The organism is Amycolatopsis vastitatis, assembly GCF_002234595.1.
GTDB classification, from domain to species: domain Bacteria; phylum Actinomycetota; class Actinomycetes; order Mycobacteriales; family Pseudonocardiaceae; genus Amycolatopsis; species Amycolatopsis vastitatis.
This window is the reverse complement of the sequence record NZ_NMUL01000023.1, coordinates 230,104-345,446: the sequence shown is the minus strand read 5'-3', so window position 1 is coordinate 345,446 and position 115,343 is coordinate 230,104. Positions and strand designations below refer to the sequence as shown.

General features: G+C 69.7%; 103 protein-coding genes, 1 tRNA gene and 1 pseudogene (2 of these 105 only partly in view). 63 read left to right on the top strand and 42 right to left on the bottom strand.

Features of this window, described 5'->3' with window-relative positions:
- Positions 1-378: the 5' portion of a 4'-phosphopantetheinyl transferase family protein gene (locus CF165_RS24370; protein ID WP_205660955.1), read on the bottom strand. 309 nt of this gene lie to the left of the window's left edge; only the first 378 of its 687 coding nucleotides appear in the window; it begins with the start codon at positions 376-378; the stop codon falls past the left edge of the window.
- A gap of 50 nt (positions 379-428) precedes the next feature.
- The gene (locus tag CF165_RS24365) at positions 429-1,232 is read right to left on the bottom strand and encodes a CPBP family intramembrane glutamic endopeptidase (protein ID WP_093949853.1); all 804 of its coding nucleotides are present in this window, start codon (positions 1,230-1,232) and stop codon (positions 429-431) included.
- A gap of 179 nt (positions 1,233-1,411) precedes the next feature.
- On the opposite strand from CF165_RS24365, the gene CF165_RS24360 reads away from it, so the two are divergent.
- Entirely contained in the window at positions 1,412-2,371 is a 960-nt protein-coding gene (locus CF165_RS24360) for an ATP-binding cassette domain-containing protein (protein ID WP_093949852.1), read from the top strand.
- Between the two features lie 5 nt (positions 2,372-2,376).
- Complete coding sequence (locus tag CF165_RS24355; RefSeq protein ID WP_205660954.1) at positions 2,377-3,111, top strand: hypothetical protein; 735 nt, start codon at positions 2,377-2,379, stop codon at positions 3,109-3,111.
- 52 nt (positions 3,112-3,163) lie between these two features.
- Here the strand turns inward: CF165_RS24355 and CF165_RS24350 are convergent, their stop codons facing one another.
- From CF165_RS24350 to CF165_RS24340, 3 genes are read right to left on the bottom strand one after another with little or no spacing between them, the layout of a single operon-like run.
- The gene (locus CF165_RS24350; RefSeq protein ID WP_093949850.1) at positions 3,164-3,808 is read right to left on the bottom strand and encodes a response regulator transcription factor; all 645 of its coding nucleotides are present in this window, start codon (positions 3,806-3,808) and stop codon (positions 3,164-3,166) included.
- Positions 3,799-4,407, bottom strand: a complete 609-nt coding sequence (locus CF165_RS24345) for a sensor histidine kinase (protein WP_093949849.1) — start codon at positions 4,405-4,407, stop codon at positions 3,799-3,801. Before CF165_RS24345 ends, CF165_RS24350 begins: the two co-directional genes overlap by 10 nt.
- Positions 4,404-4,766 carry a response regulator gene (locus tag CF165_RS24340; RefSeq protein ID WP_093949848.1) on the bottom strand — a complete coding sequence of 121 codons (363 nt, stop codon included), beginning with the start codon at positions 4,764-4,766 and terminating at the stop codon, positions 4,404-4,406. The genes CF165_RS24345 and CF165_RS24340 overlap by 4 nt, the downstream gene beginning before the upstream one ends.
- Before the next feature lie 142 nt (positions 4,767-4,908).
- Between CF165_RS24340 and CF165_RS24335 the strand changes: the two genes are divergently transcribed.
- From CF165_RS24335 to CF165_RS24325, 3 genes are all read left to right on the top strand, one after another.
- On the top strand, positions 4,909-6,675 hold the full coding sequence (locus tag CF165_RS24335) for a sensor histidine kinase (protein WP_093949847.1): 1,767 nt from the start codon (positions 4,909-4,911) through the stop codon (positions 6,673-6,675).
- Positions 6,676-6,780: 105 nt separating this feature from the next.
- Positions 6,781-8,910: a bifunctional lysylphosphatidylglycerol flippase/synthetase MprF gene (locus CF165_RS24330; RefSeq protein WP_093949846.1), complete on the top strand. Its 2,130-nt coding sequence runs from the start codon at positions 6,781-6,783 to the stop codon at positions 8,908-8,910.
- A 94-nt stretch (positions 8,911-9,004) separates the two neighbouring features.
- The gene (locus tag CF165_RS24325; protein ID WP_093949845.1) at positions 9,005-10,174 is read left to right on the top strand and encodes an acyl-CoA dehydrogenase family protein; all 1,170 of its coding nucleotides are present in this window, start codon (positions 9,005-9,007) and stop codon (positions 10,172-10,174) included.
- A gap of 63 nt (positions 10,175-10,237) precedes the next feature.
- Here CF165_RS24325 and CF165_RS24320 read toward each other — a convergent pair whose 3' ends face one another.
- Genes CF165_RS24320 through CF165_RS24305 form a run of 4 tightly spaced genes read right to left on the bottom strand, consistent with a single transcriptional unit; the run spans position 10,238 to position 13,506 of the window.
- On the bottom strand, positions 10,238-10,558 hold the full coding sequence (locus CF165_RS24320) for a hypothetical protein (protein WP_013230128.1): 321 nt from the start codon (positions 10,556-10,558) through the stop codon (positions 10,238-10,240).
- Positions 10,559-10,616: 58 nt separating this feature from the next.
- Complete coding sequence (locus CF165_RS24315; protein ID WP_093949844.1) at positions 10,617-11,252, bottom strand: TetR/AcrR family transcriptional regulator; 636 nt, start codon at positions 11,250-11,252, stop codon at positions 10,617-10,619.
- Positions 11,249-12,772, bottom strand: coding sequence for an ATP-dependent acyl-CoA ligase (locus CF165_RS24310; protein WP_093949843.1), 1,524 nt, complete (start codon positions 12,770-12,772; stop codon positions 11,249-11,251). Before CF165_RS24310 ends, CF165_RS24315 begins: the two co-directional genes overlap by 4 nt.
- Positions 12,769-13,506 (bottom strand): enoyl-CoA hydratase/isomerase family protein, encoded by a 738-nt coding sequence (locus CF165_RS24305; RefSeq protein ID WP_093949842.1) that lies wholly within the window; start codon positions 13,504-13,506, stop codon positions 12,769-12,771. Before CF165_RS24305 ends, CF165_RS24310 begins: the two co-directional genes overlap by 4 nt.
- A gap of 48 nt (positions 13,507-13,554) precedes the next feature.
- Here CF165_RS24305 and CF165_RS24300 point away from each other — a divergent pair, with 48 nt between their 5' ends.
- Positions 13,555-15,147: an amidohydrolase gene (locus CF165_RS24300; RefSeq protein WP_093949841.1), complete on the top strand. Its 1,593-nt coding sequence runs from the start codon at positions 13,555-13,557 to the stop codon at positions 15,145-15,147.
- 4 nt (positions 15,148-15,151) lie between these two features.
- Here CF165_RS24300 and CF165_RS51785 read toward each other — a convergent pair whose 3' ends face one another.
- Positions 15,152-15,508 carry a hypothetical protein gene (locus CF165_RS51785; protein WP_167441553.1) on the bottom strand — a complete coding sequence of 119 codons (357 nt, stop codon included), beginning with the start codon at positions 15,506-15,508 and terminating at the stop codon, positions 15,152-15,154.
- A 55-nt stretch (positions 15,509-15,563) separates the two neighbouring features.
- On the opposite strand from CF165_RS51785, the gene CF165_RS24290 reads away from it, so the two are divergent.
- From CF165_RS24290 to CF165_RS24265, 6 genes are all read left to right on the top strand, one after another.
- Positions 15,564-16,004, top strand: coding sequence for a GNAT family N-acetyltransferase (locus CF165_RS24290; RefSeq protein ID WP_093949840.1), 441 nt, complete (start codon positions 15,564-15,566; stop codon positions 16,002-16,004).
- Positions 16,005-16,044: 40 nt separating this feature from the next.
- Positions 16,045-16,728 (top strand): metal-dependent transcriptional regulator, encoded by a 684-nt coding sequence (locus CF165_RS24285; RefSeq protein ID WP_093949839.1) that lies wholly within the window; start codon positions 16,045-16,047, stop codon positions 16,726-16,728.
- Between the two features lie 139 nt (positions 16,729-16,867).
- A complete protein-coding gene (locus CF165_RS24280) occupies positions 16,868-17,686 on the top strand; it encodes an LLM class flavin-dependent oxidoreductase (RefSeq protein WP_093949944.1) in 819 nt (272 codons plus the stop codon).
- Positions 17,687-17,758: 72 nt separating this feature from the next.
- The gene (locus CF165_RS24275; RefSeq protein WP_167441552.1) at positions 17,759-18,103 is read left to right on the top strand and encodes a transcriptional regulator; all 345 of its coding nucleotides are present in this window, start codon (positions 17,759-17,761) and stop codon (positions 18,101-18,103) included.
- Positions 18,104-18,147: 44 nt separating this feature from the next.
- Positions 18,148-19,206 carry an alcohol dehydrogenase catalytic domain-containing protein gene (locus CF165_RS24270; protein ID WP_205660953.1) on the top strand — a complete coding sequence of 353 codons (1,059 nt, stop codon included), beginning with the start codon at positions 18,148-18,150 and terminating at the stop codon, positions 19,204-19,206.
- A gap of 247 nt (positions 19,207-19,453) precedes the next feature.
- Positions 19,454-20,080, top strand: a complete 627-nt coding sequence (locus tag CF165_RS24265; protein ID WP_205660952.1) for an alpha-ketoglutarate-dependent dioxygenase AlkB family protein — start codon at positions 19,454-19,456, stop codon at positions 20,078-20,080.
- A gap of 3 nt (positions 20,081-20,083) precedes the next feature.
- Here CF165_RS24265 and CF165_RS24260 read toward each other — a convergent pair whose 3' ends face one another.
- Positions 20,084-20,665, bottom strand: a complete 582-nt coding sequence (locus CF165_RS24260; protein ID WP_093949835.1) for an ArsR/SmtB family transcription factor — start codon at positions 20,663-20,665, stop codon at positions 20,084-20,086.
- 81 nt (positions 20,666-20,746) lie between these two features.
- Here CF165_RS24260 and CF165_RS24255 point away from each other — a divergent pair, with 81 nt between their 5' ends.
- Together CF165_RS24255 and CF165_RS24250 are read left to right on the top strand one after the other, a co-directional pair.
- Complete coding sequence (locus CF165_RS24255) at positions 20,747-21,100, top strand: hypothetical protein (protein WP_093949834.1); 354 nt, start codon at positions 20,747-20,749, stop codon at positions 21,098-21,100.
- Positions 21,093-21,332: a hypothetical protein gene (locus tag CF165_RS24250; RefSeq protein WP_093949833.1), complete on the top strand. Its 240-nt coding sequence runs from the start codon at positions 21,093-21,095 to the stop codon at positions 21,330-21,332. The genes CF165_RS24255 and CF165_RS24250 overlap by 8 nt, the downstream gene beginning before the upstream one ends.
- A 17-nt stretch (positions 21,333-21,349) precedes the next feature.
- Here the strand turns inward: CF165_RS24250 and CF165_RS24245 are convergent, their stop codons facing one another.
- From CF165_RS24245 to CF165_RS24225, 5 genes are read right to left on the bottom strand one after another with little or no spacing between them, the layout of a single operon-like run.
- The gene (locus CF165_RS24245) at positions 21,350-22,186 is read right to left on the bottom strand and encodes a 5-oxoprolinase subunit C family protein (RefSeq protein WP_093949832.1); all 837 of its coding nucleotides are present in this window, start codon (positions 22,184-22,186) and stop codon (positions 21,350-21,352) included.
- Complete coding sequence (locus CF165_RS24240; protein ID WP_093949831.1) at positions 22,183-22,794, bottom strand: 5-oxoprolinase subunit B family protein; 612 nt, start codon at positions 22,792-22,794, stop codon at positions 22,183-22,185. Before CF165_RS24240 ends, CF165_RS24245 begins: the two co-directional genes overlap by 4 nt.
- Positions 22,791-23,543: a LamB/YcsF family protein gene (locus tag CF165_RS24235; RefSeq protein WP_093949830.1), complete on the bottom strand. Its 753-nt coding sequence runs from the start codon at positions 23,541-23,543 to the stop codon at positions 22,791-22,793. The genes CF165_RS24240 and CF165_RS24235 overlap by 4 nt, the downstream gene beginning before the upstream one ends.
- A gap of 1 nt (position 23,544) precedes the next feature.
- Entirely contained in the window at positions 23,545-24,339 is a 795-nt protein-coding gene (locus CF165_RS24230) for a putative hydro-lyase (RefSeq protein ID WP_093949829.1), read from the bottom strand.
- A gap of 9 nt (positions 24,340-24,348) precedes the next feature.
- A complete protein-coding gene (locus CF165_RS24225; protein WP_093949828.1) occupies positions 24,349-25,593 on the bottom strand; it encodes an MFS transporter in 1,245 nt (414 codons plus the stop codon).
- A 117-nt stretch (positions 25,594-25,710) separates the two neighbouring features.
- Between CF165_RS24225 and CF165_RS24220 the strand changes: the two genes are divergently transcribed.
- Positions 25,711-26,433, top strand: coding sequence for a GntR family transcriptional regulator (locus CF165_RS24220; protein ID WP_093949827.1), 723 nt, complete (start codon positions 25,711-25,713; stop codon positions 26,431-26,433).
- A 368-nt stretch (positions 26,434-26,801) separates the two neighbouring features.
- Here the strand turns inward: CF165_RS24220 and CF165_RS24215 are convergent, their stop codons facing one another.
- From CF165_RS24215 to CF165_RS24200, 4 genes are all read right to left on the bottom strand, one after another.
- Positions 26,802-28,154: a chitinase gene (locus tag CF165_RS24215; RefSeq protein ID WP_093949826.1), complete on the bottom strand. Its 1,353-nt coding sequence runs from the start codon at positions 28,152-28,154 to the stop codon at positions 26,802-26,804.
- Positions 28,151-29,998, bottom strand: coding sequence for a ricin-type beta-trefoil lectin domain protein (locus CF165_RS24210; protein WP_240521760.1), 1,848 nt, complete (start codon positions 29,996-29,998; stop codon positions 28,151-28,153). Before CF165_RS24210 ends, CF165_RS24215 begins: the two co-directional genes overlap by 4 nt.
- Positions 29,995-31,038: a glycoside hydrolase family 75 protein gene (locus CF165_RS24205; protein WP_240521759.1), complete on the bottom strand. Its 1,044-nt coding sequence runs from the start codon at positions 31,036-31,038 to the stop codon at positions 29,995-29,997. The genes CF165_RS24210 and CF165_RS24205 overlap by 4 nt, the downstream gene beginning before the upstream one ends.
- A 98-nt stretch (positions 31,039-31,136) precedes the next feature.
- Positions 31,137-32,348, bottom strand: a complete 1,212-nt coding sequence (locus CF165_RS24200; protein ID WP_093949941.1) for a glycoside hydrolase family 16 protein — start codon at positions 32,346-32,348, stop codon at positions 31,137-31,139.
- Between the two features lie 600 nt (positions 32,349-32,948).
- Here CF165_RS24200 and CF165_RS24195 point away from each other — a divergent pair.
- Positions 32,949-33,146, top strand: coding sequence for a hypothetical protein (locus CF165_RS24195; RefSeq protein WP_093949825.1), 198 nt, complete (start codon positions 32,949-32,951; stop codon positions 33,144-33,146).
- Here the strand turns inward: CF165_RS24195 and CF165_RS24190 are convergent, their stop codons facing one another.
- On the bottom strand, positions 33,147-34,382 hold the full coding sequence (locus CF165_RS24190; protein ID WP_093949824.1) for an ROK family transcriptional regulator: 1,236 nt from the start codon (positions 34,380-34,382) through the stop codon (positions 33,147-33,149).
- A gap of 122 nt (positions 34,383-34,504) precedes the next feature.
- Here CF165_RS24190 and CF165_RS24185 point away from each other — a divergent pair, with 122 nt between their 5' ends.
- The 8 genes from CF165_RS24185 (at position 34,505) to CF165_RS24150 (ending at position 43,907) form a co-directional block, all read left to right on the top strand.
- Positions 34,505-35,761, top strand: a complete 1,257-nt coding sequence (locus CF165_RS24185) for an ROK family transcriptional regulator (RefSeq protein WP_093949823.1) — start codon at positions 34,505-34,507, stop codon at positions 35,759-35,761.
- A gap of 205 nt (positions 35,762-35,966) precedes the next feature.
- Positions 35,967-37,637, top strand: a complete 1,671-nt coding sequence (locus CF165_RS24180; RefSeq protein ID WP_167441551.1) for an ABC transporter substrate-binding protein — start codon at positions 35,967-35,969, stop codon at positions 37,635-37,637.
- A gap of 3 nt (positions 37,638-37,640) precedes the next feature.
- Positions 37,641-38,717 carry an ABC transporter ATP-binding protein gene (locus CF165_RS24175; protein WP_093949822.1) on the top strand — a complete coding sequence of 359 codons (1,077 nt, stop codon included), beginning with the start codon at positions 37,641-37,643 and terminating at the stop codon, positions 38,715-38,717.
- Complete coding sequence (locus CF165_RS24170) at positions 38,714-39,694, top strand: ABC transporter permease (RefSeq protein WP_093949821.1); 981 nt, start codon at positions 38,714-38,716, stop codon at positions 39,692-39,694. Before CF165_RS24175 ends, CF165_RS24170 begins: the two co-directional genes overlap by 4 nt.
- Before the next feature lies 1 nt (position 39,695).
- Positions 39,696-40,679 carry an ABC transporter permease gene (locus CF165_RS24165; RefSeq protein WP_093949820.1) on the top strand — a complete coding sequence of 328 codons (984 nt, stop codon included), beginning with the start codon at positions 39,696-39,698 and terminating at the stop codon, positions 40,677-40,679.
- Positions 40,676-41,668: an ABC transporter ATP-binding protein gene (locus CF165_RS24160; protein WP_167441550.1), complete on the top strand. Its 993-nt coding sequence runs from the start codon at positions 40,676-40,678 to the stop codon at positions 41,666-41,668. Before CF165_RS24165 ends, CF165_RS24160 begins: the two co-directional genes overlap by 4 nt.
- A 41-nt stretch (positions 41,669-41,709) precedes the next feature.
- Entirely contained in the window at positions 41,710-43,113 is a 1,404-nt protein-coding gene (locus tag CF165_RS24155) for a GH1 family beta-glucosidase (RefSeq protein WP_093949818.1), read from the top strand.
- 173 nt (positions 43,114-43,286) lie between these two features.
- Entirely contained in the window at positions 43,287-43,907 is a 621-nt protein-coding gene (locus tag CF165_RS24150) for a DUF2306 domain-containing protein (protein ID WP_093949817.1), read from the top strand.
- Here CF165_RS24150 and CF165_RS24145 read toward each other — a convergent pair.
- Together CF165_RS24145 and CF165_RS24140 are read right to left on the bottom strand one after the other, a co-directional pair.
- Positions 43,858-45,018 carry an acyl-CoA dehydrogenase family protein gene (locus tag CF165_RS24145; protein WP_093949816.1) on the bottom strand — a complete coding sequence of 387 codons (1,161 nt, stop codon included), beginning with the start codon at positions 45,016-45,018 and terminating at the stop codon, positions 43,858-43,860. The genes CF165_RS24150 and CF165_RS24145 overlap by 50 nt on opposite strands.
- Positions 45,015-47,357 carry a bifunctional salicylyl-CoA 5-hydroxylase/oxidoreductase gene (locus tag CF165_RS24140; RefSeq protein WP_093949815.1) on the bottom strand — a complete coding sequence of 781 codons (2,343 nt, stop codon included), beginning with the start codon at positions 47,355-47,357 and terminating at the stop codon, positions 45,015-45,017. The genes CF165_RS24145 and CF165_RS24140 overlap by 4 nt, the downstream gene beginning before the upstream one ends.
- 67 nt (positions 47,358-47,424) lie before the next feature.
- Here CF165_RS24140 and CF165_RS24135 point away from each other — a divergent pair, with 67 nt between their 5' ends.
- Entirely contained in the window at positions 47,425-47,820 is a 396-nt protein-coding gene (locus CF165_RS24135; RefSeq protein WP_093949814.1) for a RidA family protein, read from the top strand.
- On the opposite strand, the gene CF165_RS24130 is transcribed toward CF165_RS24135, so the two are convergent.
- Positions 47,807-48,661, bottom strand: coding sequence for a PaaX family transcriptional regulator (locus CF165_RS24130; protein ID WP_093949813.1), 855 nt, complete (start codon positions 48,659-48,661; stop codon positions 47,807-47,809). The genes CF165_RS24135 and CF165_RS24130 overlap by 14 nt on opposite strands.
- 52 nt (positions 48,662-48,713) lie before the next feature.
- Between CF165_RS24130 and CF165_RS24125 the strand changes: the two genes are divergently transcribed.
- From CF165_RS24125 to CF165_RS24115, 3 genes are all read left to right on the top strand, one after another.
- Entirely contained in the window at positions 48,714-49,391 is a 678-nt protein-coding gene (locus CF165_RS24125) for a GNAT family N-acetyltransferase (RefSeq protein ID WP_093949812.1), read from the top strand.
- Between the two features lie 121 nt (positions 49,392-49,512).
- Positions 49,513-50,172: a cytochrome P450 family protein gene (locus CF165_RS24120; protein ID WP_093949939.1), complete on the top strand. Its 660-nt coding sequence runs from the start codon at positions 49,513-49,515 to the stop codon at positions 50,170-50,172.
- A gap of 59 nt (positions 50,173-50,231) precedes the next feature.
- The gene (locus CF165_RS24115) at positions 50,232-50,591 is read left to right on the top strand and encodes a PLDc N-terminal domain-containing protein (protein WP_093949811.1); all 360 of its coding nucleotides are present in this window, start codon (positions 50,232-50,234) and stop codon (positions 50,589-50,591) included.
- Positions 50,592-50,731: 140 nt separating this feature from the next.
- On the opposite strand, the gene CF165_RS24110 is transcribed toward CF165_RS24115, so the two are convergent.
- Positions 50,732-51,196: a MarR family winged helix-turn-helix transcriptional regulator gene (locus tag CF165_RS24110; RefSeq protein WP_093949810.1), complete on the bottom strand. Its 465-nt coding sequence runs from the start codon at positions 51,194-51,196 to the stop codon at positions 50,732-50,734.
- Between the two features lie 98 nt (positions 51,197-51,294).
- Here CF165_RS24110 and CF165_RS24105 point away from each other — a divergent pair, with 98 nt between their 5' ends.
- Positions 51,295-51,717 (top strand): nitroreductase family deazaflavin-dependent oxidoreductase, encoded by a 423-nt coding sequence (locus CF165_RS24105; protein WP_093949809.1) that lies wholly within the window; start codon positions 51,295-51,297, stop codon positions 51,715-51,717.
- Here the strand turns inward: CF165_RS24105 and CF165_RS24100 are convergent.
- A complete protein-coding gene (locus tag CF165_RS24100) occupies positions 51,714-52,883 on the bottom strand; it encodes an acyltransferase family protein (protein WP_205660960.1) in 1,170 nt (389 codons plus the stop codon). The genes CF165_RS24105 and CF165_RS24100 overlap by 4 nt on opposite strands.
- Positions 52,884-52,963: 80 nt before the next feature.
- The gene (locus tag CF165_RS24095; RefSeq protein WP_093949807.1) at positions 52,964-54,268 is read right to left on the bottom strand and encodes an FAD-binding oxidoreductase; all 1,305 of its coding nucleotides are present in this window, start codon (positions 54,266-54,268) and stop codon (positions 52,964-52,966) included.
- A 90-nt stretch (positions 54,269-54,358) separates the two neighbouring features.
- Between CF165_RS24095 and CF165_RS24090 the strand changes: the two genes are divergently transcribed.
- From CF165_RS24090 to CF165_RS24080, 3 genes are read left to right on the top strand one after another with little or no spacing between them, the layout of a single operon-like run.
- Positions 54,359-55,243, top strand: a complete 885-nt coding sequence (locus tag CF165_RS24090; protein ID WP_093949806.1) for a LysR family transcriptional regulator — start codon at positions 54,359-54,361, stop codon at positions 55,241-55,243.
- 45 nt (positions 55,244-55,288) lie between these two features.
- Positions 55,289-56,086: an oxygenase MpaB family protein gene (locus tag CF165_RS24085; protein WP_093949805.1), complete on the top strand. Its 798-nt coding sequence runs from the start codon at positions 55,289-55,291 to the stop codon at positions 56,084-56,086.
- A 38-nt stretch (positions 56,087-56,124) separates the two neighbouring features.
- A complete protein-coding gene (locus tag CF165_RS24080) occupies positions 56,125-57,132 on the top strand; it encodes a DNA polymerase domain-containing protein (RefSeq protein WP_240521757.1) in 1,008 nt (335 codons plus the stop codon).
- Here the strand turns inward: CF165_RS24080 and CF165_RS24075 are convergent.
- Complete coding sequence (locus CF165_RS24075) at positions 57,129-57,887, bottom strand: CDP-alcohol phosphatidyltransferase family protein (protein WP_093949803.1); 759 nt, start codon at positions 57,885-57,887, stop codon at positions 57,129-57,131. The two genes, CF165_RS24080 and CF165_RS24075, sit on opposite strands and share 4 nt — an antisense overlap.
- Before the next feature lie 66 nt (positions 57,888-57,953).
- Between CF165_RS24075 and CF165_RS24070 the strand changes: the two genes are divergently transcribed.
- The 6 genes from CF165_RS24070 to ribA are packed head-to-tail and all read left to right on the top strand — an operon-like array spanning position 57,954 to position 62,906.
- Positions 57,954-58,916, top strand: coding sequence for a zinc-dependent alcohol dehydrogenase (locus CF165_RS24070; RefSeq protein ID WP_093949802.1), 963 nt, complete (start codon positions 57,954-57,956; stop codon positions 58,914-58,916).
- A 31-nt stretch (positions 58,917-58,947) separates the two neighbouring features.
- Positions 58,948-59,346: a 6-pyruvoyl trahydropterin synthase family protein gene (locus CF165_RS24065; protein WP_093949801.1), complete on the top strand. Its 399-nt coding sequence runs from the start codon at positions 58,948-58,950 to the stop codon at positions 59,344-59,346.
- Positions 59,343-60,410: a glycosyltransferase family 4 protein gene (locus CF165_RS24060; protein WP_093949800.1), complete on the top strand. Its 1,068-nt coding sequence runs from the start codon at positions 59,343-59,345 to the stop codon at positions 60,408-60,410. Before CF165_RS24065 ends, CF165_RS24060 begins: the two co-directional genes overlap by 4 nt.
- Positions 60,407-61,240, top strand: coding sequence for a class I SAM-dependent methyltransferase (locus CF165_RS24055; RefSeq protein WP_093949799.1), 834 nt, complete (start codon positions 60,407-60,409; stop codon positions 61,238-61,240). Before CF165_RS24060 ends, CF165_RS24055 begins: the two co-directional genes overlap by 4 nt.
- Positions 61,237-62,256, top strand: coding sequence for a lysylphosphatidylglycerol synthase transmembrane domain-containing protein (locus tag CF165_RS24050; protein WP_093949798.1), 1,020 nt, complete (start codon positions 61,237-61,239; stop codon positions 62,254-62,256). Before CF165_RS24055 ends, CF165_RS24050 begins: the two co-directional genes overlap by 4 nt.
- The gene (ribA, locus tag CF165_RS24045) at positions 62,253-62,906 is read left to right on the top strand and encodes a GTP cyclohydrolase II (protein WP_167441549.1); all 654 of its coding nucleotides are present in this window, start codon (positions 62,253-62,255) and stop codon (positions 62,904-62,906) included. The genes CF165_RS24050 and ribA overlap by 4 nt, the downstream gene beginning before the upstream one ends.
- Here ribA and CF165_RS24040 read toward each other — a convergent pair.
- Entirely contained in the window at positions 62,895-63,593 is a 699-nt protein-coding gene (locus CF165_RS24040; protein ID WP_093949797.1) for a creatininase family protein, read from the bottom strand. The two genes, ribA and CF165_RS24040, sit on opposite strands and share 12 nt — an antisense overlap.
- A 28-nt stretch (positions 63,594-63,621) precedes the next feature.
- Here CF165_RS24040 and CF165_RS24035 point away from each other — a divergent pair, with 28 nt between their 5' ends.
- The 4 genes from CF165_RS24035 (at position 63,622) to CF165_RS51270 (ending at position 67,380) form a co-directional block, all read left to right on the top strand.
- Positions 63,622-64,422: an inositol monophosphatase family protein gene (locus CF165_RS24035; protein ID WP_093949796.1), complete on the top strand. Its 801-nt coding sequence runs from the start codon at positions 63,622-63,624 to the stop codon at positions 64,420-64,422.
- Positions 64,423-64,560: 138 nt separating this feature from the next.
- Complete coding sequence (locus tag CF165_RS24030) at positions 64,561-66,039, top strand: serine/threonine-protein kinase (RefSeq protein WP_093949795.1); 1,479 nt, start codon at positions 64,561-64,563, stop codon at positions 66,037-66,039.
- Between the two features lie 121 nt (positions 66,040-66,160).
- On the top strand, positions 66,161-67,219 hold the full coding sequence (locus CF165_RS24025) for a glycosyltransferase family 4 protein (protein WP_093949794.1): 1,059 nt from the start codon (positions 66,161-66,163) through the stop codon (positions 67,217-67,219).
- Positions 67,216-67,380: a hypothetical protein gene (locus CF165_RS51270; protein WP_158226824.1), complete on the top strand. Its 165-nt coding sequence runs from the start codon at positions 67,216-67,218 to the stop codon at positions 67,378-67,380. The genes CF165_RS24025 and CF165_RS51270 overlap by 4 nt, the downstream gene beginning before the upstream one ends.
- A 5-nt stretch (positions 67,381-67,385) precedes the next feature.
- Here CF165_RS51270 and CF165_RS24020 read toward each other — a convergent pair whose 3' ends face one another.
- The 5 genes from CF165_RS24020 to CF165_RS24000 form a co-directional block, all read right to left on the bottom strand.
- Positions 67,386-70,565: a GH92 family glycosyl hydrolase gene (locus tag CF165_RS24020; RefSeq protein WP_240521756.1), complete on the bottom strand. Its 3,180-nt coding sequence runs from the start codon at positions 70,563-70,565 to the stop codon at positions 67,386-67,388.
- A 160-nt stretch (positions 70,566-70,725) separates the two neighbouring features.
- Positions 70,726-74,799, bottom strand: a complete 4,074-nt coding sequence (locus CF165_RS24015; RefSeq protein ID WP_093949792.1) for a TIGR02680 family protein — start codon at positions 74,797-74,799, stop codon at positions 70,726-70,728.
- On the bottom strand, positions 74,796-76,040 hold the full coding sequence (locus tag CF165_RS24010; RefSeq protein ID WP_093949791.1) for a TIGR02678 family protein: 1,245 nt from the start codon (positions 76,038-76,040) through the stop codon (positions 74,796-74,798). The genes CF165_RS24015 and CF165_RS24010 overlap by 4 nt, the downstream gene beginning before the upstream one ends.
- Positions 76,037-77,575, bottom strand: a complete 1,539-nt coding sequence (locus tag CF165_RS24005) for a TIGR02677 family protein (protein WP_093949790.1) — start codon at positions 77,573-77,575, stop codon at positions 76,037-76,039. Before CF165_RS24005 ends, CF165_RS24010 begins: the two co-directional genes overlap by 4 nt.
- Before the next feature lie 80 nt (positions 77,576-77,655).
- Complete coding sequence (locus tag CF165_RS24000; protein ID WP_240521755.1) at positions 77,656-78,855, bottom strand: TIGR02679 family protein; 1,200 nt, start codon at positions 78,853-78,855, stop codon at positions 77,656-77,658.
- A gap of 179 nt (positions 78,856-79,034) precedes the next feature.
- Here CF165_RS24000 and CF165_RS53825 point away from each other — a divergent pair, with 179 nt between their 5' ends.
- Positions 79,035-79,646 (top strand): endonuclease VII domain-containing protein, encoded by a 612-nt coding sequence (locus CF165_RS53825; RefSeq protein WP_093949789.1) that lies wholly within the window; start codon positions 79,035-79,037, stop codon positions 79,644-79,646.
- 196 nt (positions 79,647-79,842) lie between these two features.
- Here CF165_RS53825 and CF165_RS23985 read toward each other — a convergent pair.
- Both CF165_RS23985 and CF165_RS54100 read right to left on the bottom strand, forming a co-directional pair.
- A tRNA-Arg gene (locus tag CF165_RS23985) sits at positions 79,843-79,915 on the bottom strand.
- A gap of 298 nt (positions 79,916-80,213) precedes the next feature.
- Positions 80,214-80,832: pseudogene (locus CF165_RS54100) on the bottom strand (IS5 family transposase); the annotation flags it as partial.
- Between the two features lie 1,620 nt (positions 80,833-82,452).
- Here CF165_RS54100 and CF165_RS50365 point away from each other — a divergent pair.
- From CF165_RS50365 to CF165_RS23935, 10 genes are all read left to right on the top strand, one after another.
- On the top strand, positions 82,453-82,698 hold the full coding sequence (locus tag CF165_RS50365) for a hypothetical protein (RefSeq protein WP_143268653.1): 246 nt from the start codon (positions 82,453-82,455) through the stop codon (positions 82,696-82,698).
- Positions 82,699-82,907: 209 nt separating this feature from the next.
- Positions 82,908-89,066, top strand: coding sequence for a protein kinase domain-containing protein (locus CF165_RS23975; RefSeq protein ID WP_205660951.1), 6,159 nt, complete (start codon positions 82,908-82,910; stop codon positions 89,064-89,066).
- A gap of 22 nt (positions 89,067-89,088) precedes the next feature.
- Positions 89,089-91,980 carry a DEAD/DEAH box helicase gene (locus CF165_RS23970; RefSeq protein WP_240521753.1) on the top strand — a complete coding sequence of 964 codons (2,892 nt, stop codon included), beginning with the start codon at positions 89,089-89,091 and terminating at the stop codon, positions 91,978-91,980.
- A complete protein-coding gene (locus tag CF165_RS23965) occupies positions 91,980-96,110 on the top strand; it encodes an Eco57I restriction-modification methylase domain-containing protein (RefSeq protein WP_093949786.1) in 4,131 nt (1,376 codons plus the stop codon). The genes CF165_RS23970 and CF165_RS23965 overlap by 1 nt, the downstream gene beginning before the upstream one ends.
- Positions 96,110-97,921: a DUF4357 domain-containing protein gene (locus CF165_RS23960; RefSeq protein ID WP_093949785.1), complete on the top strand. Its 1,812-nt coding sequence runs from the start codon at positions 96,110-96,112 to the stop codon at positions 97,919-97,921. The genes CF165_RS23965 and CF165_RS23960 overlap by 1 nt, the downstream gene beginning before the upstream one ends.
- Positions 97,918-99,132 (top strand): McrC family protein, encoded by a 1,215-nt coding sequence (locus tag CF165_RS23955; RefSeq protein WP_093949784.1) that lies wholly within the window; start codon positions 97,918-97,920, stop codon positions 99,130-99,132. The genes CF165_RS23960 and CF165_RS23955 overlap by 4 nt, the downstream gene beginning before the upstream one ends.
- Positions 99,133-99,149: 17 nt before the next feature.
- A complete protein-coding gene (locus CF165_RS23950) occupies positions 99,150-99,470 on the top strand; it encodes a hypothetical protein (RefSeq protein WP_093949783.1) in 321 nt (106 codons plus the stop codon).
- 83 nt (positions 99,471-99,553) lie between these two features.
- Positions 99,554-100,618, top strand: coding sequence for a putative T7SS-secreted protein (locus CF165_RS50360; RefSeq protein WP_143268651.1), 1,065 nt, complete (start codon positions 99,554-99,556; stop codon positions 100,616-100,618).
- Complete coding sequence (locus CF165_RS23940; protein WP_093949781.1) at positions 100,615-100,884, top strand: hypothetical protein; 270 nt, start codon at positions 100,615-100,617, stop codon at positions 100,882-100,884. The genes CF165_RS50360 and CF165_RS23940 overlap by 4 nt, the downstream gene beginning before the upstream one ends.
- A gap of 33 nt (positions 100,885-100,917) precedes the next feature.
- A complete protein-coding gene (locus tag CF165_RS23935; RefSeq protein ID WP_093949780.1) occupies positions 100,918-103,038 on the top strand; it encodes a DEAD/DEAH box helicase in 2,121 nt (706 codons plus the stop codon).
- 10 nt (positions 103,039-103,048) lie between these two features.
- Here CF165_RS23935 and CF165_RS23930 read toward each other — a convergent pair whose 3' ends face one another.
- Complete coding sequence (locus CF165_RS23930; RefSeq protein WP_143268650.1) at positions 103,049-103,348, bottom strand: hypothetical protein; 300 nt, start codon at positions 103,346-103,348, stop codon at positions 103,049-103,051.
- Positions 103,349-103,484: 136 nt separating this feature from the next.
- Between CF165_RS23930 and CF165_RS23925 the strand changes: the two genes are divergently transcribed.
- The 10 genes from CF165_RS23925 (at position 103,485) to CF165_RS23880 (ending at position 112,091) form a co-directional block, all read left to right on the top strand.
- Positions 103,485-103,931, top strand: a complete 447-nt coding sequence (locus CF165_RS23925; RefSeq protein WP_158226823.1) for a UvrD-helicase domain-containing protein — start codon at positions 103,485-103,487, stop codon at positions 103,929-103,931.
- Positions 103,861-104,283 carry a 3'-5' exonuclease gene (locus CF165_RS23920; RefSeq protein ID WP_093949777.1) on the top strand — a complete coding sequence of 141 codons (423 nt, stop codon included), beginning with the start codon at positions 103,861-103,863 and terminating at the stop codon, positions 104,281-104,283. Before CF165_RS23925 ends, CF165_RS23920 begins: the two co-directional genes overlap by 71 nt.
- Positions 104,271-104,726 (top strand): 3'-5' exonuclease, encoded by a 456-nt coding sequence (locus CF165_RS23915; protein WP_093949776.1) that lies wholly within the window; start codon positions 104,271-104,273, stop codon positions 104,724-104,726. Before CF165_RS23920 ends, CF165_RS23915 begins: the two co-directional genes overlap by 13 nt.
- 342 nt (positions 104,727-105,068) lie before the next feature.
- Positions 105,069-105,722, top strand: coding sequence for a response regulator (locus CF165_RS23910; RefSeq protein WP_003087851.1), 654 nt, complete (start codon positions 105,069-105,071; stop codon positions 105,720-105,722).
- Positions 105,723-106,331 (top strand): trimeric intracellular cation channel family protein, encoded by a 609-nt coding sequence (locus tag CF165_RS23905; RefSeq protein ID WP_093949775.1) that lies wholly within the window; start codon positions 105,723-105,725, stop codon positions 106,329-106,331.
- A gap of 66 nt (positions 106,332-106,397) precedes the next feature.
- Positions 106,398-107,090, top strand: a complete 693-nt coding sequence (locus CF165_RS23900) for a response regulator transcription factor (protein ID WP_093949774.1) — start codon at positions 106,398-106,400, stop codon at positions 107,088-107,090.
- Positions 107,087-108,496, top strand: coding sequence for a sensor histidine kinase (locus CF165_RS23895; protein WP_093949773.1), 1,410 nt, complete (start codon positions 107,087-107,089; stop codon positions 108,494-108,496). The genes CF165_RS23900 and CF165_RS23895 overlap by 4 nt, the downstream gene beginning before the upstream one ends.
- A 229-nt stretch (positions 108,497-108,725) precedes the next feature.
- On the top strand, positions 108,726-109,526 hold the full coding sequence (locus CF165_RS23890; RefSeq protein WP_093949772.1) for a DeoR/GlpR family DNA-binding transcription regulator: 801 nt from the start codon (positions 108,726-108,728) through the stop codon (positions 109,524-109,526).
- A complete protein-coding gene (gene galT, locus CF165_RS23885; RefSeq protein WP_093949771.1) occupies positions 109,523-110,605 on the top strand; it encodes a galactose-1-phosphate uridylyltransferase in 1,083 nt (360 codons plus the stop codon). Before CF165_RS23890 ends, galT begins: the two co-directional genes overlap by 4 nt.
- Before the next feature lie 73 nt (positions 110,606-110,678).
- A complete protein-coding gene (locus CF165_RS23880; protein WP_093949770.1) occupies positions 110,679-112,091 on the top strand; it encodes a S1C family serine protease in 1,413 nt (470 codons plus the stop codon).
- Between the two features lie 136 nt (positions 112,092-112,227).
- Here the strand turns inward: CF165_RS23880 and CF165_RS23875 are convergent, their stop codons facing one another.
- The 5 genes in view from CF165_RS23875 to CF165_RS23855 are tightly spaced (each overlapping or abutting the next) and all read right to left on the bottom strand, a layout consistent with a single transcriptional unit that may run on beyond the window.
- Positions 112,228-112,773: a hypothetical protein gene (locus CF165_RS23875; RefSeq protein WP_093949769.1), complete on the bottom strand. Its 546-nt coding sequence runs from the start codon at positions 112,771-112,773 to the stop codon at positions 112,228-112,230.
- Positions 112,770-113,885: a molybdopterin-dependent oxidoreductase gene (locus CF165_RS23870; RefSeq protein WP_093949768.1), complete on the bottom strand. Its 1,116-nt coding sequence runs from the start codon at positions 113,883-113,885 to the stop codon at positions 112,770-112,772. Before CF165_RS23870 ends, CF165_RS23875 begins: the two co-directional genes overlap by 4 nt.
- Positions 113,882-114,514 carry a methyltransferase domain-containing protein gene (locus tag CF165_RS23865; protein ID WP_093949767.1) on the bottom strand — a complete coding sequence of 211 codons (633 nt, stop codon included), beginning with the start codon at positions 114,512-114,514 and terminating at the stop codon, positions 113,882-113,884. Before CF165_RS23865 ends, CF165_RS23870 begins: the two co-directional genes overlap by 4 nt.
- Entirely contained in the window at positions 114,514-115,197 is a 684-nt protein-coding gene (locus CF165_RS23860; RefSeq protein ID WP_093949766.1) for a TIGR04282 family arsenosugar biosynthesis glycosyltransferase, read from the bottom strand. Before CF165_RS23860 ends, CF165_RS23865 begins: the two co-directional genes overlap by 1 nt.
- Positions 115,194-115,343 carry the end of a glycosyltransferase family 2 protein gene (locus tag CF165_RS23855; protein ID WP_093949765.1) on the bottom strand. The gene runs 495 nt beyond the window's last position, so only the last 150 of its 645 coding nucleotides appear in the window; the start codon falls outside the window, past its right edge — the gene reads right to left on this strand; it ends in the stop codon at positions 115,194-115,196. The genes CF165_RS23860 and CF165_RS23855 overlap by 4 nt, the downstream gene beginning before the upstream one ends.

The window sequence follows — 115,343 nt, the reverse complement described above, 5'->3', positions numbered from 1 at the left end:
CGCGTACTCGATCAAGCCGTCGTCCGCGCGGCGGGTGGCCGTTTCGACGTCGAGGCCCACCGGCATCGACGGCGTCGCCGCGAGGCCGATCAGGTCGCCCGAGTGCGAGATCGACAACGCCAGGTCCGCGCCCGGGATCCGCGGCCGCCCGTGCGGCTTGCCGCAGTCTTCGCAGGTCGCGTCGAACTTCACCGACTCGACCGGGACGCCCAGCCGCTCCGCCGCGACCGTCTTCGCCAGGACGCGGCCGGTGAGGAACCGCCGCTTGTCCGCCTCCTGCCGGTACGCGGCGAACCGGCCCTGCTCGACCTCGTCCAGCAGGCGCATGAAGCGATCTTCGGCGGGCAACGGCGCTGACCAGCGGACCACGATCTCCATCACGCCTCCGATCTTTCCGGGCCCGGCAGCCGTTGTCACGGTTTCCGGCCTCAGACGTGGGCGTGCCCGATGACGGCCGGTGCGGGAGCGGTGCGCCAAGCCGCGCGGTCGGCGGTCACCACGCCGAAGGCGATCAGGCACCACAACGCGCCGGTGAGCCAGTCCATCCGGTCGGCGTCGGCACCGCTGAAGCCCAGCGCGGCGTAGCTGATCGAGCCCTGGGCCACGTGGAAGACCAGCGCCATCAGGGCACTTCCGCCGGTGCGGTTGACCAGCCACACGTAGACCAGGGTGATCGCGAAGGTCACGACGAGGCCGAACGGGGCGAGCAGGCCCGAGGTGACCAACGGCAGGTGCCACAGCGCCACCACCACGCCGAGGGTGGTGCCGGCGCGGAGCGGCGACCACTTCTCCTGCAGGCGCGGCAGCGCGTAGGCCCGCCAGCCCGGCTCTTCGCCGAGCGGCCCGTCGAGCGGGTTGACGAACCGGATCGCGGCGACCAGCCCGAGGTCGGTCCAGGCCAGGTTGCCGAGGCCGGGTGCGGGAGCACCCCAGAGCGTCACGTTGGCCAGCGACGCGACCGCCAGCACGGCCAGGGGCATCGCGACGGCGACGGCCCACCAGGTCCAGCCGACCCGCCAGTGCGTCAGCCGCGCGAAGAGGTCGCGGTAGCCGGCCCGGCCGTCGGCGACGGCGATGACGACGATCGCCGCGACCACCGGTCCACAGGCGAAGAAGGGTGTCGGAGAGATGCCGGCGATGTAGAACGGCCAGGCCCACCAGGAAACGGCGAAGGCGAGACCGAAGAACACGGTGAGGCGGTGGCGGCGGGTCCACGCGGTGATCGCTGACATCGGTTCCTCCCGGAGGCTGGGTTCCGGTCAACAGTGGGCCCGGGAGCAGACGCGCCGGTAGCGGGCGGTCCCCGGCGCCGGGTGAGGGTTTCCCCGGTGACCGCCAGGGTTTTCCCGCTGCCGACGCGGTGGGTGCGGCGGCCACAGTGGCCTCTCGACAGCACCACGAGGAGGAACTCATGATCGAAACCCGCGGGCTCACCAAGCGCTACGGCCCGACGCTCGCCGTCGACGACCTGTCCTTCACCGTCCGGCCCGGCCGGGTCACCGGCTTCCTCGGCCCGAACGGCGCCGGCAAGTCGACGACCATGCGCATGGTCCTCGGGCTGGACCGGCCGACGTCGGGGCACGCCCTGATCGGTGGCAGACCTTACGAGGACCTGCGGCACCCGCTGCGGGAGGTCGGTGCGCTCCTGGACGCGAAGTGGGTGCACCCCAACCGGTCCGCCCGCGCCCACCTGCGCTGGCTCGCCCGGTCGAACCGGTTGCCCGCCGCCCGGGTCGACGAGGTGCTCGACCAGGTCGGGCTGACCGCGGTCGCCGACCGCCGCGCCGGCACCTTCTCGCTGGGCATGTCCCAGCGGCTCGGCATCGCCGGTGCGCTGCTGGGCGACCCGGGTGTGCTGCTGTTCGACGAGCCGGTCAACGGGCTCGACCCGGAAGGCATCGTCTGGATCCGCCGGTTCATGCGGGACCTCGCCGCCGAAGGCCGCAGCGTGCTGGTGTCCAGCCACCTGCTCCCCGAGATGGCCCTCACCGCGACCGACCTGGTCGTCATCGGGCGGGGCAGGCTGATCGCCGAGAGCTCGACCGCCGAGTTCGTCGACGGCGCCGTCACCTCGACCGTGCGGGTGCGCAGCCCCCAGCTGCTCGAACTCGCGGAAGTCCTGCTGCGGGAAGGAATCGACGTGCAGGCCGAGCCCGAAGACGACGAGGCACTGGTCGTCTCCGGCACCGGCATCGCCCGGATCGGCGAGCTGGCCGCGGGCGCCGGGGTGGTGCTGCACGAGCTGGCTCTGCAGCGCGCGTCGCTCGAAGAGGCGTTCATGCACATCACCGGGCACGACGTCGAGTACAGCGCCGGCGGATCCGCCGGCGACCGGAACGACTCCGCGGTGCTCGCCGCGGCGGGAAGGTGACTCCCATGTCCCTCATCGCAGCCGAACGGATCAAGCTGACGTCGATCAGGTCGCCGTGGTGGTGCGCCGCGTTCGGTGTCGCCGCCACCATCGGCGTGGGTTCGATTTCCATGGCGGGCAACGAGGACACCGGCTTTTCCGGTGTCCCGTCGACCCAGCTCGGCTACGGCCTGGGCATGGCCGTGGTCATGGTGATGGCGACGCTCGCGGTCACCACGGAGTACTCCGTCGGCATGATCAGGACGACGTTCCTGGCCGCGCCGGCCCGCGGCGCGGTGCTGCTGGCCAAGACGCTGGTCGTCGCGCTCGCCGCCGGGCTGGTCGGGCTGCTCTCCGCGTTCGGCAGCTGGGCGCTGGGGCTGGTCCTGATGCCGGGCCGCGACCTCGCGCTGCACGGGCTGGCCGAATGGCGTCAGGTCGGCGGGGTCGGCCTGGTCTACCTGGTGGCGGCGGTGTTCGCCGTCGCGGTGGGGATCCTGGTCCGGCACACCGCGGGGGCGGTGGCGCTGGTGCTGACCTGGGCGCTGATGGCCGAGTCGCTGCTCGCGATGATCCCCGGGTTCGAGTCGGCGGCCCGCTGGCTGCCGTTCCAGGCCGCCAAGCAGTTCCTGCTCAGCGGCCCGCCCGCGGACGGCGCGGCGCTGATCGAACAGCCGTGGGCGGCGATGGGCTACTTCGCGGCGGTCAGTGGCGGTCTGCTGGCGATCGCGATCGCGGTGGCCAAGCGCAGGGACGCCTGAGACGGACCAGGTGGCCGGATCCGGGAACGGGTCCGGCCACCTCGGCGTGCGCTCAGCCGCGCAAGTAGGTCAGCACCGCGAGGACCCGGCGGTTGTCGTCCGCGCCCTGGTGCAGCCCGAGCTTGGTGAACACCGAGCGCACGTAGGCCTCCACGGTTTTCTGGCTCAGGTAGAGCCGTTGGCAGATGGCCTGGTTGGAGCGCCCTTCGGCCATCACCTTCAGCACGTCCCGCTCGCGGTCGGTCAGCTCGTCGAGCGGGCTCCGGGTGCGTTGGCGCCCGACCAGCTGCGCGACCACGGACGGGTCGATGACCAGCCCGCCGGCCGCGACCCGGCGGATGGCCTCGGTCAGCTCGTCGAGGTCGGCGACGCGTTCCTTGAGCAGGTAACCGGCGCCGCGCGCGCCGGATTCGATCAGCTGCAGCGCGTAGTGCGGTTCGACGTGGGCCGACAGCACCAGCACGCCGACCGACGGGTGCCGCTCCTGCAGGTCCCTGGCCGCGTCCAGGCCCTCGGTGGTGTGCGTCGGCGGCATCCGGATGTCGACGACGACGGCGTCCGGCGGGTCCTGACGCACCCGGTGCAGCAGCGACGCGGCGTCGCCGACCTGCGCCACGACGTCGAACCCGGCTTCGGTCAGCACGCGCGCCACGCCTTCGCGGAAGAGGACCGCGTCGTCCGCGATCATCACCCGCATGGCACGTCGGCCCGCACTCGAGTACCGGTGCCGTGGGGACTTTCCACCCACAGCCGGCCGCCGTGCGCGGCCACACGGTCGGCCAGCCCGCTCAGGCCCGGCCCGCCCGGGTCGGCGCCCCCGACGCCGTCGTCGCTCACTTCGACGCTCACCTGACCTCCTTGCTCACGGACCACGACTTCGGCCCGGGTGGCGTGCGAGTGCCCGGCCACGTTCTTCAACGCTTCGAACACCACGAAATAGCAGGTCCGTTCCACCGTCGGCGGGAGCCGCCCGCCGGGCACGGCCGAGACCACGGCAGGCACCGGGCACCGGTCGGTGAGCGAGGCGAGCGCCGGCCCCAAGCCGGCTTCGGCCAGCAGCACCGGGTAGATGTCGCGGGCCAGTTCCCGCAACTCTGCCATGGCCAGGCCCAGTTCTTCCCTCGCTTCGGCGACGAGTGCGGCCGCGTCGCCGGTGAGCGTCCGGGCGGCCAGGCTCAAGGCCAGCACGGCGGAAGCGAGACGCTGCTGGGCGCCGTCGTGCAGCTGCCGTTCGAGCCGGCGCCGGAATTCGTCCGCGGCATCGACGATCCGGGCGCTTTCCGGCCCGGGCCTCACGTCTTCGGCTCCAGGAGCCGCCGGACGAGGTCGCCGCTCAGCGCGGACTTCGCGATGAACCCGACGGCGCTGCTGGCGTCGACGAGCGACCCGTAGTCGTCCCGCGAGCGGCTGGACACCAGGACCACGGCGGGCGCTTCGTCCTGCGCGCCCAGCGCCGCGGCGACGGCGAAGCCGTCCATGTCGGGCAGGCCCACGTCCAGCAGGACCACGTCGGGACGCAGCCGTGGCGCGGCCGCGATCGCCGCCGCGCCGTCGGCCGCCTCGCCGACCACGACCAGCCCGTCGGCCACCAGGACACGGTGCGCGAACGACCGGAACGCGGCGTGGTCGTCCACGATCAGGACCCGGGGAACCATCCCGCCATGGTCGCAGCGCCCTCGTACCGGCAGCTACAGGGACAACCCTGCGGAGCGGCGGCGGTTCAGCGGTACCGGCCGGGGCGGTCCTGCATTACCGTGCGGGCTGCCAGGGGACCCGTCGACCGCAGCAGGACACGTCATGGCTTCGGAAACGGCGTTCGCCGGCGGGCAGGCCCGCACCACCCACCGGTTCGCCCGCTCCGGGCACGGACCGGGCTTCTGGCTGCTGCTCTGGGGTGTGGCGCTCGCGGCCGAGTTCGGCGCGCTGGTCCCGATGCTGTTCCCGAGCGGCGAACCGGTCGCGGCGATCGACGTCGCGTTCCGGCTGATCGGCGGCTCCTTCGCCGCCTGCGGGCTGATCGCCTGGCGCCGACGGCCCGACAACCACAGCGGGCTGCTGATGACCATCACCGGCTTCGCCTTCTTCGTCAGCCCTTTGGTGAGCCAGCTCGCGTGGCCGCCCGCGCAGGTCGTCGGCCTGTGGCTGCCGGACCTGTGGGTGCTGTTCTTCGTCCTGCTCGTGCTGACCTTCCTCACCGGTGGGCGGGTGCGCACCACTGCGGACCGGGTGCTCGCCGGTGCGGTGCTGCTGGAACTGGTCGTCCTGGCCCCGCTGTTCCTGCTGTTCTCCGGGGTGCCGGGCAACCCGGTCGCGATCTGGCCCCACGAGCTGACCGCGGAGATCGTCGACATCGCCCAGCGCGGCACGCTGCTGGCCGCCGTAGCCGGCACCGCCGTCGTCGTCGCGGCGCGCTGGCGCTCGGCGTCCACGCCCGGCCGGCGGGCGCTGGCGCCGGGTGTCGCCGGGGCCGTCTGCCTGCTGCTGTTCGGGTGGCTGCTCGTGGCGCAGTTCCTGACCGGCGAGAAGTCGATGCTGCTGCTCTGGATCGGGGTGTGCTCGCTGCTCACGGTGCCCGTCGCGTTCCTGATCGGGCTGCTGCGGTCACGGCTGGCCAGAGGCGGGCTGGCCGACCTGTTCCGCGGGATGCGCACCCTGCGGCCCGACGACCTGCGCGGCGCGTTGGCGAAGGCACTCGGCGACCCGGACCTGGAGGTCGGCTACGCCACCGCGTCGGGCACCTACGCCGATCTGGACGGCAACCCGGTCACCCTGCCCGGCGCCGGGACGTCCCGGTCGGTGGCCGGTGTCGAGCGCGACGGCAGCCGGGTCGCCGTTCTCGTCTACGACCGGTCCCTCGACGACGACCCCGAGCTGGTCGAAGCGGTCACGGCCGCGGCGACCATCGCGCTGGAGAGCCAGCACCTGCACACCGAGGCCCGGCGGCGCCTCGCCGAGGTCGAGCACTCCCGCGAGCGGATCATCGCCGCCGGGGACGCCGAACGCCGTCGCATCGAACGCAACCTGCACGACGGCGCCCAGCAGGGCCTGGTGACGCTCGCGATGCAGCTGTCGCTGATCCAGCGGCAGATCCGGCGCGACCCCACGGATGCCGAACAGCTCGTCACCTCGGCCAGCGACCAGCTGGCCCGCTCGCTGGCCGAACTGCGCGAGCTCGCCCGCGGTATCCACCCGGCGGCGCTCGACCAGGGACTGGACGTCGCCCTCGAGGCGCTCGCCACCCGCTCACCGGTGCCCACGACGGTGGAGTACGCCACCGGCCCGCGGCTGCCCCAGCCGATCGAGTTCGCCGCGTACTTCGTCGCGTCCGAGGCGCTGGCCAACGTCGCCAAGCACGCGCGGGCCGGCGTAGTCACCGTGCGAGTCCTGCGCGACGGTCCCACGGCGGTCGTCGAAATCGCCGACGACGGCGTCGGCGGGGTGGACCCGGCCGCGGGCTCGGGGCTGCGTGGCCTCACCGACCGCGTCGAGGCGCTCCGCGGCCGCTTGACCGTGGTCAGCCCGGCAGGCGGCGGAACCGTGGTCCGGGCGGAACTGCCGGCGTAGGCCAGGGTTAACCCCCGCCGCCGGCCGGGCTGGCCCGGTGACCGGCCGCGAACATCCGGCGGATGCTGGGCTTCCGAGCACCGGGCCACTTCCCAGGAGACAGCGATGAGCAGCTCGCGAACACCCACCGAGCCCGTGACCGCCCCGGCGGCGGCGCCCTCGCGCGTCCACGCGGTGGCCACGGTGCTGCGCCGGCGGCTGCCCTTCACGACCGGCGCGCTGATCGCGATCATCGTCGCCGGAATCGCGACCGGCACGCTGTGGGACGCCGCGAGCGACCGGACGTGGTTCGGGCACATCGGCTACGGGCTGCCCGCGCTGGCCGACGGCTGGTGGTGGACACCGGTGACCGGTTCGTTCCTGGCCCTGACGCCGATCTTCTACCTGCCGGTGCTGCTCTCGTTCGCGGTCTTCGTCGGCAGTGCGGAATGGCGGCTGGGCACCGGGCGGACCGCCGCGATCTGCGGGTTCGGCCAGCTGGCCGGCGTGCTCGGTGCCGCGTTGACCCTGCTGGCCTTCCGTGACACCGGGTGGTCGTGGGCGCACAGCCTCGCCACCCACGTCGACGCGGGTTTCTCAGCGGGCGCGCTCGCGTGCGCGGCGGCGGTGTCGGCGACGCTGCGTTCGCCGTGGCGGCTGCGGCTGCGCGCCGGGCTGTGGGTCTACGTCGGGGTGTCCTTTCTGTTCCTCGGCGGGCTCGCCGATCTCGAACACCTGTGGGCCGTCGCGATCGCCCTTCCCCTGAGCCGCCGCCTGGCCGGCGGCCACCACGTCGGCCCGCCGGGACGGGTGCGGGCCGGGCGCCGCGAATGGCGGCTGTTCGCCGCCACCGGCCTCGCCCTGATCGCCGTCGCCGAACTGGTGCTCTGGCTGTTCCCGGCGGACAGCCCGCTGGGCACCACCGGCGGCGAGGACACCGGCTGGGGCATCGCCGTCAACATCGCCTTCGTCGCGCTGCTGGCGAACGGACTGCGCAGCGGCAGGCGCGTGGCGTGGTGGGGCGCGGTGACGCTCGCCGCGATCAACGTGCTCGCCGGTGCGGTGGCCGTGTTCGGGTTCGCCTTCGGCCAGGAGTCCACGGCGGAGATGGCGCTCACCATGACCGGCTCCGTGCTGTGGGCGGCCGAGCTGGCGCTGCTCGTCCTGACCCGCTGGGCGTTCCGGGCCCCCTTGCGGCGCGGATTCGGGGTGACCGCGGGAATCGGCGGCGCCGACGCGGCCGTCGCCAGGGACCTGCTGCGCCGGCACGGGGGCAGCACGCTGTCCTGGATGGCCACCTGGCCCGACAACGCGCACTTCCGCACCCCGGACGGGCAGTCCGTCCTCGCCTACCGGCGGCACGCCGGGGTGGCCGTCGGCCTCGGCGACCCGATCGGACCGGCCGGATCGCCGGCCAGCGTGGTCCGTGCCTTCGCCGCGGCCTGCGAGCACGCCGGTGTCGTGCCGTGCCTGTTCTCCGTCACCCGGCCGGTCGCCGAAGCCGCCGCGCAGCTGGGCTGGAGCCGGGTGCAGATCGCCGAGGACACGCTGGTCGACCTGGAAGGACTCGAGCTGCGCGGCCGGAAGTGGCAGAACGTTCGCTCGGCGCTCAACCGGGCCGCGAAGGAAGGGATGAGCTACCGCCACGTCGTGCTGGCCGACGAGCCGTGGGGCGTCCGCAGCCAGGTCCGCGCCATCTGTGACGAATGGGTCGGCGACAAGGGCATGCCGGAAATGGGCTTCACGCTCGGCGGCATGGAGGAGGCGCTGGACCCGGCGACCCGGGTCGGCCTGGCCGTCGACGCCGACGGCAGTGTGCACGGCGTCACCTCGTGGCTGCCGGTGCACGGGCCGGGCGGCGAGGTCCACGGCTGGACCCTGGATCTCATGCGCCGCCGCAGCGACGGGTTCCGGCCCGCGATGGAGTTCTTGATCGGCGCGGGTGTGCTCGCCTTCCAGGCGGAGGGGATGCGGTTCGTGTCGCTGTCGGGCGCGCCGTTGGCCCGGTCCGGATCGGACACCGAAGCGGCGCCGGTCGAGCGGCTGCTGGACGTGCTGAGCCGGGAGCTGGAACCGGTGTACGGCTTCCGGTCGCTGCACTCGTTCAAGGCGAAGTTCAACCCGCGTCACGAGCCGATGTACCTGGCGTACCGCGACGAAGGCGACCTCCCGCGGATCGGCATGGCGCTCACCCGCGCGTACCTGCCGGACACGAACCTGCGCACCTTGGTGAAGTTGGCCACCACACACGCCTGACGTCCGCGGCGGCGGGTTCTTGCGCGGGCGCGGAGAGGCGCGCACAATGACGGGTAAGCAAGCGCTTAGCCAGTGTCGGAGGAGCAGCTCACTCATGGATTTCTCTCTCAGCACCGAAGAACGTGAAGTGCGCGACTGGGTCCGCACGTTCGTCCAGCGTGAGCTGATCCCGCTCGAGCAGGAGGTCCTGCGGCGCGAGCGCGCCCACCAGCCCGGCCTGACCGGCGAGGAGCTCAAGGACCTCCAGCTCAAGGCGAAGGAGTCCGGCTTCTGGGGCGTGCTGACCCCGGAGGAGTACGGCGGCATGGGCCTGTCCGCCGTGATGGCCGCGCTGCTGGAGGCCGAGCTCGGCCGCACGTTCGTCCCGTTCCGCTTCGGCGGCGCCGCGGACAACATCCTGTTCCACGCCAACGAGGAGCAGAAGCAGACCTACCTGCTGCCGACCATCTCGGGCGAGCGCAAGTCGTGCTTCGCGATCACCGAGCCGGGCGCCGGGTCGGACGCCAAGGCCATCCGGACCACCGCCCGCAAGGACGGCACCGACTGGGTCATCAACGGCGAGAAGACCTTCATCACCGGCGGCAACGAGGCCGACTTCACCATGGTCTTCGCCATCACCGACCCGGAGAAGGGCGCGAACGGCGGTGTCACCTGCTTCCTCGTCGACCGCGAGGCCGGCTGGAAGTCCGAGTACATCGACACCATGGGCGAGTGGGGCCCGGCGTCGCTGATCTTCCAGGACGTCCGCGTGCCCGAGACGCAGATCCTCGGCGAAGAGGGCCGCGGCTTCGAGCTCGCCATGCAGTGGATCGGCCAGGGCCGCTACCTGCTGCCCGCCCGCGCGATCGGCTCGTGCGAGCGGCTGATCTCGATGGCCATCGAGCACGCCAACACCCGCGAGACGTTCGGGCAGAAAATCGCGGAGCGGCAGGCCATCCAGTGGATGATCGCCGACTCCGGCGTCGAGCTGGAGGCGCTGCGCTGGCTGGTGCTCAACGCCGCCTGGCAGGTCGACCAGGGCATGGACTCGCGGCACGCGCAGTCGATGGCGAAGCTGTACGGCGGCCAGAAGGCCAACGAAATCGTCGACCGCGTCCTGCAGATCCACGGCGGCATGGGCTACACGCGCGAGCTGCCGGTCGAGCGGTGGTACCGCGAGCTGCGGCTGCTGCGCATCTACGAGGGCACCGACGAGATCCAGCGCCGCACCATCGCCCGCAACCTGCTCAAGGGGCACGTGAAGGTCGGCGGCGCATTGGGCTGAGGCTCAGAACGCGAGAAGCCGTCAAGGCCGCCTTCCGGCGGCCTTGACGGCGCTTCGGCTTGCTTACTTCTTGTTGCGGATGGCGATCGGGACGCCCGCGAGGTCCTCTTCGTTGCACAGGAGCTTCACGTCGTAGTACGGCGAGCCTTGACGGTCGTCGTAGTCGAGGTGAATGGCCAGGACGTCGAGTGGCTCGCCCAGCCACTCCTGGGCCTGCCGTAGCCAGGCGGAGCACCGTGCCAGGGCGGTGGGGAGATCGTCATCGCGGAACTCGACGGGGCGATAGGGCACATCCTGCACCTGATCGCGGGGGTTTTCCGGCGCCGGGAGGCCCGGCGCGAGACCCGAGTCGTCCAGTTCCAGTTGGATCGTTTCCTCAGTCACCCTTCGAGCGTCCCCCACGCACGCCGTCTGGGCAAGGCGTACACAGGTAAAAGCGCCGCTAAACGGACATGCCCCACTCTTTCGCGACGATTTCCCGGCAGCGTGCCAAGTCGTGGACGCCGGGCGCTGCGGTGCAGCCCAGCGCCCTCGACGCCAGTTCCGCGTAGTGCTCGGCGAGCTGGTCCAGCGCCAGCGGGCCGCGTGGGGAATACCACCTCGCGACGCCGCTGCACATCTCCAGCAGGGCCAGCCGGGTCACCGCCGGGTGCTCCACACGGAACACCCCGGCCGCGACGCCTTCGTCGATGGCCGTGGCCCACAGCCGTTCGTAGGCGTCGCGCAGGGCCACGACCGGCTCGCGCGCGGCCGGGGACAGCACGTCGACTTCGTTGTCCACCACCCGGGTTTCGGCCGGCCCGACGGCGTGCGCGAGCACGTGCAGCGCGACCAGCGTGCGCAGCCGGTGGACGGGATCGGCGGTGACGACGGTCGCCTCGCGGGCGGCGTCGAGGAGGCGGTTCAGCGCGGTGCGCATGATCTCCGCGAGCAGATCCTCCTTGGTTCCCATGTAGTGGTACAGGCTCGCCGAGGAGAGTTCGGCCTCCTGCGCCAGATCCCGGATGCCGGTGCCGTGGAAGCCCTTGGTGGCGAACAGCTTCACCGCCGCCGCGCGGACCCGCTCCCGGCTGCTCACAGCCACGCTTCCGCCTTCGCGTCCCAGGACCCGGCACGCGGGTCGGCCACCTTCCGCAGCTCGCCCTTGGCGACCCGTTCCGACGGCGTCATCGGCAGCTCGCCGGCGAACGCCCAGAACCGGGGAACCTTGAAGTAGGCCAGTTTTCCGGCGCAGAACGCGGCGAGCTCGGCGGGCTCCGGGTGGTCGCCGTCGCAGACGACGTACGCCTTGATCTCCTCGCCGCGCAGTTCGTCGGGCACCGCGACGACGGCCGCCAGCCGCACCGCCGGGTGCAGCAGCAGGGCGCGCTCGACCTCGTCGGCGGAGACGTTCTCGCCGCTGCGCCGGATCATGTCCTTCGTGCGGCCGACGTAGTAGACGCGGCCGGCGGTGTCCATCCGGGCGAGGTCGCCGGTGTGGAACCAGCCGTTCGCGAACGCTTTCGCCGTCGCCTCCGGATCGTCGTGGTAGCCGTGCATCAGCCCGATCCCGCGGATCAGCAGCTGCCCGGTTTCCCCGCGGGGCACCGGCTTCCCGTCGTCATCGGCGATCAGCACCTCGCGGTCGCGGCTCGGCCGCCCGATGCAGCCGGTGCCGACGGTCTCGTCGTGGTCGGCGGCGGTCATCCGGATGTCGCCGCCGGTTTCGGTCATCCCGAACGCCTCGTACCACGGCACACCCCATCGCTCCTCCAGCGCGGCGTGCAGGTCGTGCGGGATCGCGGACGCGCAGATCGCGCGGACGCGGTGGTCGCGGTCGGCTTCGGACGGAACCTGGCGCAGCAGCAGCGTTGGCATCAGGCCGAGGCAGTAGAACCAGGTGACGCCGTGCTCGCGGACCTTCGCCCAGAACGTGCTGGGGTGGAAGCGGTCCAGCACGACGAGAGTGGCGCCGCCGGCGAGTCCCAACGCGACGTTCCACTGTGGATCGATGTAGTGGAACGGCTGCGCGGTCAGGATGACGTCGTCCTCGCCGACGGTGGGGAAGTCCGTGGCCAGGCTCACCGCGAGGGTCGTCCAGTAGCGGTTCGGCAGGACGCAGCCCTTGGGGGCGCCGGTGGTGCCCGAGGTGTACTGGATGTTGACCGGCAGCTCGGGCACCGGCGTGAACTCCGGCGGCGCACCTGCCGCCTCGAGCTGGTCGGGGGTGATGACCTCGGTCAGGCCGATCCGGCCGAGGAGGTCGGTGAATTCCGGCGCGGCGACGGCCAGCTTGGCGCCGGAGTGGCGGAGGACGTGGGCGCCGTCGAACTCCTGGTAGTTCGTGTTGACGGGGACCAGTTGCGCGCCGATCTTCGCCAACGCCAGCCAGGTGAGCGGGAACGCGGGTACGTTCCGCAGCATCACCGCGACCCGGTCGCCGGGGCCGATGCGGCGCTCGGCCAGTGCCGCGGCGATTCGTGAGCTTTCGCGATCGACCTCGGCGAAGGTGAAGCGCTGGTCGTACTCGTCGAACACCCAGGCCGTGCGTTCGGGCCACAGCGCGGCGGCCCGCGTGACGAGCTGCGCGAGGGTCCCGATCTCGGCCAGCGGCGTCACGCCCGGCTCCGGAAGGCTTCCGTCGACGCGGCGACCGCGGCCGAGTGCTCGGTGATCAGGGCGTGGCTGACTTCGAGTTCGAGGGCGGGTTCGACGTCGATGGGGGTGTCGAGGACGCGCTTCGCCATCGCGGCCGCCTCCGGGGGGTGCTCCGCGATCCGCTTCGCCCAGCTCAGCGCTTCGGCCTGCAGCTGATCGGCCGGAACGGCGGCGTTGACCATGCCCAGCTCGGCGGCCTTCCGGCCGTCGAAGCGCTCGCCCAGCAGCAGGAGCTCCTTCGCCTTGAGCGGGCCGACCAGCAGCGGGAGCAGCCGCGACGCCGCGCCGGTGACGCTCAGGCCGAGTGAGACCTCGGGGAACGCGAACACGGCGTCCTCGGCGGCCAGGATCAGGTCGCAGCCGAGCGCGAACTCCGCGCCGGCGCCGATCGCGTAGCCGTGCACCGCCGCGATGACCGGCTGGCGCAGCCCGCGCAGCCGCCGTGTGACGTCCTGGAGCCGGTCCAGCCGCGCCCGCGAGTCACCAGCGGGGGCGGGTTCCTTGAGGTCGTGGCCGGCGCAGAAGGCCCGGCCGGCACCGGACAGCACGACGACGCGGGCGTCGCTGCGGGCGGCCGCGTCGAGGGCGGCGAGGAAGTCGTCGACCAGGACGGCGGCGACCGCGTTCAGCCGCTCGGGCCGGTTCAGCCGGATCTGCGCGATGCCGTCCTCGACGGCGAACTCCACGGTGGGCATGAGGCCGATGCTAGACGTTCGATCGATCGATCGATAGCCTCGGGACCCATGCGGGTCGACACGGTCTACGAAAACGCCACGGTGTGGACGGGCACGAGCGTCACCAGCGCACTTGCCGTGCTGCACGGCCGGGTGGTCGCGGTCGGCGACGACGCGGTTTCTCTGTCGGCGCGCTCGCGGGTCGACCTCGCCGGCGGGTTCGTCGTGCCCGGGTTCCACGACGCCCACAACCACATGGCGTGGTTCGGCATGGGCCTCGACGACGTCCCGCTGAGCGACTGCCGCAGCGTCGAGGAGGTCTACGACGCCGTCGCCGCGCGGGCCGCGACGCTGCCGCCCGGGAGCTGGGTGGTCGGGAGCGGTTACGACCAGAACAAGCTCGTGGGCGGCCACCCGGACCGGCACGGCCTCGACCGGGCCGCGCCGGGGATGCTGGTGCGGCTCAAGCACACGTCCGGGCACATGACCGTGGTCAACTCGGCCGTGCTGGACCAGCTGGACCTGGCGCACGTGCCGGTGGGCGGCGACGTCGTGCTCGCCGCCGACGGCTCGCCGACCGGGCTGCTGCGCGAGCAGGCCCAGCTGCTGCTGCGGCCGCTGACGTACCCGACGCCGGTCTCGCGCGTGGTCCGCGGGCTCGAGCGGGCGTCCGAGCAGTACCTGGCCGAGGGCATCACCAGCGTCCAGGAGGCCGGGATCGGCGGCGGGCTGGTCGGCGAGACGCCCGCCGAGCTGGCCGCCTACCAGGAGGCGCGCGACCAGGGCGTGCTGCGGGTGCGCAGCACGGTGATGGTCGCCGCGAGCGTGCTGCACGACCTGCCCGACGGCGCCGGTTTCGGCCTCGACCTCGGCCTGCGCACCGGCCTCGGCGACGAGTGGCTGCGCATCGGCCCGATGAAGTTGTTCGCCGACGGCTCCCTGGTCGGGCGCACGTGCGCGATGCACGACCCCTTCGACGGAGAGCCCGGCAACCGCGGCTACTTCCAGGTGCCCGAGGAGTCGCTGACGGACACGATCCGCCGCGCGCACGACGCGGGCTGGCAGATCGCGACGCACGCGATCGGCGACCGCGCGATCACCGTCGTCCTCGACGCGTACGAAGCCGCGTTGGCCGCTTCGCCGCGTACGGACCACCGGCACCGCATCGAGCACTGCGGGGTGCTTCAGCCTGCGGAGCTGACTCGGCTCGCTTCGCTCGGGTTGATCGCTTCGCCGCAGGGACGGTTCGTCAACGAGCTCGGCGACGGCATGCGCGCCGCGCTCGGCGAGTCACGCGTCCCGTGGTGCTACCGCCTGCGAAGCGTCCTCGACGCGGGTTGCGTGCTTCCCGCCTCTTCGGACCGTCCCGTCGTGAACGGCGCGCCGCTGCTCGCGCTGGCCGACATGGTGCGTCGGCGCACGGCATCAGGCGCGCCCTTCGCACCCGAAGAGGCGCTGACGCCGGAGCAGGCGTTGCGCGCGTACACGTACGGCTCGGCGTACGCGACCTTCGCCGAGCGTGACCTGGGCACGCTCGAACCCGGGAAGCTCGCCGACTTCGCCGTGCTGTCCGGTTCGCCCCTGGACGAGTCCGCTTTGGACGACCTCGGCGTGCAAGGCACCGCCGTCGGCGGCGAACTGCGTTACCAGGCGCCGTCGTGACGCATCACCGCCTCCCGTTGCGGCGGGCCCGTGCCGGCTTCGGCCCGGCCGCCACGAATTCCAGCGCCTCCTCGGCCAGCGTGGGCCACGATTCGGGTGAGTCGTTCCCCAGCGCCAGCCACTCCTTCATCGGCGTGCCCTTGTTCGCGTCGAAGCGCACCCCCTGCCCGCCTTCGACCAGTTCGTCCACCCGGTCCTTCGGCAGCTTGAGCACCAGCTGCCCGCGGACGAACATCGCGAAGATCCGCCCGTGCGTGCGCAGGGCGGAGCGCCCGAAGCCACCCGTCGCGCCGGGTGGCGTGATGCCCGGGCGTCCGGTGAACTCCTCGACCAGGTCCTCGAACTTCTCCTCTGGTGACATCGACCACCTCCGAGCCCGACAGTAACGACCACCACCGACAGAAACGGGAGGCGAGATGCCCGTCCGCGACGCCGTCTTCGAAGACATCGAGGAAATCTGCGCGCTCATCGAGGAGCACGCCGTCTACGAGGACAACCACGACCTCAAGCTCGACCGCGCGGAGATGAGCGGGCACCTGTTCGGGCCGGATCCGAAGGCGTGGGTGCTCGTCGCGACCCCGCCCGGCGAGCCGGGGACGGTGGCCGGCTTCGCCTTCTGCAGCTGGAACTTCTCCACCTGGGAGGCGCGGCCGGGGATCTGGCTGGACGACCTGTTCGTCCGCCCGGCCCACCGGCGGTCCGGCCTCGGCCGCGAGCTGCTGGACGAGCTGCGCAACCGCACGACCGGCCGCGTCGAGTGGGACATGCAGGAAGGCAACGAAAAGGGCGAGGCGTTCTACGCCCAGCTCGGCGCCGAGCCGGTGCCCGGCTGGATCCGCTACCGCTGGCGGCCGTGAACTTTCACGAGAAAGTACGCCGCCCCGTATCGTATGCGGTATGGGAGATGGTTCGGTTCGGCGGTCTTCGTCGGTCGAGGACTACGTCCGGGTGATCTACGGCCTGGTCGAGCGCGGTGAGGCGGTCACGAACGCGTCGCTCGCCGGCCGGCTGGAGGTCAGCCCGTCCTCGGCGTCGGGGATGGTCACCAAGCTGTCCCAGCTCGGCCTGGTCACCCACGTGCCGTACCGCGGCATCGAGCTCACCGCCGACGGCAGGCTGCTGGCGCGGTCGGTGCTGCGCCGGCACCGGCTGATCGAGACGTACCTCGTTTCGGAGCTCGGCTACACCTGGGACGAGGTCCACGCCGAGGCCGACGCGCTCGAGCACGCGGTGTCCGACCGGCTGGTCGAGCGCATCGCGGCGAAGCTCGGCAACCCGGTCCGCGACCCCCACGGCGACCCGATCCCGGCCCCCGACGGCAGCGTCGAGGAACTCCCGGTCCGCATCCTGGACGACCTCCAGCCGGGCGCGGTCGGCGAGATCGTCCGGGTCTGGGACACCGACCCGGAGCTGCTGCGGTACCTCACGGAACACGCGATCAACCTGGGCGAACGCATCGAGGTCGTCGAGCGCCAGCCGTTCGGGGGACCGATGGTGGTGAAGGTGGGATCCCCGCCCGACGCGGCCACGCACGCCATCGGCAAGGAGATCGCGCAGGCGCTGTCGGTCACCCTGCGCTGAGACCGCCGCGATGACGTGAGTGACTCATTCATGTCATCGGACGACAGGAATGAGTCATTCACGTCGTTCGGAGGCGTACGCGCGGGTGACGTCGTGAAGCGGATGTGGTGACAAGGCCGCGGCCGCGACCATGAGCGGCATGAAACCTTTCCGCTTCGGTATCGTCGCCGGCTACGCACCCGACCTCACGTCATGGACCGCCCAGGCCGAGCGGGTCGAGAAGCTCGGCTTCGACACCCTGCTCGCCACCGATCCCGTCGGTCAGTCCGATCCTTTCGTCCTCCTCGGGGCCGCTGCCGCGGTCACCCTGGACCTCACTGTCGGCACCTTCGTGCTCGCCGACCCGTTCCGCGACGCCAAGGCGCTCGACTGGCAGGCGCGGACGCTGCACCAGCAGACCGGCGGCCGGTTCGAGCTCGGGCTCGGGATCGGGCGCCCCGGTGGCGAGGTGCACGCCGGCACGCTCGGGCGGGAGTACCCCTCACCGGGTGAGCGCATCACACGGATGGCCGAGACGATCACCCACCTCAAGCGCACGGCCGATCGGCCGCGGCTGATGCTCGCCGGCGGCGGCCCGAAAATGCTGGCGCTCGCCGCGCAAGAAGCCGACATCGTCACGCTCAGCTGGCAACCGACGACCACCGAAGCCGAAGCGCAGTCCATTGTGGATCGATTCCGTGCGCTCGCGGGCCCGCGGCTGCCGGAGATCGAGCTCAGCCTGAACCTGATGGCCGTCGGGGACGAGCCGTCGCCCGCGATCGCGCGCTGGGCCGGGGTCGACGTGCCCGAGCTCGCCGCGGCCGGCGCGGTCACCGTCCTGCCCGCCGATCCCGGGCAGGCCGCGGAAAAGCTTCTCCGGTGGCGGGAGCGGTGGGGGATTTCCTACGTCACGATCAACTCCGGCTACGCGGAACCGTTCGCCGCGATCGCCGACGAGGTCCGCAAGGCAGGTGGGTGAGGGCCCTTCCGATCTTGCGAACCTGCGCCTACGCTCCAATGTTCGTAATCGGGAGTGCTTCGGAGCGTTGTGATGACCGGTCAGCGAACACGCACCATCGACCGGGGGGAACAGGCGGAGCTGAGCCGGCTGCTGGCCGCCGGGCCGTTCGACGTCGCCCTGCGGGCGGCGATCCGGGCCCGTGGCCTCGGCCTCGATCGGATCCGCTATCGCTTGCGCGGCAGGGGAACCGCGGTCAGCCTGGCCACCCTCAGCCACTGGCAGTCCGGGCGGTGCCGGCCGGAGCGGCCGGAATCGTTGGAGGCCTTGCGGAATCTCGAGGACATCCTGAACGTGCCGGACGGCTCGCTCAGCAAGCTCCTCGGGCCACCTCGGAGCAGAGCGCGGTTCCACGCGCCGTCGTCGGCGCTCAACTGAGCGAGCCGGGGAATCCGCTCAATCGAGCGAGCTAGGCTCGCGCCATGCGAGCTGTGGTGATGGAGGAGTTCCGCGTCCCGCCCGTGGTGCGGGACGTGCCGGAGCCGGTGGCCGCCCCGGGTGGCGCGGTGATCGAGGTCAACGCCACCGGTGTGTGCCGCAGCGACTGGCACACGTGGCAGGGCCACGACACCGCGGTGAAGCTGCCGCACGTCGCCGGGCACGAGCTCGCCGGCCGGATCGTCGCGCTCGGCGAGGGCGTGCGTGGCTGGGAACTCGGCGCGCGCGTCACCGTGCCGTTCGTCTGCGCCTGCGGGTCCTGCGCCCAGTGCGCCCGCGGCGACCAGCAGATCTGCGACCGCGAGTTCCAGCCCGGCGCGACGCACTGGGGGTCGTTCGCCGAGCGCGTCGCGATCGAGCACGCCGAGACGAACCTGGTGGCCCTGCCGGACTCGCTCGGCGCGGCCGAAGCCGCGGCGCTGGGCTGCCGGTTCGGCACGGCGTTCCGCGCGGTGCTGCGGCAGGGCCGCGTCACCGCGGGGCAGTGGGTGTCGGTGTACGGCTGCGGCGGCGTCGGGATCTCCGCGGTGCTGCTGGCCGTCGCGGCGGGCGCGAAGGTCGTCGCCGTCGACGTCTCGCCGTCCGCGCTCCGGCTCGCCGCGAAGTCGGGGGCCGCGCTGACCGTCGACGCTTCGGCGTTCGACGGCCCGGAAGCCGTCGCCGCGCACGTACGGGAGCTGACCGCCGGCGGCACGCACGTTTCGCTCGACTGCCTCGGCTCGCCGTCGACGTGCGCCGCGTCGGTCGGCAGCCTCCGCAAGCGCGGCCGGCACGTCCAGGCGGGCTTGATGCCGCCTGCGCAGGGCGTCGCGCCGATCCCGATGCACCGGGTCGTCGGCGGCGAGCTGGAACTGGTCGGGATCCACGGGCTGCAGGCCCACGAGTACCCCGAGCTGCTGCGCGTCGTCGAGACGGCCGGGATCGACCTTGCCGCGCTGATCGGCCGCCAGATCGGGCTGGACGACGTCCCGGCGGCGCTGGCCGCGATGAACGACCCCGTTCCGGCCCAAGCCGGCGTCACTGTCGTGACTTTCCGTGACTGACCGGCGGCGCCGTGGTCAAGAGACCCGTTTGTAGCTGATCCTCGCTGGCATGTGACATTCAGGTGTGGGAATGTCGAACGGTGGTGGCCCAAGGCGAGGGGATTCGGCCGCAGGAGCGTCCCGCTGGTCTGTTGGGACGGCTCCTGCGGCTGTTCGGGACTGCGGATGTCACGTTCCGCGGTCACCACGTCGTGCCCTCGACGGTGACCCACCGTGTGCGCCGGGAGTCTCCGGCACAATCGAGGTGATGGACGCTCTTCTCCCGCGCCCGCGCGCCGAGATCGCGCCCGGCGCGGTGCATCTGCCCGGCTGGCTCGGCTTCGACGAACAGCGCGAGCTCGTCGCGGCCTGCCGCGGCTGGTCCGGCTACCGCCACACCCGGCTGCCGAACGGCGGCGTGATGTCGGTGAAATCCGTCTGCCTCGGCTGGCACTGGTACCCGTACGGCTACTCGCGTACGACCGCGGAGGGGACGCCGGTGCTGCCGTTCCCGGACTGGCTCGGCGACCTCGGCCGCCGCGCGCTGGCGGCCGCGTACGGCGAGCCGTCCGAGACGTACGCGCCGGACATCGCGCTGGTCAACTTCTACGACGCCACCGCGAAGATGGGGCTGCACCAGGACAAGGACGAGCGCAGCCTCGAGCCGGTGGTGTCGTTCAGCCTCGGCGACGCCTGCGTGTTCCGCTTCGGCAACACCAAAACCCGCGGCCGCCCGTACACCGACGTCGAACTGCGTTCGGGTGACGTGTTCGTCTTCGGCGGCCCGTCCCGGCTCGCCTACCACGGCGTACCGAAGACGCTGCCGGGCACGGCGGACCCGGCGCTGGGCCTCGACGGGCGGCTCAACATCACGCTCCGGGTGTCGGGGTTGTAGCTTCTAGTCCTCTGTGGACTCGTCTTCCTCCGGCACCACGATGAACCGGACGGCCACCGATCGCGAGCCTTCGGGGTGCTGCCCCGGCTCGGTGGCGTACTTCCACACCAGGTTCTGGTACTCCTCGACGAACGACGTGACCTGCTCCTTCGTCAGGTGCAGCCCGGCGCGGTAGATCTGGTTCCAGCCCTCGGAGTTCTCGTAGCCCGCGTAGGCCCGCGTGACCAGGCCCAGGTCGTGGCTCATCTTGAGGGTGCCGAGCTTGAGCATCGCCTCGCGCTCGTCCGGCGCCAGGTCGAGGCCGGGCGGGGTGTAGATGTCCTTCGAGCGCGACTTCCACCAGCGCTCGCGGCCGTCCCCGCGGTCCTCGAGCTCCTCGATCAGGTCCAGGTCGGCGAGCTTGCGGAGGTGGTAGCTGGTCGTCCCGGTGCTCTCGCGGAGCGCCTTCGCGACGCTCGTCGAGTTCGCTTCGCCGTGTTTGCCCAGGTAGGACAGGATGTCGCGGCGCACCGGGTTGGCCAGCGCCTTGTAGAAGGCCTTGAGGTCAGCGCCGGTGAGCACGCGTTTTTCGGGACGTTCGACCATGCGTCGAGCCTACTACAGAGATTGTTTGCAAAGAACCTCTGCAATCGCTACCTTGGGTCGGGAGAGAACTCGGGGGTTCGCATGAAGAAGCTCTTCTGGGCGGCGGGGTTGTGCCTGCTGCCGTGGATCGCGGTACTCGGGCTGACGCTGCCGGACGTCGTGGCGGCGCAGCACTGGCGGCTGGCCTGGACCGGCTTCGACGCCGCGGAGGCCGTCGGCCTGCTGCTCACCGCCTGGCTGCTGGGCCGCGGCGACGCGCGGACGCCGCTGGTCGCGACGGCCACGGCGACGCTGCTGCTGACCGACGCCTGGTTCGACGTCGTCACGGCCGGCGACGACGTGGTGTTTTCGCTGCTCATGGCCGGTCTGGAGGTGCCGCTGGCGCTGGCGTGCCTGTCGGTCGCCGTGCCGCGGCCGGTGCCGGCGCATGTCTGAGCTGGACGCGCGGCTGCGCGACGAGATCGACGACCAGGTCGCCGAGGCTCTGGACGCCTACCTCGCGGAGTGGCGGCCGCGCCGGCCGCGGCGCGCAGGGCCGGTGGTGGTGACGGTGGCACTGGGGGTCGTCACCACCACGCTCGCGCCCGGTGCGGCCTGGGCGGCGTGGCTCGCGATCGCGGCCACCAACGTCGCCTGGCTGGTGGTCGTGAGTGTTTGGGCAGGTTAGAGAACCCGCCCAAACACTCACGACGCGGGACGGAAGCGTACGGTCTGGCCCGGCCGCAGCTGGGCCGCCAGGTCGAGGTCGTCCTCCTCGACGACCGCGATCACCGGGTAGCCGCCGGTCGTCGGGTGGTCGGCGTGGAACAGGATCGGCCGGCCCGACGGCGGCACCTGCAGCGATCCCGGCACGCACGCCTCCGACGGCAGCTCGTCGTGACGCACTCGCGAAAGCGCCGGTCCGGTGAGCCGGATGCCGACGCGGTCCGAATCCGGGGACACGGTGTACACCGTGGACAGCAGTTCGTCCGGGTCGGTGAACCAGTCGCGCCGCGGACCTGGTGTCACGCGCAGCACCGGCGCGTCCGGCAAGGCCGCCCGGGGCGCGAGGTCCACCGCCGGGAAGGCGCGCGGGGCCGGGCCGACCGGCAGCAGCATCCCGGCCGTCACCGGCGGCGGCCCCAGCTTCCCGAGCGTGTCGGTCGCCCGGGAGCCGAGCACCGGCGGTACGTCGATCCCGCCGCGCACCGCGACGTAACAGCGCAGCCCGGAAACGGCCGTGCCGAGCGCGAGTTCTTCTCCGGGCCACAACGTGATCGGCCCGTTCGGGCCGCCCTTCGAGAGCGGGCAGGAAGCGCCGGTGACCGCCACCGTCGTCAGGGCCGACGCGCGCAGCACCAGCCCGCCGAGCGTGACCTCCAGGGCCGCGGCCCCGGCCGGGTTCCCGACGAGCCGGTTGGCCAGCCGGAACGACTCGCGGTCGGCCGCGCCGGACCGGCCGACGCCGAGCGCCGCGTGGCCCGGGCGGCCGAGATCCTGCACCGTCGTCGAGAACCCCGGCCGGACCACCTCGAGCTTCACGGCGTCACCGCCTCGAAGCGGACCTTCGTGCCCGGCGGCAGCAGGTTGGGCGGGTCGCGCTCGACGTCCCACACCGGCACGTCCGTCCGGCCCAGCAGCCGCCAGCCGCCGGGGGACGCGCTGGGGTAGACCGCGCTGTACTCGCCCGCGATCGCGACCGAGCCGGGCGGGATGCGGGTGCGCGGCGACGACCGGCGTGACACGTGCAGCAGCGGATCCGACCCCGCCAGGTACGCGAACCCCGGCGCGAAGCCGCAGAACGCCGAGACATAAGCACCCGCGGTGTGCCGCGCGATCACTTCGGGGGCCCCGAGTCCCGTCTCCTCGGCGACGTCGGCCAGGTCTTCGCCGTCGTAGACCACCGGGATCACCACCTCGCCCGCTTCCGACGCCGCACTGTCCACAGGCGACACTTGACGCAGCAGGGCGCCCAGGCGGTCCGCGTCGGTCACCGAAGGGTCGAAGCGGACCAGCAGCGTGCGGGCCGCCGGGACCAGTTCGAGCAAGCCGTCCGGCGGCGACTGCGTCAGGGCCGCCTGGAACCCCAGCACATCGTCGGATTCCACCAGCACCGCGCGCCGCCCGCACGGCAGCAGCCGGACGGTCATCCGGTGAACGCGGTGAGCGGGACGTCCGCGGCGGCGAGGCCGTCGCGGATCCGGCGGGCGAGCTCGACCGCACCCGGCGTGTCCCCGTGCACGCACAGGGAATCCGGGCGCAGGTCGAGCTTGCCGCCGTCGGCCGTCACGACCCCGCCGCCGGTCGCCATCGCCACCGCCCGTTCGGCGACGGCCGACGCGTCGTGCAGGACCGCGCCCGGCTGTTTCCGCGAGACGAGCCGGCCTTCCGCGGTGTACGCCCGGTCCGCGAACGCCTCCGCGTACGCGACGACACCGGCCTTTTCCGCTTCCCGCTGCATTTCCGAGTCCGGGAGGCAGAGCAGCGCGAGCGCGGGGTCGTACCGGCGCAGGCCGTCGACGATCGCCGCCGCCTGCTCCGGGTCGGCCGCCGCGGTGTTGTACAGCGCGCCGTGCGGCTTCACGTACGTCACCTGGCTGCCTGCCGCCCTGGCGAACGCGTCGAGCGCGCCGATCTGGTAAAGCACTTCGTCGGCCAGCGCGTCCGGCGCGATGTCGAGCGCGCGCCTGCCGAAGCCGGCCAGGTCGCGGTAGCCGACGTGCGCGCCGATCGCGACGTCGCGCTCGGCCGCCAGCTCGCACACCCGCCGCATCACCGACGGGTCTCCGGCGTGGAAGCCGCACGCGACGTTCGCGCTGGTCACGATGTCGAGCATGGCTTCGTCGTCGCCCATCTTCCAGGCGCCGAAGCCCTCGCCGAGGTCGCTGTTCAGGTCCATTTCAGCCCACCCGGTATTCGCTGTCGTGCCGATCGGTGATGAACATGTACCCCGGTGCGTGGGTGATCGCAAAGGGAGGCCGCGACGCCATCAGCGCCGCCTGCGGCGTGACCCCGCAGGCCCAGAACACCGGGACGTCACCGGGTTCGGCGTCCACCGGGTCCCCGAAGTCGGGCCGGGCCAGGTCGTCGATGCCCAGCGCACGCGGGTCGCCGATGTGCACCGGGGCGCCGTGCACGGCCGGCATCGCCCGGGTGATCCGGATGGCGTCGTCGACGCGGTCCTCCGGGATCTGGCGCATCGACACCACCATCGGCCCGAACAGCCGCCCGGCGGGCTCGCACTGCCGGTTCGTCACGTACATCGCGACGTTGCGGCCCTGGTCGACGTGCCGCAGCGGAATGCCCTCGGCGGCCAGCGCCGTCTCGAACGTGAAGCTGCAGCCGATGGAGAAGGCGACCATGTCGCTGCGCCACAGGCCGGTCGCGTCGGTCACTTCGCCGGCGAGCACGCCGTTCTGCCAGATCCGGTAGCGCGGCAGGTCGGTGCGCAGGTCCGCGCCCTCGGCGAGCCGGGTGGCCGGGTCGCCGGCGTCGGTGACGTCGAGCAGCGGGCACGGCTGCGGGTTGCGGGTGCAGAACAGCAGGACGTCGTAGGCCCAGTCCTCGGGCACGGCGATCAGGTTGGTCTGGGTGAAGCCGCCGGCCCAGCCCGTCGTGGGGTGGGCGTTGCCGCGGCGGAACACCGCGCGCGCCTGGGCCGGCGTGAAGGTGGCCGGCTGGTCGAAGGTCGTCATGGTTCCCCCTCAATCAACGAGTTCGATGCCCCGGGTCTCCGGCAGGCCGAGCAGCGCGAGGACCGCGATGCCGTAACCGAGCGCGCCGAACACGATCGCGCCGCCCGCGCCGAGGAAACCCACGACGGTCGGGAAGATCGCCCCGACCGCGCGCCCGAAGTTGTACGTGAAGCCCTGCCCGGTCCCGCGCAGCGCGGTCGGGTACAGCTCGGCGAGGAACGCGCCGAACCCGCTGAAGATCGCGGACATCGAGAAGCCCAGCGGGAAGCCGAGCACCAGCACGAGCCCGTTGGCACCCGTGGGGATCTGCGTGTACGCGACGATCAGCGCGGCCGAGAGCAGCGCGAAGGTCAGGAAGGTCTTCTTGCGCCCCAGCAGGTCGGTCAGGTAGCCGCCGCAGATGTACCCCACGAAGGCGCCGGTGATGAGGAAGGCGAGGTAGCCGCCGGTGCCGATCACGGTCAGCTCGCGCGTCTTCTTCAGGTAGGACGGCAGCCACGTCGAGATCGTGTAGTACCCGCCCTGGACGCCGGTGGCCAGCAGCGCGGCGAAGAACGTCGTGCGCAGGAGATCGCCCTTGAAGATCTGGACGAGGGTGCCCTTCGGGCGTTCGGTCTTCAGGCGCTCTTCGGCGCGCGGGGCGTCTTTGACGCTCTTGCGGACCCACAGCACCAGCAGCGCCGGGATGACGCCGGTCCAGAACATGATCCGCCAGGCCACGGCGTCGCTCGCGACGCTGAACACCACGGTGTAGACGATCACCGACAGGCCCCAGCCCACTGCCCACGCGCTCTGCACGAACGCCACGGTCCGGCCACGGTACTTCGCCTGCGAGTACTCCGCGACCAGTGCCGCGCCGGCCGCCCACTCGCCACCGAAGCCCAGGCCCTGCAGCGCGCGGAAGATCAGCAGCGTCTCGAAGTTGGGCGCGAACCCGCAGAGCACGGTGAAGATCGTGTACATCGCGATGGTGATCTGCAGCGTCCGGACGCGGCCGATCCGGTCGGCCAGCATGCCGGCCCCGACCCCGCCGACGGCCGACACGACCAGCGTCGTCGTGCCGAGCAGGCCGGCTTCACCGCTCGAGATGCCGAAGTACGCGGTGATCGCGGCCAGGCCGAGCGGCAGGGTCTGGTAGTCGAACGAGTCCAGGCCGTACCCGCCGAACGCGCCCACGAAGGCGCGGCGGCCACGTTTTCCCAGCGTGCGGAACCAGTCGAACGGCCGGGCCTCGGTAGCGGTAGTGGCAGTCATGGGGCACCTCCTGGCCAGTGTCTCTCATCGTGGCGTGCCTCACACGGTAGAGATTGTTGAACAATTCCACAAGACGGCAATTGGATCGTCCCCTGTGTGGCGGGTACCCTGGGTCACGTGGTCATCGAAGACAGCGGCGTCACGGGCCTGGAGGCCGATCGCGGCCTGGTCACCCGCCAGAGCACGGCCGAGCGGGTCGCCGGCGTCCTCCGCAAGCGCATCGCGGAGGGCTTCTTCCTGCCGGGCGGCCGGCTGTCGGAGCAGGACATCGGCAACGCGCTCGGCGTCTCGCGCAACACGCTGCGCGAGGCGTTCCGGCTCCTCACTCACGAGCGGCTGCTCGCCCACGAGCTGAACCGCGGGGTCTTCGTCCGCATCCCGAGCGTCGAGGACGTCGTCGACATCTACCGGGTGCGCAAGATCATCGAGTGCGCGGCGGTCCGCGGAGTCACGGCCAAGCCGGCGACGTTCTCGAGGATCCGCGAGAAGGTGGAGATCGGCGACGAAGCCGCCCGCACCGGCAACTGGAAGGACCTCGGCACGGCGAACGTCTGGTTCCACCAGGAGCTGGCGGCGCTCTCCGGCAGCGAGCGGGTCAACGAGCTGGTCGGAAGGCTGACCGCGGAGCTGCGGCTGGTGTTCCACATCATGGCCGAGCCACGCAGGTTCCACGAGAGGTACCTGCCGCGAAACCACGAAATCCTGGACCGCCTCGAAGCCGGCGACGGGCCGGGGGCGGAGCAACTGCTGATGAAGTACCTCGAGGACGCGGAGGAGCAGCTGGTAGCGGCTTACGCGGACCGCGCCGCCGCGGCCCGGGCGGCCATCGCGGGTGAGTAGGCCGAGCGGCCCTCTTCCGCAGGGGTGGTGACGCTTCGCCGGCCGGCGACTCGCTCGAGGTCATGAACGAGTCGTTCATGACCTCTGACGACAGGAAAGAGTCGTTCACGACATTGCGGACCCGTCCGTAGGCGGACTGCGCCGGAACCCCGCCCTCCCGGAGTCGGCCGGCGGCGCTCGGCCCGGTGCACTGGTCCGCGCCTCTTGCGCGTTCGGGCACGCTTGACGGCCGGACGGGCCGAGCACCAGCCCGTCTCGATCGCCGCTGGATAACCTCGATGCGGTTCCGCCGCCGGGACCCCCAGCGGCAGGCGGACCACGCTGCCGGGTCGCCGCCTCCCCCAGTGCCGCGGCCCGGCAGCCCCGGATCAGCCGGCGTAGTGGGCGAAGATCCTCGTGAAGTCCCACGCCTGCTGGGAAACGCCGGAACAGGTGTCGTTGTTCGGGTACCCGGCCGGGCACGGGCGGTCCCGGTTCGCCGACCAGAACGTCAGCCGGGCCAGGTGGTGCGTGTTCGCGTAGCCCAGGATGGTGGTGAAGTCGTCGAGCGTCACCGTCTCGCTGTTGTCGGTGATGCCGTTCATCGACGAAATACCCATGTGCCGGTAGGCCGTGTCGTCGTCGTAGCCATAGGCCGACTTGACGACATTCTTCAGCCCCTCGGCCGCCCGCTGCGTCAGCGTGCCCATGTTCTGGCCCGCGCCGCCGAAGTCGAACGGCATGATCACCCAGCCGTCGACCGTGAGGCCTGCCTGAGCCGCCCGGTTGACCAGGCTGTTGTCGGGACCCGACTGGCCGGTACCGAACGTGACGTAGATCTTGATGCCCGGGTTGTTCGCCCGGACCGTCTTCAGCGCGTCGACCGTGCGCTGCTGCACCGTCGCGTTGCTGTAGGCGTCGGCCTCGATGTCGATGTCGATCGCCTTGAGGCCGTACGCGTTGATCACCTTCTGGTAGCCCGCCGCCAGCTCGCCCGCGCTGCCGCACGACGACTCCAGCTTGTTGCCGGAGTAGCCGCCGAACGACGGGATCACGTCGCCGCCGCCCGCGCGGACGGTGTTGATCGTGTTCTGGTCGACGCCGCCGGTCAGCGCCCGGCCGCCGTCCCACTGGGGGTTGCAGTAGCCGTTGGACAGGATGAACGCCAGCGTGAACCACTTGACGCCGGTCGCGCTCATGATCGTCGCCGGGTTCGGCGGGTCGCCCCAGCCGTTGTAGAGGTACGGCGCGACGGCCATCGCGCCGGGCGGTGGCGTCGTGCCGCCGCTGGGCAGCGTCCACTGCTGGTTGGCCGTGCTCGCGCACGTCCAGATCTGCAGCCGTGTCCCGTTGGCGCTCGAATTGCCGGTCGCGTCGAGGCACTTGCCCGACCCGGTGTCGACCAGGTTCTTCGCCGAGTTGGCCGTCCACTTCTGGGCGTTCGAGCCGTTGCAGTCCCACAGCTGGATCTGCGTGCCGTTCGCCGTGCCCGCGCTCGTCACGTCGAGGCACTTGCCCAGCGCCTGGAGGGATCCGTCGCTCCCGGCCGTCCACTGTTGAGCGTTGGTGCCGTTGCAGTCGTAGAGCTGGATCGCGGTGCCGTTGGCGCTGCTCGCGCCGGCCACGTCGACGCACTTGCCGCCGAGGCCGGTGATCGGCCCGGTCGCCGCCTGCGCGACACCCGGGGCGAGCACCATCGCCGATGCGGCGACGAGTGCGCTCAAAGTCGCTGTCATCTTCATGCGGGCACGTTCCACTTCTGGTTGGCGGCGCCGGTGCAGGTCCAGATCTGCAGCCGGGTGCCGTTGGCGCTGGAGTTGCCGGTCGCGTCGACGCACTTGTTCGAGCCCGCGCCGACGATGTCCCGGGCCGCGGTGGCCGCCCACCGCTGGTTGGCGGTACCGCCGCAGTCCCAGAGCTGGAGCTGTGCTCCGTCCGCTGTGGACTGCCCGGTGACGTCGAGGCACTTGCCGAGCGCTTTCAGGGTTCCATCGGTGCCGACTGTCCACTGTTGCGCGTTCGACCCGTTGCAGTCGTAGAGCTGGACCGCGGTGCCGTTGGTGCTGCTCGCGCCCGCGACGTCGACGCACTTGCCGCCGAGGCCGGTGATCGGGCCGGTCTTACCGCCGCCTGAACCTTGGTCGCCGTTCCAGGTGAAAGTCGCCGACGTGTGACCGGGCAGGGCGTAGGTGAACGACGAATTCCCCCAGTTCACCCGCACGCTCTGGCTGCCGGTACCGGAGTTGTACGCGATCAGCGCCTTCGATCCGTCGGGGTTCTTCCAGGCGACGTTCCGCACGGTCGAGTTGTCGTTCGAGTCGATCCGGTAGGCGCCCGGCTTCACGAACTTCGTCAGGTGGCCCATCGTGTAGTACTCGACGGTGTAGTCGACCTGCCCGCTGCGCGAGTCTCCGTTGTGGACGGTGATCAGGCCGGTGCACTTGTCGCAGCCGCCGTTGTGCGGGCCCATGTTCTGGTCGACGCCGAGGCTCCACTTAACGAAGCTCTTCGACCAGTTCCGGGTGTAGTCCACGATGTTGTTCATGTCCTCGGCCTGCTGGTTCGAGATCCAGGTACCGCCGGAGTGCTCGGTGGAGTAGGCGTTGACGTTCGGGTATTGATTGTGGACGGTCGTCTGCTGCGCGATGTCGCCGCCGTAGCCGTGCCACGCGACGCCGCCGAAGTTCGGGTGCGTGCGGATCGCCGCGTCGTCCATCGTCGGTGCGCCGTAGGAAGCGTAGGTGTCCCAGTTCCAGTCGAGCGCCAAGACCTTGGTGGACAGTCCGGCGTTCTGCAGGGCGGGAAGCAGGTTGTTCTTCGCGAAGTAGGCCAGGCCGGCGCCGTTCCAGTTGGTCGACGGGTAACTGGAACAGCACGTCGGCTCGTTCTGCATCGAGACGTAGTCGATCGGCACACCCGCGGCCTGGTAGGCCTGGAGGTATTTGACGAAGTACTGCGCGTAGGCCGGGTAGTACTGCGATTCGACCCAGCCCAGCAGGTAGCTGTCGTTGTCCTTCATCCACGGCGGCGCGCTCCACGGCGACGCCATCACCTTGGCCTGCGGGTTGAGCTGCTTGGCCTGCTTGGTCAGCGGCAGCACGTCGGCCTGGTCGTGCGCGATGGAGAAGTGCGTCAGGTTCGGGTCGGTCTGGCCGGCGGGCATGTCGTCGAAGGTGTAGCTGTAGCGGGCCAGGTCGGACGCGCCGAGCGGGTTGCGGATGAAGCTCAGGCCGATGCCGCTGTTCGGGTCGAAAAGCTTGCGCATGGTGTCGTCGCGAGTGGCTTGCGAAAGCGCGCCGCTCGAGTTCATCAGCCACGCGGCGGTGTCCGTAAAGGACGCTCCGCCGCCTTCGAACTGCTGGTACGTGGTGTTTTCGTTGACGTTGACGGTCACACCGCCGGTACCCGTGCCCGCGGCGAACGTGATCGGCGCCTGCTGCTGGAGACCGCGGGTGACCTGACGGCCGCCGGAGTCGCTGGTGGTCGTGAGCCAGACGTTGACCGTTTCGCCGGCGGCTTGTGCCGGGGCGGCGAACGTCGCCGCGGTGAGCGCGGTGACGCCGACCAGGGTGAGCAGTTTTCTCATGGGAGCGTCCACTTCTGGTTCGCGCCGGACCCGCAGGTCCAGATCTGCAGCCGAGTACCGTTGGCGCTGGAGTTGCCGGTCGCGTCGAGGCACTTGCCGGAGCCGGTGTTGACGAGGTTCCGCGATCCGTTGGCCGTCCACTTCTGGGCGTTGCTCCCGTTGCAGTCCCAGAGCTGGGCCGGAGTTCCGTTCGCCGTGCCCGCGCTGGCGACGTCGAGGCACTTGCCGAGCGCGCGGATCGTGCCGTCCGTCCCGACTGTCCACTGTTGAGCGCTCGTGCCGTTGCAGTCGTAGAGCTGGACCGCGGTGCCGTTGGCGTTGTTCGCGCCCGCGACGTCGACGCACTTGCCGCCGATGCCGGTGATCTGCCCGGCGTTTTGCGCGGGCGGCGGGGTCGTGCCGCCCGCGAACTGCGTCGCGACCTGTTCGCCGAGGCTGACGGCGTTGGTGTGGCTTTCGATCGGGTTGACGCGGGTGTTCGGGAAGACGATGTACGTCACCGGGCCCTCGGTGCCGCCGTTCTTCGGGTCGGGATTGATGCCGAGGTTGACGGCGGTGGCGTAGGACGCCTCGCCGATGATGCTCGTCGGGCCGGTGTCGCCGACGACCGCGTAGGTGACTTGGTTGTTGTAGATCACCGCCACCACCGAACCGCCGTCGATGCCGTAATTGCGATAGTCCCATGTGGACGTCGGTTGCGGCAGCACGATGTACGGCAATTGTGCCGCGTTGAGCGGCTGGTCGGTCGAAGTATGGAAAGCGGTATCCGGATAGAAGCAACAGTCGGTGTTCTCGTTGCACTGGGTCGTCCGGACGCCGTCACAATCGACGTCCATGTCGGCCGTGAAGAACACCGCGCCGTTGGCCTGGCAGACGGGTACGGTGGCCGCGCCACCTTCGTCGAAGGAATACTTCCCGTTCGAGATCTGCTGGCAGTTCTGCGTCTTGGCGAGAAGCTGGCTCGCGGACGGACCGGCTTCGGCCGCCGCCTGGGCAGAGCCGGTCGTCAGAGAGGAAAGCGCTAACAGGGCACACCCCATTAGCGCGACGATAATTCGCCGCACTGAAACTCCTTGTGGGAAGGGGGTCGTGAGTGCGTAACAGTGTTAGAACACTGTTACGCACTCACGAGGGTGGGTCAGGGCGTGGTCCACTTCTGGTTCGCGCCGCCGCCGCAGGTCCAGATCTGCAGGCGGGTGCCGTTCGCGCTCGAATTGCCGGTGGCGTCGAGGCACTTGTTCGCGTTGGGATTCACGATGTCTCTCGCCCCGGTCACGACCCATTGCTGGGCGCCGGTGCTGTTGCAGTCGTAGAGCTGCACCGGTGTCCCGTCCGCTGTGCCCGCGCCCGAGACGTCCATGCACTTGCCGAGCGCGCGGATCGTGCCGTCGGTGCCGACGGTCCAGTTCTGCGCGGCGTTGCCGTTGCAGTCGGTGATCTGGATCGGCGTGCCGTTGGCGGTGTTCGCGCCGGCGACGTCGACGCACTTCCCGCCGATGCCGGTGATGGTGCCGGTCCGGCCGCTGCCGCCGCTGGAGGTGTCGGTGACGTGCACGTAGTCGACGACCAGCTGCTGCGGGAACTGCGTGCTGCTGTTGGGATCGCCGGGCCAGTACCCGCCGACGGCGAGGTTGAGGATGAGGAAGAAGTTGTGGTCGTACACCCAGCGGTTGCCGTTCAGGTCGGACGGCGTGCGAGTCTCGTAGAGGTTCCCGTCGACGTACCACTTGATCTGGTTGGGGGCCCAGTCGATGGCGTAGGTGTGGAAGTCGTCGGAGAAGTTCGGACCGTTGTAGGCCGCGCCGATGCCGCCGGAGCCGGAATAGCCCGGCCCGTGAATGGTGCCGTGCACGGTGTTCGGCTCGAACCCGACGTTCTCCATGATGTCGATTTCGCCGTCGGTGGGCCAGTTGCCGCCGCCGAGCATCCAGAAGGCCGGCCACATGCCTTGCCCTCGCGGGAGTTTCATGCGCGTCTCGAAGTGGCCGTAGGCCTGGCTGAACCGGCCGGCGGTGTTCATCCGCGCGGAGGTGTACTCGCAGCGGCCGTACCAGCAGTTGTAGTTGCCGGGATTCTCTTTCTTGGCGGTGATGACGAGGTGGCCCTGGCCGTCGAGCTGGGCGTTGTTGGTGCCGGAGGTGTAGTACTGCCGCTCGTGGTTGTTGACGTTGTCACCGGTTTCGAGCTGCCACTTCGACCCGTCGACCGCGGCGCCGGCGGGGCCGTTGAAGTCATCGGTGAAGGTGGCCGCGGCGGCGGCCGGGACGGGGTTGACGATCTGCTGCCCGAGGAGGAGCAGCGAACAGGCGGCGAAGAGTGCCGCCCAGCGGTTCTTTTTCGAGGTGGACATCATTGTCGCCTCTCTCACCGTGGGGACCGGCGTTCCGCGCGCAGCACGGAACGCGGGGAGGGGGAGGTGGCCTCGCGTGCCGGGGCGGCGGCAGGCGTGGCCGTGCGTGTGCTCGCCGGGGCCCGCGCGACGGTGCACGGGCGGCAGCGTGATCCGGGTGCCTTTGTTGTGCCTGGCAACAAAGTATGCATGGTCCAGACAAGCCGGGCAACACTCCGGCGGTCATTTTTTTTCAACTCGAATTAAGGGTGTGTGGGTGGCTGGTCCGGGGTCGGTTCGAGTTCCCGCTCAGCGGTGCATCGGCGCGCCGGCGGGCATGATCCGGACGGGTGCTCGCCGAAGTTGTCCACAGCCTTGCCGAGTTGTGGATGGCTCTGTCTTGGCGCCGGTTTTTGTGGCTCTTTTGTCGGTGGGTGTCGATACGCTGGAGCGGGGATGGACCCCCTGGGAGGGTGGGTCCTGCTTGGCGAGGTGATGTGCTGCCGGGCGTGACGTGCTGCCGGGCGTGGTGCGCTGCCGAGTTTGGTGCGCCCGCCAGGGCCGGTGCGGTGCCGAGGTGGTGCAGCGTCAGGGCAGGGCTTTGAGGCGAAGGAGGTCGTGATGGCGCACGACAAGCCCGCACCGCCGCCAGGAACGCTCGCTGCCGCGCTGGCGCTGCTGGCCGGTGCCGTCGGTGGGGCGGTCATGGCCGTCCGGCAGACCGATGCCCTCTACCTCGTCTGCGGCGTCGTCATCTTCGCGGGCGGGGCGTTCCTCGGCGGTGGCCTCCTCTACGCCTGGTTCAAGGGTCGCCGGTAGTCACGCCGCGTCGGAGTCCGGGGCTCCCGGCTTCGCGATCCGGGGCGTCGCCCCCTGCTCCAGCAGGTCCGCCACCGGCAGCGTTGCCGCGCCGGTCGCCACCGCGTCCAGGCCCAGCGAACCCAGCTGGATCGACGTCTGGCTGAACGGGTGCCTCAGTGCGTGCTCTCCCGCGGCCGAGCGGATCCGCGGCAGCAGCTGCTCGCCCAGTGCCAGCCCAGCCCAGCCGCCGATCACGATGCGCTCCGGGTTGAACAAGTTGATCAAGTTCGCGATGCCCGCGCCCAGGTAGCCCGCCGTTTCGTCGAGTACCCGGGCCGCCGTCTTCGATTTCGAAGCCGAAGCCAACAGTGCCGCGAACTGGGCCTGCTCGTCCTCGCCCGCGATCTCCTTGCCGCGCGCTCGGCGATACCTCGCCAGGACCCCGCCCGCGCCGATGTACGCCTCCAGGCACCCGCGCGCGCCGCAGCGGCACTCCTGGCCGCCGTACGCGATCGTCGTGTGGCCCCACTCGCCCGCGCTGCTCGTCGAGCCGCGGTAGGTCGTTCCGTCCGTCACCACCGCCGCGCCGACGCCCGAGCCGATCAGCGCTATCACCGCGTGACGCGCTCCGCGGCCGGCGCCGAACCACATCTCCGCCTGGCCCTGGGTCTTCGCGCCGTTGTCCACGAACAACGGCAGACCCACTCCGGCGTCCTGCAACAGCGAGGTGAACGGCACCGCGTCCCAGCCGACCGTGGGGGCGTGGACCAGCACCCGCGCCCCCTGCTCGACCGTGCCCGGTACGCCGATGCCGACGCCGAGCACGCTCGATTCGTCGATGCCCGCGCTCGCGAACACCTCCTGCAGGCCGGACGCCACCTGCTCGACCGCGGTCGCCGCGTCGGGGGCCTTCGGCAGCGGGTGCTCGACCGTCGCGAGCCGGTTCATCGCCAGGTCGAACAGCTCGACCTTGACGCCCGTTTCGCCGATGTCGACGCCCGCGACGTGCCCGTACGCCGGGTCCACGCGCAGCAGCACCCGGGGACGGCCGCCGTCCGATTCGACCTGGCCCGCTTCGGTGATCAGGCGTTCTTCGCCCAGTTCGGCCGTCACGTTGCTCACCGTGGCGGCGCTCAATCCGGTGAGCTGGCTGAGTTCGTGCCGCGACAGCGGGCCGTCGAAGTACAGTTTCGACAGCAGCAGGGAACGGTTGTGCCGCCGCAGATCACGGACGGTGGTGCGCTTGCTCGCCATGGGCAACCCATCTGAACTCTTACCGGCTCTGGTGACAGGATGCCTGATCACCTTAAGTTGTGGCTATGTATTAAGTAGTGAACTAAGTTCCGAACCAGCGCGCGTCTGGCACAATCCTCCTGGTGACCCAGGTGGTGCGCCAGACGACCAGAGACCTCCGGCGGCACAACCGCGCGGCGCTCCTCTCCTCCCTCTACCTCCGCGGCCCGGTCAGCAGACTGGAACTGGTAGCTGAATCGGGACTATCGGCCGCCACCGTTACCAACGTCGTCTCCGAGCTCATCGCCGAGGGTGTCGTCGCCGAGGCCGGATCGGTCGAATCGGACGGCGGACGGCCGCGGACGCTGCTGGCCGTGCGGCCGGACTTCGGGCACGTCGTCGGCGTCGACGTCAGCGAGACGCACGTCGAGGTCGGTCTGTTCGACTGCGCTCTCGGCACGCTCGGGACGGTGCGCCACCCGCTCGTCGGCACCCGGCTCGACCCGGACGAAGTGGCCGGGCTGGTGCGCACCGGCATCGCCGAAGTGCTCGAGGACGGTGACCCGGACGCGGTGTTCGGCGTCGGCATCGGGGTGCCCGGCGCGGTCCGCGACGGCGGGATCGTGCACGCGCCCACCCTCGGCTGGCGCGGCGTGAACTTCGCCGACCTCATCCACCCGCACATCGAAGCGCTGTGTCCTTCGGGGCCGAGCCCCGAACCCCAGCAGGGGGGCAAGCCCCCCTGGACCCCCCGAACGATGCCGGTGCACCTGGACAACCGCGCTCGCACCCTGGGCCAGGCCGAGATGTGGCGTGGCGCCGGCCGGGGCGCCGGGCGCGCCATCGTCGCCCTGCTCGGCGTCGGAGTCGGGGCGGCCGTCGCGACGGCGGGCCGGTCGCACCCCGGCATCACGACCAGCGAGTGGGGCCACACCGTGGTCAAGGCGGCCGGAGCGGCGTGCCGGTGCGGCTCGCACGGCTGTCTGGAGGCCTACGTCGGCATCGAGGCGGTCGTCCGGGAATACGCCGGCCGCGTCGGCAAGGAACCGGTCATCGGGGACGAAAGTGACGCCGAACTGGCCCGGATCGTGGCCGAAGCGGCGGAGGGCGGCCCGGCCGCCGACGTGCTCGCCGAGACCGGCGAATACCTCGGCATCGGCATCGCCAACCTGATCAACCTGCTCACCCCCGACCGGGTGGTGCTTTCCGGCTCGGCCGGAGCCATCATGGGACCGGCGATCCTGCCCACGGTGCGCGACGCCGTCGACCGGCACGCGCTCGACTACCTGGCTGAGCGCACCGAGGTCGTCCTCGGCGCGCTCGGGCCCGAGGCCGTCGCGCTCGGCGCGGCGACCTTGCCCATCGCCGAGCTGCTGGCGAACGGCGGACGGACCGGCTGAAACCCTTGCGGTGCAAGGACTGCGTCCAGCAATAGGTCCAGACCGCCCATTCTTTCAGTACTTAAACTTAGGTAGAAAACGTTACCGCCGTGTTATTGACGTGACCGGAGTCACCCGGGTTGACTTCGGGACGTCGTTCGGTCGCCGGCGGTCGGGGCTCGCTACCAGTCGACAGCAAGCAGTCGTCGATGACCAGGAGGAACGGATGCGAGTCAAGCGCTCCATCGTCGCAGCGCTAGTAGCCGTGACCGCCTTGAGCGGTCTCACCGCGTGCGGGGGCGGCAGCTCGAACGCCGCCCAGGGCAACCCGGACGCCGTGCTGAGCGTCGGCAAGCCCGACGGCCCGCAGGCGGAGAACAACAACCCGTTCCTGGAGACGTCCGCCCTGTCGAACATGGGCTACCGGTGGATGATCTACGAGCCCCTGGTCATGCTCAACCGCGTCAAGCCGCAGGAGCCGGGCAAGCCGTGGCTGGCCACGAAGTGGGACTGGTCGGACAACTACAAGAAGCTGGTCCTGACCGTCCGTGACAACGTGAAGTTCTCCGACGGCCAGCCGATGACCGGCGAGGACGTCGCCTACACCTTCCAGCTGCTGCGCGACAACAAGGCGCTGAACGTCGACGCCGTGCCGTACAAGGACATCACCGCGGCCGGCAACCAGGTGACGCTGGGCTTCGACAACTCGCAGTTCGTCAACCAGGTCAAGATCCTCCAGACGCTGGTCGTGCCGAAGCACGTCTGGCAGGGCATCAAGGACCCGGCGCTCGACCTCGTGAAGAACCCGATCGGCACCGGGCCGTACACGCTCAAGTCGGCCACCCCGCAGACGATGATCGTCACGCGGCGCGACAGCGGCTACTGGCAGGAAGCGCCGAAGGTCAAGGAGATCCGCTACACCTCCTACACCGACAACAACGCGCAGGTCAACGCGCTGGTCAACGGGGCTTCCGAGTGGAGCTTCGTGTTCATCCCGAACTACAAGGCCGTCTACACCAACAAGGACCCGCAGCACTACAAGCTGTGGTTCCCCGCGCAGCTGGCCGTCCACGGCTTGTGGTTCAACACCGAAAAGGCGCCCTGGAACGACGCGAAGCTGCGTCAGGCGGTCAACAAGGTGATCAACCGCGACGACATCTTCAACCAGGGCGAGGCCGGCTACTTCTACCCGAAGAACGACCAGGTCACCGGCATCCCCACCCCGGCGGGCGACCCGTTCATCGCGCCGCAGTACAAAGGACAGTCGGTCCAGGTCGACGTCCCGGGTGCGAAGTCGCTGCTGACCGGTGCGGGCTACAAGTTCACCGGCGACAAGCTGGCCGACCCGAGCGGCAAGCCGGTCACCCTCAAGCTCACCGTCCCGTCGGGCTGGTCGGACTACATCACCGACCTCGAGATCATCAAGGACAACCTGGCGCAGATCGGCATCACCGCCACGGTCGACAAGATGAACCAGGACGCGTGGATGAAGTCGGTCGACACCGGTGACTTCGAGGGCCTGATGCACTGGACCAACGACGGCCAGACGCCGTACGACATGTACCGCGACGTTATGGACGGCAACCGCTACAAGCCGACCGGCCAGGGTGGCATCAACGGCAACTACGGCCGCTACAAGAACGACGAGGCGACCAAGGCGCTCGAGACGTACGCGAACGCCGAGGACGACGCCGCCCGTACCGCGGCGATGGCGACGCTGCAGAAGATCATGATCGAGCAGCAGCCGATGGTCCCCACGTCGGCGGCCAACTCCGGCGGCGAGTACAGCACGAAGAACTGGGTCGGCTGGCCGGACGAGGCCAACCCGTACGGCCCGGCCCAGCCGACCCTGCGCAACGCGCTCGACATCGTCCTGCACCTGAAGCCCGCGGCCTGATCGATGGCGGAATCAGTGGCGACGAAGGACCCCTCCGACCCCACCGCCGTCGGGTCGGAGGGGGCCCTCCCCGTGGTCCTGGAGGCAACGGGCCTCACGAAGCACTTTCCCGTCCGACGGCGTGGGCGTGCCGCACTGACCGGGCCGCGGCGCGGTATCCAGGCCGTAGACGACGTGACCTTGACGCTCCGGCGCGGCCGCGTCACCGCGTTGGTCGGCGAGTCCGGCTCGGGCAAGTCGACGGTCGCACGGCTGCTCGCGGGCCTCTACCCGCGCACCGGCGGCGAGATCCGGCTGCACGGCGAGACCGTGAACGTCAAGCACGGCAAGGCGTTCCGCGCTTACGCCCGCCGGGTCCAGATGATCTTCCAGGACCCGTTCGCGTCGCTGAACCCGGTGCACACCGTGCGCTACCACCTGACGCGGGCACTGAAGATCCACGGCCGGGCGGGTGACGACCTCGAGAAGTCGCTGCACGAGCTGCTTTCCCGCGTCCAGCTGACCCCGCCCGGGCGCTACATCGACAAGTTCCCGCACGAGCTGTCCGGCGGACAGCGCCAGCGCGTCGCGATCGCGCGGGCCCTCGGCGCCGACCCGAAGGCGCTGCTGGCCGACGAACCGGTGTCCATGTTGGACGTCTCCATCCGGCTCGGCGTGCTGAACCTGCTGCGGGACCTCAAGGAGCGCCTGCACCTGGCGATCCTGTACATCACGCACGACATCGCGTCCGCCCGCTACTTCGCCGACGAGACGATGGTGATGTACGCGGGCCGGATGGTCGAGGGCGGCGACAGCGAGACCATCACGCAGCGGCCGGCGCACCCCTACACCCGGCTGCTCATCGAATCCGCCCCCGACCCGGACCGGATCGCGGGCGGCGGCGAACCCGGAGAGACGCCGGCCGAACGCGGGTCCGGTGAACCGCCGAGCCTGCTCGACCCGCCGCCCGGCTGCCGGTTCCACCCGCGCTGCCCGGTTGTGATGGAGCGCTGCAAGACCGACCTGCCACCGCGGTTCGACGTCGGCGACGCGCCCGGGCACTGGGCCGCGTGCTGGCTCTACGACGGAGCCGCCCGATGAGGTTCCTGCTGCAGCGGCTGGCCTTCTACGTCTTCACGGCCTGGGCCGCCGTCACCATCAACTTCTTCATCCCGCGGCTGATCCCGGGCGACCCGGTGCAGTCGCTGATCGCCAAGAACCAGGGCATGATCAGCGCGGAAGCGATGCAGTCGCTGTACGTCCTGTTCGGACTCGACAAGAACGAAAGCCTGATCTCCCAGTACTTCGACTACTGGGGCCAGCTCTTCCGCGGCGACCTCGGGATCTCGTTCACGTTCTTCCCGACGCCGGTGTCGGACCTGCTCACCGACAGTCTGCCGTGGACGATCATCCTGGTCGGCATCACCACGATCGTCGGCTTCGCGATCGGCACCGGGCTCGGCGTGGTCGCCGGCTGGAAGCGCGGCTCGTGGGTCGACGGCCTGCTGCCGGTGACGACGTTCCTCTCGTCGATCCCGTACTTCTGGCTCGGCCTGATCGCGCTGACGCTGCTGGCCGGCCCGGGCAGCTTCTTCCCGTCGTCCGGCGGCTACGACCCGGGTACGGTGCCCGGCTGGGACGCCGGATTCATCGGCAGCGCGATCCAGCACAGCCTGCTGCCCGCGCTGACCATCCTGATCAGCTCGATGGGCAGCTGGATCCTCGGCATGCGCAACATGATGGTCACGGTCGCGTCGGAGGACTACGTCACCGTCGCGCACGCCAAGGGCCTGCCGGAACGCCGGGTGATGGTCGGGTACGCCGCGCGGAACGCGCTGCTGCCGAGCGTGTCCGGGTTCGCGCTGGCGCTGGGCTTCATCGTCGGCGGCACGTTGCTGGTGGAGATCGTCTTCTCCTACCCGGGCGTCGGCTACCAGCTGTTCCAGGCCGTCGGCTCGCAGGACTACCCACTGATGCAGGGCATCTTCCTGATCATCACGCTCTCGGTGCTGGTGGCGAACCTGTTCGCCGACGTCGCCTACCTGGCGCTCGACCCGCGCACCCGGAAGGAGGGCTGACATGGCCGTACCCGCGGCGGACGTCAAGGCCGCCCAGGCCCTCCCGCTCGAAGCGGTCGCGCGACGGCGCCGCTTCCGGTTCCTGACCGGCGGCAAGACGGTCACCGGGCTCGCCGTCATCGTCTTCTTCCTGGTGATCGCGGTCATCGGGGACTGGATCGCGCCGTACGACCCGTCGGCGCGCAGCAGCGACCTGCTGCAGTCGCCGTCGGCGCGGCACTGGTTCGGCACCACCCACCTCGGCCAGGACATCTTCAGCCAGGTCGTGGTCGGCACGCGCAGCGTCATGCTGGTCGGGCTGGCCGCCGGGATCGCGGCGACGATCCTCGCGGTGATCGTCGGCGTGACGTCCGGGTACCTCGGCGGCACGCCGGGGGAGGGCCTGTCCGCACTGTCCAATGTGTTCCTCGTGATTCCCGCCCTGCCGCTGATCATCATCATCGGCAGCGCGGTCCCCACCGGCGGCGACATCCTGGTGGCGGTGATCATCGGCTTCACGTCGTGGGCGTGGGGTGCGCGAGTCCTGCGAGCACAGACGCTCTCGTTGCGGGGCCGCGAATACGTCGAGGCGGCGCGGGCGACCGGCGAATCGACGTGGCGGATCATCTTCTTCGAGATCCTGCCGAACCTGACCGCGGTGATCGCGTCCAGCTTCGTCGGCACGGTGATCTTCGCGGTGATGTCGGAGATCACGCTCGCGTTCGTCGGCGTCTCCGGACTGTCCAACTGGAACTGGGGCACGATCCTGTTCTGGGCGCAGAGCCAGCAGGCCCTCGCCCAGGGCGCGTGGTGGTGGTTCGTGCCGGCCGGGCTGGCGATCGCCATCCTCGGCACGGCGCTGTCCCTGCTCAACTTCGGCATCGACGAGTTCGTCAGCCCGCGGCTGCGCGGCAGCGGCAAGGCGCGTGTCAAGGGCGCCGACGGGCGGACGCATCGGATGCGCGTGGGCTTCACGCCCGTGCTCGGGCGGGAGGAACGGCCATGATGGACCCGGTGCTGGAGATCAAGGGCCTGGACGTCGACTACGGCGTCGGCGCCGAGGCCGTGCGCGCGGTCCGGGATGTGCACCTGACGCTGCACCGCGGCGAAGTCCTCGGCCTGGCCGGGGAAAGCGGCAGCGGCAAGTCCACTTTGGCCTACGGGCTGACGCGGCTGCTCGCGCCACCGGGCGTCATCCGCGGTGGCGAGGTGATCTACCACCCCGCGGACGGCGAGCCTTACGACGTGCTGAAGCTGACGGACAAGCAGCTGCGGGACTTCCGCTGGGCGGAGACGTCCCTCGTGTTCCAGGGCGCGATGAACTCGCTGAACCCGGTGCACAAGGTGGTCACGCAGCTGGTCGACGTCATCAAGGCCCACGAACCGCGGTCGACGAAAGCGGGCCGCGTCGCGCGCGCGAAAGACCTGCTCAAGCTCGTCGGCATCTCGGCCGACCGGCTGGAGGCGTACCCGCACCAGCTGTCCGGTGGCATGCGGCAGCGCGTGATGATCGCGATGGCGCTCGCACTGGAACCGCGCGTGGTCATCATGGACGAGCCGACCACCGCGCTCGACGTCGTGATGCAGCGGCAGATCCTCGGCCAGCTCGTGGAACTGCGGGAGCGGCTGGGCTTTTCGGTCCTGTTCATCACGCACGACCTTTCGCTGCTGGTGGAGTTCTCCGACCGGATCGCGATCATGTACGGCGGCCGGATCGTCGAGCAGGCGCCGGCGGCCGACCTCTACCGGGACGCGCTGCACCCGTACAGCCACGGCTTGCTGAACTCGTTCCCCGCGCTGCGGGGGCCGCGGCGCGAGCTGTCCGGGATCCCCGGATCTCCGCCGGACACGCGCGGGATGCCGTCCGGCTGCGCGTTCCACCCGCGGTGCCCCAAGGCCTTCGAACCGTGCCCCGACCGCGTGCCGCTGCTGGGAACGCCCGGCGACCCGGCGCGCGAGGTGGCGTGCTGGCTGCACCCCGTCGCCGCTCCCTGAACGCCGTCCATCCTGTCCGGTACCTCTGGAGGAGAGCCGCCTTGACCGAGACCACAGCCGTGACCGCCGAGCAGCAGGCGCTGATCGACACCCTGCCGCCGGACTTCCGCTGGGGCGTGGCGACCGCCGCGTACCAGATCGAAGGCGCGGTCTCCGAGGACGGCCGGACACCGTCCATTTGGGACACTTTCTGCAAGGAGCCGTGGGCGATCGACAACAACGACAACGGGGACGTGGCGTGCGACCACTACCACCGGATGCCGTCGGACGTCGCGTTGGTGGGCGAACTGGGTGCGGACACCTATCGGTTTTCCGTGGCGTGGCCGCGAGTTCAGCCGCGCGGAAGCGGCGGCGTCAACGAAGCGGGAATCGGTTTCTACGACCGGCTGGTCGACGAAACGCTGAGCCGCGGCATCACGCCGTGGCCGACGCTCTACCACTGGGACCTCCCGCAGGAGCTGGAGGACGCGGGCGGCTGGCCGGCGCGCGACACGGCGTACCGGTTCGCGGACTACGCGATGCTGGTGTTCGACCGGTTGAAAGATCGGGTGCGGCACTGGACGACGCTGAACGAGCCGTGGTGCTCGGCGATGCACGGGTACGTCCACGGCGTGATGGCGCCGGGACGCCGTGACTTCGCGGCCGGCTTGCACGCGGTGCACCACCTGCTGCTCGGGCACGGGCTCGCGGTGCAGCGGATGCGGGAGGCGGCTCCGGCGGACACGCAGTTCGGCATCACGCTCAACATGAGCACGGCCGACCCGGCGACGGACTCCCCGGAGGACACCCGCGCGGCGCGTCAGGCGGACGGCCTCGGGGTCCGGATCTACCTGGACCCACTGGTCCACGGCCGCTACCCGGCGGACGTCGTCGACGACCTCGCTTCGCGTGGGGTGCGCCTTCCGATCCAGGACGGCGATCTGGCGGCCATTTCGTCCCCGCTGGACTTCCTCGGCGTCAACTACTACTTCGGCCAGCAGTTCTCGGGCGTGGACGAGCACGGCCTGTCGGTGGACGCGGACGGCGTCCCGGCATCGCGGGCGATCCCGTTCGGCGAGCCGACGACGGCGATGGGCTGGGAGATCCTGCCGGGCAAGTTCACGGAGCTGCTGACACGGCTGGGTCGTGACTACCCGGGGCTCCCGATGTACATCACGGAAAACGGCTCGGCGTTCGAGGACGACCCGGACTCGACGGGCTTCGTCCGCGACGACTCACGCACGGCGTACCTGGCATCGCACATCGCGGCCGTCGCGGCGGCCCGCCAGGCGGGGGCGGATGTCCGCGGGTACTTCGCCTGGTCCCTTTTGGACAACTTCGAGTGGGCCTACGGGTACGCGAAGCGGTTCGGGCTGATCCGGGTGGACTACGAGACGCAGCAGCGGACGATCAAGCAGAGCGGGTACTTCTACCGCGACACCGTTCGGCGGGTGCGAGGCAGCTGAACGGCGGTGGGGTGAGCCCCACCACGGTGGCGGTGGCTCACCCCATGGTTCCTCCCGGGGGCTTTCCCTAGCGTCGGACGGAAAGCCGACCCCGGGGGGTAACCGTGACCGTCCAGACCGAGAGCAGACCCGTACCGGCCGGAACGGCGCCGAAGTGGTGGCGGCGACCTTGGGTGGCGCCGCTCGCGCTCGTCGTCGCCGTGTTCCTCGCCTACTCCGTGCCGCCTTACCTCACGCTGGATCCGGCGCGGTCGCGCGTTCCCGCGCCGCCCGGATTCGCCGCGCACTACTGGTTGCTCCTCGCGCACATCTTCTTCGGGACCATCGCCATCGTCGGCGTCATCCTGCAGATCTGGCCGTGGCTGCGGCGGACGCACCCGGTCGCGCACCGGCGGATCGGGCGGGTCTACGTCTTCGCCGGAGCGATTCCCGCCGCCGTGGTGGCGGCCACCATCGGTGCGGTGAGCCCGTTCGGGCCGGTCGTCGCCGCGATCGACGTCGTCGCCGCGCTGTTGTGGCTCTGCTTCACCGTGGCCGGCTGGCGGGCAGGGCGGCAGCGGCGGTTCGCCGACCACCGGAAGTGGATGATCCGCAGTTTCGCGATGACCATGCACACCCTGATGACGCGGGCTCTCTCGCCGCTCGGGTTTTTGCTCGTCATGCCCCGGATCGACGACAAAACCCAGATGATCCTGAGTGCCGCGACGGTTTCCGGCGTGCTGAGCGTCCTGACGTTGCTGCTGCTCAGCCAGTGGTGGCTCGACCGGAAGCCGAAGCCAGCCAGCGGGCGATGATCGTCCGCTGGATTTCCGACGCGCCTTCGTAGATGCGTGGCGCCCGGACCTCGCGGTACAGGTGCTCCAGCAGGTGCCCGCGTCGCAACGCGCGGGCACCGTGGAGCTGGACTGCCGAGTCGACGACGAACTGGGCCGCCTCCGTCGCGAACAGCTTCGCCATCGCCGCCCGGCCGCCGAGGTTCTGCTCGCCCGCGTCGTACGCGCTCGCGGCCGCGTAGACCAGCAGCCGCGCCGCTTCGGTGCGCGTCGCCATTTCGGCCAGTGCGTGGGCCACCGCTTGCTGCTTGATCAACGGGCCACCGAAGGCTTCGCGCGAGCCGGTGTGCGCGACCGTGGCGTCCAGCGCCGCCTGGGCCATGCCGACCGCGAACGCGCCGACGCTCGGGCGGAACAGGTCCAGCGTCCGCATCGCCACGGCGAAACCGCGGTTCTCCTCGCCGAGCAGCTCCTCGCGCCGGACCTCGACGCCGTCGAAGGTGACCGTGCCGATCGGGTGGGGGCTGACCAGGTCCAGGTGCTCGCCGCCGAGGCCGGGCCGGTCGGCGGGGACGACGAACGCGCTCACCCCGCGGGAACCCGCGTCCGGTGTCGTGCGCGCGAACACCGTGTAGAAGTCGGCTTCGGGAGCGTTGGAGATCCACATCTTTTCGCCGGTGAGGCGCCAGCCGTCGCCGTCGCGTTCCGCCGCCAGCGACAGCGCCGCCGCATCGGAACCGGCGTCCGGCTCGGTCAGCGCGAACGCCGCCACCGCGTCGCCCGCCGCCACCGCGGGCAGCCACCGCGCCACCTGTTCGTCCTGTCCGGACTGGAGGACCGGGTAGCTTCCCAAGCCCTGCAACGCCAGCGCCGTCTCAGCCTCGGTGCTCACCGTGGCGAGGTTCTCGCGCAGGATGCACAGGTCCGTCGCGGCCGCTTGCCTCGTCGGCTTCCCCGAAGCGACTCCGGGAAACAGCCGTGCGAGCAGGCCGAGCGCGCCCATCGCCTTGAGCAGCGGGCGGTTCACCGCACCCTCCACACCGGACTCGGCGAGGGGGAGCAGCTGCTCGGTCGCCAGCCGTCGCACTTCGGCGGCGAACGCCTGCTGAGACGGGTCCAGGCTGAAGGTCATGACGAAGCTCCTGGTCGCCAACGGGCATGGGCGGTCCCGGCCGGACCTGACCGGACGAGGTCGAGACGTGGCTCCGGCCCGTCGGAGCGGCCCGTCTGCGGCTTGCGGCTGCCCGCGGCGAACGGCTTCGGCCACGCCATCGGGTAGCCCTGCTCGGCCGCGGCGTGCAACGTCCACTGTGGATCGTAGAGGTGCGTGCGGCCGAGCGCGCAGAGGTCCGCGCGGCCGGCCAGGATGAGCGAATTGACGTCGTCGTACGACGAAATCGCGCCGACCGCGATCACCGCGATCCCGTACTCCTCGCCGATTTCGTTGCGGATCCGGTCGGCGTACGGTGTCTGGTAGCTGCGGCCGTACTGCGGGCTTTCCTCGCTGACGACCTGGCCGGTCGAGACGTCGATGCCCGCGGCGCCGTGGGCGGCGAACGCCCGCGCGATCTCGACGGCGTCGTCGGCGTCGATGCCACCCTCGCACCAGTCGGTCGCCGAGATCCGGACGGTCATCGGCCGTTCGGCGGGCCAGGCCGCACGGACCGCGTCGAAGACCTCCAAGGGGAACCGCAGCCGGTTCTCGAGCGAGCCGCCGTAGGAATCCGTGCGGTGGTTGGTCAGCGGCGAGAGGAACGACGACAGCAGATAGCCGTGGGCGCAGTGCAGTTCGAGGACGTCGAACCCGGCCCGGGCGGCGGCTTCGGCACAGGCGACGAATTGCGAGCGGATCTCCGCCAGGTCCGTTGTGGACAGTTCGCGCGGGACCTGGTTCCGCTCGGAGTACGGCAGCGCCGAGGGGGCGCATACCTCCCAATTTCCCGAAGGTAGTGGTTCGTCGATACCGTCCCACATGAGCTTCGTCGAACCCTTGCGGCCGGAGTGTCCCAACTGGACACCGATCCGCGCGGGCGTCTGCGCGTGGACGAAGTCGACGATCCGCTTCCACGCCGCTTCCTGCTCCGGCGTGTACAGCCCGCCGCAGCCGGGCGTGATCCGGCCTTCGGGGGAGACGCAGACCATCTCGGTCATCACCAGCCCGGCGCCGCCGAGTGCCTTGCTGCCCAGGTGCACCAGGTGGAAGTCGCCCGGCGCGCCGTCCACCGCGGAGTACATGTCCATCGGGGACACGATGATCCGGTTCGGCAGTTCCAGCGAGCCGAGCTTGAACGGCTGGAACATCGGCGGCCGCGACGTCGTCCCGAGCGAGCGGGCGAACCAGTGGTCGAGCTCGGCCGCGAACTCGGGATCGCGCAGGCGCAGGTTGTCGTAGGTGACGCGGCGGCTGCGCGTGAGGATGTTGAACGCGAACTGCGGCGGCTCCTGGTGGGCGTACTGCGCGATGTTCTCGAACCACTCCAGGCTCGCCTGCGCCGCGCGCTGCGTCGACGTGACGACCGGTCGCCGTTCCAGCTCGTAGGCTTTCAAGGCCGCCGCGACGCCTTCGTTTTCGTGCAGGCAGGCGGCCAGCGCGAGGGCGTCCTCCATGGCCAGCTTCGTGCCCGAGCCGATCGAGAAGTGCGCGGTGTGCGCGGCGTCGCCGAGGAGGACGACGTTGTCGTGCACCCACGTCTCGCACCGGACCGTGCCGAACGAGACCCACTTCGAGTTGTTCGCCATGATCCGGTGCCCGCCCAGGACGTCGGCGCACAGCTCGCGGATCAGCGCGATCGACTTCTCGTCGCTCTGCCCTGGCGGCAGCGACGCCGCCGCGATCGGCCCGAACGACCGCTGCCAGACATCCTCCTGGACCTCCAGGATGAACGTGCTGCCGTCGCGGCCGTACGGGTAGCCGTGGATCTGCATGATCCCGGCCGGCGTCTCGAGGACGTAGAACTTGAAGGCGTCGAAGACCAGGTCCGTACCGAGCCAGATGTACCGGCACCGGCGGGTCTCGACGCTCGGGCGGAACGTCTCGGCGTACCGGGCCCGCATCGCCGAGTTGACGCCGTCGGCGGCGACGACCAGGTCGTACCCCGACAGGTCGGCCGGTGCTTCCTCCCGGAAGTGCAGCCCGACGCCGAGTTCGGCGCAGCGGCTCTGGAGGATGCCGAGCAGGCGCTTGCGGCTCATCGCCGCGAAGCCGTGCCCGCCCGAGGTGGTGACCGTGCCGCGGTAGTGGACGTCGATGTCGTCCCAGCGCGCGAACTCCGCCCGCATCGCGTCGTGCACCGCCGCGTCGGCGTGCTCGATGCCGCCGAGCGTCTCGTCGGAGAACACGACGCCGAACCCGAAGGTGTCGTCCGGCGCGTTGCGCTCCCAGACGGTGATGTCGTGGCCCGGACCGAGCTGTTTCACGAGCGCGGCGAAGTACAGACCCGCCGGGCCGCCACCGATGACCGCGATTCGCACGCCGTCGATGGTATGTCGTCGCCCGCACGATCGTCAATAAGACGAAAGATGGCGTACGGTGTCCCGCATGGAACGCATCAACCCGCCGGAGCTGGGCAAGCCGTCCGGGTTCTCGCACGCGGTGGTGGCCGACGGCCGGGTCGTCTTCCTCGCCGGGCAGACGGCGCTGGACGCGTCGAACAAGATCGTCGGAGACGGCGTCGTCGAGCAGTTCGAACGCGCGCTCGGCAACCTCCTGACGTCGCTGCGCGCGGCGGGCGGGTCCCCGTCGGATTTGTGCAGCGTGACGATCTACATCGTCGACATGGCGGACTACCGCGCCCACGCACGCGAGATCGGCGCTGTTTGGCGGCGGCTCGCGGGCACGGAGTACCCGGCGATGGCGGGCATCGGCGTCGACCGGCTCTGGGACGAGGAGGCGCTGGTCGAGGTCCAGGGCTTCGCGGTGCTCAGCCGAAGTTGATCGACTTGGCGACGTACGCGCGGGCCGGTGTCTCCAGCTGTGCGTGCAGCTCGAAGAACAGCTCGGCCGCGCGGATCCCGGACCAGTCGCGGGGCAGGAACTCCGCGGGCAGGCCGGGGTCGAGGTAGGGCATCCGCCGCCAGCCCGTCAGCACGCGGACGTAGTCGGCGAAGGCCTCCTGGTCGTCCGCCGACTTGCGGCGCTGCCAGCGGCGCAGTGCCGGGCCGTGCTCGTCGAGGAAGGTCGTGTACAGCTCGTTCAGCCGGTCGAGGTCCCACCAGTCGCGGACCTTCGCCGCGATGTCGCCGAACGCGAGGTGGTCGGCGCGGAACAGGTCGGCGTACTCGGCCAGGCCGAGCCGGGTCAGCGCTTCTTCGGTCGCCGCGTGGAGGTGCGCCGGGGCGATCCAGACGCCGGATGCCGCCGTCCCGAAGCCCATCCGGGCGAGCTGGGTCCGCAGGAGGTGGCGCTTGTGGCGTTCGGTCTCGGGTACCGAGAACACCGCGAGCAGCCAGCCGTCGGCCGGGGTGGCGCGCTCGCGGCGGAAGATCCGCTCGTCACCCTCGCGCAGGATCTCCCGCGCCTCGTCGGACAGCTCGTACCCCGCCGTCGCGTCGCGACGCACCGCTTCGAGGATGCCGCGCCGCTTCAGCCGCGAGATCGACGAACGCACCGCGGGCTCGTCGACGCCGACGGCCGCGAGCAGGTCGATCAGCGAGGCGACCGACAGCCAGCCGCCTTCGGTGCGCGAGTAGAGGCCGTACACCGTCACGATGAGCTGACGAGGCTGCGCGGCCCGGCCGGAGCCGTCCAGTTCGGTTGCCTCGGGTACGGCCGTCATCGCGCCACAATAACAACAGACGCGGCGAACGCTCCGCTACGATTTCGCCGCGATGCTGCCAGCCACCAAGGGGATCTTCGACCGGCTCACCCGCCGGGGCCGCCTGATGACCAAGCGGACCTGCGACCGGCAGGGCCACGTCATCCGGAACGGCCGCTTTCTCTTCCGGACGCCGACCGCGTGGGAGTACGCCGCCGCGGTCGCCTGCGGCAGTGACCGGGCCGCGCAGCGCTGGCTCGGCTGGCAGCGCGACTCGATCGTGGCCGAGCCGGCGCGGGCGGACGCGCTGCGCGTGGTGCCCGGCACCGGCCCGGACTGGGTGTCGCCCGATCCACAGTCACTCGACCTGGTGATGATCGACGTCGAGGCCCATCGCTGCGTCGGACTGGTAAGCGTGCACACCGGCGAGGACGGCGGCCCGGAGACCGGCGGCTACCTCGCCCCGGACTACCGCGGCCGCGGCCACGGGCGGGTGCTCTTCGCGGCCGGCCTGACACTGGCGCACGACCACCTGGGCCTGTCGCGGGTGCGCGCGGGCGCGGAGGTGGGCAACGTCGCGAGCGCGCGGTCGCTGCAGGCGGCGGGACTCGTCCGCGTCGCCGGCCCGCCGACGTACCGGCTGCCGGACGGCCGCGTCACCGAGGCGTGGTGGTTCCAGCACGACGTCCCGCGGCCGACGCAGTGCGCCGGACCGCAGGCGACGTGGTTCCCCGCGTCGCCGATCCTCTGACACTTCGGTCCCGGCCGACGTTTTCCGCGGCTACTTTCGGCGCATGACATCGCTTTCCGCTCCGGTTCCGCCCGTGCCTTCCGACGTTCCCGCGGGCAGCATCGCCTGGTTGCGCGCGTCGGTGGCCCGTTTCAGCAACGGCTCCGACCACGTCCGGCGTCGCGCGCTCGCGGTCGACGCCCTGGCGCTGGTCGACGTGGATTCGTTGCGAGATAAGGCTTTCGCCCGTACGCACCAGATCATGACGAGTGTCGATGTCGTCGACGTGATGGCCGAGATCGCGCGGCCGGTGCCGGTCGGCGTGCTCGCGGAGGCGCTGGGCCTGCCGGACGTCTCGGCCGACGTGACCCCGGTCGCGGCCGCGTACCACCCGCACGTCACGCCCGGCGCTGACGCCGAAGCCGCGTTGACACGGCTGATCGCGGTCTGCGGCGGGCCGACCGAACTCGCGGCGGCGCGGATCGGCCTGCTCGTCCAGGCCTGCGACGCCACGGCGGGGCTCATCGGCAACGGGCTTTCCGCGTCGCTGACCGGAAAACCCGCCGAACAGCCGGTGTTGCGCACGCGCCGCCGCATCGACGGCGAAGACGTCACCGTGTCGCTGGCGGGAACGCCGTTCGGTGCCGGACCCCGGGAATGCCCGGGCTCGCGGCACGCGACCGCCCTCGCGACCGGCGTTCTCGAGGCGTTGCGCGGGTTTCGCCTGACGGAAACGGAAACGACGTGGGTGTCTTCGCCGAATCTCCGGATGCCCGCGGTGCTGCGGGTGACCCGCGGCTGAACCGCGAAGGGGTTCTGCTAAGACTTACCGCGTTCATCTTCTTGGGGGAAGGTCGGAAATTGCTGTACTTCGATGGCCTGCTCGGCTTCGTCACGCTCGGACTGTGGATCTTCTGCCTGGTCGACGTGATCACGACGGACGAATCGTCCTGCCGCAACATGCCGAAGGGGCTGTGGCTGCTGGTCGTGCTGGTGCTGCCGCTGATCGGCTCGATCGTCTGGCTGGTCGCGGGCCGTCCGCAGCAGGTGACGCGGGCACGCGCGCCGTACGAGCGGAACGCGCCGGCGTTCCCGGAGTACGACCGTCCGGGCCGCTTCGCGGCGACGAGCCCGGAGGACGACGAAGAGTTCCTCCGCAAGTGCCGCGAACGCGCCGAGGCACAGCGCAAGATGGCCCGCGAAAAGCGCGGCGACGAATAACGCCGTGTCGACCGCTCAATCACGCGTGTCGACCTTCCCATCACGCGTGTCGACCCTTCCGGTCGGGCATCGCCCGTGATTGAAGGGGCATCACGCGTGATCAGAGGGGCATCACGCGTGATTGGGGGGACGACACGGCGTCAGCAGGCGGGGCCTTCGCAGGTGCCGCGTTCGTACGCTTCCAGGGTGGTGATCACCAGGCGGCGCTCGGCCGGGGTCAGCGGCGTCAGGGCGTCGGCCCACGCCTTCGCGCCGCGGGCCAGCCAGGCGTCGACCGCCGGGCGCTTGTCCTCGGCGATGCTGACGATCGTGCGGCGCCGGTCGGCCGGGTCCTCGTCGCGGTTCAGGACGCCCTGGCGGCTGAGGTCGCCGATCATCAGGCTCGCCGTCGTCGGCGCGACCTGCAGGCGGGTGGCCAGCTCGGTGACCGTCATCGGGCCGTCGAACAGCAGGTAGGACAGCAGCGAGAGGTGTCGCGGCGCCAGCGTGCAGCCGTTCAGCTCCTCGGGCACCGGCGTGCGCTTCGCACGGCCGACCAGGCGCGGCATGAGCAGCAGGAGCTGACGCACGCCGTCCTCGACACTCGGACCGGCCTCCGTTGACACCACTCACCTCCCGTCGGTAGTTTTGTTTGCAAAGCAAACACTCCACTCGAGCGTACCTCGCGCTGCTCGAGCCTACCGGCCAGAAACAAGGGGATCCCATGACCACACCAGCCGACATGAACGAGTTCAACAAGCAGATCGTCGAAGAGTTCCGTGCCAACGACGGCAAGGTCGGCGGCATGTTCGAGGGCAAGAACGTGCTCCTCCTCACCACGATCGGGGCGAAGAGCGGCGAAGAGCGCCTGTCGCCGCTGGCCTACACCCGGGACGGCGACCGCTACGTCGTCGCCGCGTCCATGGGTGGCGCGCCGAAGAACCCGGCCTGGTACCACAACCTCATCGCGAACCCGAAGGTCACCGTCGAGGTCGGCACCGAGAAGTTCGAGGCCACGGCCACCGTGATCGCCGACCGCGCCGAGCGCGACCGCCTCTACGCGGGCATGATCGCGCACGCCGAGGGCTTCGCCGAATACGAGACGAAGACCACGCGGCTCATCCCGGTCGTCGTCCTCGAGCGCTAGGAAACGGAGGCGGGCTGGGGCTCGGGCTCGACACGCGGCCCAGCAGGCTCCCGGGCCGCCTCCCGCTCCGCACGCCGCGCCTCCTTGCGGGCGATGATCCGCTTGCCGACGTCGATCAGCGGCTTCTCCACCCAGCGGTGGATCAGGTCCGCGATGGCCAGCGCGACCAGGAACACCACCACCGCGGTCGTGGTGTGGTTCCGCCCCAGCCCGGGCACCGCCAGGATGACGACGAAGTGCACCGGCCCCTGCAGCAGGTACAGCGAGTACGACCGCTCGCCGACGAACCGCATCGGCGCCGTCCCCAGCAGCCAGCGCAGCGGGCCCGGGCTCACCAGCACGACCAGCAGCAGCATCGTCGCGACCGCGTACGCCACGAGCAGCCAGAGGTTCATCCGCGTGGCGTGCCACAGGCTGTCGAGGTTCGTGTGGAACACGAGGAACCCGCCCACGACCGGGATCGCGGCCAGCGGGTGCGTCAGCGGCTTGAGCAGCGCGAATCCCCGCCGGTAGTGCATGAGGATCGCGAGCAGGCAGCCGGCCGCCAGGATGAAGTAGTGCACGGTCGAGCGGTAGATCGGCACGTTCGCGCCGTTCAGCAGCCAGCCGCCGGTGGTCACCGGCACCAGCGCCAGCAGGATCACCATCGCGGCCCCGACCAGCAGGAACTTGCGCTTCGCCGCGCCGATCCCGATCGCCACCAGCAGGAACGGCCAGACCAGGTAGAACTTCTCCTCGATGCCCAGCGTCCACGAGCCGCTGAAGAAGTTGTCCGTGCCGTTGGTGAACGACGGCAGGAACTCGTTGAGGAACGTCAGGTAGAACCGCAGCGCGTTGGGGAAGTCGCGGTCGTGGAACTCGCCGCGCAGCAGCACGAACGCGACGATCCCGCCGAGGATGACCAGGTACGGCGGCAGGATCCGGAAGACCCGCCGGATGTAGAAGTTGGACAGCGAGATCCGGCCGGTCCGGTCCTGCTCGCGCAGCAGCAGCGTGGTGATCAGGAACCCGGACAGCACGAAGAAGATGTAGACGCCGACCCAGCCCGACAGCCACGTCCAGTTCGGACCGCCGAAGTGGAAGAAGATGACCATCGTCGCGGCCAGCGCGCGCAGGCCGTCGAGGCCGGGGAACCGTCTTTGGCCGAGATAGTCCTCGTGGCTCATCGTGCGCAAGGCGGTTCCCCCGTCGGTGTGATCGTCGGACGGGAGTATATGACCGCCCATTTCTCCGCCTGGGCTCGGCTTCACCCCGCCAGGTGAGGCGCCGGAAACACGTTCCCCGAGTCGTGGCGGCGCTTGATCTCCTGAAGCCTTCGAAGATCCGTAGCCGAAAAAACGCTCTCCGCGACCTCCGATGGCGCGTGTTCGCCGTACACGAACGGCAGCAACCGGCCGGTCGTCCACGGCGCCAGCGCGTCGAACAGCTTCGCGTGCGCGCGCCGGACGGCCGCGACGCCGTCGTCGCCGACCATCGACAAGGCGCGGACGACGTACTCGGCCGAACTGTCCCAGCCCACCCCCGGCGTCTCCGGCTTCCGGGCGAGCGCGCCGCCCAGCCGGTCGACGATCAGGACCGGCGGCGTGGCCGCGCCCGGGCCGGCGTGCTCGAGGACCGCGTCGAGCATGGCGTCGTTCAGCTGGGAGACGGTCGCGTTGGTGCCGTGGTAGCCGTGCGGCTGCCGTGGCTCGGCCGCGATCGACCCGGACTCGGTGAACGGCATGGCCCGGAGCGTGTCCGCCAGCGTGGGCGCGGCGGCCCGCAGCGGCGCGACGAGCTCGTCGCCGTCCTCGCCGAGGTAGGCGATCCGGACCTGCGCGATGTGCCGTCCGCGCAGGGGTTCGGGCACCATCGGCAGGTCGGGGTACTGGATCATGGCGACCGACGTCGCCAGCGTGTCCGGTGCGGCCGCCGACCAGGTTCGCCAGGCCCGCAGCGCCGCCGGGACGTCGGCGGTGTCGAAGGTGAGGCTGCCGCCGTAGAGCCGGGCCACCGGGAAGAGGGCGAACTCGATCGCCGTGACGATGCCGAAGCCGTCGCGGCCGCCGCGCAGCGCCCAGAACAGGTCCGAGCCCGGCTCGACGCGCCGGAGCTCGCCGTCGGCGGTCACGACGTCGAGCGCGCGGACGTGGTCGGCGGCGCGGCCGTAGCGGCGAGCCATCAGCCCGAAGCCGCCGCTGAGGGTGTAGCCGACGACGCCGACGTCCGGCGACGAGCCGCTGAGCGGCGCCAGGCCGTGCTTCCCGGCGGCGTCGATCACGGCCTCCCAGCGCACGCCGGCTTCGACCCTGGCGGTTTTCGCGCCGGGGTCGATTTCCACCCCGGTCATCCGGCGGGTGCTGATCAAGAGACCGTCGGTGCCGGCGGTCAAGCCGTGCCCGGTGGCCTGGACCGAGACGGACAGCCGGTGCTCGGTCGCGTACCGCACGGCGGCGACGACGTCCTCGGCGCTTTCGGCGGCGACGACGGCCGCGGGCGAGCTCGGCACCGCCGTCTGGAATCCGGCGACTTCTTCGGCGTAACTGTCCTGACCTGGGTGAAGGATGTTCATTTCGGCTCCTTTCGTTCGCTGCTTCCAGCTTCGGGCACAGTCGATCAGAAGTCCAAGATCTGGTTTTTCTCCTTATTAGAATCAACGCTTATGGAACTTCATCAGCTCGCGTACTTCGTCGCCGTCGCCGAGGAAGGCAACTTCACGCGCGCGGCGGAACGGCTGCACGTGGCCCAGCCCGGGGTGAGTGCGCAGGTCAAACGCCTCGAGCGCGAGCTGGGGCAGGAGCTGCTGGACCGCTCGGGCCGGACGGTCCGGCTCACCGACGTCGGCGCCGCCGCGCTGCCGCACGCCCGGGCTGCGCTCGCGGCGGTGCAGGGCGTCCGCGAAGCCGTCGAGGAGCTGGCCGGGCTCGTCCGCGGCCAGGTCGCGATCGGCGCCGTGACGTCCGCCGGCCCGGTCGGGCTGCCGGACCTCCTCGCCGGTTTCCACGGGCGGTACCCGGCCGTGGAGATCACGCTCTCGGAAGCCAACTCCGACGTGATGCTCGCGGCCCTGCGCGAAGGACGTCTGGACCTCGCGGTCGTGGGCCTCGCGACGGACCCGCCGCCGGGGATCGCGACGCAGGTGCTGCTCGACGAGCCGTTCCTTGCGGTCACGGCGCCCGCCGGTCCGCTGGCCGATCGGACGGCGGTCGGCCTCCCCGAACTGGGTGAAGTTCCGCTGATGGCCCTGCCGAAGGGGACGGGCCTGCGCACGGCGTTGGACGCCGCCTTCGCGAGGGAGGGACGGACGCCGCGGATCGCCTTCGAGGCCGCCGACCCGAACGTCCTGGTCCAGCTCGCGATGCGGGGGCTCGGCGTCGCCGTCGTGCCGGAGTCGCTGGCCCGGTACCACCAGGCCGACCTGCGGATCGTCGACATCGCCGGGGCCGGGCTGCGCGGCGTGCTGGCGCTGGCGTGGCGGACCGAGGGGCCGCTCAGCCCGGCCGCGCGCGCGTTGATCGCGTTCGCCCGGGCGGCTTACCACTCTTGACACATCGTCAACAGCGTCGTTCCCTTGGATCAAGGAGGTGCGCTGATGACCGAGAACGCCCTTCGTGACGCCGTAGTCGGCGCCGGACTGCTGGCCGGGAGCGCGAACGTCGTCATGCAGCTGGCCCGGCGCCCCGTCGGGTATGGCGTCGTCGAGAGCCGGGTGGAGACCGGGAACCTGTTCCGCCACCCGGTCAAGCGGACGCGGACCACGCTGACCTACCTGTCGGTCGCGCTCCTGGGCACCGACGCCGAGCGCGCGGCCTACCGGCAGGGCGTCAACCGGGCCCACGCGCAGGTGCACTCGACGGCGTCGAGCCCGGTCGCCTACAACGCTTTCGACACGGACCTGCAGCTGTGGGTTGCGGCCTGTCTGTACAAGGGCATCGAAGACACCAACGCGGCCTTCTTCGGCAGCGACGCGTCGTGCTTCTACCGCGAAGCCGCGGTGCTCGGCACGACGCTGCAGGTCCGGCCGGAGATGTGGCCCGATGACCGCGACGCGTTCGAGAAGTACTGGACGGCAGGGGTCGCCGAGGTGCGCATCGACGACACCGTGCGGCGCTATCTGCGCGCGGTGGTCGACCTGGAGTTCCTGCCCCGGCCCGTGTCCGCCGTCCTCGGCCCGTTCAACCGCTTCGTGACGACCGGGTTCCTGCCGCCGCGGTTCCGCGACGAGATGCGGCTGCCCTGGTCGGACCGGTCCCAGCGCCGGTTCGACACGCTCATGCGCTTGGTCGGCGCGGTGGTCCTGCGCACTCCGGGGCCGCTGCGGCGGTTCCCCTTCAACTTCTGTCTCCGGGATCTCCGCCGGCGGCTGCGCACCGGACGTCCGCTCGTTTGAGAGTTGACCGCTTCGCGCGGGGGCGCGAAGGTGGGCCGATGAGCGACAAGCCAGCGGCGCGAAGCGCCTCCGTTGAGGGCGGTGGTGGGGAAGAAGGTCGGGTGGTCAGGCACGGCGTCAAGCTGAGCAGTCTCGACCAGGAGGTCTTCCCGGGCGCGGCGGCCACCAAGCGCGAGCTGCTCGACTACCTCGAAGCGGTGGCCGACCGGATGCTGCCGGAGCTGCGCGACCGGCCGCTGACCGTGCTGCGGGTGCTGCGCGGGCAGGGACCGTTCATGCAGAAGAACCTGCCGAAGTACACGCCGGATTGGGTCGAGCGGGTCACGATGTGGGCCGAGACGTCCAAGCGGGACGTGTCCTACGCGTTGTGCAACGACCTGCGCACGCTGGTGTGGTTCGGCAACCAGCGCGCGATCGAGTACCACACCGCCCTCTTCCGCGGTGACCCCGCGAGCGGGCCGACGCACCTGATCCTGGACCTCGACCCGCCCGAGGACGGCCCGTTTTCGCTGGCCGTCGGCGCCGCGAAGCTGGTGCGCGAAGCGTTGCGCAACGACGGCCTCGACGGTGCGCTGAAGACCAGCGGGTCCAAGGGCGTGCACGTCTTCGTGCCGCTGGCGCCCGGCCAAGCGGTCGAGGACATCGCCGCGGCCACCCGGGCGGTCGCGGCCCGCGCGGAGCGCATCGACCCGGCGCTTGGCACGACCGAGTTCGTCCGGGAACGCCGTGCGGGCAAGGTCTTCCTCGATTCGACCCGGGCCGGCGGGGCGACGGTGGTGTCCGTCTACAGCCCGCGTCACCGGCCGGGGGCGCCGGTCTCGTTCCCGGTCCGCTGGGCCGACGTCGACGGCGTCAAGCCGGGCGACTTCACCGTCCACACGGCCCCGGACCTGCTCGGCGACGGCGACCCGTGGACCGGGGAGATGCCGGAGCCGTTCGTGCTGCCCGCCGACCTGGTCGAAGAGGGCCACACGATCCCGATCGCCCGGGTGGTCGCGATGCACGAGGGCAAACGCCGCGCCCGCGCCGCGCGTGAGTCGGGCTAAGCCGCTTGGTTGTGGCCGTAGCCGAGCGGGCGCCGCAGGGTCGCCCGGGTGAGGTGCACGATCCGCCCGGGAGCCTGCTCGGAGACGCGGTGGCGGGCCAGCCAGACGACGTCCCGGCCGAACGACCACACCAGCGTCGTCAGGGCCACCGCCACCAGGGCGAACGTCGCCGCGAGCGGCAGCAGCCCGGACACCGCGACCACCAGCACCACACCCTGCACCGCGGCCACCGTCTTGCGGGCCATGCTCGGGTACAGCGGCGCGGTCAGCCAGGGCATGGCCCACGAAGCCGCGACGAAGACGTACCGCATCAGGCCGATCGCCAGCACCCACAGCCCGAGCGCGTGGGACACCTGGACGCAGAGCAGGAGGATCAGGAACGCGTCGACCTCCATGTCGAACCGCGCACCGAACTCCGATGCCGTGCCGGTGCGGCGCGCCACCTGGCCGTCGAGACCGTCCAGCAGCAGCGCCACGCCGACCAGCCCGACCAGCCACCAGAGAGAAAAGTCACCCTCGGCGATCAGCTCCGCGGCGCACCCGACGAGCATCGCGCGGGCGAACGTGATCCAGTCCGCCGGCCCGAAGGCGCCGCGGCCGCTGCGGCGCAGGCCCCACTCGGTGAGCAGCACCAGCGCGAGGCCGTAGACGACACCGGTCGCCCAGGCGAGGGGGGTGGAACCGCCCGCGACGACCCCCGCGGCGAGCACCGGCGCCGGCACCACCGCGCGCAGGAGAAGGTCCTGTTTGATCATCGTCGACTCCGCGAATTGCTCATAGGGTGGCGACACCAGCCTCCGGATGCCGCTGAGGAGAAACACGTGGAACAGGCTTTCTGGGTTCAACGTCCCGGCACGGGACAGCTGCGGGAGGAGGTGCTCCCCGAGCCGGGGCCGGACGACGTGCTCGTCCGGACGCTGTACTCCGGCGTCAGCCGCGGCACCGAAACCCTCGTCTTCCGCGGCGGCGTCCCGGCGAGCCAGCACGACGTCATGCGCGCGCCCTTCCAGGAGGGCGAGTTCCCCGGCCCGGTGAAGTACGGCTACCTCAACGTCGGTCTCGTCGAGCAGGGCCCCGCGCACCTCGAAGGCAAGACCGTCTTCTGCCTCTACCCGCACCAGACCGCGTACGTCGTCCCGGCGACCGCGGTGACGCCGGTGCCGGACACCGTCCCGGCCGGGCGTGCGATCCTCGCCGGCACGGTCGAGACCGCCGTGAACGCCGTGTGGGACGCGCGGCCGCGGCTCGGCGACCGGATCGCCGTCATCGGCGCCGGGATGGTCGGCTGCAGCGTCGCGAAGCTCCTCAGTGGTTTTCCGGCGACGCGGGTGCAGCTGATCGACGTCGACGAGTCCAGAGCGGAGATCGCCGACGCCCTCGGTGTCGGCTTCTCGACGCCCGGCGAAGCGCTCGGCGACTGTGACCTCGTCGTGCACGCGAGCGCCAGCGAGGCCGGGCTCGCCCGCGCGCTGGAGCTGCTCGCGCCGGAAGGGGAGGTCGTGGAGATGTCCTGGTACGGCGACCGCCGGGTGAGCGTCCCGCTCGGCGAGAACTTCCATTCGCGGCGCCTGGTGATCCGCAGCAGCCAGGTCGGGACGGTCGCGCGGCCGGACCGCAGCTACGCCCAGCGGCTCGGCGTCGCCCTGGATCTGCTGGCCGATCCGGCGTTCGAAGCGCTGGTCAGCGCGGAATGCACGTTTAAGGATCTTCCGTCCGTGCTACCCCGGCTGGTCGCGAATGAACTTTCCGCCCTGTGCCTCCGTGTCATGTATCAGCCGCAGTGACCACGTCCACCCGAACGCATCGGAGGTCTTGGTGTTCAGCATCACCGTCCGTGACCACGTGATGGTCGCCCACAGCTTTCGCGGGGAAGTCTTCGGACCCGCGCAACGCCTGCACGGCGCGACCTTCGTGGTGGATGCGACCTTCCGCCGGGCCGAGCTCGACGAGGACAACATCGTCGTCGACATCGGCAAGGCCACGGAAGAGCTGGGGGCGGTGCTGAGCGACCTGAACTACCGCAACCTCGACGACGAGCCGGAGTTCAAGGGCATCAACACGTCCACGGAGTTCCTCGCGAAGGTCATCGCCGACCGCCTCGCCGACGCCGTCCACGCCGGACGCCTCGGCGCGGGTGCCCGCGGCCTCGACGGCATCACCGTCTCGCTGCACGAGTCGCACGTCGCGTGGGCGAGTTACGAGCGTGCCCTGTGAACACTCTCTACGTGATCCTCCCCGGGGACGTCGACGACACGTCCGTCCCCAGCGGCGGCAACACCTACGACCGGCGGATGTGCGACGGGCTCGGCGCGGCCGGCCTCGACGTGCACGAGATCGGCGTCTCCGGCAGCTGGCCGCGGCCGGATACCGAGGCTCGCGCGGTCCTCGGCCACCTGCTCTCCGCGCTGCCCACCGGCTCCGCGGTCCTGCTCGACGGGCTGGTCGCCTGCGGCGTGCCCGAGGTCGTCGTCCCGCAGGCCCGCCGGCTGTCGGTGTCGGTGCTGGTGCACCTGCCGCTGGCCGACGAGACCGGCCTGCCGCCCGCGCTCGCCGCCGAGCTCGACGCGCTCGAGCGCGAGACGCTGCGGGCCGCGAGCTCGGTCGTCGCGACCAGCGAGTGGGCCGCGCGCCGCCTGATCAGCCACCACGGCCTGGCCCCGCACCGCGTGCACGCGGTCACGCCGGGCGTCGACCACGCGCCACTGGCCATCGGCACCGACGGCATGTCCCGCCTGGTCTGCGTCGCCAACGTGACCCCGCGCAAGGGCCAGGGAGTGCTCGCCCAGGCCCTCGAAACCGTGGCCGACCTGCGCTGGACCTGCGAATGCGTCGGCGGGATCCGTCGCGAAACCAAGTACGTCGAGCGGCTGCGCGAGCACCGGCTCGGCGACCGCTTCAAGCTCACCGGTCCCCGCACCGGCGCGGCACTCGAGGCGACTTACCACACCGCCGACCTGCTCGTGCTGCCCTCGCGCGCCGAGACCTTCGGCATGGTCGTCACCGAGGCCCTCGCCCGGGGCGTGCCGGTGCTGACCACCGACGTCGACGCGCTGCCCGACACGGTCGGCGTCGCGCCGGACGGCTCGGTGCCCGGGATGTTCGTCCCCGGTGACGACGTCGAAGCGCTCGGTGCCGCCCTGCGCCGCTGGCTCACCGAGCCGGCGCTGCGGACGCGGTTGCGCGAGTCGGCGCGGCTGCGCCGCGAGACCCTGACCGGCTGGGACGACACCGCCCGCCGGATCGCCGACATCCTTCTCCGGCAGGAGGCGGCGGCATGACCGCGTTCGCCCCGGACTGGCTCTACCTGCGCGAACCCGCGGACGCCGCGGCCCGCGCCACCGAACTGCTCGACCCGCTGCGCTCGTTCCTGCCGGAAGACGAAGAGGTCGTCATCCGCGACCTCGGCTGCGGCACCGGCTCGCTCGGCCGCTGGCTGGCCGCCCGGCTGCCCGGCACCCAGCACTGGATCCTGCACGACCACGACACCGACCTGCTCACCCACGCGCAGGCGAGCCTCCCGGGCACCGCGCTCGACGGCAGCCCGGTCGACGCCGTCGCCGAGCAGCGCGACATCACCGCGCTGCGGGCCGCCGACCTCGCCGGGACGTCGCTGGTCACCGCGTCCGCGCTGCTCGACCTGCTGACCAGGGACGAGATCACGGCGCTGGCCACGGCGGTCGTCGAAGCGGGCTGCGCGGCACTGCTGATGCTCTCGGTCACCGGCAAGGTGGAGCTCTCGCCCGCCGACCCGCTCGACCCCGCGATGGCCGCAGCGTTCAACGCCCACCAGCGGCGGGTCACCGAAGACGGCCGGCGGCTGCTCGGCCCCAACGCCGTCGACGTCGCCGCGACCGCGTTCGGCAGGCTCGGCGCCACGGTCGTCCGCGCGGACAGCGCCTGGCGGCTCGGCCCGGACCAGGCCGAACTGCAGCGCCAGTGGCTCGAAGGCTGGGTCGGCGCCGCCGTCGAGCAGCTGCCCCAGCTGCGTCCGGTCGCCGACGTCTACCTGCAACGGCGGCTCGAAATGGCGGCGGCGGGCGAGCTGCGCGCGGTCATCCACCACGGCGACCTGCTGGTCCTGCCGCCGAGCATGGAGGCGGCGGCGTGAAGCGCGCCCTGGCCTGGCTACGGATCGCGGGCGCGCTCGGCATCCTCGCCGTGCTCGTCTGGCAGCTCGGCAGCGCCGCCTTCCTCGACGGCCTCGGCCGGATCAGCGCGCCCGGCGTGCTCGCCGCCCTGGTCATCGGCCTGGCGACGACGCTGTTCAGCGCGGGCCGCTGGCAGATCGTCGCCACCCGGCTGGGCCTGCGGCTTTCGCTGCGCGCCGCCGTCGCCGACTACTACCGCGCGCTGTTCCTGAACGGCGTGCTGCCCGCAGGCGTCCTCGGCGACGTTCACCGCGCGGTGCAGCACGGCCGCGACAGCGGTGACGTGCCGCGCGGCGTGCGGGCCGTCGTCCTGGAGCGCACCGCGGGCCAGGTCGTGCTGATCGCGTCCGCGGTCACCGTCGTGCTCGCGTCGCCGGGTGTCGTGCCCGGTGCCTTCCGCGAAGTCGTGGTCGGGGCCGGGGTGGTCGTCGTGCTGGCCGCCGTCGCCGGGCTCGTCGTCGGCCGCCTGCTCGGCGGGCGCTGGATCCACAGCCCGTCGAAGTGGCGCCGCGGCTTCGCCGTCACCCTCGCCGACGTCCGGCTCGGCCTGCTGACCCGCGAGACCTGGCCCAGCGTGGGCTTCCTGTCCGTCGCGACCCTGGGCGGGCACCTGGCGCTGTTCGTCGTCGCCGCCCGCGTCGCCGGGGTGAACGCGCCGGTGTGGCAGCTCGTGCCCCTGATGGTCCTCGCGCTGCTCGCGATGGGTCTCCCGCTCAACGTCGGCGGCTTCGGCCCGCGCGAGGGCGTCTGCGCCCTGCTCTTCGGCGCGGCCGGCCTGGGAGCCGCCCAAGGTGTCACCGTCGCCGTGGTCTACGGCGTGCTCACGCTGGTCGCGAGCCTGCCTGGCGCCGGTGTCCTGTTCGTCCGGAGCGTCGCCGGGTTCCGCGAGACCCGCGCTCCGCACACCGGTGTCGTGCCCGCCCCGCGCACGGCGGCCGACACCGGGATCGAATCGGAAGTGGGGTTGAAGTCATGACCGCAAGTGACGTCGCCGGGGATCTGCCGCGCCGGGCCGTGGTCGAGCGGGTCGTCGAGACCCGGCTGCCGACCCGGCACGGAACGTTCCGCGCGGTCGGGTACCTCGACCGCGCCGGCACCGAGCAGGTCGCGCTGGTCTACGGCGAGATCGCCCCGCTCGGCACCCTGGTCCGGGTGCACAGCGAGTGCCTGACCGGCGACGTCTTCGGCTCGACGCACTGCGAGTGCGGCGACCAGCTGGCGGCCGCGCTGGACCGGATCGTCGAGGAGGGCTCGGGCGTGGTGGTCTACGTCCAGGGCCACGAGGGCCGCGGGATCGGCCTGCTCGCGAAGCTCGAGGCGATGCGGCTGCAGCAGGACGAAGGCCTCGACACGGTCGACGCGAACGTGGCACTGGGTCTCCCGGTCGACGCCCGCGACTACCACGCGGCGGCGGGCATCCTGACCGATCTCGGCATCCGCTCGGTGCGGCTGCTGTCGAACAACCCGCAGAAGGTCGAACAGCTCACGCGTTATGGAATCCGGATCAGCGAGCAGGTTCCGCTGCTGGTTCCGCCGAATCCGGAGAACCTGCGCTACCTCCGGACGAAGGCCGAGCGGATGGCCCACCTGCTGCCGCACCTGGACCAGGCCTTCTCAGGCGCCTAACACTTCCAGGACCCCGGCGAAGCGCTCGACCAGCGTGTCCAGCAGGACGTGCCCCTTGGCCGCACTGGCCAGCGACGGACGGCCGACCACGCCCGACTCCGTGTACGCCCGCAGGCCCAGCGTCAGCAGGTGGTCCCGGTCGGTGACGTGGTCGGCCGATTCGTGGCCCGGCCGGACCAGGTGCGGGTGGGCGTGCAGCAGGATCGACGTCTCCAGCTCGCCCGCGTGCATGTCGTCGTCCAGCGACGTCCGCAGGCCGGCCGCGGTGTGCGCCGCCTGCCAGTCCGGCACCCCCGGGAACAGCGCCATCGCGCCCGCCGCCTCCTGGACCACATTGGACAGTACGTAGTTGCCGCCGTGCCCGTTGACCAGCACGAGCCGGTCCACCCCGGACGCTTTCAGCGACGCGGCGACGTCGGTGACCACGGCGTGCAGCGTGCGGGCCGAGATACTCACCGTGCCCGCCCACCCCGCGTGCTCGTGCGAGCACGAGATCGTGATCGGCGGCAGGTGGAGGACGGGGTACGCGTCGGCGACGGCTTTCGCGAGAGTCGCCGCGATGACCGTGTCGGTCGCCAGGGGCAGGTGCGCGCCGTGCTGCTCGAAGCTGCCGACCGGCAGCACCGCCACCGACGCCCGCCGCTCCTGCTCGTCGGCGGTGGTGGCGAGCGGGAACAGATCGGTCATCTCCGCGGCCCTTCTCTATGTTGGTGGCATGACCGAGCATGCCGCACTACTGGACGTCGCGCGCGAAGCCGTGGCCAAGGCGACGGAGATCGTCAGGTCGCGCCCGAGTTTTTCGGTTTCCGCGAAAGGCGATCGCGACCTGGTGACCGACGTCGACACCGCGGTCGAGGACGCGCTGCGGGAGCTTCTCGCCGCGGAGACGCCCGAGATCGGCATCCTCGGCGAGGAGCGCGGCCGCAGCGGACGGACCGGCGGCCGCTGGTGGGCCCTCGACCCGATCGACGGCACGGCGAACTTCGCGCGCGGAATTCCGCTCTGCGGTATTTCCCTGGCCCTGGTGGACGGCGAGCACAGCACGGTCGCCGCGATCGCGCTGCCGTACCTCGGCGTCACGTACACGGCGGCGCGTGGCGAAGGCGCCTTCGCCGACGGAGAGCGGATCCGCGCGTCGGCCGCGACGGACATCTCGGACGCCATGATCGCGGTCGGCGACTTCGCGATCGGCGAGCTCGCCGAGGAGAAGAACCGCGCCCGGCTGACGCTGCTGTCCGACCTCGGCGCGCGGGCGCAGAAGATCAGGATGCTCGGCACGGCGGCGATCGACCTCGCCTGGGTCGCGGACGGAAAGCTCGACGCCGCACTGATCTTGTCCAACAACCCGTGGGACACCATGGCCGGTGTGCTGCTCGTGCGCGAGGCCGGCGGCGCCGTCGTCGACCGCGACGGCAGCGAGCACACGGTCGGTTCCGCGGCCACGATCGCCGTCGGCGCCGGGCTGCGCAAGGAGATCGTGGACGCACTTGATCGCGCGTATGGGGTTGTTCGTTAGGATTCCGGGGTACACCGTAAGCGGCGCCACAGCGCTGGTTTGCGCTGTCCGCCCTAGGTTTTCGGCTACGTTGGTACCGGTCGGCGGCTCAGCCTGGCATGCTGACCGGATCTCGTCGGCCACTTCGAAGAATGGTGGATGCTCGTGGAAAGTCGCCGGATCCGCGATCGGTACCGGCTGCTCGAGCCGATCGGCGGCGGCGCGATGGGCACGGTGTGGCGGGCCCAGGACGAAAAGCTCGACCGCACCGTGGCGATCAAGGAACTCCTGCTGCCGCACGACCACGACGAGCAACGCACCGAAGAGGCGAAGAACCGTGCGATGCGCGAGGCGCGGATCGCCGCCCGGCTGCAGCATTCCCACGCGATCACCGTGTTCGCCGTCCTCGAAGAGGAGGACCGCCCGTGGCTCGTGATGGAGTACCTGCCGTCGAAGAGCTTGGCGGCCACGCTCGTCGACGGGCCCGCCACGGTGGACGACGCCATCCGCGTCGGCGTGCAGATCAGCTCGGCGCTGGCGGGCGCGCACCGGGCCGGGGTCGTGCACCGCGACGTGAAGCCGGCCAACATCCTCGTTTCCGAGGACGGCACGGCGAAGATCACCGACTTCGGCATCTCCCGCGCGATCGGTGACGTCAAGCTGACGGCCACCGGCGAGATCGCCGGCACGCCCGCGTACCTCGCGCCCGAGGTGGCCCGCGGCGAAGACGCCGACTTCGCCGCCGACGTCTTCTCGCTCGGCGCCACGCTGTACGCCGCCGTCGAGGGCCAGGCGCCCTACGGCACGGCCGACAACGCGATCGCTTTGCTCTACAAGGCCTCCAGCGGCGAGATCATCCCGCCGGAGAAGGCGGGCCGGCTGACGCCGCTGCTGGTGCGGATGCTCGCCGCCGAGCCGGCCGAGCGTCCCTCGATGGACGAGGTCGAGCAGGAGCTGCGGGCGTTGCTGCCCGACGCGGAGCCCGGTGAGTCGGTGCTCGCCGCGACGGTCCCGGAGACCGAGCCGGCGTCGGTGCCGACCGTGCCCGCCGCGGTCGCCGTGCCCGCGGGCGAGGTCACCGCGGTGTCGCCGGGCGCGCGCAAGGGCCTGATCGCCGTCGGGGCGGGCGCGGCGCTGCTGTGCGTCGCGGTCGTCGTGGCGATCCTGCTGGTCGTGCGGCAGAAGCCGCCGCAGGACACCGCCGCTCCGCCGGTCGCGTCGCCGTCCACCTCGGCGTCGGAGACTCCTTCGGCGGCGCCCTCGACGCCGCCGTCCGCGCCGACGTCGGCGACCTCGGCTCCGCCGCCCACCTCGCCGACGATTTCGACCGTGGCCTCGTCGAAGACGCCGGCCGACGCCCTCACCGCCTACTACTCGCTGCTCCCGGGCAACCTCAACCAGGCGTGGAACCTGCTGACGGATCGCTTCAAGGCGTCCAAGCACCAGACCCTCGCGACCTACGAGGGGTTCTGGAGCACGTACAGCAAGGTCAGCGCCTCGATCGTCTCGGAGAACGGCCCCGGCCGGGTGACCGCCCGGATCTCCTACGTGAACAAGAGCGGGGGCACCAAGACCGACCTGAACACCTTCACGTTGGTCCAGGACGGCGGCGTCTGGAAGATTGACGCGCAGAGCTGAACCGTCCCGGCTTGGGGTGCGTGTGACGTATGAGCCGTCACCGCCGTCGACCCACGCTGGAGGTTGCCGTGTCCGTACCCACAGACCTGCCCCGGCGCGCGCGATGAGAGCCGCCGACCCGATGGTGTTCATCCTCCCGGCCGCGCCGCCGGGCAGCGACACCTACGACAAGCGGATGTGCCAGAACCTGCCCGCCGTCGGCCAGCCGGTGCTGGAGCTGCCGATCGCCGGCGCCTGGCCGGAGCCGGACGCGGCGTCGAGGCGGCGCCTGGCGCGGTCGCTCGCCGCGCTACCCGACCGGACCGTGGTGCTGCTCGACGGCATGATCGCGTCGGGCGTGCCCGAGATCGTCGTCCCGCACGCGCGGCGGCTGCGCCTGGCCGTGCTGGTGCACCAGCCCCTCGCCGACGAGCCGGGACTCGCCCCGGCGCACGCCGCGGAGCTGGACGCCTGCGAGCGCGAGACGCTGCGGATGGCCGGGATGGTCGTCGCGACCAGCCCGTGGCTGGCCCGCCTGCTGATCGACCGCCACGACCTCGACCCGAGCCGGGTGTACGTCGCCAAGCCGGGCACTGACGCGGCGCCACTGGCGGCGGGCGCGGACGGCGTGTCCCGGCTGCTGTGTGTCGGCGACGTCACCCGCCGCAACGGCCACGACCTGCTGGTCCAGGCCCTCGGCGAGGTCGACCACCTCGCGCTGTCGTGCGTCTTCGCCGGCTCGCTCGAGGCGGACCCGGCGTACGTCGAGGAGCTCGGCTGGTCGATCGAGCGCCTCGGCCTCGGCAACCGCATCACGCTGGCCGGCGACTCGGTCGACCTCGGCGCGGCCTACAACGCGGCGGACCTGCTGGTCATCCCGGCGCGCGCGGCGACGTCCGGCATGTTCGTCGCCCAGGCGCTGGCCAGGGGCATCCCGGTGCTGGCCGCCGAGGTGGGCGGGGTGTACGACGCGCTGGGCGTCGACGCCGACGGCGAGATGCCGGGCCTGCTGGTCGAGCCGGACGACCCGTTCGCGCTCGCCGACGCGCTGCACCGCTGGTACGCCGACCCGGAGCTGCGCCGCTCACTGCGCACGGCGGCGCTGGGCCGCGGCAGCGCGCTGGAGGAGTGGGACGTCGCGGCGAGGCGGCTGACGTTCGTCCTGTCGAGGCTGGCGTCCGAACCCCGGATCGTCGCTTGACGGCCTACTACCTCGTCGCAAAACCGACGGACGAGTTGAGCCGCGACCGGCTCCAGGCGTTCTTCGACCAACACCAGGTGACCTGGGCGGACGCCAGCCGGCAGTGGGTCGAGTTCCGCAAGCTGGATCGTCCGCCGCAGGCGCCCGGAGTCCGCGGCTGACGACGTTACGCCAAGGTGAGCGCGTAGATCTCCACCCGCGGGTCGTTCGGCAGGCTCACCGACTGAAGCGTCTTCCCGCCGTCCACCGCGGCCGGGATCCCGAACAACCGGACCGGCGGCCCGTCGACCCCGCTGCCCGCCTTGATCCGGTGCGGCATCTCGAGCACCACCGGACTGCCGGATCCCGCCCAGTCGCCGAACGTCACGGCCAGGTCCGCGCTCGTGCCGTCGGTGTAGTGCGCGGTCAGCGTCGTCGACACCGGCCCGTTGTGCGATGCTCCGACCAGCTTCAACGCCGTGTGCTGCCCGGCCGGGAGCAGCAGCGACTGGCCGCGGGCCTCCACGAAGTTGGGTGAAGTCCCCGAAGCGTCCGGGGCCGCGTACGTGACGCCGTCCCAGACCACCGGGCCGGCCGCCGGGAGCAGTGCGGCGTCGTAGCTCCAGCCGCCGCCGTCGAAGTTGCCTTCCGACGACGCCGTCACCGTGGCCGTGCCGTCGTGGTTGCGGTCGCGGCTCAGGTCGACCGCGCACTGCGTCCCCGAGCCCACGCACGCCGAGGGCGTCCGGACCTCGACCGTCGCCGATCGCGTCACGGTGTTCGCGCCCAGCCCGGACACCGTGACCTGCACCGGGTACGTCCCGAGCGCCGTGCCCGCGGGCACGGTGACCGTGATCGGCACCGTCTTCTGCACCGGCAGCCGCCCGGACCAGACCAGGTCGAACGGCTGCACCCGGGCCTTCCATCCCGGAGCGGAGACGGAAACCGTGACCGGCTGCAGCGCCGGGTTCTGCGCGAGGACGTCGAGGTCGAGGTGAACCTGCTGGGCCCCACCGGCGGGGATCACCACGGAGGTCTGCCGCAGCGATGCGTCGACGTGCCGTCGCAGATCACCGACGGCGTTGTTCACCGACGGCGGCGCCGCGGCGGCTGAAGTACCCCACTGGGACGGCTTCGACCCGAGCTTGTGGTTCAGCGACCCGCCGTGGGCGAGGGCGGCCCAGTCGAGGGACGTCTGCCGGACGGCGCGGCCGTTGAGGGACACGCTCTGGATGTACCGGTTCGCGTCGCTAGCGCCCGGCGCCGACACGGTCAGCGTCCCGCCCTGCGCGGTGCCGTACTGTCCGATCCGGACGGTCGCCGACTCGAACTGCGGGCTCGACAGCGCGAGGAAGTTCGCGCCGCTCATCGTCGGGTAGAGCCCGAGCGAGGAGAAGACGTACCAGGCGGACATCGTGCCGAGGTCGTCGTTGCCGGTCATGCCGTCGGGCCCGGTGGTGAACAGCGTCATCGCCGCGCGGACGACGGTCGCGGTCTTCGCCGGCGCGCCGACCCAGTTGTACGTGTAGGGCGCGAGCAGGTCGGGCTCGTTGTTCGGGTTGTAGGTCGCCTTGCCGTAGTAGTCGTACGGGCTGGCGATCCAGTCCTTCCGCGCGGTGCCGGCCGGGTCCTTCAGCAGGTGGTCGTACGCGAAGAAGGAATCAAGCCGCTTCTCGGTCGCGGTCCGGCCGCCCATCAGGGAGACGAGCCCGGCCGGGTCCTGCGGCGCGAGCCACTGGTACTGGTAGGCGCCGCCTTCGTGGAACTGGTGGCCGGCGTCGACGGGGTTGTACGGCGTGACGAAGGTGCCCTCGGTGGTGCGAGGGCGGAACTGCTGGATCGAGGAGTCCCAGAGGTTGCGGTACCACTGGCCGCGGTCGGCGAACATCCGCGCGTCGGCCTGGTGGCCCAGACCGCGCGCCATCAGCGCGAGCGCCGCGTCGGCCGCCGAGTACTCCATGGTCGCCGACGCCGGGTGCTCGCAGTCGTTGTCGCCGCCCTTGGCCGCACAGTCCTTGCCGAGTTCCAGCCCGCTCGGGATGTACCCACGCTCGTTGTAGTAGCCGACGCCGGAGCGGCCGTTGTAGGGCGAATCGGCGGGCGGCGTGCTGGTGGCGTTCTTCTTCAGCAGCGCGTATGCCTCTTCTTCGTGCCCGGCGAGCAGGCCCTTCGACCACGCCTCGACGAGGAACGGCGTCACGGGATCGCCGGTCATGATGTTGGTTTCACTCTCGGCCAGCGCCCACCGCGGAAGCCATCCACCGTCGCGCCCGATGGCTACGACCGACAGCGCGACGTCCCGCGCGACCTGCGGTTCCAGCATCTCGAGGAGCTGGTTCTGCGGCCGGTAGGTGTCCCACAGCGAGAAGTTCTGGTAGGGCGTGTAGCCACCGGCGGTGTGTACTTTGCCGTCGAAGCCGGTGTACGCGCCGTCGGTGTCGCCGGCGAGGTTCGGGTGCAGCTGCGCGTGGTAGAGCGCGGTATAGAAGGCGGTCTGCCGCTCGGTGGTGCCACCGGCGATCTTGACGGCGCCGAGCCGGTCCACCCACTGCTGGTGCAGCGCGGTCTTCGTGGCGTCGAAGTCGTAGTCCTTGGTTTCAGCCGCCAGGTTCTTCCGGGCGCCGTCGAGCCCGGTGTAGGAAAGCCCGACCTTGAGGACGACGTCGTGGTCGGTGGTGGCGTCGAAGCTGGCCCAAGCGCCATTGCCCCCGCTGCCCGAGGCGTCGCGGCTGCCTTCGGTGCGCGTCAGCCCGCGCCAGGTCCCGAAGGAGCTGAACGGCCGGTCGAAGGTGGCGGTGAAGTAGACGGTGTGCTCATCGTGCCCGGCACAGAACCCACCGGCGCGGACACGCCCTTCGAGCGCCCGGTCGCCGACGACGTGGATCTCGGAGTCCTTGACGGACTGGTTGGCCTGGCCGGTGTTGAACAAGACGTTCGCCTGCCCGGTCGCCGGGAAGGTGTAGCGCTGCCACCCGGTACGCGCGGTGGCGGTCAGTTCGGCGTTCACCCCGTATTTCTTGAGGCCAACGCGGTAGTAGCCGGGCTCGGCGTGCTCGTCATCGTGGCTGTACGCGGACTTGTAGGCATCCTTGTCAACGTTGTCCACGGCGCCGGTGGTGGGCATGATCGGCAGCTCACCCATCACCCCGCAGCCGACACCGGACAGGTGCGTCTGGCTGAAGCCGTAGATCGCGTTCTGCTGGTAGTCGTAGCCGCCTTGGCCACCGGTATCGGGGCTGACCTGCACCATCCCGAAGGGCGCACTGGCCCCGGGAAAGGTGTTGCCGAAGTTCTGCGTGCCGACGAAGGGGTTGACGAGGCTAACCGGATCGACCGCCGTGGCGGCGTGCGCGGTGGCTTGAGTCATGGCGGCAACGGCAAGTCCAGCGACGGCGGCAGCGACGAGCCGTCTGCTCTGCGACCCCATGGGACGCACCTCCCAGGTGACAACGTTGTCAGAAGCTGACTGGTCAAAGCTTTTCACATCGGCCTGCATTTGAGAAGGCGTCAACCAGGTCAAGCCGTTGTCAAGGACAAGCCACAGGTGGTTCCCCGGTCGGCTGGTCAGCCGTCAGCAGTTCATGGCCGTCCCAGGTGAAGCGAGCCGTCGTCACGGCATCGTCGCCATCGGAGCCGGTGATCAGCTGATGGATGCCGATGCCGCTCAGCTCCGAGTACACGCACCACTCGTGGTCGGACGTCAGCATCAGGTCGAGGTCGAGGGCCGACAGCAGGGCGAACACCTGCCCGCGGTTGGTGGTGTCGACCCCGACGAAGACCTCGTCGAGCAGGATGACGCGAGGGGCCTCCGGGGCAGCCTGGTAGTGCGCGGCCACGGCGGCGAACAACGGCAGGTGCAGCGCGATCGCCTTTTCCCCACCCGACAGGGCACCGTGCAGCTTGCGGGTCAGCAGCTTCCAGCCTTCGCCGTTGGCGCGATCGACCTTGACGACGAACTGGTGCCATGCCGTGTAGTCGAAGACCTGGGCGAGCTGCTGTTCCCAGCTCGTCGCGGTGTCGTCCGCCTTGGCCTGTTCGATCCGATCCCGGAAGAACCGGTGCAGAGACTCTCGTTCCGAGTCGTTCAACCCCGCCGGATCCTTGAGCAGGAGGTCGCGTGCCGCTTTGGTGCCGGTCGGCAGGTCCGGCGCCACCTGCCAGACCAACCGGACCGCCACTTTGGACGCCGTTCGCACCCGCTCCAGACGTGCGTTCATCCCGTCGACGAGCTCGTTCGCCTGCCTGATCCGCGCGGCCAGGTGCCGCCGGGTGTCGCCCGTGAGGGTTTGGTCGAAGAGCTGCCGCTCGCGCTCGGTGATCTCGTGGCGGCTCTGTTCGGCTTCCGTTCGGAGGATGTTCAACAGTTCCGCCGCGCCGACCCGGATGCCGTCGACCACCGCGGTGAAGACCTGCACGTCGTCGTCTGTCTCGAGGTCGAGGTCGGCCCGCGACTTCAACGTTTCGCGGCAGGAATGGACGGACTCGGAAAGCCGGTGCAGCGCGTCCCCGATGTTGGCCGGCGAGTGGGGGACGGCCGGCCAGGCCGCCGCGACCAGACGGGCCGCCTCCAGTGCGGCGCGGACGCCGTCCGAGGACGCTAGTGTGGCATCGAAAGCGGCCCGGTCGTTGATTCCGCTGTCGGCGGTGAAGACACCGGTGGCCAGCCGGCGGAACCGGTGCGCCGCGGCGTCGCGGCGTGCCGCTGCCAGCGTGTGGGCTTCGGCGTCCGTTTCGTGGCGAACCCTGAACTCACCCAGCTGCGTGGCGAGGTCCCTGATCGAGAGCGTGATCGCCCGCTGGGCCGCGTCGAGTTCTCGCAACTTGGTTCGCAAAGTCTCGATTTCGCCGAGCACTTCGCGGTAGTCGACGCCGAAAGTGCTGTCCACGGCTTCGAGAGTGGCAGCCCAGCGTTCGTGTTCTCCGGCTGCTCTCGCGGCGTCTTCCCCCCGCTCGGAGGCGATCTCCGCCGAACGCCGCGCCTGTTCGGCGGTGGAGGCGGCCACCTGCCGGAAGCCGACCAGCCTGGCGTGCGCTTCCAACCAGCCGTCGGCCTGGCCCCGGTACGAGGCGATGGCAGTGGCGAGGTTCCCGAGTGCCGTGCGATCGGTCGGCACGCTGTGCTCGGCAGCGATGCCGGTCAGTTCGTGGAGCGCGCGTGCCACCTCCCGGTCGCGCCTGGTGACCTCGGCAACCCGATCCCGGACGAACTGCTCGGCGGCCGCACGAGCCGATTCAAGGCGTAAGACGGTCTCCGTGGCAGCTGCCACCGCGTCGTGGCGGGGGCGTGCCGCACGTTCATGGGCGATTACCTCGCGACGCGTCCGCAACGCGGTCAGCTCTTCGCCGAGCGAGGTCACCAAGCCGTCGTATTCGGCGACCGAGGCCGTCAGTTCGTCGATACGACGCTGCCGGGCTCGCTGGCGTGCCAGCGTGCCGACGTAGGAAGCCTGCTCCTTTTCCCAGCTTCCGCTGAGCGAGCCCAGCCGCCATGACCCATCGGCACCGATGGCCGCAGGGGTGCCCTCAGGCAGCTCTTCGCCGAAGGCGATCGACTTCAACAGCCGTTCGACGGTGCCGGGCTCGACGCCTGAGTGCCGTTCGGCCACCAGAACCTCGTCGAGAGAACGACCTGCCACCGGGAGGAGAGCGTCGGAATCCGCGAAGACGTCGTGGCCGTCGACTTCGCCACGCGGACCGACCCACGCGTCCAGGAGGCCGCTTCCTTCGAGCGCCGCCTCGACCGCCGTTGCCGTCCGAGCCGGCGTCCCGACGGCGAAGTCGATGAGTCGCCACAGTGGTGCACCGGTCATGGCGGTGCGGTCGGCCGTCCGGGTCGGTGGGGCGGCGGGCGGCAAGTCTTGTTCGGTGCGGAGCCGGTCGAGAACGACGAGCAAATCGGCGCGCTCGCGTCGCGCAGCCGCCAGCGCTGAACCGGCTGTCGTCTCCTGACGGGTGATGTCCTCCAGGATCGGCGTTGTGATCGCGTCGACCGTCGCGAGCACCGCCGGCTCCGATTCCAGCTGAGCCAGCAGGCTTTCGGGATCGGGGAAGGTCAGCTCGCGACAGTCGGCAACCCAAGCCAGCAGTTCGTCTCCCAACGCGGTCAAGGCGGTTTCGCGTTCGGCGACCGCGGCCGTGAGCAGGTCCTGGGCCTCGGCAAGCCGGGACCTGGCCGTCTCCAGGTCGGTTTCCGCCTGCGTTCGCCGGTCCACGGCACGCTCGTGGCTGTCGAGCGCTTTTCCGACCGCCTCAAGCTGACCTTCCCGGCTCCTCACGGCCGCGGTGAGCAAGGTGCGGGCAGCATTCGTCTCGGCTTCCAGCTGGGCCGCGACCTCCTCGTGCACGCTGACCAAGCCGGCCCGAGCAGCGGCGTTGCGCGTCTCGAGCTCTTGGACGCGAACGGCTTCGGCCTGCTGGACCACGGTCTGGGCGGCCGCCTGCCGGGCCAGCTCATCCTCGTCCGCGGCGGCTCGCTTGTTCGCCGCATCCCGGCCGAGCCGCTCCGCGTCGGCCTTCGCGCCGGCCGTCCGGCTGCGCAAGCGGTCCAGCTCTTGACCTTGCTTGTATTCCTCACTTTCCATCAGCCCCGTCTTGCGCGCTTCGGTGGTGCTGCTTTCTCCGGCGAGCTCCTCGGCGCGGCGCTCGGCTTCCTCCTTCCGGAGGGCGGTGGCCTCATAGCGTTCCGCCGAGTCACGGGCGGCCTTGGCCAGGTTGTCCAGCTCGGTGGTCGCCGAAATCAATGTCGCGGCGCCGGCCCGCAGGACGCGCTGCGCATAGGTCCGCTGGCGCGCGGCCAGCGTCCCGGTCGCGGCGACCTCGTCCTCGAGCGCTTTGAGCCGGTCTCGTTGCGCGTCGAGCCGTTCGAAGCCTTCGGCGAGCTCGGTGATTTCCTGCTGCCCCAACGGGGGCAACGCCCGGGAGAGCAGGCTGGACAGGAGACTGGGGTCCAGCCGCTGCGACAGCTTCGGCATGCGCAGCTGGAGCAGAGCCATGATCAACGCGTCGAAGCGTTGCTCGTTCAACCCCGGGAACAGCGTCGTACGGACCTCGGCGCGGTACTCGCCCGCGTTGCCGTGGATGACACCTTCCGTCCCGAGGCGCTCCTCCAGCACGCTTTTCGTCAGCGGCTGGCCTGCTTCGTTGACGAGGGAGAGCCCGTCGGGACCGATGCGCAGGCTGGTGGTGAAGTAGTCCGGGTGGACGGTGTTCGTGTGGGAACTCGCCTGCAACCGGGCGCCGCACGTGAACCACCGCTCCGGCTCGCCGGGGAAGCGGAACTCGAGCCAGACGTAGCCCACCCGGGTCGTGCCGGTGGCACCTTCGCCCATGAGGTTCCAGTGCATGGTGCGTTCACCGGTGCCGAACGTCGAGAGCCGGTTCGCGCGCAGACTCGCGTCGAACAGGAACGGCAGCAGCAACTCCAGGGCCTTCGACTTCCCGCTTCCGTTGGGCCCGCGCAGCAGCAAGCGCCCTTCGTGGAATTCGAACACCTCGTCGTAGTAGCGCCAGACGTTGAGAATCCCGGCGCGGGCCGGCACCCATCGCACGGGGCGTGCCGTGGGTTCTTCGGTGGCATGGCGCGGAAGTTCGGTCACCGTCATGGCGTCGCCTCTCCAGGGTCGGTGGTCCGGGCGTCGCGCACCGCGTAGCGGGCCGCGGCCGGCAGCGGCCTGACCAAGCCGCCTTCCTGCTGAACCAGCCCGAACGCCGCCAAGATCCCGAGGGCGTCGGCGGCAAGCTGGCGCGGACCGTCTTCGTCCCGGTACGACTTCGCCCAGCGGGGGAACCGGTCGAGCAAGGCCGCCGCTTCGATCTCGAGCTGCTCCACTGTGGACGGAGTGGACAAGGATTCGAGCAGGAGCAGCGCCGCCACCTTGGCATTACCGGTGTCATCCGGGAAGCGGCTGTCGGTCGCCAGCCCGTCGACATCGACGAAAAGAACTCCTTCGGCGCGTTCTTCGAGGACGAAGCCGGCTTGGTCCGCGGCCCGGCGTAGCAGCTGCCGCCCGCTCGGCGAGGCGAGGTAGGCGCGTTCGTCGGCGCTGAGGTCGTCGAAGTAGAGCACGGGATCGTCGACGAGCCGGCGGAACACCGAATGCCGGAGCCACAGGTTCCGCTGGACGTCCGACCTGGTCGCGGTTTCGTCGTGAGCGCCGGACGCAAGACCGTAGCGACGCTCGCGCGACACAGCGGCGAGCAGCTCGTCGAAGTGCAGCGCCACGTCGTCGATCGGCACGCCCAGCTGCGAAGCCCCGACGGGCGCGGCCAGGAGCCGGAGCAGCAGCGTCGCGTCGATTCGGTAGAGGACCTTCGCCTCCGCCGAATCCACGTAGGCCTCGGTCGTCCCGTCGACGACCTCGACCACACCGTACGACTCCAGCAGGCGCAGGACGTCGACGAACGCCATGCGTTCGCCGCGGGCGGCCGTGTCGAAAGCCGGCACGACGTCGTCCGCCGAGGTCGCGCGGCCGACCCGATCGGCCAGCAGCCCGATCGTGGTCACCGGCACGGAGAGCAGTTCGGCGGCGACGACGCACAGCAGCGCGTAGCGGCGGCGGTCGAACGGGGCCCGCCCGGACCGCAGGCGCCGGGCGGGCCGGGTCGGGTCCGTGACGGTCCGCACCTTGACCAGCCGGGCGTAGCCGAGCCGCGGTTCGACGGTCAGAGTCCAGCCGCAGTAGTAGTCGAACCACTTCCGGATCGGTTCTCTTCGGCGCCTGACGAGGTCGAACGCCTCCGGCTGACCGCGTTCGATGATCAACGGGGTCGCGAGCAGCCGGCGGATGCCGTGCGCGACCTCGTCGCGTTCGGCGGTCACCAGCTGGTTGTTCAGCTTGCTCACGGGCGGCCTCCGGCGGTCCGCCGCTCGGACCGCTGACCGGCCGTCCGGATCTCGACCTCGTAGTCCGGCCCGCGGAACTGCCCTCGGGGAGTGGTCAGCGTGGCCGTCGAGCCGTCCCGCGGCGCTCGGAGAACGATCTCGATCCGGCCGTCGGAAGTCATGCTCCGCCGGCTGCCGGCGCGGCCGGGGGCGGCGCCCAGCGCACGCCCCAGCAGATCCAGGAGCCGTTCGAACACGCCTTGGTCGAGCGTGCCGAACGAGGACAGCCGGACCGCGCCGCCGGTGTCGAGCATGTCCCACGCCGCCTCCAGTTCCGCACGCTCCGCCCGTGCCTGCTCGGCTCTGGCCGCGCGCACGGCCGCGACGTCACGGACTTTGCCCGTGCGGCTGAATCGCTCGGTGCGGCCGCTGGTCCTGAGCAGCGGTGAGACCTCGACCGGCGGAGCCGCCGCCCACGGTGACGTCGAACTGATCAGCTCGGGGTCCGGATGAGCCAGGTGAGCGTGGCGGGCGGAGCTGAGCCCGAAGACCGTCGACCACAACCGGTGGAGGTCGTCCTGGGCGGGAACCACCGTGAACCACCGTGCCAGCTCACGAAAGTCGGCGACGGCGCTGCTCGCCCGCCGCCGCGACTCCGTGATCCGGTCGAGCACCTGGAGCAGGGCGATGATCGCCTTCCGGGCCACGATGTGCAGCTGCTCGACCCGCGGCCGGGAGTCGTCGACGGGCAGGAACCAGGTGCGCAGGCCCGCCCATTTCGCACGCCGGTGTTCGAGCCAAGCCGGCCCCGGATCGATGGACGTCAGCTGGGGGAGATCGGCACCGGCCAAGGCGCGCACCTGCATCAGGCCGACGCCGTGTTCCTCGACCTGCCGGATGCGGACCGTGATCGTGTGTGCCCGGTGCTCGAGGTTGGTGAGGAATTCCTGGAGGTAGGCAACCGTGCTCGCCTTGACCTCGTGGAACGTCGTGAGGTTGGCGCCATCGACGCGCAGCAGCCGTTGCAGCTCGCCGTTGAACTGTTTCGTGTTGCCGCGCAACGCTTCGAGGTGAGCCTCGAGCTCGAGGAGTGCGGTGAAGATTCGCCGGTTGGTCCCCCGTTCCAGTTCCAGGACCAGATCACCGAGCCGGTCCGCGATCGCGTCGAGGACTGCGGTCTGCAGCGCACCGGTGGCGGCCAGGACGTTCATGGCGTGCACGACGCCCGCGAAGGCGGCTTCGCCTTGGCGGGTCAGGGAGTACTGCAGGTTACGGCGTTCGTACTCACCGGCGGTGCGGTAATCCTCGGAGTGGTTCTGGACCACGTCGACGAGTTTCCAGTCGTGGAGCTGGTTCAGCCGTCGGGTGAGTTCGTCGTCGTCGACCGCTTCGAGCCAGCCGATCGAACGAAGCCAGGCTCGCACGTCGTCCAGGCCCAAGGCGGTCTCGAGCCGTTCGTTCGCCTCACCGAAGGCATGCAGGATCGAGACGTCGAGCCCGGCTCGATCCCCGCTGGTGAAGCGGAACATCTCGGGCGGGACACGGATCGGATCCATGCTGCCTCCCAATGGTCTGCGGCCACGTTACGGGAGGGCACCGACAGTTCTTGAACCCCGGACTTCGTGACCACGGTTTGTCACCTTGTTGTCCGCTCGGCGATTTCATCCAGAAGAGCCATTGCCAGCCGCTCCTCGGGAACCGTCGTGCCGGCTTCGGTGAGATGCCCGGCCAGCTGCGGATCCCATGGCACCTCGGTGACCCGGCCGACAAACGGCCCATCGGCCACGGCGGCGAGGTAGTCGGCGCTGCTCATCCGCCACGGCACGGCACCGGTCCTCGCCACGACGTTGGCGGCGATCCTCAGCCCTTCGCCGTCGAAGTCGCCGTGGTAGTGCAGCGTCGAACCGGCTTCGCGGAGCCGGTTGAGCAGGAGGATGCCGGCGCTGCTCGGCCACCCCGACGTGCACACCAGCGGCGGGCAGCGAGCGCCGAACCGGTCGAGCGCCACGGCGGGCACGCTGGGGTTCTCGAAGACCCACACCTCCGGTGGCGCGCCGGCCGTCCGCGTCGTGGCCCGGAGCTGCTGCAAAGTCAGCGTCGCCGCCAAACCGGCGTCCGCGCACAGGCCGAGGATGCCGCTGACGACGTCGTCACCGGTGGTCCGGAGCCCGGCGGCGAGGACGGTGGAGGAAAGCTGGTCATCGGCGATCCCGGCCCGTTCCCACAAGGCCCGGCGCTCGGGGGCGTCGGCCGGCGGCGGGACGTCGTAGATCGCGACCAGGGCTTTCAGGACGAGGTTGGCGCAGCGTTTGCCCTCGTCCAGGGCGTGGGTGTCGCCGAGCACGTCGTCCGCGAACGAAGGCAGCGGCTGCCCGGCGGCTGGTAGTTCGGCGAGCACCTTCAGGACTTTCCCGAGTTCTTCCTTCGTCCGGTCGACGGACCCGTCGACGAGCCCGGCCCGCCGGACACCGGCGACCCAGTGGGTCAAAGCGGGCTGGGCCACGACGACCGGGTGGCCGGCGAGCCAGTCCCAGAGTTCTGCTCGCCGTTCGGCGGCTTCGCGACGCTCGGCAGCGCGGTCGCCGATCGGACCGACCAGTTGCGTGACGACATAGCGTACGTCGCGGCCGGTTCGTTCCAGCAGGAGTTCGTCGAGCTTGGCAAGAGCGATTTCGACGTGGTCGCCAGGCAGCCGATCGGAGCCGAGCAGGTCGGCAATGGCGTTCCGCTGGTCGAGATCAAGCGGCCCGACCCTGACCCGGCTGACCGGCAAGCCGGTCGACAGTCGCGCGTGCACGGCCTGCCAGAGCGGCATCAAGGCGGACGGCAGTTCCACGACGCCCCAGCATATCCGGCGCTGCGGCATCGCTCGACTTCCCTCCGGCTCGGGTGGCGATGCCCTCGGTGCCGGGCTCGCCCGCGGATACCGGCGTTCGGGATCTTGCTTGGCGTGACGGTGTCTGGGCGTGACTTGAGACGGTCGTGAGCTGTCGGTATCCGTTGGACGATGGAGCCATGGACGACGACATTCCACGAGGCAGCAGCAGGGCGCGGCGACTCAAGCACACCTACAACATCACAGAGAGCACGTGGGATCAGATCCTCGCTGACCAGGGGCACCAGTGTGCGCTCTGCGGCACGGACTCTCCGGGCAGCAAGGGATGGATGGTCGATCACGATCACACTTGCTGCCGTGGAATTCGATCATGTGGAGCGTGTATCCGCGGCATCCTTTGCGGCCACTGCAACAGCGGCCTTGGACACTTTCGAGACAGTCCTGATCGTCTCAGGAAAGCCATCGACTACATGGACCGGGGAACGAACACCGTACCGGCCGCGTTCCCGGCAGCAGCGCACGCTCGGACGCCGCAAGTCTCGCGGCCGCCGCGAGACTTGCGAGCCGATATTACGAACTACTTGGCAAGCAGTCCTGCGGCGGGTGTCCGCGATGTCGCGCGGGCGGTCGGCTGTGCCCCTTCGACAGCGAGCGAACATGTACGTTTCGCTCGTGCCATTGAACCTGCGGCCATTCCGAATTGGCGAGGGGGCGAGAAGACGCCGTACAAGGGTCTGCGCCGCACGACTTCCGGCACTACGTCGCCGGAGTGCTCGATGATGCCGGGCTGACCGCTCGCGAGATCGCCGACTACCTCGGCCACGAGCGCATCGGCACAACGCAAGAGGACTACGTGGAACGCGGCGCCGTGGGGGAGGACGTCGGTGCGGCGCTGGCTGAGCGACCGAAATCGGGTTTCCCAAGCAAGAGGGGTAGCCAAGGCGGGCCTGACGCGAAGCACTTGGCTATCACCCCGACCAGGGTTTGTGCCCCCGGCAGGATTCGAACCTGCGACACCCGCTTTAGGAGAGCGGTGCTCTATCCCCTGAGCTACGAGGGCTTGCCATCCTCGGACAGGTTACCCGACAGGCTGTACGGGGACGGCAGTGGCCGCAGGCAACGGAGCGAGGGCTGCTACCTTGAGTAAGAGCTCATCGCTCAAAGTGATGAATCCCTTGAGGGACTGGCGTCGCTTTCGAGTGAAACTGACGCCAATAGTGGGGCCATGGGTGGCCTTCGGGGTCGGTCCAGGGTTCCGTCGTTACTGTCTTCGGCAGCCGATAGGGCGGGACCCCGGGGTGCGCACGTACTACGACCAGGACGACTGCAGAGGCTACGAAGCGGCCTAGGGCCTGTCCTCAAGCCAAGATGAGCAGTGTGGCGAGGTCGATCATACTTCGGTAGGAGGTGGCGGTCTTGTCGAATCGGTTGGCGATGGCGCGGAACTGTTTGAGCCGGTTGCCTCGTTGGTCCCGGCGTTCGGGGATGGTTGCCGGGATGTGCCGTCGGCGCAGGTAGGAGCGGATGGCGCGGCGGGAATAGCCCTTGTCCGCCAGCACCCGGTTCGGCCGGGTCGCCCGGCGCCCGAGACCCGGCCGGTGGAACTCGATCCCCGTCATGACTTGGGTGAGCTGGGTGCAGTCGTCGACGTTGCCGCCGGTCAGGAGCACCGACAGGGGCCGTCCGTGGCCGTCGCAGGCGAGATGGATCTTGGTGGTGGGTCCGCCGCGGACCGGCCGATGGCATGATCACCTGGTTCGCTGTGGTCGCCGGACGCCGCGGTTTCCCCCTGTGTGGGATGCGGCGGGCGCCGGCGGCGTGCTGATGCGCCCGCACGATGCTGGAGTCGACCGAGACCTCGCGGTCGAGTTCGTCGATCGCGTCGGCGACCACACGGACTTGCGCCACCAAGGCCGACAGGGTGCCGGTGCGTGACCAGCGCCAAAACCGGTTGTAGACCGTCTTCCACGGCCCGTACCAGGTGCCTCATCTACTTTGGGGACAGGCCCTAGGATCTCCTGGTTCGGCGCTTCGCCACCTGGGCTGTCGCCCGAGGCGATCAGGTCGACACGTAGGCCGTGGTCTTCGCGCTCCGGTTCCGGCGAGCTTCGGTTCACGGACCGCGGCATTGGTCCATGACCTCCTGCTGAGCTACGCGCTCCGCAACCTGTCGGTTACCGCCGCCGAGGCCGTGCTCGTGCCCGAAACGCTGCGGCTGTTCCTCTGGTACCTCCACGGAACCGGGTTGGCCGACCCCGCGGATGAGCGACTGTCCGGCCTCGAAGGTGCCGTCGCCAAGGCAGCCGCCGAATTCCCGGCCGCGATGGTTGGCCAACGAAATTTCGGCCTGGGCAAACTCTGGGTGGTGACCGCTGTCCGGAGCGGGTCGACCCTTCTGACCGGCCTGCGATCAACGCTCCCTTCGCCGACGTCGGCGAAGGGCGACACAGCTACGACGCCGAACTCCTCGCGGGAATTGCCGCTCGGCATGTGGAGGAGCAGACCGGATGGACACTTCCGCAGCTGCCGGTGTCGTTGCCCGCCGAGTCGGAACTGATGGAGGCCGCGAAACGCTCGGCGCTAGTGATCAAGCTGCGGAAGTCGTCGAGTGGGTGGGTGACGGTCGTGCGATGACCGCTATCGACACCCCTCAAACTCGCCGATGCCCGCGAGCTGGTGTCGTCGCTGGACACCGGCGACATGCTTGAGTGGGATCTTGGTGGCAAGGTCCAGCACATCCGTGCCGGCGCCGACCTGCGCACCTCGCCGTACTGTTCGAGCTCGCCAAACGTGCGCGGATCGTGCGAGTGGTCAAGGCAAGCTGGTTCGCCGCGCCCTGGTCGGGGAACGCTCCCGCGCTGTGGACGGCGGTGTTCGATGCGCTTCCCGGGACCGGCCTGCTCGTCAAGCAAAGGCTGGGTGGCCGGTTACGCCATCCTCTTCGACCACAGTCTCGACCTCATCCTGCCGGAGGTGCTCAACACCATGCGACAGCATGCCGGGAGCCGATGCCTGTCGTCAGGCTCGTTGAAAGCGCTTGGCTGGCGTGCGTCGAAAACACCTACGTCGATCTCGGACCGTTGATCGAGCAGATCTGGCGGGAGGGGTTCGTGAGTGAGTTCCACCGGTTGCTCGGCACGCTGGCCGGTTTCGGCGCGGTCGAGCCGACCGGGGACAGCCGAATCCGGAGTACGCCAGGGATCTGGCGCCGGAGAACCTCGAGCTTCCGCCGGACATCCAAGGGGGCTGCGAGACGCCCTCGACGCCCCGTCGCTCGACCACGCCGCTGGCGATCCGGGCGGTCCGGGCGTGGCTGCTGCGAGAGGGTCGGGTCGCGCCACTGGTGGGTGAGCTGGTCACCCCTGCTCCCACCGCCACGCTGGGCGTGGTCACGGAACACTTGACCGAGTAGACGGCCGCGGTGGAGGTCGCTGGTTGGCTGGCCGCTCGCGGTGGCCGGAATGCGGCGCTGCCCCTGCTGCTTGACGCCGTCCACCAGTCTCCATTCCGCATCCGGGCGTCCATGATGCTCGCCATCCTCGCCGGCTCCTTGCTGGACGGCGACGCGGTGTTGCACAGTCTGCGCGCGATCCGGCGTTGGGTTCCATTGCGACTCAGCTGCTGGTTGAGCGTGGCGCGCTGGCTCTGGAGAACCTCGATGAACGCGAGGGCTTGCTCGGCATGGCCGAGCAGTTTCTCGTCGTGCTGGAGGTGGCCGGACCGGTGGGGCTCGCGGAGTGGGGCGAAGTGTTCAAGCGGGTCAAGTCGACCAACGTTCACCCGCTGAGCGGTCTGAACCGAGCTTCACGGACGAAGGACAAGGGCAAGAAGCGCCGAAACTAACGTCGGCGTGCAGGCAGCGGACATGAAGTCTCGACGGCCTGCCGTTGTCTGAAAAAAATTCATCTGGGTAACGTGTTGCACTGGGCGCGCCGAAGCCGACATAGAGCGAGCAGGACTGATCAAGCATCGCGCGGGGAGGACCAGTGCCGGGAAACGCGGACGTCGTGGCAGGGCGATTCAGGCTGCTTGCCCCGCTCGGCAGAGGCAACATGGGCGAGGTTCACCGAGCCGAAGACACGCAAGCCGGCGGCACCGGCGATCGCGAAGTCGCGGTCAAGCTCATCCTCCGGAGCCTGTCTGGCTCGGCTATCGCCCCCTCCGTTGTCGACAAAGCGACCGAGCGGTTCGCACGTGAAATTCGGATCATGCGGAAGCTGAGTCACGCCAACCTCCCGCGTCTCATCGACGGCGGCGTGGACTCCACCGGCCTGCCGTATCTGGCGATGGAACTGCTCGACGGGCGCACACTCGCCGACCTCGCCGGCGAACGACCGCAGTTGCCGGTCTCGTGGGTGGCCGCGCTCGGGGGGCAGATCGCGGACGGCCTGGCCGCGGCGCACGCGGAGGACGTCGTCCATCGTGACCTCAAACCGGCGAACGTCATGCTGCTGCCCGGCGGAGGGGTCAAGGTTCTCGACTTCGGCATGGGCCGGCTGATTGAAAGTGGCGAGGACGACCGGATCACCAGCACCGGTGTCACCGTCGGCACGGCCCGTTACATGGCGCCCGAGCAGTTCCAGGCCTCCGCGGTGGGTCAGGCTGCCGACCTTTACGGGCTCGGGTGCCTGCTGTACGAACTGCTCGTCGGGACCCCGCCGTTCGCTGGCACGTCCGCGCACGAGCTCGGGCAGAAGCATCTGGACGAGACACCTCCTTCGGTCAAGGTCATCCGCAAGGACGTGCCGGACGAGCTGGCCCGGCTGATCGGCAGGCTTCTGGAGAAGAAGCCCGCCGATCGGCCTGAAGACGCAGTTGCTGTGCGTGACGAGCTCGTGCGCCTGGTCACCGGCTCGGCGGCAGTGCCGGGCTGGGACGACTTCAATCCCATCTCGGGGTTTCAGCGAGCCCAGCCGGTCACGCTCGCGGCGGGGCCGGTCTCCCGTCCGACGACCTCGGGGATGGACGTCTTCGCGGTGCACCGGAAGCTCATCAAGGACTACCGCGAATTCACCGAGGGCGGGACAGTCATCCGCGACGGCCAGATCAAGGGTTACGTCGAAAAGACCCTCAACGACAAATCCCAGTGGCCCGATCCCTGGCTCTCGTTGAACCCGTTCTTCGCGACGGGCGGAACGCTTCTCGAGTTGACGGGCTCCAGCGTGCTGCACGAGGAGTGCGCCCGGATCTTCCAAGCCGGCAAAACCCCCGAGGGCACGGTTTGTGACGGCCGGCCACTCACTCTCCACCGGCACCAGCGGGAGGCGATCGACGTCGCCCAGTCCGGCGAGTCCTACGTGTTGACGACAGGCACCGGGTCGGGGAAGTCGCTTTCGTACATCGTGCCGATCGTCGATCGGGTGCTCAAGGAGCGTGAACGCGAGGGGCCGAAGGCCCGCAAACGTGTGCGCGCGATCATCGTGTATCCCATGAACGCGCTGGCCAACAGTCAGCTGAAGGAGCTCGACAAATTCCTTCTCGACGGGTACGGCAAGGGCCACGAACCCGTCACCTATGCGCGTTACACGGGTCAGGAGAACGACGAACGGCGTAAGGAGATCCGCGACAATCCGCCGGACATCCTGCTCACCAACTACGTGATGCTCGAGCTCATGCTGACCCGGCCCGACGACCGGCGCTCGCTGATCCGGATGGCCAAAGGTCTGGAATTCCTGGTGTTCGACGAGCTGCACACATATCGCGGCCGTCAGGGCGCTGACGTCGCGCTGCTGATCCGCCGGGTCCGGCAGGCGTGCGAGGCCGAGCGCCTGCAATGCGTGGGCACCTCCGCGACGATGTCCAGCGAGGACACCGTCGCGGATCAGAAGAACGTCGTCGCGACGGTCGCGAGCACTCTGTTCGGTGTCGAAGTCAGTCCGGAACACGTGATCGGTGAGACCCTCGTGCGTGCCACCGAAGAGACCCCCACGTCGGTTCCGGCTGACCGGTTGCGCCTCCAGAGCGCCCCACGGGCTTATGCCGATCTAGTGGCGGATCCGCTGGCACGGTGGATAGAGACTCGCTTCGGCCTCGCGACCGACGAATCGGGCCGGCTGGTGCGGAGCAAGCCCGCGAAGATCGAGAAAGCCGCGGAGGAGCTGGCAGCGGCAAGCGGGGTGGACGAAAAGAGGTGCCGTGACGCGATCAGGGAAACGTTGAGGGCTGGTTCCGAGGCGCGGCACCCGAATACCGAGCGTCCGCTGTTCGCCTTCCGGCTGCACCAGTTCCTGTCCAAGGGTGACACCGTCTACGTCACTTTGGAGGACAAGGAAACTCGCCACTTGACCCGGGACTACCAGCGCGTCCAACCAGGCTCGGACGGCAAGGTGCTGCTGCCGATCGCGTTCTGCCGCGAATGCGGCCAGGAGTACCTGACCGTGTGGCGCAAGGAGACTCGCGACGGTGGCTTTTGCTACGAACCTCGCCGGGACACGGCCGCGAGCGGTGGCCGCGCCGGTGACGGCTACCTCTACATCGACGCCGAACGTCCGTGGCCGGCCCATGCCAAGGAAGCCGTCGCCGATCGCCGGCTGCCCGATTCCTGGTTGACCTTCGACGACCAGGGCGAGGAGGTCGTCCGGGACTCGTACGTGCCCCGGCTGCCCGTCGCCGTCACCGTCGATCCCTACGGCAACGAAGGAGCCGGCGAGCTGGCCGCGGCGTTCATCCCGGCGCCGTTCTTGTTCTGCCTGCACTGCAGTGTCAGCTACGAGCAGACCCGCGGCAAGGACTTCGCGAAGCTCGCGACCCTCGACCAGGAGGGTCGTTCATCGGCGACGTCGCTGGTTTCGACTTCGATCGTGCGTTCGCTCAAGGAGATCCCCGCCGAGGCGCTGGACAAGAAGGCGCGCAAGCTGCTCACATTCGTCGACAACCGGCAGGACGCCTCCCTGCAGGCGGGGCACTTCAACGACTTCGTGCAGATCACGCAGCTGCGGTCCGCGCTGTACCGTGCGGTTTCCGACGCGGGCGAGGACGGCATCCTGCACGAGGAGCTCGCCCCGCGGGTCGCGGCCGCACTGGGCCTGGCGGTCACGGACTACATGGGCAAGGCGGGCCTGTCGCCTACGCAGCAGCGCAACGCGGCCAAGACCCTGCAGGACGTGATCGCCTTCCGCCTCTACACCGATCTGCAGCGCGGCTGGCGGATCACCATGCCCAACCTCGAGCAGACCGGTCTGCTGGAAATCCATTACGCGGATCTCGACTGGCTGGCCGAAGAGAAGGATCGCTGGACCACGGCGCACCAGAGCTTGCAAGACGCCGATCCCAAGCAGCGCACGGAGATCATGCACGTGCTGTTGGATCACTTGCGTCGGGGGCTCGCCATCGACGTCCAGTACTTCCGGGAGGACTTCGACACCCTGCAACGTGCCAGCGAGGAACGCCTGGTCGACCCGTGGGTGCTGGCCTCGCCGGGCGACCGCCCGCAGGTGGGTATCGCCTACCCTCAGGGTTCCCGGCCGGGAATGGATCGCACCGCGCTATTCGTTTCCGGGCGCGGTAAGTTCGGCAAATACCTGCGCCGGGCGCATTTCAAGGACCTCTCGGCCGAGGATTCGCAGCAAGTCATCGCCGATTTGCTCAAGGTGCTGGCGGACGCAGGTCTGGTGACCGAGGTCCAGGCGGTGCCGCAGCGTGCTCGCCGGTTCCAGCGCGCGGCCGATTCGACCGTCACCGGGTATCGCGTCGCGGCGTCGAGTCTCATCTGGAAGGCCGGGACCGGCGAAACGGGCGCTCGTGATCCGCTGACCCGGACCTACGCCAGCGGTGACGGTCCGCGGGTGAACACCTTCTTCCGTGACTTGTACAAGAGTGCCGCGGGTGCGCTCGGCGGGCTGGCCGCGCGGGAACACACCGCGCAGGTCGCCCCGGCGGACCGAGAAAAGCGGGAAGATGAGTTCCGCAAGGGTGACCTCAAGCTGCTCTATTGCTCTCCGACGATGGAACTCGGCGTTGACATCGCCGAACTCAACGCGGTGATGATGCGGAACGTGCCGCCGACGCCGGCCAACTACGCGCAGCGCAGCGGCCGGGCGGGCCGATCCGGTCAGCCGGCACTGGTCACGACCTACTGCGCCACCGGTAACAGTCACGACCAGTACTACTTCCGGCGGTCGGACCGGATGGTCTCCGGGATCATCACCCGCCCACGCCTGGACCTGACCAACGAGGACCTGGTGCGGTCGCACGTCCAGGCGATCTGGCTGGCCGAGATCGATCTCAAGCTCGGCAACACCGTCCCGCACCTCATCGATATCAGCCACGACGAGAGTGCTCGCATCCCCCAGCCCGAGCTGCCGCTTCTCGACAACGTCGACCGGGCCCGCCTGGATCCCGGCGCACAGCGACGGGCGGCAGCTGCCGCCCGGGAGATCTTCGGCGAGCTGATCACGGACTTCGCGGACACCACGTGGTGGGAGGACGGGTGGCTGGAGAAGACCGTTCGCGGCGCCGCCGAGGAGTTCGACCGCAGCTTCGGGCGCTGGCGCAAGCTTTACACGGCCGCGCTCCAGGACCAGGCCGAGCAGAACCGCCGGGTCCTGGACCACACGTTGTCCAAACGCGACCAGGACATCGCGGTCGGCCGTCGGCGGGAGGCCGAAACCCAGCTGAAACTGCTCAAGAACGAGAGCGTGGACAGCAACTCGGTGCTCTCCGACTTCAACCCCTACCGCTATCTCGCCAGCGAGGGTTTCCTACCCGGCTATTCCTTCCCCCGGCTACCGCTGGCCGCCTACATCCCGACGTCCGCGCGGCGCTTCGGCGACGGCGACTACCTGCAGCGGCCGCGGTTCCTCGCCATCCGCGAGTTCGGACCCGGGGCGCTGATCTACCACGAGGGCGCCCGGTATCAGGTCACTCGCATCCAACTCCCGCCGGATGCCACCGGCGACGTGGTCACCACCACCGCGCAACGGTGCCCGGCCTGCGGCTATCACCACGAGGAACGGGACAACGCGGACAAGTGCAAGATGTGCAATGAACAGCTGCGTGAGAAGACGGTCGGGCTGCTGCAGCTGCACACGGTCTACACCCGCAAGCGTGAGCGGATCTCATCCGACGAGGAAGAGCGGCGGCGTGCCGGGTTCCGGCTCGTAACGTCCTACCGGTTTCACGACCACGGCGCCCGGCCCGGTCGTCGTGACGCCGACATCGCCGACAGCGCAGGCAAGATCGCCACTGTGACCTACGGCGACTCGGCGACGGTGCGGATCACCAACGTCGGCCGCATCCGCGTGAAGGAGAACGAGCCGGACGGCTTCTGGCTCGACCCGGCCGACGGTCGCTGGATGAACGAGCGCGACGCCGCTGACGCGTCCGGTGATTCGAGTGAACTGCCGGTCGTCGACGCGGACGGCAACGAGTCGCGCCGCAAGAAGCGGGTGCTGCCCTACGTCGAGGATCGCCGCAACATCCTCGTGGTGAAGCTGGCCGGCCCGCTCGAAGAACCGGTCGCGCTTTCCCTTATGTACGCGCTGGAGCGCGGGATCGAAGCTGCGTTCGAGCTGGAGGACTCGGAGCTGACAAGCGAGTTGTTGCCGCCTGACGACGGACCCCGCGACAGGCTGCTGTTCACCGAAGCGGCTGAGGGTGGCGCCGGTGTCCTGCGGCTCATCGAGTCTGAAAAGGACGCACTGCGCAAGGCTGCGGCCGTCGCGCTCGACATCTGCCACTTCGAGCCGGACGGCACTGACCGCGGCGGTCCGAGTCCCGAGCGCCAGTGCGCTCGCGGCTGCTACGAGTGCCTGCTCACTTACGGGAACCAGGGGAATCATGGGGTGATCGACCGGCACACGATCCGCGACCTGCTGGTGCGGCTGGCCGGTGCGGACGCCGAGTCGACGGGCCGCGGCGAAAGCCGCAGCGAGCAGCAGATCCGGATTGCCGGGCAGGTCGAGACCAATCTGGAACGCCAGTTCATAGCCTGGCTCAAGGAACACGGCCTCCGCATGCCGGACGAGACCCAGACGTTCGAACTCGGCGCGTTGGCCCGGCCCGACTTCACCTACCGCTTCGCGGGCGGGCCGGTCGCGGTCTTCCTCGACGGCCCGGTGCACGACGATGCCGTCGTCGCCGAGCGTGACAGCGAAGCGCAGGAGCGGCTGTACGACCAGGGCTGGGATGTCGTGCGGTTCCGGCACGACGACGACTGGGCGGCGATCGCCAAGAGGTACCAGAGTGTTTTCGGCACCGGCGTGGGAATTTGAGCGACGAAAGAGAATTCGACTGATGACGACGTTTACTCCTGGCCTGCTGGTTTCCGCTCGGGGACGGGACTGGGTTGTCCTGCCGGAAAGTGCCGATGACATGCTCGTGCTGCGGCCTCTCGGCGGCGCCGACGACGACATCGCCGCCGTGTTCCCGGCTTTTGAGGAAGTCCGCGACGCGCAGTTCAGGAAGCCGTCGCCGGACGACCTGGGTGACTCACAAGCGGCGGGTCTGCTCCGCTCCGCCCTTCGAATCGGGTTCCGCTCCGGGGCCGGGCCGTTCCGGTCCTTGGCGGGCATCGCTGTCGAACCGAGGGCATACCAGCTGGTTCCCCTCATGATGGCGCTGCGCCAGCGGGTGGTCCGGCTGCTGATCTCCGATGACGTCGGGATCGGCAAGACCGTGGAAGCCGGGTTGATCGCGAGCGAGCTGCTGGCCCAGGGCAGCGCGCGCAGGCTCGCCGTGCTTTGTTCACCCGCGCTGGCCGAGCAATGGCAGGACGAGCTGCGCACCAAGTTCGGCATGGACGCCGAGCTGGTCCTCGCATCCACAGTGTCCAAATTGGAGCGTGGGCTCGAGCTGGGACAGTCGCTTTTCGACAAGTACCCGAACGTGATCGTGTCCACGGACTTCATCAAGTCCACTCGGCACCGCGACGACTTCGTGAAGCACTGCCCGGATCTGGTCATCGTCGACGAGGCGCACACCTGCGTCGCCGCCGAGGAAAGCGCGTCCACCCAGAACCAGCTTCGCTACGAGCTGCTGCAGAAGGTCGCGGCGGACGAAGAACGGAACCTGCTCCTGGTCACCGCCACCCCGCACAGCGGCAAGGAAAGCGCGTTCCGGGCACTGCTCGGCCTGCTCAAGCCCGAACTCGCCCATGTCCAGCTGGACAGCGATGCCGGCCGGCGGTTGCTTGCCGGGCATTTCGTGCAACGTAAGCGGGCGGACGTTCGCCAGTTCCTCACGACCGAAGACGGCCTGACGGACAACGATCTCCGCGAGGACACGAAGTTCCCTGCCGACCGGTACTTCAAGGACGAGACCTACAAGCTCTCACCGGCTTACCGATCGCTTCTCGAAGATTCGATCGCCTACGCCAGCGAGCGGGTGAGCGCGGCCGGCGACCGCGGCAAGCGGGAAGCCCGGATCGCCTGGTGGTCGGCGATCGCATTGCTGCGCTCGCTGGTTTCCTCGCCGCGTGCCGCCGCGCAGACGCTGCGCACCCGGTCCGCGGCGGCGACCGCCGCGACCGCGGAAGAGGCTGACCGGCTCGGCGCACCGCTGACCCGCGACTCGGGTGACGTTGACGCACTGGAAGGTCTCGACGTCGCTCCCGGGGCGGAGACCGAGGACGCCGGTGCCCGGTTGGCCGAGCTCGCGGAACGGGCAGCCGAGTTGGAAGGCCCTGACGAGGACACGAAACTCGCGACGCTGGTCAAGCACCTCAAGACGCTCCTGGCCGACGGGTACCACCCGATCGTCTTCTGCCGGTACATCCCGACCGCCGAGTACGTCGCGGAACGGCTGGACGGCAAACTCGGACGCAAGACCGTCGTGCGAGCGGTCACCGGGACCCTGTCGCCGCAGCAACGGTTGCAGCGGATCGAGGAGCTGGCTGACTTAGCGGGCGAGGAGCCGGCTGCCCGGCGCGTGCTGGTGGCAACCGACTGCCTCTCCGAAGGCGTGAACCTCCAGCACCATTTCGACGCCGTCGTGCATTACGACCTGGCGTGGAACCCCACTCGCCACGACCAGCGCGAAGGCCGGGTGGACCGGTTCGGTCAGAAGCGCGACACCGTCAAGGTCATCACCCTGTACGGCAGTGACAACGGCATCGACGGCAAGGTCCTCGAAGTGCTGATCAAGAAGCACCGGCAGATCCGCAAGGACCTGGGTATCTCGGTGTCGGTGCCGGACGAATCGTCGTCCGGGGTCACTAACGCGGTCGTCGAGTGGCTGCTGATGCGCAACGAAAAGCCGGAACAGGCGAGCCTGTTCGACGTTGAGACGATCAGCGAGATGACCGGGAAGCTGGAGGCGGACTGGAAGTCGGCCGCCGAACGGGAGACGGCGTCGCGGTCACGGTTTGCGCAGCGCACGATTCGCCCCGAAGAAGTCGCCAAGGAGGTTCTGGCGATCCGCGACACCCTCGGCCGGGCCGACGAGGTCCGCGAGTTCACCCGGCAAGCCCTGGCTTCGCTGGAAGCGGTACTGCGGAAGGACGACGAGGGATTCAGCGCCGACTTGAGCGGTACCCCGGTCGGTCTGCGTGACGCCGTCGCGCCGGTTGTCGGCGGTGACGCCGTCGAGTCCGGTCGCCCGGTGCCGTTCCGCGCCACTTCGGCCGTGGCACGCGGCGAAGCGGCGCTGGTCCGCACCGACCCGGTCGTCGGTGCGATCGCGGGCTACGTCCTCAACGCCGCACTGGACGACCAGACCGACGGCCCACGCCCCGCCCGCCGGTGCGGGGTGATCCGTACCAGGGCCGTAGACGTCCGGACCACGTTGTTGCTCGTGCGCTACCGGTTCCACCTGACGTTGCCGTCCCGGGCGGGCGAGCGGCAGCTGGTGGCAGAGGATGCCCGGCTGGTCGCGTTCCAGGGCGCCCCGGCCAAGGCGGTCTGGCTCTCCCCGGAGGACGCCCTGGAGCTGGCCGATCGAACGGCGGACGAGAACACCGACCGCGAGTTCGCCATCCGCACGATGGGCCGGGTTCTGGACGCACTCGACGAGACGAAGCCGTACCTGGAGAAGTACGGCGACGAACTCGCCGCCGACCTGCTCGAATCCCACCGCAGCGCCCGCCGCGCCGCTTCGGAGATCGTTCGCGGCGTCAACGTCATCGCGCAGAAGCCGGCCGACATCCTCGGCGCCTACGTCTACCTGCCGGTCTCTGGAGGTGCCGCCTGATGTCCAGCTCCACGCGCAACTTCGACGCGGTCCACCCCGTCAACAGCCTGTTGCCCGCCGACATGCTGCTCCGCATCTCCGAGGGCAAGAACGTCGCCGGTTCCCTGCCGGCTGACTACCGGGTCATCGGCTCACGCTCCGTGCGCGACGACGCGGAACGCCACTGGAACTACCTGAAGTCGCTCTGGACCGAACTGCGCACCCGGCTCCCGGCCGCGCCGGATCCCGAGACGCCCGCGGACCCCACCGGCCTGGCCGTATCGCAATGGCTGCTGCCGTTGTTCGATGAACTCGGTTTCGGCCAGCTGACACGGCTCGGCGCCGCCGGGCTCGTGTCAGACGACGGCACAAAGACGTTCGCGATCAGCCACCGCTGGAACCACGTGCCCGTCCACCTGGCGCCGTGGAACGTCTCGCTGGACAAGCGACCGGACGGCGCGGGCAGCGTGCCGGCGCAGTCGCTGGTCCAAGAGCTGCTGAACCGCACGGACGCGCACCTGTGGGGCGTCGTCACGAATGGCCGGCAGCTGCGGCTGCTGCGCGACTCCAGTGCCCTGGCGACCGCGTCCTATGTCGAGTTCGACCTGGACGCCATCTTCGACGGCGAGCTGTTCAGCGAGTTCGTGCTGCTGTACCGGCTGTTGCACGTCTCGCGGTTCGATGTCGCGGAGGACGCGGCGCCGTCGACGTGCTGGCTGGAGAAGTGGCGGGTGGACGCCATCGCATCCGGCACCCGAGCGCTGGACAGCTTGCGCGACGGTGTCCAGAACGCGATAACCACGCTCGGTACAGGCTTCCTGAAGCATCCCGCGAACTCCGCCCTGCGCGAGAACATCGACGTCGGCGCTCTGCATAGCGCGTTGCTGCGGCTGGTCTACCGTCTGCTGTTCGTCTTCGTCGCCGAAGACCGCGACGCCCTGCACAGCCCTTCAGTCGATGACCAGGCTCGCGAACGGTACGCACGGTACTTCTCGACGGCCAAGCTTCGTGCCCACGCCCGGCGGCGGAAGGGCACGGTCCACGACGACCTCTATCGAGCGCTGCGCATCGTTCTCGATGCACTGGGCGATGAGGACGGCCGCCCTGCGCTTGGTCTGCCGGGTCTTGGTGGGATATTCGACGACACACCGGCGGACGCTCCTCTGTACGGCTTGTCGTTATCGAACGAATCTCTTCTGACGGCGATTCGGCACCTCGCGCAGGTCCGGGACGCTGGCTCCCGTCGCTGGCGGTCGGTGGACTACCGCCATCTCGATGCCGAAGAGCTCGGTTCGATCTACGAGTCGTTGCTGGAACTCGTTCCGCGGCACAGTGCGGTGGACCGCGAATTCGAACTGGTCGCGATCGCCGGCAACGCCCGGAAGACGACGGGCTCCTACTACACGCCGTCCTCGTTGATCGCATGCCTGCTGGACACCACGCTGGACCCGGTCATCGACGACGCCGTCAAGCGTGGTGAACAGGCCGCGACGGCCGCCGGCCACTCGGATCCGTCCGAATCCATCGTCGACGAACTACTGTCTTTGACGGTCTGCGACCCGGCGTGTGGCTCGGGCCACTTCCTCGTTGCCGCCGCCCGCCGGATCGCGAAGCGTGTGGCGGCTGTTCGCGAGCGCAACCCCGAGCCGACCTTGGGTGCAGTTCAACACGCATTGCACGAGGTCATCGCGAAGTGCATCTACGGGGTTGACCTCAACCCGATGGCGGTTGAGCTGGCCAAGGTTTCGCTGTGGCTGGAGGCCCTGGAGCCTGGCAAGCCGCTGGACTTCCTGGATGTCCACATCAAGTGCGGGAACGCCCTGATCGGCGCGACTCCGGCGCTGCTTCGCGGTGGGATCCCGGACAGCGCGTTCATTGCTACTGAAGGTGATGATAAGAAGTTCGCCAAGCTGTTGGAGAAGACGCATATCGAGGAGCGCGACGGCCAGTTCGGTCTCTTCGATATCGAGGACACCTCGGTTACGGTCACCAACCAGGCATTCGCCGCGAACGTGCGACGCATCACCGCGAAGAGTGCCAACAAGCTTCGCGAGGTGCGTCGACAAGCGGCCGACTACGCCTCGTGGGTCGAGTCGACAGCGTATACCGACGCCTTGCACTTGGCGGACGCGTGGTGCTCAGCCTTCATGTGGATCAAGACCGCCGACAGCCCGCGTGCGGTGACGTACGAGATCTTCCGGTCGCTCGGGAACTCTTCGACGTCGGCTGTGCCGCGAGCGACGCACGACGAGATCTTCCGGTTACGGGATCAGTACCGATTCTTTCATTGGCATCTAGAGTTTCCCGACATTTTTGAGGTCTCGGGTGGCGACTCGCCGCTCAACGAGGCTGGCTGGCACGGCGGGTTCGCCTGTGTTCTCGGCAATCCGCCGTGGGACAGTGTCGAACTGAAGGAACAGGAGTTCTTCGCCCAACGGTCGCCGACCATCGCCGCAGTCGGCAAGGCGGACACCCGGAAGAAACTCATTGCGAAACTCCGCGACGACCCCGACACGCAACCACTCTTTGAGGCCTACTCGGCCGCGAAGCGTGCGGTCTACGCCGAGAGTCACTTCCTGCGCCGGTCGCATCGCGTCCCGCTCACCGGTCAGGGAAACCTGAACACTTATGCCGTCTTTTCCGAGACCGCGCAGATCCTGACTAGTTCCCGAGGTCGAGCAGGCGTCATCGTGCCGACCGGCATCGCCACCGACGCCCGGACCCAGTACTTCTTCAAAAACTTGGTCCAACACGGCTCGCTCGCCGCGCTCTACGACTTCGAGAACGCTGCGGGGCTCTTCCCGGAGGTTCACCGCTCGTACAAGTTTTGCATCTTGTCTGTTGTTGGCCCAACGCTCCGCGATCCTGCGGCCACGTTCGCCTTCTTTCTCCATGATCCGGTCGAACTGGACGATTCCAACAAGGCGTTCATGCTGACGCCGGAGGAGATCGCACTTCTCAACCCGAACACCGGAACGTGCCCCATCTTTCGCTCTCGTCGTGACGCGGAGATCACCCTCGCCATCTATCGCCGAGTCCCGATCTTCATTAAGGAGCCCGACGAATATGGCCAAGGTGGAAGTAATCCTTGGGGTGTGTCGTTCCTCAGAATGTTCGATATGTCACACGATGCTCGCTTCCTGTGCTCTCGCGAAGAGTTGGAAGGTGATGGCTGGAAGCTCTCGGGTAACATTTTCACAAAAGGCACGTCGAGGATGCTGCCTTTATATGAAGCGAAAATGACTGACTTCTTCAATCATCGTGCAGCTGATGTTATTCGCAGTAATACTGCGGTATCTCGGCAGAATCAACCCCGTTACCTGACCATTGAAGAGCTCGAAAACTCATCTCGATTAACTATGCCGCTAAGCTGGGTGGCCGAGGCTGACGCTCGAACTGGGAAGAAAGACGCCAAGGGAAGCGAGATTCTTGAGCGAGGCGTCGGTAGTCGTTTGGCCGACAAGGGCTGGCACCACGGTTGGCTGACTGGTTGGCGAGACGTTACATCGGCAACTAACGAGCGGACCGCAGTTGCCTTTGTATTTCCGCTTTCGGGTGTAGGCAACAAGATTCCGCTGATGTGCCCAGATGTTTCGACAAATTTAGCTGCAACTCTAATTGCCTGTCAGTCATCTTTCATCTTCGATTATGCGAGTCGACAGAAGCTGGGTGGCGTTACAATGAACTTCTTTATTTGGAAGCAATTGCCTGTCTTGTCGCCTGAAAGTCTGATTAGTAATTCGCGCTGGATAAGCGCGCGAAGCCTGGAGCTTACCTACACAGCGTGCGACATGAAATCTTTTGCTGGCGACCTTGGGGATAAGGGTACCCCGTTCCTGTGGAACGAGGGCAGGCGTGCAGTGATTCGGGCTGAGCTTGATGCGCTCTTCTTCCATCTCTACGGGATCTCCCGCGAAGACGTCGACTACATCCTCGACACCTTCCCTATCGTCAAGCGCAAGGACGAGGCCAAGTACGGCACCTATCGCACCAAGGACCTGATCCTCGCCGAGTACGACCGCATGGCAGAAGCTGGTGTCAGCCTCGACAACCCCCTCATCGACGGCGAGAACTACACCTCCACCCTCAACCCGCCGCCCGGCCACGGTCCCCGCCATCCCGCAGCCGCCGCACCGGGCGAGGAGGCCTGATGGCCGAGGAGTACCCCGAGTTCCAGCTCCAGCTTCCCCGCGGCGGGCCACTCGCACACGGGCGGTTGCTGCATGAAAAAGGTACCAACGGCAGTCAAAAGTTCGCCGTGCTCGCCGGGTCGCCAGCGCGGGCGGAGACGGTGCCGTCGTTCCGGGTGCACATGAAGTCGTCGAACGCAATCCGCGAAGACCTCATCGCCACGGGCCGCATGCGGGAGTCCGAGAAGTGGCCCGGGTACTTGGAGACGACCGAAGACATCGAATGCAACTCCCCATCGGCCGCGGCGGAGATCCTGCTCGGGCGGAGCGCGAACGGGTGGCATGAGTGGACGTCCGCCGAGGGATTCCTGCTGTCCGACTACCTCAAGTCTCCATCGCAAGCACCGATGCGCACTTGGCTGGTCCGTGGGTCCAATGTGGCCGGTTTCGACCTCGTCCAACGGTTGTGGCTGCCGGACGGCCTGGTCAGTCTCGCCGGGAGCCGGCTGCGTGAGGGGATCGACGGTGACCTGACCAAAGACCGGCTTCGCTCGGTCGTCGAAGAGGACTACGAGTCCATCCTCGCCTACACGCCGTTGCAGCAGCTCGTGGACGAATTGCACGCGTTCCTTTCGAAAATGAAACCGGGTGACGCAGTCTGTACGATCTCCAACGGCAACCTCTACGTTGGAGAGATCGCCGGCGATGCCATCCAGATCGCTTCGGAAGGTGGGCGGTCGAACCTGCGACGCCCCGCGGAATGGCAGAGCGTCGGCTATCCCTACGCGGAACTTCCCGAGGAACTTCAGCAGAAGCTCTCGATCCAGCAGGACGTCGTCGACCTCACGGCGGTCGCCGGGCTGGTTGCCGGGCTCGGGCGCAGCAATGAGGAACTCGCCGAAGAAGCCGAAGACGCGAGCGGTGACTCCAGTCTGGAGCTGGCTGCGCTCGCCCGCCGTGAGCTGGAGCTGCCCGAGCCCAACGACGCCTTGGCCGAGGATGTACTGGCCCACGACGTCGAATGGCTCAGGGAAGTCCGCGACCTGTTGTGGGACGATCGCCAGCTGATCTTCTACGGGCCGCCCGGAACGGGCAAGACGTACCTTGCGCTGAAGCTGGCCGAGTTCTTCGGCGGCGGGCCCGAGCAAGTCAAGCTCGTCCAGTTCCACCCTTCCTACGCCTACGAAGACTTCTTTGAGGGCTTCCGGCCGCAGCAGGACCCCCAAACGCGAGATGTCGCGTTCCGCATCACCGCTGGGCCGCTTCGTGAACTTGCCGATCTCGCCGCGACCGAGGGCAACCGGCACGTACCGCACTTCCTCGTAATCGACGAGATCAACCGGGCCAACCTCGCCAAGGTGTTCGGCGAGCTGTACTTCCTGCTCGAATATCGCAACCGGTCGGTCCGGCTCACCTACTCGGCCGACAACTTTGCGTTGCCGTCCAACCTCTTCATCATCGGGACCATGAACACCGCCGACCGCTCGATCGCGCTGGTCGACGCCGCCATGCGCCGACGGTTCGCGTTCGTCGAGCTTTCGCCGCGGATCGAACCGACCAGTGGGTTGCTGCGGCGGTGGTTGAAGCGCGAAGGTCGGGACGCCGAACCCGCTGATTTGCTCGACGCGCTCAACGCCCGTATCGGCGATCCCGATTTCCAGATCGGGCCGTCCTACCTGATGAAGCGCGGCGTCTATCGCGACGGTGGTCTGGAGCGCACCTGGCGCACGAAGATCCTCCCGCTGCTCGAAGAACACCACTACGGCGAGGGCGTCGACATCGAGAAGCTGTACGGCTTGACCGGCCTGCGCTCGAGCATCGCGAAGCCGTGACCGTCCCGCCGCTCGTGGAGTACGGGGACGCGGTGTCGGTGGCGCTCGACGACGCTGCGGGCCGCGCGCTCGCGGCGTCGAGGGTTGTCGAGGCAGTGCCTGATCCGTTCGTGCCCGGACACTGGCAGATCCGCGCCAAGGGCACGATCGGCGTCGCCGCGGTACACCTGCCCGGCGGCGGCACGCTGGACCTGCGCATCACTCCGAAGGTCCCGATCCGCCGGCTGCTCTACCTGCTCGGCTTCAGCCGGAACGACAAGGGCTGGCGTGACGAAGACGTCCAAGTGAGCGCCGATGAGGACTTGCTGCCCGCGCTCGCCCGGCTGTTTGCGACGCAGGCTGAGACCGCGCTCCGCCAAGGAATGCTCAAAGGTTACGTCAGCGTGGATGAAACCGCGCTCGTCATGCGCGGCCGGGTGCGGATGAGCGAACAGGCCCGCCGGCACCACGGACGGCTCGTGCCGCTGGAGGTGACGCACGATGAGTTCACCGAAGACATCGCCGAGAACCGCCTGCTGCGTGCAGCCTGTGAAAGCCTGCTCCGGACTTCGAGAGGGATCCCCGACGACGTCTGCGGACGACTCCTCCGGCTGCGCGCGCGGCTGAGCGAGATCACCCCGGTCCGGCGGGGTACCGAGATCCCGGTGTGGCAGCCCAGCCGGCTCAACGCCCGCTATCACTCCGCCCTCCGGCTCGCTGGGATCGTCTTGCAAGGTTCGTCTGTCGAGAGCGCACCGGGAGACGTGACGGTCAGCGGATTTCTTTTCGACATGGCCCGCGTGTTCGAGGATTTCGTGACCACCGCGCTCGGCGAATCATTGGCTTCGCTGCCCGGATACTGCCGAAGTCAAGCGCGTCACCATCTCGACGAGAGTCAGGCGATCCGGATAATTCCGGATTTCGTCCGCTACGCCGACGACGGTACGCCGCTCGCGGTCGCCGACGCGAAGTACAAAGCCGAGAAGCCGGCGGGGTTCCCGGATGCCGATCTATACCAGATGCTCGCCTACTGCACCGCGCTCGGTCTTTCCGCCGGTCATCTCGTCTACGCTGCGGGCAATGGGTCCGTCGCGACACACCGCGTCCGGCACGCGGGCGTTGTGATTCATCAGCACGCGCTGGACCTCGACCAATCACCCGATGAACTGCGCCGGTCGGTGGACAAACTGGCCAGCTTCCTCGATCCGGAGATACGGTATTTGCGGCATTGACGAGGAGGGTGCGCACAGTGGACGGGCCAGGGTTCCATGTAGAGCTCGACAAGCTGGATGAAGCTGCGACCGGCATCCGGCAGAGCATCGAAGGCCAGGAGAGCTTCGAGCTCCGCAACCTTTGCGGCAACTCGGACATGTACGGACACTCCGGGCTGCACGACTCGCTGATGGACTTCTGTGTGCGCTGGAGCGATGGTCTCGACACACTCACTGATGACGCCGAGGCGATCAGTGACGTGCTCGCCAAAGCAACCGAGGCGTACCGGACGAACGACGACGCCGCTGCTGGAACCCTGAAGATCGATCCTGGTGAGCCGGTGGTCAGCGATGGCTGAGCTCGGACAGACGCAAGATCCCACTGAACTGGTCCCGGGCAGGCCCGAAGCGATCGAGGAGAACGTTCGTGTGCTGCGCGCCCGTGCGGACCAGGCCGGCCGCGCCTCCGAGGGCCCTGAAGGCCATCGACACGGGTGCCTGGCAAGGTCCGGCTGCCCACGCTTTCCACGACAAGTTCTCCTATGAGCCCGGCAAATGGTACAAAGCGGCTGATGCCTTGTTGACCGCCGCTGACGCCTTGCAGCACTACGCCACCACACTGCGCTGGGCACAAGGACAAGCGACGGAGGCCATCGCCTCCTGGGCGAAAGCAGAAACGACCACTCGGCAGGCGCAAGCCAAGCACGACCAGGACGCCGCTCAAGCGGCGGCGAGCGGCCAACCTGTCCCGCCGTTCACCGATCCCGGCGAAGCGACTCGTCAGGCTGCCCGAGAGACGCTCAACCGAGCCCGCGGACAACTCGACGAAGTCGGCGACGTGGTCTCCGGAGCGATCCGGGACGCGACCGAAGAAGCGCCCCGGAGCTCGAGCTGGCTCGACGACGTCGGCAACTTCTTCGCCGACACCGGTAGCCACCTGCTCAACGGCGCCGCATCCGTACTCAACGCCGTTGTCAACCATCCCGGTGATGCGGTGATGACGGCCGCAGGCATCGGGCTCACCATGATCAGCGCTACCGGTGAGGGCGCTGGACTGGTCCTCGACGCCACCGGGGTCGGCGCGATCGCGGGCGTGCCGTTGAACGCCGTGTCTGCTGCCGGGATGGTTGCCGGAGGCACGATGGCAGCCACCGGAGCCATGAACATCGCGAAAAACGCGGCCGGCGACGACCACGTGTCACCGATGCAGACCAACCAGAGCGGGACCGGTGGCGGAGCCGCTGAGCCGCCGTTCGAACCACCCAAGGGAATCTCCGGCAAGACCGAACATGGCGAGACCCAGATGTCCGGCCGCGACGGGCACGGCGTGAACGATGCCGCTGCTCACGACGCGGTCAACAACCCGGTCAAGGCGCCGCAGTACAGACCCGACCAATATGGTGGCACGTACCGTTTCACGGGGAAGGATGCGATCGTGAATCTCAACGAGAAGGGCGAGGTCGTCACCGCCTGGGCGCGGTCGCGGGCCGGCTGGAGGACTGAGTGACCACCATGTTCGATGATCTTCCCGCGGAATTCCGGGACGTTGTAGTCGAGTTGCTGGGTCAGCGTGATCCTGAGTTACTGGGCGCCCTTCTGAAGCAAAGCAAGCCGACGCTTGAGCAGCAGGAAGCGGTCATCGACATCCTGGGGGACGCCTTCACAGAACATCTCGGCGCCGGCCACGAACCCACCGTGCGAGGCGCTCTCATCGACAACGCCCTTGGCGCGTTCCTGACAAGGTGGCCTGCGGAAGAACTTGCAGACAGCTGACTTGTTCCGATCGGGTCGGTAAGGTTTACGACCATGCCGCAGCTCGGGTTCGCACAGACTTTCTGGGATGCTTACGACACCCTTGAGAGGCAGGTCAAGGCCGGGGTCAAGAAAGCGATGCGCAAATTCCAGGAACTGACCGTCGCCGAACTGTACGCGGACAAGGGCCTGCACCTGGAGTCGGTCGACAACGCGCGCGATCCGCGGATGCGGACCATTCGCATCACCGACTTCTGGCGCGGGGTCGTGCTGGCACCGGACGACGGAAGTGAGATCTTCCTGCTGGTCAACGTCGTCCCGCACGATGACGCATACACGTGGGCGGCGAAGCGGCTTTACACGGTCAACACCGCGACACGGGCGGTCGAGGTTCGCAATGTCGTCGCCATCGAGCAGCTCACCCCGCCGTTGGAACAGGCTGCGAGCCAGGCACCGGCCCGGCTGTTCGCGAAGCACTCCGACACCGTGCTGCGCGACCTCGGGATCGACGCCGGGGTTCTGCGTGCCGCGCGGGCGATGACCGACAAGAGTCAGCTGGAGGCGTTCGGCGGACTACTGCCCGAAGACCAGTTCGAGGTGCTGCAGTTCCTCGCCGAAGGATTCACCCCCGAAGACGTCTACCGCGACGTCGTGGCCGAACGGCGTCCGGCGGAAAGCGACACCGACGACAGCCTCGCCCGGGCGATCATCAACACCCGGAGCCGGATCACCCTGGTCACCAGCCCGGACGAGCTCGCCGAGATCCTGGAGAAGCCGTTCGCGGCGTGGCGGGTATTCCTGCACCCGTCGCAACGACGCGTGGCGTATCGGGTTTCCTACAACGGGCCGGCGCAGGTGACCGGCGGTCCGGGTACCGGCAAGACGGTTGTGGCGCTGCACCGGGTCAAGCACCTCCTGTCCCGCTCCCCGGACAGCCGGATTCTGCTCACCACCTTCACCAATGCGCTGGCCAAGACCCTGCGCGAGAACCTCGCCTTGCTGCTCGATGACGAGAGCCTGCTCGCCAGGGTCCAAGTAACCACTGTGGATGCCTACGCGAACCGGGTGGCCCGCGACGCTTCCGGCCAGACGCAGTCGCCGATCACCGACGCCGACGAACGTCAAATTTGGCGCCGGATCGCGCGAAAACTCGACCTGCCGTGGTCGGAGCAGTTCCTGGCCCAAGAGTTTCGCCACGTCGTGCTCGCGCAACATGTGAAGACCCGCGAGGACTATCTCCGCGTCGAACGTCATGGTCGCGGTGCGGCACTGCGCACGGCACAACGTGAGCAGATCTGGCAGGCGATCGACCAATTCCGCGCCGAGCAGCGGGCCGCGGGCACCACCACGCACCTGCAGATCTGCGACAGTGCTGCCGAACTGCTCGGCACGTCCGAGAATCACCGCTTCGACCACGTCGTCGTCGACGAAGCCCAGGATCTTCATCCGGCTCAGTGGCGGGTGCTGCGCGCCGCGGTCACGCCCGGCCCGGACGACCTGTTCATCACGGGTGACCCGCATCAGCGGATCTACGATTCCCGTGTGTCGCTGCGGTCGGTCGGGATCTCGGTGACCGGCCGCAGTAGCCGGCTGCGCATCAACTACCGCAGCACCGCGGAGATCTTGGCGTGGGCGACCGCCGTGATCGACGGGACCGCGGTCGACGATCTCGGCGGGGACGGCGTGGACAACCTGGCCGGCTATCGCTCGCTGCTGCACGGCAGACGGCCGGCCAGCGCGGGCTTTTCCTCAGCACAGGACGAGGCCGCGGCAGTGTCGGAACGCGTGCGCGACTGGATCGGGCAGGGCGTGGGCTCGACCGAGATCGCCGTCTGCGCCCGGTTCAACCTGACCCTGGACAAGGTGCACGACCAGCTCAAGACCGATGGCATCCCGGCGGTGCGCGTCCGGGATCAGCCGGCACCGGACGTCGAGGGTGTGCGGCTGGCGAGCATGCACGCCATGAAAGGTCTGGAGTTCCAGTGCGTCGCGGTGGTCGGGGTGAACGACAAGGCGGTGCCGTTCGCGAAGGAGATCACGCCCGCCGAAGTCGACGTGAAGCAGCACGAGAGCGATCTGCTCAAGGAACGCTGTCTGCTCTTCGTCGCGTGCACCCGAGCTCGTGACGCGCTGGCGGTGTCGTGGAGCGGCAACCCGAGCCCGTTCCTGCCGTAAGGCGTGGATGTCAACTTGCTGGTTCCACACCTCCGCCGGCGAGGGCTTCCGCCAAGGTGACCGCCAGGTCGGCACCGAGATCGGAAAGCTGCTGCAGGGCGGTCTGGAAGGCCGAGATCCGGCGGAACGCCTCGCCCAGAAGCCGTTGCCGGTCCAGGTCCAGCACCGGGATTTCGATGCGGCGCACGTCGATCCGGTGCGAACCGGACGGGCTTGCGGTAACCGGGTGGGCGCCGCGGATGTGGCCGAACTGAGGGTGGCGGTGCAAGCCCGTACTTTTCACGCCGTGGCGATGCGTCAGCTCGGCCACTTCTGGCCTGACGCCGGTTTGCCTGGTGGCAAACTGACGGTGCTCGACGATCAGAACGACGTCCTCCGGCGGGTCCTGTCGCAGGGATCCGTGGCCGTTACGACACGGACGTGGCGGCGCTCCGGAACGAGATCCAGTGGGCGAACGCCGTCGGCTCAGCCCCGCGGAGTACCCGGACGCGGCCAAAGCGGCGGGCCGCTCAGGTGTGCGTCCGGCGGAGGAACTGGCGGCGGCGTTCGAACGGTACGAGGCAGCGAAGCGGAACCAGGCCGTCCTCGACTTCGACGACGTGATCGAGCAATGCTCGGTCCTTCTCGAAGGGAACAGCGACATCGCGGCCAAGATCCGCGCCCAGTACAGCTGCTTCGTGGTGGACGAAGACCAGGACACCGATCCGTCGCAGGAACGCCTGCTGTCCGCCTGGCTCGGCGCTCGGGACAACGTCACGGTAGTCGGCGCTGAACCGCGACTACCGGTCTACGCCACAGATCGTCGCCGCGGCGAACAAACTGATGGCCCACAGTTCCACCGGGGTGAAGCTGGAAGGCCAGCGGCCGGACGGTCCGGAACCAGTGCGCCGTGAGTACGACGACGAGGCCGGTGAGCTGGACGGATTCGCCGACCGGATCACCGATCTGCTCGGTGGTGGAATCCCCGCTGCCGAAATCGCCGTGCTGGTCAGGACCAACAGCCAGACCGCGAAGGTGCGGGAGCGACTCACGAAGGCAGGTATTCGAGCCGAGGTCTTCGACGATACGAAGTTCTTCGAGATCAGCGAGATCCGTCAAGCGCTCGAAGCGCTCATGGACCACGCGATAGCGGCGCCGGACGAACCCGGGGCGGCAACGCTGCGAACCATCCTGGGAACACTTGGCTGCAACCCTGATGTCCGCCCGGCGCGGCTCGGTCCGGCACGTGTCCGGTGGACAACCTGAACACGCTCTTCCGGCTGGTTGAGCGGATGCCGGTCGAGGTCGCTGGGTCCGCACTGGCGCTTTCCGATGAACTCCGCCGTCGCGCCGAGGCCGATCACGCGCCACGGCTGGAGGACGTCGTCACTCTGGCCACGATGCACAAGGCAAAGGGGCTTGAATGGGACGTCGTTTTCCTGCCTGGCCTGACCAAGGGGTTCATGCCCATCGTTCATGCGAACACACCGGCCGCCGTCGAAGAGGAACGCCGCCTGCTCTACGTCGCCGTCACCCGGGCCAGGCATCGGTTGGAGTATTCCTACGCCGCGCACAGGGACGTCGGCCGGCCCAACAGCCCATCACCGTTTCTCGCGGCGCTGGTGCCGGACCGGCCGGCGGCCAGGTTCGAGCCACGAACAGCCGGTTCACAAGGCGCGGGCAACTATGCCACCGCGATCGAGTGCTGACCGCGGCGTTCGGCATGGGGCGGGTCAAGGCAGGTGGACGACTCGAAGCCGAGGTCGACTTCGGCGGCCTGGTCGGCGTCCGGAAGGTGCGCGTCTAGGATTTGAGTGCCCTCTGAGGGCATGCCAGGCCACCTTGCCCGACGGTCGTCGTCACCCAGGTGAGTGGTTCTCTACCCCTGGTCGACGCCCCGGTACCCCAAGCCGGACCACGTACCGCACCTGACCTGGACGGACCAGTCGGTCACCTGGTCGTGTCTGGTTTCGAACTGCTGAACAACAGTAGGTAACCTTCGTTAACGGGACGCGGGGAGCCGCTCCCACCGGCTGTTGCGGAGGGCTTCGTTGATCAAGCTCATGTTCGCCGACGACGAGGAACTGGTGCGCTCGGGGCTGCGCGCGATGATGTCCGGGGCCCAGGACATCGAGATCGTGGGCGAGGCGAGCGATGGCAGGTCCGCGGTGGAGGTCGCTCGGCGGTATCACCCGGACGTGGCGCTTCTCGACATCAAGATGCGGGCTCCCGACGACGGCATTCGCGCGCTGCGGGCCATCCTCGCCCTGCCCGATCCGCCCACCGTCGCCATGCTGACCACCTTCGACATCGACGAGTACGTCAGCCTCGCCCTGCGGCTCGGGGCCAACGGCTTCCTGCTGAAAGACATCGACCCGGCGGCGCTGCTCCGCGCGGTCAGGGACCTGGCCAGGGGCGGTGCCGTGCTCGATCCGGGCGTTGCCGCGCGGATGGTTCAGTCCCATCGGGACGAACAACGCGCTGCTCAGCCCGCCCGCAAGCTGCTTGCCTCACTCTCCGAACGCGAACGCGAGGTCGTTGCCCTGATCGGCCAAGGACTGAGCAACGCCGAGATCGGCGGGCGCCTTCACCTCTCCGAAGCCACCGTCAAGGGGTACGTCTCCGCCGTGCTCTCCAAGATCGGCGCGGCCAACCGGGTGCAGGCCGCGCTGCTGGCCTACCGCGGTGGACTCCTCGACCAATAAATGCTGCTCACCGGCCTGGAGTTCGTCGGGCTCGTCGCCTTCGCGGCGTCCGGGGCGCTCGCCGCCGTGCGGGCTCGGCTCGATGTCTTCGGTGTTGTCGTCGTCGGGCTCACCACCGCGCTCGGCGGCGGCGTCATCCGGGACGTCCTGCTCGGCATCCACCCGCCCACGACCCTGCGGAACTGGCTCTACCTCGCCGTCTGCGCCGGGACGGCTCTGCTCGTCTTCGTCTTCCACCCGCAGGTCGCGCGGCTGCGGCGGGGCGTGCTGCTCGCGGACGCGCTCGGGCTCGGTGTCTTCGCCACCGCCGGGACGACCATCGCGCTCAACGCCGGCGCGACCGTCTACGCCGCGTGTCTGATCGGGATGACGACCGGCATCGGCGGCGGGGCCGTGCGCGATCTCCTGCTCCGGGAAATACCGCTCGTCCTGCGGAAGGAGATTTACGCCGTCGCCGCGCTGGCCGGCTCGGTGCTCGTCGCCGTCGGTCACACTGTGCGACTGCCGGAAGGGCCGGTGACCGTTGTCGCCGCCGCCGTCGTGGTCACCGTCAGGATGCTCGCGCTCTGGCGGCGCTGGAACGCCCCGGTCGCGCGCGGTCCCGACTGAGAAATCCTTTGTGAGTTCTGCGTGTGTTCTTAGGCGGGTCTCAGCACGCTGCGTAAAACTAGCGGCATGCGCATCCTAGTGGTGGACGACGACCGCGCCGTCCGTGAGTCGCTCCGGCGGTCCCTGGAGTTCAACGGTTACCAGGTCCAGCTGGCGAGCGACGGTGCGCAGGCCCTGGAGGCGATCATCGCCGACCGGCCGGACGCGATGGTCCTGGACGTCATGATGCCCCGGCTCGACGGCCTCGAGGTGGCCCGCCGCCTGCGCAGCACCGGCGACGACCTGCCGATCCTCGTGCTCACCGCCCGTGACACCGTGTCCGACCGCGTGTCGGGGCTGGACGCCGGCGCCGACGACTACCTGCCGAAGCCGTTCGCGCTCGAGGAGCTGCTCGCCCGGCTGCGGGCGCTGCTGCGCCGTGCCGTCCCGGAGGGCCAGAACGGCCAGGCGTCGGAGGCCCTGTCCTTCGCGGACCTGACCCTCGACCCCGGCACGCGGGAGGTCCGCCGCGGCGGCCGCGAGATCAGCCTGACCCGCACCGAGTTCGCCCTGCTGGAACTGTTCCTTTCCTACCCGAAGCACGTCCTCACGCGTGGCCGGATCCTGGAGGAAGTATGGGGTTACGACTTCCCGACGTCGGGCAACGCACTGGAGGTCTACGTCGGCTATTTGCGCCGCAAGACGGAGGCGGAGGGGGAGCCGAGGCTGATCCACACGGTGCGGGGAGTGGGGTACGTCCTGAGGGAAACCCCGCCGTGACCGAACCCGGCGATCCCCACGGCACGCGCTGGGGGACGCGCCGGTTCTCGCTGCGCGGCCGGGTGACGCTGCTCGCCGCCGCCTGCGTCGCCGGCGCCGTCGCGCTGGTGTCGATCGGCGCGTACATGGTCGTGCGCAGCAACCTGTACCAGCAGCTGGACGACGGCCTCATGGCGCGCGCCCAGGCGGCGGTCGACTCGCCGCAGGTGCAGACCGAGCTGCGGCAGGTCCCCGGCGCGTTCCTCGCCAGCGCCGACCTGCAGATCGGGCAGCTCAACGCCGCGCCCGACGTCCAGCACGCCGTGATGACCTATCCGCTGTCGAGTTCGGCGCCGCCGTTCGACCAGCGCGAGCTGAACGTCGCCAACGGCGATTCGCCGGAGTCCTTGCGGACCGACTTCCGCACCGACAGCCGCGTGGTCGCGCTGCCGTCCGGGCACGGCGAGGCGATCGTGCTCGCCCAGTCGATGGGCCCGACCAAACGCACGCTGAACGAGCTCGCCCTGGTGCTGTTCCTGATCGGCGGCGCGGGCATCCTGGTCGCCGCCGCGGCGGGCACCGCGGTGGCGCGTGCCGGCCTGCGTCCGGTCGACCGGCTGACGTCGGCCGCCGAGCGCGTCGCCAAGACCGGCGACCTGCGGCCGATCCCGGTCAGCGGCGACGACGAGCTCGCGCGCCTCACCCAGACCTTCAACACCATGCTCGGCACGGTCGCTGACTCGCAGGAACGCCAGCGCCAGCTGGTCGCGGACGCCGGGCACGAGCTGCGGACACCGTTGACGTCGCTGCGCACCAACCTCGAGCTGCTGCTCGCCGCGAGCAAGCCGGGCGCGCCGCCGCTGCCGAACGAGGACCGCGTCGACATCGTCGCGGACATCAGCGGCCAGCTCGATGAGCTGACCCAGCTCATCGGCGACCTGGTCGAGCTCGCGCGCCAGGACGAGCCGCGCGAACGCTTCGAACGCGTCGAGCTGCTGGACGTCGTCGAACGGGCGCTCGACCGGGCCCGGCGGCGCGCGGGCGAGATCAACTTCGACGTCTCGCTGCAGCCGTGGGTGCTCACCGGCGACAACAGCTCGATTGAGCGCGCGGTGCTGAACCTGCTGGACAACGCGGTGAAGTTCTCGCCGCCGGACTCGACGGTCTGGGTGCGGCTCTACCCGCTCGGCGACGGCACCGCGGTCGTCGAGGTCGCGGACGCCGGCCCGGGCATTGCCGAAGAGGACCTGCCCAAGGTGTTCGACCGCTTCTACCGCTCGTCGGAGGCCCGGACGCTGCCCGGTTCGGGCCTCGGGCTGGCGATCGTGAAACACGCGGCCGAGCGGCACGGCGGGGCGGTGTACGCCTCTAGGGCTCCTGAAGGTGGCGCGTTGATGACGATCCGGCTGCCGGGGGCGCCCGGCTGAACCATTCTCGGCCCCCGTCGGCCACTGTTCTTGCTTGCCGGCGCGTGGCTGCTCCTGGGGTTGCGCTCGTGACGCCGGTGGTGGGGTTGTTCGTCTGGAGCGTGGCACCCCATCTCCTGCCTGCGTCGTGACCTGCTGTTTCGAATTTCACCCGCACTGACCCTGCGGATCTTGTGTTGAATCGTGTAGGATTTTGTGTGGTTGAGGTGTGGACGGACGGAGTTGAACGGTGCTGGCGCGTCAGCGACAGGCGGTGATCCTGGAAGAGGCACGCCGGACCGGTGCGGTCCGGGTGAGTGACCTCGTCACCAGGCTGGGCGTGTCCGATATGACGGTGCGTCGCGACCTCGACGTCCTCGCCGGGCGCGGGCTCGTCGAGAAGGTCTACGGCGGCGCCACCTCGGTCGTCGGCAAGAGCACCGACGAACCCGGGTTCGAGGCCAAGTCCGTGCGCCAGCGGGCGCAGAAGGAAGCCATCGCCGAGCTCGCCTCGACGCTCGTCCGGCCCGGCACCGCGATCGGCATCTCCGCCGGCACGACCACGTGGACGCTGGCGCGGGCCCTCGACGCCATCCCCGGCCTCACCATCGTGACCAACTCGATCCAGGTCGCGGACGTGCTCCGCGGGTCGACGCAGCCGGATCGCACGGTCGTGCTCACCGGCGGGGTGCGGACGCCGTCGGACGCGCTGGTCGGGCCGGTCGCCGTGCACAGCCTGCGGTCGCTGCACCTCGACGCCGTCTTCCTCGGGGTGCACGGGATGGCCGACGGGCCGGGGTTCACGACGCCGAACCTCACCGAGAGCGAGACCGACCGCGCGCTGGTCGAGGCCGGGCGCAAGCTGGTCGTGCTCGCCGACCACACCAAATGGGGCACCGTCGGGATCTCCACGATCGCCGACCTGGACGAGGCCGACGTCGTCGTCACCGATGACGGGATTTCCGACGAGGCCAAGGAAATACTCGCCGAACGGGCGGGAGAACTCATGATCGCCGAGACGGCGGAGACGGACGAGGCCCAAGAAGCGTGAAGCGCACCGTACGACACCTGGCCGACGGCCGGGAGATCATCTACTTCGACCAGCCCGGCGCGCCCGACCGCGTCGCCGAGGACACCCGCGACCTGCCGCCGGTTTCGGCCGCGTCGGAGATCCGGCTGGACCCCCTGACGGGTGAATGGGTCGCGATGGCCGCACACCGGCAGACGCGGACCTACAAGCCACCCGCGGACCTCTGCCCGCTGTGCCCGAGCAAGCCCGGCAAACCGAGCGAGATCCCGGAAAGCGACTACGACGTCGTCGTCTTCGAGAACCGGTTCCCCTCCTTCGCCGAGGACGTCGTCGGCGAACCGTCCACTGTGGATGGTTTCGGGCTGGTGCCGGTGCGGCCCGGCCGCGGCCGCTGCGAGGTCGTCTGCTTCACCAGCAACCACGACGGTTCCTTCGGCCAGCTGAGCGCGAAGCAGGTGCGGGCCGTGATGGACGCGTGGGCGGACCGCACGGCCGGGCTGTCCGAGGTGCCCGGGGTGGAGCAGGTCTTCCCGTTCGAGAACCGCGGCGAGGAAATCGGCGTCACGCTGTCGCACCCGCACGGGCAGATCTACGGCTACCCGTTCGTCACGCCGAAGACCGAGCGCATGCTCGAAGTCGCCCGCGCCTACCAGGCCGAACACGGCCGCCCGGTGCTCGGCGACGTCCTGGCGGCCGAACGCAAGTCCGGCGCGCGCGTGGTGGCTTCCGGCGAGTACTGGACGGCGTACGTGCCGCCGGCCGCCCGCTGGCCGGTCCAGGTCCAGATCGTGCCCCACCGGCAGGTCCCGGACCTCCCCGCGCTGACCGACGCCGAGCGCGACGACTTCGCCGACGTCTACCTGGACGTGCTGCGCCGCTGCGACGCGCTGTACGACCGGCCGCTGCCGTACATCGCGGCGTGGCACCAGGCGCCGGTGCACCGCGACCGCGACCTCGGCTGGCTCCACCTGGAGCTGTTCTCCGTGCTGCGCGCGAAGGACAAGCTCAAGTACCTGGCGGGGTCCGAGTCGGGCATGGCGGTGTGGATCAACGACGCGACGCCGGAGCAGATCGCGGAACGGCTCCGCGCGGCGGGCTGAACCCGGCCATACTCATCTCCGATGCACAGGTTCGGCTCAGGAACCTCTCAGGACCATCGCGCAAGGTGAGGACATGACCGAGAACGACCCCAGCGCACACGACCCCGCGGCGCCGAGGCACCCCGAGACCGGCCGGCAGGCGGCTCAGGGCGGCTGGCCGGGGAGCTCGTACGGTGAGCAGGCCCAGCCCGAGTCCGGCGGCGCGCCGCAGTACTCCGAGCCGTCCTACCACGCGGTGACCGGGGCCGATCCGTCGTACGGCGCGCAGCACGCGAACCCCTGGTCCGCCCCGGGTGCGCAGATGCCGTCCGGCCAGAACCCGCAGAGCGTCTACCCGCCGCCGAACCCGTACGGGCAGCCCGGCACGGCCGTCTACAACGCGGCCCCGCCGCAGCCGAAGCGGTCCGGCGGGAAGCTGCTCGCCGGCGTCGCGCTGGTCGCGCTGCTGGTCGGCGGCGTCGCGGGCGGGACGGTCGGGTACCTGACCGGCGGGACGTCGGGCCCGGCCAGCAACGCGCTCAACGCGCCCAAGCCGGCCCAGCAGACCGGCAACGCGCCCGCCGGCACGGTCGAGGCGGTCGCGCAGAAGCTGTCGCCGAGCGTCGTCGAGCTGCAGGTCAGCGGGCAGCAGGGGGCGGGCGAGGGATCCGGGTTCGTCCTCAGTACCGACGGCTACATCCTGACCAACAACCACGTCGTCGAGGTCGCCGCGAACGGCGGGCAGATCCAGGCCGTGTTCCAGGACGGCAAGAAGGCCGCCGCCAAGGTCGTCGGCCGCGACCCGACGACCGACATCGCCGTGGTCAAGGTCAGCGGCGTCGGCAACCTGACCCCGGTGGAGCTCGGCCGGTCCGACGACCTGCGCGTCGGCCAGTCGGTGGTCGCCATCGGCTCGCCGTTCGAGCTGGCTGGCACGGTCACCTCGGGCATCGTCAGCTCGCTGCACCGGCCGGTGCGCGCCGGCGGCAGCACCGGCGACCAGACCACGGTGATGGACGCGGTCCAGACCGACGCGGCGATCAACCCCGGCAACTCGGGCGGCCCGCTCGCGAACATGGCGGGCCAGGTCATCGGCATCAACTCCGCGATCTACAGCCCGCAGTCGGCGAGCGGCGGCGGCCAGGGCGGTTCGGAAGGCGGCAACGTCGGCATCGGGTTCGCCATCCCGATCGACCAGGCGCGTCGCACCGCGGACACGATCATCAAGACCGGCCAGGCGGTGCAGACGTTCATCGGCGCCCAGGTCAAGGACGCCCCGCAGGGCGGCGCCGAGCTCGGCGCGATCAGCCCCGGCAGCCCGGCGGAGAAGGCCGGCTTGAAGGCGGGCGACGTGGTCGTCAAGATCGACGACCGCACCATCGACAAGGCCGACACGCTGGTCGCGGCAGTCCGCACGCGGGCGCCGGACGAGAAGGCGACGTTCACGCTCGCCGACGGCCGCACGGTCGAGGTGACGCTCGGCGGCCAGCCCGTCCAGCCCAACTGATCCGTTCCAGTCGCTCGGCCGCCCGGTGCGGCCGAGACCAACTTCGGCTCGACCCCCGCTTCCGGGGCCGGACCCACAAGGCCACGCGCGACCAGGCACTCGATGCCGGTCGCGCGTGGCCGCATTTATGCCCGATTCAGGTGCCTGGACGGTCGGTTCGCGTGCCTGGAGGGTCGGTTCGCGTGCCGGAAGGGGCATCTCGCGTGATTCGAGCGGCATCACGTGTGATTCGAGCGGCATCACGTGTGATTGGAGGGGCATCACGTGTGATTGGGCGGGCGACACGGTGGGACAGGGCCGTCAGGATGGCGACGAGCCAGACCGTGGCCACGGTGAGGGCCAGGCCGAGGGCAGGGTCGGTGTCGTGCAGGCCGGGCATCGGCGGGGTGCCGTACGGGCGCCAGAGCAGCGGGAACGCCAGGATCGCGAGCACGCCGGTGATCACCGTGGCGGCGACGACCGGGGCTTTCCACGGTCGCGGGAGGAGGCGGGCCAGGACGACGCCGAGCAGCGCCGTCAGCGGGGCGACGACCGCGTCGTTGAGGATCGGGCCGCCGACGATCCAGCCGACCGCGCCGAAGACGTCCGGACGCAGGGGCAGCGCGTACTCGGCGAACAGCACCACGCCCCACGCCAGCGCCGCCAGGCCCGGCAGGGCGAGAAGCGCACGGGCGATCTTCACAGCGCCTCCAGTTTCGTGACCCATTTCGTCTGCAGCACGCCGGGGCGGTTCGGGGCGATGATCCGGCACGGGAAGCCGTGGTCGGGGGCGAGGACCTCGTCGTTCAGCTCCAGGGCCAGCAGCGTCAGTTCGTCGGCCGTGTGTTCACCGGGCAGCACGCAGACGCCGTAGAGCCCGGAACGCTCCAAAGAGGACACTCGCACCGAGACGCCGGGCTGTGCCCCGGCGGCCTTGAGCAGTGTCGGCAGGGAGATTCCCCGCCAGGTGGCCGACTGGCTCCAGCCTTCCACGCACGCGATCGGCAGCTCGGCCGTCGTCTGCGGCAGGGCACGCAGCTCGTCGAGCGAGAACTCCGTCGTGCCGCGCGGGGTCACCACCGACAGGCGCCAGCTCGGCGACCACGCGATACCCGCGGCCGCTGCTGTGCGGTTCACCGGGAGGTTCTGGGTGCCTTTGCCGGTCTTCCAGGAAAGGGCGGAAACGCCACGGAGGAACGGGACGGTCGCGCCCGCGGTGGCCACGACCGCGACGCCGGTCGCCAGCCCGGTGGTGAGCAGGAATCCCCGCCGGGACAACCCCTCGGCCGGCGGCTCCTCGACGGTGGTCCGGCTCAGGGCGCGCCGGATGACCGGCAGCTTCACCGCGACGTGCACCAGAATCGAGCCGATCGCCAGCCACGCCACCGCGTAGTGCACCTGCGGGAAGTAGAAGCCCCACGGGTAGTTCTGCGCCACGTTCAGCAGCCCGGTCGTCAGCTCGAAGAACGCCGCACCGGACAGCACGAGGATCGACAGCCGCTCCAGGGCGTGCGGAAGCGAGCGGACCAGCGGACGGCCGAACAGCTTCGGGTAGACGCTCCACAGTTTCGCCAGGAGCAAGGGAATCGACGCGACTCCGGAGATCACGTGCAGCCCCTGCGTGACGCGGTACAGCCCGACCGGGCGGCTGGGCCAGAAGAACCACGTCGGCGGGTGCTGGATCAGGTGGCTGATCAGGCCCGTCACGAAGCACGTTGTGAAGGTGATCGCGAGCGCCAGCCCGATCTTCGACGTCACCCGTTCGTCGTGCGCGGACGCCTTGAACTGCTCTTCTTTCGGGATCGGCAGCTTCATGGCCGCTCCAACCGGGCGAACCAGCGGTGGCCGTGCCGGGTCGTCCAGACAACACGCAGTCCGACGCGCAGGGCGACCTGGGCGATCGCGTCCACCCCGACCCAGGCCCAGGTGAACCAGGCGACGTCGGCGTGCCCGGGCCGCAGCCGGACGCGCTCGTGCCGCAGGCCGTGCCCGGGTGGCTCCAGTTCGACGAGGACGTCGCCGTCGGCCGCGATGAGCTCCGCGACGCGCCGCAGCAGCGCCGCCGGGTCACCGCCGATGCCGATGTTGCCGTCGGCGAGCAGGGCGTGCCGCCACCGGCCTTCGCCCGGCAGGCGGTCGAAGACGTTGCGCTGCAGCGCGTTCCCGCCGCGACGGCGGGTCAGGTGGACGGCCGTGCGCGAGGTGTCCACCCCGAGCGCGGCGACCCCGCGCACGGCCAGCGCCGCGGTGAGCCTGCCGGGCCCGCATCCGATGTCGAGAGTGGGACCGGCACAGGCGTCGAGCAGGACGTCGTCGCCGTCGGAGGGCACGGTCCAGCGTTCGACCGGCAGCTCGATCCGCTCGCCGTTCGCCAGTTCGAGCCAGCACCGGTGGCCGAGCAGGCCGTGGTCGAACTCGTGGCCGGTGGTCGCCGGGGCGGTCATCACGCGGCCGCCCGTCCGCCGACCGCCGCGACGGCGCGGGCGAACCGGCCGTCGGGGCAGGTCGCCGCTACCGTGCGGGCGTCCGCCATGGTGTCCACATCGGACAACCGGGTGGCTCCGCCCGGCCGCAGCCCACACGCGACGAGCGCCCGCAGTGTGCGGATGCCGGTGTCGTCGCGGGACATCGGGACGCCCGCGAGGACTTGGGCGTGCCGAGGCTCGGCGAGCCCCAGCGCCCACCAGCCGCCGTCCACAGCAGGCCCGAGCACCGAATCCCGTCCGCCGTGCAGGATCGGTGCGGCCGCCGAGCCGAGGGACGCCGGCGTGACCTGCGGGGTGTCCATACCGATCTGCAGGATCGGCCGGCCGGAGTGCACCGCGGCGGCGTCCGCGTGGGCGTTCGCGAGCCGGGCGCCGAAGTCCCAGCCACGCTGCGGGATGGCGGTGACGCGCCGCAGCGCCACGGCGATTTCGGCGGCCCGCGCCGCGGCGCCGAGGTCGCCGGTCATGGCGACGACGGGCAGGGCACCGGGCACCGCGCAGACGGCGTCGAGCGTGTCGAGCAACGCGGCCGCGGCGATTTCGGCGGCCTGGGGCGGTGTGGCGGGCGGGCAAAGCCGGGTCTTGGCCAGCCCCGGGACCGGCGCCTTGGCCACGACCAGCAGGACGAACGGACGCGTCATCGGGCCAGCACCCGCCCGAAGTCGCGGACCGCGCGCAGCGTCCCCCGCACCGATCCGGACACCTTCGACTTCGTGCCCTTGGCACGCTCGCCGTAGCGGACGTCGAACTCGCGGACCCGCCACCCGGCGCGCTGCGCCTTGATCAG

Coding starts and splice junctions, on each gene's coding strand:
- CF165_RS24365 (WP_093949853.1), bottom strand. CDS start 1,232: ATGTCAGCGATCACCGCGTGGACCCGCCGCCACCGCCTCACCGTGTTC.
- CF165_RS24360 (WP_093949852.1), top strand. CDS start 1,412: ATGATCGAAACCCGCGGGCTCACCAAGCGCTACGGCCCGACGCTCGCC.
- CF165_RS24355 (WP_205660954.1), top strand. CDS start 2,377: ATGTCCCTCATCGCAGCCGAACGGATCAAGCTGACGTCGATCAGGTCG.
- CF165_RS24350 (WP_093949850.1), bottom strand. CDS start 3,808: ATGCGGGTGATGATCGCGGACGACGCGGTCCTCTTCCGCGAAGGCGTG.
- CF165_RS24340 (WP_093949848.1), bottom strand. CDS start 4,766: ATGGTTCCCCGGGTCCTGATCGTGGACGACCACGCCGCGTTCCGGTCG.
- CF165_RS24335 (WP_093949847.1), top strand. CDS start 4,909: ATGGCTTCGGAAACGGCGTTCGCCGGCGGGCAGGCCCGCACCACCCAC.
- CF165_RS24330 (WP_093949846.1), top strand. CDS start 6,781: ATGAGCAGCTCGCGAACACCCACCGAGCCCGTGACCGCCCCGGCGGCG.
- CF165_RS24325 (WP_093949845.1), top strand. CDS start 9,005: ATGGATTTCTCTCTCAGCACCGAAGAACGTGAAGTGCGCGACTGGGTC.
- CF165_RS24305 (WP_093949842.1), bottom strand. CDS start 13,506: ATGCCCACCGTGGAGTTCGCCGTCGAGGACGGCATCGCGCAGATCCGG.
- CF165_RS24300 (WP_093949841.1), top strand. CDS start 13,555: ATGCGGGTCGACACGGTCTACGAAAACGCCACGGTGTGGACGGGCACG.
- CF165_RS51785 (WP_167441553.1), bottom strand. CDS start 15,508: ATGTCACCAGAGGAGAAGTTCGAGGACCTGGTCGAGGAGTTCACCGGA.
- CF165_RS24290 (WP_093949840.1), top strand. CDS start 15,564: ATGCCCGTCCGCGACGCCGTCTTCGAAGACATCGAGGAAATCTGCGCG.
- CF165_RS24285 (WP_093949839.1), top strand. CDS start 16,045: ATGGGAGATGGTTCGGTTCGGCGGTCTTCGTCGGTCGAGGACTACGTC.
- CF165_RS24280 (WP_093949944.1), top strand. CDS start 16,868: ATGAAACCTTTCCGCTTCGGTATCGTCGCCGGCTACGCACCCGACCTC.
- CF165_RS24275 (WP_167441552.1), top strand. CDS start 17,759: ATGACCGGTCAGCGAACACGCACCATCGACCGGGGGGAACAGGCGGAG.
- CF165_RS24270 (WP_205660953.1), top strand. CDS start 18,148: ATGCGAGCTGTGGTGATGGAGGAGTTCCGCGTCCCGCCCGTGGTGCGG.
- CF165_RS24265 (WP_205660952.1), top strand. CDS start 19,454: ATGGACGCTCTTCTCCCGCGCCCGCGCGCCGAGATCGCGCCCGGCGCG.
- CF165_RS24260 (WP_093949835.1), bottom strand. CDS start 20,665: ATGGTCGAACGTCCCGAAAAACGCGTGCTCACCGGCGCTGACCTCAAG.
- CF165_RS24255 (WP_093949834.1), top strand. CDS start 20,747: ATGAAGAAGCTCTTCTGGGCGGCGGGGTTGTGCCTGCTGCCGTGGATC.
- CF165_RS24250 (WP_093949833.1), top strand. CDS start 21,093: ATGTCTGAGCTGGACGCGCGGCTGCGCGACGAGATCGACGACCAGGTC.
- CF165_RS24240 (WP_093949831.1), bottom strand. CDS start 22,794: ATGACCGTCCGGCTGCTGCCGTGCGGGCGGCGCGCGGTGCTGGTGGAA.
- CF165_RS24235 (WP_093949830.1), bottom strand. CDS start 23,543: ATGGACCTGAACAGCGACCTCGGCGAGGGCTTCGGCGCCTGGAAGATG.
- CF165_RS24230 (WP_093949829.1), bottom strand. CDS start 24,339: ATGACGACCTTCGACCAGCCGGCCACCTTCACGCCGGCCCAGGCGCGC.
- CF165_RS24225 (WP_093949828.1), bottom strand. CDS start 25,593: ATGACTGCCACTACCGCTACCGAGGCCCGGCCGTTCGACTGGTTCCGC.
- CF165_RS24215 (WP_093949826.1), bottom strand. CDS start 28,154: ATGAAGATGACAGCGACTTTGAGCGCACTCGTCGCCGCATCGGCGATG.
- CF165_RS24210 (WP_240521760.1), bottom strand. CDS start 29,998: ATGAGAAAACTGCTCACCCTGGTCGGCGTCACCGCGCTCACCGCGGCG.
- CF165_RS24205 (WP_240521759.1), bottom strand. CDS start 31,038: ATGGGGTGTGCCCTGTTAGCGCTTTCCTCTCTGACGACCGGCTCTGCC.
- CF165_RS24200 (WP_093949941.1), bottom strand. CDS start 32,348: ATGTCCACCTCGAAAAAGAACCGCTGGGCGGCACTCTTCGCCGCCTGT.
- CF165_RS24195 (WP_093949825.1), top strand. CDS start 32,949: ATGGCGCACGACAAGCCCGCACCGCCGCCAGGAACGCTCGCTGCCGCG.
- CF165_RS24190 (WP_093949824.1), bottom strand. CDS start 34,382: ATGGCGAGCAAGCGCACCACCGTCCGTGATCTGCGGCGGCACAACCGT.
- CF165_RS24180 (WP_167441551.1), top strand. CDS start 35,967: ATGCGAGTCAAGCGCTCCATCGTCGCAGCGCTAGTAGCCGTGACCGCC.
- CF165_RS24175 (WP_093949822.1), top strand. CDS start 37,641: ATGGCGGAATCAGTGGCGACGAAGGACCCCTCCGACCCCACCGCCGTC.
- CF165_RS24170 (WP_093949821.1), top strand. CDS start 38,714: ATGAGGTTCCTGCTGCAGCGGCTGGCCTTCTACGTCTTCACGGCCTGG.
- CF165_RS24165 (WP_093949820.1), top strand. CDS start 39,696: ATGGCCGTACCCGCGGCGGACGTCAAGGCCGCCCAGGCCCTCCCGCTC.
- CF165_RS24160 (WP_167441550.1), top strand. CDS start 40,676: ATGATGGACCCGGTGCTGGAGATCAAGGGCCTGGACGTCGACTACGGC.
- CF165_RS24145 (WP_093949816.1), bottom strand. CDS start 45,018: ATGACCTTCAGCCTGGACCCGTCTCAGCAGGCGTTCGCCGCCGAAGTG.
- CF165_RS24135 (WP_093949814.1), top strand. CDS start 47,425: ATGGAACGCATCAACCCGCCGGAGCTGGGCAAGCCGTCCGGGTTCTCG.
- CF165_RS24130 (WP_093949813.1), bottom strand. CDS start 48,661: ATGACGGCCGTACCCGAGGCAACCGAACTGGACGGCTCCGGCCGGGCC.
- CF165_RS24125 (WP_093949812.1), top strand. CDS start 48,714: ATGCTGCCAGCCACCAAGGGGATCTTCGACCGGCTCACCCGCCGGGGC.
- CF165_RS24105 (WP_093949809.1), top strand. CDS start 51,295: ATGACCACACCAGCCGACATGAACGAGTTCAACAAGCAGATCGTCGAA.
- CF165_RS24100 (WP_205660960.1), bottom strand. CDS start 52,883: ATGAGCCACGAGGACTATCTCGGCCAAAGACGGTTCCCCGGCCTCGAC.
- CF165_RS24095 (WP_093949807.1), bottom strand. CDS start 54,268: ATGAACATCCTTCACCCAGGTCAGGACAGTTACGCCGAAGAAGTCGCC.
- CF165_RS24090 (WP_093949806.1), top strand. CDS start 54,359: ATGGAACTTCATCAGCTCGCGTACTTCGTCGCCGTCGCCGAGGAAGGC.
- CF165_RS24085 (WP_093949805.1), top strand. CDS start 55,289: ATGACCGAGAACGCCCTTCGTGACGCCGTAGTCGGCGCCGGACTGCTG.
- CF165_RS24080 (WP_240521757.1), top strand. CDS start 56,125: ATGAGCGACAAGCCAGCGGCGCGAAGCGCCTCCGTTGAGGGCGGTGGT.
- CF165_RS24075 (WP_093949803.1), bottom strand. CDS start 57,887: ATGATCAAACAGGACCTTCTCCTGCGCGCGGTGGTGCCGGCGCCGGTG.
- CF165_RS24055 (WP_093949799.1), top strand. CDS start 60,407: ATGACCGCGTTCGCCCCGGACTGGCTCTACCTGCGCGAACCCGCGGAC.
- ribA (WP_167441549.1), top strand. CDS start 62,253: ATGACCGCAAGTGACGTCGCCGGGGATCTGCCGCGCCGGGCCGTGGTC.
- CF165_RS24040 (WP_093949797.1), bottom strand. CDS start 63,593: ATGACCGATCTGTTCCCGCTCGCCACCACCGCCGACGAGCAGGAGCGG.
- CF165_RS24035 (WP_093949796.1), top strand. CDS start 63,622: ATGACCGAGCATGCCGCACTACTGGACGTCGCGCGCGAAGCCGTGGCC.
- CF165_RS24030 (WP_093949795.1), top strand. CDS start 64,561: ATGCTCGTGGAAAGTCGCCGGATCCGCGATCGGTACCGGCTGCTCGAG.
- CF165_RS24025 (WP_093949794.1), top strand. CDS start 66,161: ATGGTGTTCATCCTCCCGGCCGCGCCGCCGGGCAGCGACACCTACGAC.
- CF165_RS24020 (WP_240521756.1), bottom strand. CDS start 70,565: ATGACTCAAGCCACCGCGCACGCCGCCACGGCGGTCGATCCGGTTAGC.
- CF165_RS24015 (WP_093949792.1), bottom strand. CDS start 74,799: ATGACGGTGACCGAACTTCCGCGCCATGCCACCGAAGAACCCACGGCA.
- CF165_RS24005 (WP_093949790.1), bottom strand. CDS start 77,575: ATGGATCCGATCCGTGTCCCGCCCGAGATGTTCCGCTTCACCAGCGGG.
- CF165_RS53825 (WP_093949789.1), top strand. CDS start 79,035: ATGGACGACGACATTCCACGAGGCAGCAGCAGGGCGCGGCGACTCAAG.
- CF165_RS23975 (WP_205660951.1), top strand. CDS start 82,908: ATGGGCGAGGTTCACCGAGCCGAAGACACGCAAGCCGGCGGCACCGGC.
- CF165_RS23970 (WP_240521753.1), top strand. CDS start 89,089: ATGACGACGTTTACTCCTGGCCTGCTGGTTTCCGCTCGGGGACGGGAC.
- CF165_RS23965 (WP_093949786.1), top strand. CDS start 91,980: ATGTCCAGCTCCACGCGCAACTTCGACGCGGTCCACCCCGTCAACAGC.
- CF165_RS23960 (WP_093949785.1), top strand. CDS start 96,110: ATGGCCGAGGAGTACCCCGAGTTCCAGCTCCAGCTTCCCCGCGGCGGG.
- CF165_RS23935 (WP_093949780.1), top strand. CDS start 100,918: ATGCCGCAGCTCGGGTTCGCACAGACTTTCTGGGATGCTTACGACACC.
- CF165_RS23920 (WP_093949777.1), top strand. CDS start 103,861: ATGGCCCACAGTTCCACCGGGGTGAAGCTGGAAGGCCAGCGGCCGGAC.
- CF165_RS23905 (WP_093949775.1), top strand. CDS start 105,723: ATGCTGCTCACCGGCCTGGAGTTCGTCGGGCTCGTCGCCTTCGCGGCG.
- CF165_RS23900 (WP_093949774.1), top strand. CDS start 106,398: ATGCGCATCCTAGTGGTGGACGACGACCGCGCCGTCCGTGAGTCGCTC.
- CF165_RS23880 (WP_093949770.1), top strand. CDS start 110,679: ATGACCGAGAACGACCCCAGCGCACACGACCCCGCGGCGCCGAGGCAC.
- CF165_RS23870 (WP_093949768.1), bottom strand. CDS start 113,885: ATGAAGCTGCCGATCCCGAAAGAAGAGCAGTTCAAGGCGTCCGCGCAC.
- CF165_RS23865 (WP_093949767.1), bottom strand. CDS start 114,514: ATGACCGCCCCGGCGACCACCGGCCACGAGTTCGACCACGGCCTGCTC.
- CF165_RS23860 (WP_093949766.1), bottom strand. CDS start 115,197: ATGACGCGTCCGTTCGTCCTGCTGGTCGTGGCCAAGGCGCCGGTCCCG.